This window comes from Myroides odoratimimus, from assembly GCF_001485415.1.
GTDB classification, from domain to species: domain Bacteria; phylum Bacteroidota; class Bacteroidia; order Flavobacteriales; family Flavobacteriaceae; genus Flavobacterium; species Flavobacterium odoratimimum.
Genome location: NZ_BCMQ01000006.1, coordinates 115344 through 230686, shown reverse-complemented (window position 1 = coordinate 230686; position 115343 = coordinate 115344). Strand labels below are relative to the sequence as shown.

The window sequence follows — 115343 nt, the reverse complement described above, 5'->3', positions numbered from 1 at the left end:
GAAGAATGACAGTCGAGGAGCGAAGTCATCTATCTTCATACCAGCATTAAGTCCAGTACGGATATATTCTAGTCCATCTGCCAAGGTATAAGCTAACTCAATATCTGCTGTAGCACCTGCCTCTTGCATATGATATCCAGAGATAGAGATAGAGTTAAACTTCGGCATATGAGTACTCGTGTAGTCAAAGATGTCAGCGATGATCTTCATAGAAGGAGTAGGAGGGTAGATATACGTATTACGCACCATAAACTCTTTTAGAATATCATTCTGTATCGTACCTGACAATAGTCTCTTATCTACTCCTTGTTCCATAGCAGCTACAATGTAGAAAGCCAGAACAGGAAGCACAGCTCCGTTCATCGTCATAGATACAGACATCTCACCTAGAGGTATCTGATCGAATAAGATCTTCATATCCTCTACGCTATCTATCGCTACTCCAGCTTTACCTACATCACCTACTACGCGCTCGTGATCCGAGTCATACCCACGGTGAGTAGCTAAGTCGAAGGCTACAGATAGTCCTTTTTGTCCAGCAGCCAAGTTACGTCTGTAGAATGCATTACTCTCTTCCGCAGTAGAGAATCCCGCATACTGACGTATAGTCCATGGGCGGCGTACGTACATGGTAGCATAAGGACCACGTAAGTTAGGCGCAAACCCTGCTCCGAAGCCTATGTGTTCTACTTTATCTAAGTCAGCTTCACTGTAGACTTTATTTATATCGATACCTTCAGCAGTAGTGAAGTCAGATGCTTCTGACTGTGTTCTAACTGTTGAGGTATTTATAGTCAAATGTTGTAAGTCCTTTCTTTTCATGCCTTATTGTTTAGTTGATTTTTCTTCCTCTAATCTATTTTGTTCATAGCTTTCTGCCAGTCGTTTCTCTATAATCGGAACGATAAGCGTCTTACGAGGATTCTGTTTAACAAAAGGGAATAACTCAAGGTCGTGACTCATCACATCTTGAGGATTAGGATACTTATTAGTACCTAATAGGACTTCTTTACCATTGTTGAAAAGCTCTTGTTCTTTTTGAGCACTTTCATTTATTTTTTTCTGGATTGTCCCTTCGATTAGAGAAGTGATTAATCCATCTGCTTTTTCTATTGATTTAAACAGCTCTAATGCTTTCTCAGCTAGTTGAGCAGTAAGTGATTCGATATAGTATGCCCCTTCAGCAGGATTGTCCACTGCATCGAAATAACTTTCTTTTTTTAAGATTAAGAGTTGGTTACGAGATATACGATCACCGAATTCATTCTCTTTGTGATAGATAGCATCATAAGCTAAGTTACTAACTAAGTCAGCACCTCCTAATACAGCACTCATACACTCCGTAGTAGTACGTAGCATATTCACATTATAGTCATATAATGTTTTGTTTCGTTTAGTAGGGATAGCGATGATGTGTATCTTCGTATCTGTGTTGTATTCTTTAGTTACTAGCTCTGCTAGTAAGCGAAGTGCACGTAGTTTTGCTATTTCGAAGAAATAGTTAGTCCCTACAGCCGTTTCTATATAAATAGGAGTATTCTTTAACTTTATTCTGTTTAGGTACTCATTTAGATGAGCTAGTGCGTATGCTAACTGCTGTGTCATATTAGCACCAGCATTTTGGTACACAGTAGCATCTACATGAATAGCTACATTATTAGCTATACCTACACACTCATTTAGATTACTTAGGTCGCTGTTCAGGTTAGTGTACCAGTTACCATCAGTTGTTAGTTGGTGTATAGGGTCTAATAAGATTGTTATCTTATATCCATTGCTAGTAGCATAGGTAGATAACTTTCTAGTATATGCAGTATCTAGGAAGTTAAATACGAAGAAGTATTGGTGCGTTTTTGGTAGTGCAGTTAATAATTCTGTAGCATCTATAGAAGGATTGTCTATCGTGAAGTAGATCACTTCAGCTCCTCTATTAAGTGTATCAAGCGTCTTTGCTATCGATCTCTCAATATCAAAAACGTATACCCTCTGTACAATGTTAAAATGAGAGGTACTAGTCTGTACAGGAATCGGACGGTGATCAGCATCATTGTGATAGAATGGCTTTACCTTAATTCCCTCTAAACTTTCCCAAACAAGTGTTTCATTGTAGTCAGCGCCTTTTAACTCAAACTGTATTTGGTTTTTCCACGCCTTAGAAGAAACTTTTTCAAATTCTTCGAATAATTGGTTAGTCATAATTTTTGGTTGGTAGTGAAACTTATTGTGCAGACAGTGTGTCAAACTCTATAATAAAGACATCTTCATTCTCCCGCTTCATATAATAATTTTCACGAGCATATTTTTCTGTAGCGTCTCCACTTTTTAGACCTTTGATAGCCTGTCTATCTTTTGCTATTTCGTTTTCGAAGTACTTCTTATTGTCCTCCAGCTTGTTAATCTCTTGATCTATAACCCGCTGTTCTAATAAAGAAGAACTGTCAAAAAATATTATCCAAATTACAAATAAAAGACCTACTAAAAAAAAAGGATTTTTTAGTAGGCTTACATATTTATAATTTTTTAGGGTCTCAACTATTTTCATAGCCTAAAGATAGTAAATTAACCGATTTTTTCATTAATAACTGTACGAACAATATCGATAGCAACAGTATTATAGGTATCATTAGGGATAATGATGTCTGCGAATGCCTTAGAAGGCTCGATAAACTGGTCGTGCATCGGCTTTAAAGTTGTTTGATATCTGTTTACCACTTCCATCATATCTCTACCTCTATCAGCTATATCTCTCTTTAATCTTCTAATCAGACGCTCATCAGAATCTGCGTGAACGAATATCTTAATGTCACACATATCGCGTAGCTCTGGATGACATAGAATAAGAATACCTTCTACGATCATTACTTTACGAGGGTGAGTTAAGATATAATCATCAGTACGATTGTGTTTCACGAACGAGTAAACAGGTTGGTTAATACTGTTTCCTTCTTTTAATTCTTTTAGGTGTTTTACCAATAATTCAAAGTCAATTGAACGAGGGTGGTCAAAGTTAATTAACGTTCTTTCTTCTAACGAAAGATTATCAGTCGCCTTGTAGTATGAATCCTGTGATATAACTCCAACTTCGGTTTCCGGTAGTTCATTTATAATTTGTTGAACTACTGTAGTTTTACCACTTCCAGTACCTCCTGCAATTCCTATAATAAGCATGTTATAATATATTTTTAGCAAAAGTATAAATTAATAATCTTGCATAGAAACATTTTTTATCGATTCACTGTTTTTTGGCTTTTATTATCAAAAGTTTAATAAGCTTCTCTGTGCTGATTCAGACTACTTATATTGATCTGTTTTCTAAAAAAAAGATATTGTTTTTTTATTTTCACCTCCTTTTTTAGCTTTAAAATCTTCTTTTTATAGAATGTATACTCTCTTTTTTTTCTATAAAGTAGTTTTTAGCGGTCAATATGATTGTTTTTCAAAATAAAGGATATACTTTTTTTTAAGTATATTTTTTGTTAATTGATTGATTTGTAGTTGTTTGGTTTGTTTTTGTGTTTTTTTACTGTATTGATTATATGTTGCTTAACCCTTGTAAAATATAGGATTGTATAGAGATTGCTCGACAATACATGGACAATAAGCCGAGTTTAGTGGAGCTGAGGTGTTGTTTGTCGAAGGAGTGATCTTTTAATATCCTAGTATTCTCCTCTAAGGATTATATAAAGGATACGAAATGGAAAATAGAAGTAATTATAAGGTAGTATAGTAATGTCATTAAGGATAGGGATAGAAAAAAAGAAAAATAGATCAGAAGGGGAGTCAGCGTGTATGCTGATGTTAGTAATAATAGGAGGATACTGGTAGTACTTCCATATTAGAATTAATTGGACAATAAGTGGTTAGTATTGGATAAAATACTGATTTAACTAGCTGTTTATATTGAATCTAAATAAAAAAGTTATATTTGTGTGATTTAAAGAAATAGAACCAAAGAATAAAACAACAATATGGCAAAGAAAGGTAACATACAGCGCAAAGTATTTACATTAAAGAATAGAGAGTATATCACGCCACATTATATACGTATTACATTAAGTGGTAATGATGTAGCAGATTTTAAGAATACAACGATAGGGGTAAATAATAAGATATTTATCGCTCCAGAAGGATGTGCTGAGGTACACTTACCAGAGTTTGACTTCGAGAAAGGGGCATGGAAGCCTCAAGAGGAATCAATCAAACCTTATGTACGTACTTATACACATAGAGGGATAGATTTAGAAAAGAATGAGTTATACATTGATTTCGTAGCACATGGTGATGAAGGGCCAGCTTCTAACTGGGCTATTAATGCAGAGATCGGTGATCCGCTAGGTGTAGCTATGGGATGTGATCCTAGTGAGTTATATCCTGAGGCAGCATGGTATATACTAGTAGGAGATGGTACAGCTATACCAGTATTAGGAGCTATATTAGAGTCTCTACCTGTAGATGCTAGAGTGAATGCTGTGATAGAAGTAGAAAGTGCAGAGGATATACAAGAACTACCTACTCATGCAGAGTCTAAAATCGAATGGCTGATCAACCCTACTTCTGGGCAAAATTCTGAACTGGCGAAGAAAGCAAAAGAAATCATAGCAGAGCACAGTGATGAGATGTCTAAGTTCGGATATGTAGCGGCTGAGTTTGATACAGTAAAAGAATTGAGAAACTACCTTCGAAAAGAATTAAACTGGACTAAGGATGAGTTATACGCTTATTCTTATTGGAAGTTTGGTAAGGCAGAGTCTGCTTCTGAAGCGGACCGTAGAGCTGAAAAAGCGAGCTTAGAATAATCAATTTTTGATAGAAATACTTCATCTTTGTTGTCTTAAAAAATAGAATGATGAAAAGAAGTGTTGTGGTAATATTACTTTCTTTATTAGGTGTGTGTTTCTCACAGTGTAAGGATAGTAAAGAAGTAGAGCAGACTATAGAAGTGCCTACTCCATCAGAACAAAGTAGTATAACTCCTACTGAAGAAGGAGTAGAGGAGAAAGAGGTGCTATATGGTACTTATGCAGGAAAGTTTCCTTGGACTGAGGAAGGAGAAGATATGGAGGTACTCCAAGTATCTGCTCAGATCAAAGAAGGTAATAAGTATGTGTATAGAGTCATTAGCTCCACAGGTACACATCATGAAGAGGGAGAGTGGGAGCTAGAGCAAGATAGACTGTACCTGAGAGAAGATGAGTATAGTGCTGCACATGCTTTCTTAGTAAAAGAAGGCAAATTATACTTTCTAGATAGTGAAGGAGATGTGGTGAATGAGCATGAATCTGGAGATTATATATTAGTGAAGAAATAAAATAGTTTTCCATAAATTGAACAAGAAGAGATGATACGATATTATTGTATTGTCTCTTTTTTTTGTTTTAAAGAGGATACTACTTTATTAACTAAGAATAAGGTTATTCTTTTTAGTTATCTCTTATATGAGAATAGAGAAGAGATATTGTGGTAAGATTTTTTAAAACAGAGGTGATTAAGCTTTACAGTTTATTTAAAAAAGTTGTTTTAAAGTGTTGGTTATTAAATAAAGTGTTTATATTTGTCCCAAATCAATGAAGAAAATGTTTATATCAATTATAAAGAAGGGAAAGAAACAGTACTTACGTCCGACGTCGTGAGCAGCTTTCCTATGGATATGAACTAAAGATATACTAAAGGGGCTTGTCATCACGACAAGCCCCTTTTTTTGGTTTATGGTCAGAGGGTATTACAGAATAGTATAGTTTTTGATCTGAGTAAAGAGAATACATTTAATAACAAATTAATTTTATATGAAAGTTTTAAAATTTGGAGGTACTTCAGTAGGAAGCCCAGAAAGGATGCAACAGTTGTTGCCGATTATTCATTCGCAGCAAAGCGATCGTCATTTAGTAGTCTTATCTGCTGTGTCAGGTACTACTAATGCCTTAGTAGGAATAGCAGAAGCGTATACTAATGGCAAAAAGGAGGATGCAAAGAAACAAATCGATAACCTATATGCTACTTATAAAACTTTCATAAAGCAATTATTTAAAACAGAGGAGGGTCTGCGGATGGCGACAGAAGTAATAGATCACCACTTTAATTTGTTAGAGTCTTTTAGCAATGATCTATTTACTGCGATAGAAGAAAGAATAGCATTAGCACAAGGAGAGTTACTATCTACTACGCTATTTCACTTTTACTTAAAAGAGATTGGGGTAAGCTCTGTATTACTTCCAGCACTTGATTTTATGCGTATCGATGAAGAACAAGAACCTAATCTTGACTATATCCGTACTCAAGCAAGTGCTCTATTAGCACAGTATCCTAAAGATACCTTATTTATTACACAAGGGTATATCTGTCGCAATGCTTTTGGTGAAATAGACAACCTTAGAAGAGGTGGGTCTGATTATACAGCTTCTCTAATAGGAGCAGTGTTACAAGCAGAAGAGATACAGATCTGGACAGATATAGACGGATTCCATAATAACGATCCTCGTTATGTACCGAATACCAAGCCTATTGCTAATCTGAGCTTTGATGAGGCAGCAGAGTTGGCTTATTTTGGGGCAAAGATTCTACACCCACAGAGTGTATTCCCTGCGAAGAGATTTAATGTACCTGTACGATTATTAGATACGATGGAGTTAAGTGCACCAGGTACTTTAATCTCAGATAACTGCCAGAATGATGATCAGATCGTGGCGATAGCGGCTAAGGATGGTATTACGGCTATACGTATTCACTCTTCGCGTATGTTATTAGCATACGGTTTTTTAAGACGAGTATTCGAAGTATTCGAACGATATAAAACGCCGATAGATATGATCACTACTTCTGAGGTAGCTGTATCACTAACCATAGATAATACGCAGTATCTAAAAGAGATTATAGAAGAGCTAAACTTCTTCGGTCATGTAGAGGTAGATACAGATCAGGCTATCATCTGTATCGTAGGAGATTTTAGAAATAATAAATTAGGGCATGCTACTATCGTCTCTGAAGCAGTGAAGCACTTGCCTATCCGTATGATATCGTATGGTGGAAGTGAGCATAATATATCTATTTTAGTTCCAGCTAGTCAGAAGTTAGAAGCATTGAGATCATTACACAGTAGATTATTTTAAACAAGGAATAGGATGACAAGAGAGATAATACAAGAATTAGAAGGAGTAGAGACTCCTTTATATTACTACGATTTACCACTTTTAAGAGAAACACTATCTGTCGCTAAGAGTGCAGCAGATCGTTTTGGTTATCATATTCACTATGCTATAAAGGCTAATAATAATCCGCGTATCTTAAGAGAGATTAGTGCTCACGGCTTCGGTGCAGACTGTGTGAGTGGGCTAGAGATAGAGCGCTCTATAGCAGAAGGCTTCTCTCCATCAGATATCGTGTTCGCAGGAGTAGGTAAGACAGATAGAGAGATATTAATCGGGTTAGAGAATCAGATTATGTCGTTTAATATAGAGTCTGTACAAGAGCTACAAGTGATAGGTGATTTGGCTACTAAGCATCAGCTAAAAGGGCGTATCGCCTTGCGTATAAACCCTAATGTTGATGCAAAGACGCATCACTATATCACTACGGGATTAGATGAGAATAAGTTTGGTATCATGATGCATGAGTTAATGAACTGTATCGAGATCATCAATAAGAATGAATATTTAGAATTAATAGGATTGCACTTCCACGTGGGATCGCAGATCACGGACCTGAATGTGTTCAAACGTCTATGTCTAAAAGTAAATGAATGGAATACTTGGTTCTATGAGAGAGGACATGATGTACCTGTGTTAAACTTAGGTGGAGGATTAGGGATTAATTATAGCGAACCTGATGAAGAAGCTATTGTTAACTTTTCTAATTTCTTCTATTTGTTCCACGAGTTTCTAGACGTGAGACCACATCAACAAATTCACTTTGAACTAGGGCGTTCTATCATTGCGAATAGTGGGACTCTGATCAGTAGAGTGTTATATATAAAGGAAGGACTGAAGAAGAACTTTGCTATTCTAGATGCAGGTATGACAGAGTTATTAAGACCTGCCTTATACCAAGCGTATCACAAGGTAGAATTACTATCTGATAAATATGCGGATGAGGTGACTAACGAAACAGAAGTGAAGTATGATGTAGTAGGGCCGATCTGTGAGAGTAGTGACTGTTTTGGCAAAGATGTTTTACTTCCAAAATTAAAAAGAGGAGACCTAATCGCTATTCGTTCTGCAGGAGCTTATGGAGAGGTGATGTCATCGCGTTATAACTTGAGACAAGAGTTAGAATATTTTTTCAAAGAATAACATTAAAATAGTTTCATATTAAGAATAGTTTGTTAAATTTGAGTTCGAACAATAGAAAGTTATAAATTTAAAAAAGAGTAATAATGACATTAGGAGACATTGATGTAGCAGGAGAAATAATTGATTTAAATTTTCAATTATTAAGAACACAGATTTTATTAGAAGAAGTTTTAAAGCACAATGCAGAAACAATGAAATTGCCTTCACCAGAAGCAATGAATGAAATCAATGAGTTCGCTTTGAAATCTATTCAACAAAAATTCCCAAATATGAATATTGGAAGAAAAGAAGATGAGCCTCAAGCAGAGCAAGCTGAATAAGCTAAATAATACAAAAAAAGTCATACTACTAGTATGACTTTTTTATTATAGTTAATTGAGGTAATGTATGTCTATATATTATAAGCAGTAATCAGCTCCCCAGTCTTGGTGACCTCTGTCTTTCCAGCATTGGTAACTTTCTTTAATACCAAGTACTCTAAAAGTGTCTTTTTTCTTCTCCACAGTCATGATTACTTTCAAAGCTTTTAACGAATCATCATTGATCCCATCTTCTAATAAAGAAAGGGTAAATTTATTAGGATCTGTTGTCGTTGCTTTCGTGATGATATAAGTGTAATTGCCTTCTGCAGCCATATCTTCTGGTGCATATTCTTGCATGATCTTTTCGATAGAGTTTAAATTCTGCTCTATAATAGTCTTATTCAGAGTGTTGATTTCACTCTGTTCGATTATTCTAAACTCTCTATCTTCTGCTGTCATAGAAGTCAATAAATTCGGTTGATCTACAGGAGCATTGCCTGCAGTAGCACTATTATTTCCACAACCCATAGAAATGAAAGCAAAAATAAAACCTACTACAACGATAATCTTTTTCATACTTATTTAATTTTAGCTTTGAATTATGTTTCAAAAGTAAACAATAAGAACTTAAAGTTTGGTTATAGTAGGTTTGATAAATTACTAAATAATAGTTAATTATTTAGAGGTTGTATTTTTGATAATAATAAATTATTGACATTTTTTTTATTATATTCCTATTTCGAACTGTAGTCTAAAATACCAATTGTTCTTCGTAGGACCTTGGTAGAACTTCTGTTTATCATACGTTAACTCAGCTTGTAACTTAAAAGTATGTTCCCAAAGGTATTTGTTGGCTCCTAGTGAAAACTGTGTTGTATTTGGTAAATTGAAGTCTGTGTTTTTGTGTAATTGGTCTTTCATAGTTTGAGTAGATACTCGTCCTATGATCTCATAGTTACTAGGGAAGATATAACTTAGCTGGTAGTCCATTCCTTGACCGGCAAAGATGTAGTTATATCCATCTGTAGGATCTTCAAGATTGTTTAATGACAATGCATCGTCTAAGGTTCTGTTCATATAAGATACCATACCAGCCCATCCATTATATTTAACGATACCGTCTAGCATTAATGAGTTGAATGACTTTGCTTCTCCTAGTTTATTCCCTGTTTGTCCTTGTGATTTCATTGCATTATTATTGCGATGGAAGGTACCTGATAACATTAATTTAGGAGTTGCTTCTCTAGCTAAGTCACCTTCAAAGAATGCACCATTCTTAGAGAAACTACCTAAAGGGAATAATTCTACTCTACCTGTTAATGCATAACTATCGCTTTCGCTCCCTGAGAAGTTACGACCTCTACCTGTAGATACGGCAGTCTTAATATTATATCCGAATTCATTCTTCTTCTCACGTAAGTAATAGGCTTGTATACCGAAATCACGATCGATGTTGAACTTAGAGTTGTTAATAGAACGATCTGTTAACTGTAGTGCTCCTGAAGAGTTAATACGCTGTCTGTTACCAGGTAGTTTAGTCTGTCCGAAGATAAAGTTCCAGTTTTCGTTAGGACGATATGTTAAGGCAGCATCACGGATGATATTAATAGGTTCATTCTCTTTGGTTGTCCCTAAATCTTTAGGAGCGAATGAAAGCTGAATTACATATAAGAACTTAGGGCTACCTACGAAACCGTCAAGTCTTAGACGCAATCTCCTGATTTCTCCTTCATAGGTGTTTTTCTCACCATCGTTTTCATTGAAGGTTAATCTGTTCTGCATTCTGAATCGGATATTTAACTGGAAGATACTGTCTGCAGAAGTCATTCCTAGTCCTTTACCATAACTATAGTATGGTAGTTGTTCTAATTTTAATTCATTACTAGTGGTTTCATGCTTAATTTCCTGTGCCATTGTCAGCATTGGACAAAGCAAAAAAAGACATTGTAAAAGCTTTTTCATAGTGTGTTGTATTTATTTGTGCAAAAATAACATTAGTTTTGCAATAGGAATACTTATGTTGTTACTTCAATGTAAAGATAGTGTTACCAAAAGGTTAAGGAAACAGATTTAATAAGAAATTATGGTGTATATAGGTTATCATTTTAATGTAGAACCAAGAGAACTTGGTACAGAAATACTGATTGCGGAGTTAGGAGAAAAGGCATTTGAGAGTTTTGAAGAGACAGCAACAGGTGTTAGTGCTTATGTTCAAAAAGATTTGTGGACAGAGGATATTTTAGAAGATGTTTTTATTTTACAGTCAGAACAGTTTACAATTACTTATAGAAAAGAGGAAATAGCTCAAGTAAACTGGAATGAGGAGTGGGAAAAGAACTTTGACCCAATCGATGTAGATGGTATATGTTATGTAAGAGCTCCATTTCATGAGAAAACAAGTGCTCAGTATGATATCGTTATAGAACCAAAGATGAGCTTCGGTACAGGACATCACGAGACTACCTTTATGATGATTCGCCAGATCTTGAATAACGATATGCAAGATAAGGTAGTGCTAGATATGGGATGTGGTACAGCTATCTTAGCGATATTAGCTGCTATGCGCGGAGCTAAGCACGTAGATGCTATCGATATCGATAACTGGTGTTATCTTAACTCTATAGAGAATGCAGAGAGAAATAACTGTGCTAACGTAGAGGTATTCGAAGGAGATGCTTCTATAATTAGTAAAGAGCCTAAGTACAATGTAATCTTAGCTAATATTAACAGAAACATCCTATTAAATGATATGGATAAGTATATCGCTAGTTTGTATAAAGGAGGTGAGATTTACTTCAGTGGATTTTATACAGAAGATATTACAGCGATTAAAAATTGTGCAGAAAAGATTGGTTTAGTTTTTGAAAGTTCTTTAGAAAAGAATAATTGGGTATCTTTGAAGTTTATAAAAGGATAAAATTTCATTACTATATAATATATTATGAGTACACAAGAGCAAATTCAGGAAAATGTAGATGTATCTGAATTACTGAATGGAAACAGTGAAATTGTTTTGTATAATGACGATGTAAATACTTTTGATCATGTCATCGATACGCTTATTCGCGTGTGTGATCATACATCTGAACAAGCAGAACAATGTGCTGTATTAGTACATTATACAGGTAAATGTACGGTTAAAACTGGGGAGTTTAAGAAACTTAAGTCTCAGTGTTTACAATTATTAGATGCAGGTTTAAGTGCTGAAATTATCTAATAATTATAAGGTATAGAAGTGTAACAGGACTGAGGTACTGTAGAAAATATAAAAAGGCTACTCATATCATATGAGTAGCCTTTTTTGTGATTATTTCTCTCTAAATTTTATGCCAATGAAAGTTCGAGTAGGGTTGCCCCTTTCTACTTTCGTTTGGTTTAGCCACGTATTCTTTTCTTCTAGTTTGACTTCATTTAATGCCATATACTGAAGTTTACCTAGTATTCTTTCGGTGGCTAATTTTTTGTTTTGGTGCTGAGATCTACTATCCATTGCTAGTACAGTAATGCCTGTAGGCAGATGAGTAGCTCTTACAGCCGAGCTAACTTTATTGACATTCTGTCCGCCAGCTCCAGAACTGCGTACAGCTTGGTATTGAATATCACGGTCAAGAATCGCAGGATCACTTGCTTTAGTGCTTTCAAAAATACCGATGTACCAATTCTTCCTTTTGTGTTTAGGTCTAAAGGGACTTTCGCAAATCCACTGTATTGTACCTAACCAAGTTCTCAAAAAAGTATCAACTTCTTTAGACGTTTCGACGATTTGGATAAAGACCGACGCGCCATGTGCGTCGGCTTCATCCTGTATTGGATCAACTTTAATATTGGATTTGACTGCGTCGTCTATAAAAAGTTGTGCGATCTTCTTAACGGCAAAATCACACTCTTGGGGACCTCTACCTGATGTAATCTGAATAACTGTTGCCATAATTACTTATCCATTCTTACAAATTTAGGGGTAAAGCTTCCCAATACTTTTACTAATTCGCTTTGAGCTTGCATCACTGCATTGATGTCTTTATAAGCCATTGGGGCTTCATCTACGCTACCTCCGATAAGTTGAACACCTGTAGAGCTTAGCTCTTTCTTAATCTCACTCTTGGTAAACTTCTGTTTACATGCCGCGCGTGAGTGTAGGCGTCCTGCTCCATGAGAGGCAGAATTTAAGCTCTCTGCATTTCCCAGACCTTCGACTATATAGCCATTAGTAGTCATCGATCCCGGGACTATTCCTAATTGTCCTTCTGCAGCAGGAGTAGCTCCTTTGCGGTGAACAATTAATTCTTTGTTATTAATCACTTCTTTCCAAGCGAAGTTATGATGGTTTTCGATAGTGAAAGCTATCTGCTTACCTAATGCTTTAGCAATGCGACGGTGTATATCATCGTGACATGCCTTTGCGTAATCTCCTGCAAGATTCATGGCTAACCAATACTCTTGCCCATCATGTGTGTTGAGGTCTAACCAAGCTAAATGTTGTGCATTGCTTGGTAGAGGGCATTGTTTAGCTGCTAAATACGTATAGTGCTTAGCGATATTAGCTCCAAGACCTCTCGATCCACTATGTGAAAGAACTGCGATATATTCTCCAGGTTCTAATCTCCACTCAGGTTTAGTCTCCGTTAATCGAACGATACCAAACTCTACGAAGTGGTTACCACTACCTGATGTTCCTAATTGTTTGTATGCTTTATCTAATAAGCCTTTTACAAAAGGAATGTTTTTAAACTCTTCTCTACTGAATACTTCATGATCAGCTTTGACTTTATGTGTGTCATACATACCGAACTTGGTGTGTTCTGATAATATGTTTAACAACATATGGTCTTTTCCTTTTAGGAAGCTGGCAGGTAGATTAAAGACTGACATACTCATACGACATCCTATATCTACACCTACTCCATAAGGAATAACAGCATTGTCAGTAGCTAACACTCCTCCGATAGGTAAACCATATCCGTAATGAGCGTCAGGCATTAATGCCCCCTGTACTGCCACAGGTAATTTTAAAGCAGTGAACAGTTGGTATTTCGTCTGTTCGTCTATAGCGTCTTCTCCATAGATAGAGAATGGTACTCTATTGGTATTCAGTTGATGCTTTTTGACTTCTACTTGTTTTATCATACTCTCTGCTACTTTGCCCCAGATACCGTCTCCTATGTAAGAATCAGGATTCTTTAGTACAAGCTTAGCTTCTTCAAGTATGTTGTTTTTATTCTCTTTTTTCTTATATCTATTTACTTGCCCTAAGGCGATGTTTATTGTATTGTTTTGAGGAAAGCCTATTTTAATAAAGTCTCTCCCAGAAAGTTTCCTTCCCATGATGTAAAATTTAAATTGACTAAATGCTCAATTGTTAGTTCACAATTGATCTGTTTTTTACTGATGATCTTTAGCATCTATCAGTCAATTCGGGTTTTAATGACGTTAAGGGTCCGGAATAAACACAAAAAAGCCCGAATTTAAATCTTCGGGCTTTTCATTTATATATAAAATTAGATATTCTAAATAAAAGTAGCACGAAGATACACCCCAGCAATCCCTGCTGATGCGAATGATGTAGAAGTATAATTTAGTACAAACATTTTCTCTTCGTTTTTAATTGTTAAACTTTATTTTCAGTGCAAAGATTGTATAAAAGATTTGAATTATGCAAGGGAAAAGAGAAAAATATTTTGTAAATAAAATATTTATAAGGTATTTAGATACTAATATCCTAAACTTGGGAGGGAGCAGCTGATACTGTGTTTTTTGTGTAAATGGTTTTAAGATAGGTTGTTAATTTAGTTTATTTTGAAAAGTATCAATCAAGATCAGCAGCGATTACTTTGAATTTTATAAAAGCAGGAGAAGGAATAGATCAGTTCTATCCTCACTTAATAATTAATAGAGGACTTAAGAATACAAAGGATCCTAAGACAGTAAAATAGTCTATTCTATAAGAAATTAAAAAACGCTTAAAATTAATAGTATAGTTTTATTTAAGACAGCAATAAGTCACTATGATTTATTGCTGTTTTTTTATGGTCATATTTTATCAGTGATTTAAAAGTTTACCTTTGTGTATCACAAAAAAAATAAAACAAATGAAAAAGATTTATTTATTCCTTCTAGGATTGAGCTTATCACTTCAGTCATGTGTGACGAAGGAAGAAATGTACGTAAAAGATAACGGGGCGGTAGATTACACCTTTAAGATGGACTTTAAAGAGTTGTTACAAAATGTGCCTGATAAGAATGCTATTTTTAAAGGAGATGCCGAGAAGTTAGAATTGATTAGCGGACAGGAATTAAGCATAGATCAGATACTTGATTTCGCTATGTTAAAAGAAAAGAATGGAGAGCAGAAGAAAGATAGTATTATTAAAGCAAACAAAGAGTTATTTGACAATACTAAGAATGTACGCTTTATGATTAATATGAAAGACTCTTTAGCTGATTTTAATTTAAAAGTAATTGCAAAAGATATGGCAGACTTGAATCAATCACTTATAAATATCAATAAGATAACAGATAAAACAAGTGAGCTAGATAAGAAGCAAAATGGAAAGAAACAACCACCTTTATTAGTTGAGAGTCAATATAGTCTAGACAGCAAACAATTCGAAAGAAAGGTTAGTGTAAAAGATACTGAAGAAGCTAAGAAAGCGAATGAGATGGGAGGAATGGAAGCGATGTTTACTTATGTTCTAAAAACAAGTTTTGACAAGAAAATTAAGTCTGTATCTTATGAAGATGCCGTAATCAGTAAAGATGGTAAATCTTTTGAAAAGAGATTCTCTATGTCTGATATTATAGCTAATCCTAAAGTGTTAGAATATAAAGTGGAGTTCAAATAAGAGCATAAAGATTCTATTTTGAACATCTAAAAATAAAAAGAGGAATTTACACTTAGTAAATTCCTCTTTTTTTGTATTATAATTTATTCATATTTCCAGCTAAAGCTTCAATGAATTTACCGATAGGTCCTTTTACCATCATCGCCATCATTGGGTTAAAGCTACCTTCGAATTGAAGTTGTATCTCAGAGTTATTAGCATCTACTTCAGTAATATTTCCAGTTAATGTAAAAGGAAGTTTATCACTAGCAGCACCTAAAACAACTTTAGAGTGAGGAGTTTGATCTTTTTGTTTTAATTTAATCTCTGGCATTCCTTTTAATGCAAAGATAAAAGAATCATCTCCTGTAACTTCAAACTTAGCAATTGACTCAGGCATTAGTTTTTCAAAGTTCTTAACGTCTGTCAAAGCGTTGAAGATATATTCTGCTGATTTAGCAACAGTTACTTTTTGACTTTCTAAATTCATATATTCTAGTATTTAGGATATTATTATTGATTCCATTCAGCAGGGTTCTTTCTCCACTCTTGTAGTGTGTCTAGATCACTATCTGAAATATATTTTTGGTTTACTGCATTTTCTAATAAAGAAGAGTAGTTACTTAGTGTAGTTAGTTCTATTCCTGCATTTTTGAAGTTGTCTTCAGCTACTTGGAATTCATAAGTAAAGATAGCAGCCATACCTAGGATATTAGCTCCGTTCTCTTTTAGTGCGTCAACGGCTTGTAAGCTACTTTTACCAGTACTGATAAGATCTTCGATAACAATAACTGATTTACCAGCTTCTAATTGTCCTTCGATTTGATTTTGTCTTCCGTGTTTTTTAGGTTCAGGACGTACATATACAAAAGGCAGTTCTAAAGCTTCTGCTACTAGAAGGCCTATACCGATAGCTCCTGTAGCTACTCCTGCGATTACATCTGGTTTGCCATATTTAGCTACGATGTTCTCAGCAAATTCTTTTTGTAAGAACTTTCTAATCTCTGGATAAGACAATGTGATACGGTTATCGCAATAAATAGGTGATTTCCATCCTGAAGCCCAAGTAAAAGGATTTTTAGGATTTAATTTAATTGCGTTAATTTGCAGAAGTGACTCGGCAGTTTTGTGTGCTGTTTCTTTATTAAAAATCATAATACAAATGTATAAAGTTTTTGTAAACGACAAACCATTGTTCTTAACAGATAAAATCGAGAAAGAAACCGATTTTCAACTGTTCTTATTAGATAGTGTCGATATTGACAAAATTATCATTAAATATTTTCAAAATAAAATTGAGAAGGCTTTTTTATATCATCCAGATGAAAAAGAGATCTTAAAGAAGATAAAAGAAAAGATACCAGTACAGAAAGCAGGAGGTGGAGTTGTGTTTAATCCAAAGGGAGAAATTCTTTTTATTCTTAGAGGTGGTAAGTGGGACTTACCTAAAGGAGGAATTGAGAAAGGAGAAGAAATGGAGGAAACAGCTATACGAGAGGTAGAGGAAGAAACAGGTGTGTCTAAACTTAAGATAGTGCGTAAATTGCCTAAAACGTATCATATCTTTAAAAGAAATGGTAAGTATAGATTGAAAATTACTACTTGGTATAAAATGACTTCTACTTTTGACGGACCATTAGTAGGTCAGATAGAAGAAGATATAGAACAAGTAGCATGGTTAAATAAAGAACAAATCCGAGAGGCAATGAATAACTCTTATGAGAATATTAAGTTGCTTATAGATGAACTAGGAATATTAAAAGATGAATAATTTAAAAAGCCTATCTAAATCGATTTAGATAGGCTTTTTTAGATTCTATATTGGATTAGAATTTTACAGTAGGAGGGACTAGTTTAGAATAGTCTCCTTTATTACGGATAACATCTCTCACTATACTAGAGCTAATAAATGAAGTACTCGCTGCTGTTAGTAAAAAGACAGTTTCTATTTTTGTCAAGAAACGGTTTGTATGTGCAATTGCTTTTTCAAACTCGAAGTCAGCTGGGTTTCTTAGTCCTCTAAGAATGAACTGTGCTCCTACTTTAAAACAGAAATCAGTAGTTAATCCTTCGTAAGTAGCTACTTTAATTTTAGGCTCATCTTTAAATGTCTCTTCTATAAAGCGCTTTCTGTCTTCTAGTGAAAACATATATTTTTTATCTGAGTTTACTCCGATAGCAACAATAATCTCATCAAATAGAGGTAATGCTCTTTGGATAATATCGTAATGGCCATTTGTAATAGGGTCAAAAGAACCTGGTAAAACTGCTCTTCTCATGGTATCTAAAATTAATTTGCTTTCTGCAAAGCTAAAACAATTGCATTGTCAAACAAGTCAGCTAGGGCAATATTAGCCGCTTTTGCTTGTTGTGGTAGAATACTTTCGTTCGTTAAACCTGGTACAGTATTCATTTCTAATAAAAATGGAACTCCATCCACTATGATGAATTCACTGCGAGAGAAGCCTTGCATATTTAAAATTGTATAGACTCTACTAGCTATATCTGCTACTTTATCTTTAACTTTATCATCTATTCTAGCAGGAGTTATCTCTTGAGATTTACCTAAGTATTTTGCTTCGTAGTCAAAGAAATCGTTTTCAGAAACTATCTCTGTCATAGGTAGTACTTTTATCTCTCCTTGATAGTCAATAACCCCAACAGATACCTCAGTACCATTTAAAAAACTTTCGATTATAATCTCGTTATCTTCTTTATAAGCTACGTCTATGGCAGTAAGTAATTCCTCTGTTGTTTTTGCTTTAGAGATACCAAAGCTAGAACCAGATCTATTTGGTTTCACAAAACAAGGCAACCCAACACGTTGAATAATTTCTTCAGTATTGATAACATCTCCTTCATTTAGATAATAAGAGATAGCTGTTTTAATACCAAACGGTTTTAATACCGAAAGCATATCTCTTTTATTCATCGTTAAAGCAGCTTGGTAATAGTCACATGAGGTATGAGGCATTCCGATAAGAGAGAAATAAGCTTGCATTAATCCATCTTCTCCAGGAGTACCGTGTATAGCGTTAAATACAACATCAAAAGTGATTTTATTTCCTTTATAGTTTACCGAAAAGTCATTTTTATCAATAGGGAATTCATCATTGTTATCATCTACATATACCCATTTGTTTTCAAATATATGTACTGGGTAAGGAATATACTTAGATCGGTCTAGTGTATCGCATACCACTTTACCACTTGTCAATGAGATTTTGTATTCACTAGAATATCCCCCCATAATTACTGCTACGTGCTTCATATAGAGCTAAATTTTAATACATTAGTATGAATTACTAGTTTGTATTTGTTCAAAACAAATTTATAATAAAACATAGAAACAAAAAATGTTTTCGATTTTATATCTTTGCTCAAAATAAGTAGATATGAAATTAATGGATTTTCTAAAAAGTAGAGCCTTTTTTATTTCCTTAGCGAGTGCAGTCGTAATCGTTATACTAGGTGTGTTCTTAGCGCTTAAGTGGTTGGCACATACGACTAATCATGGAGAAAAGATAGAAGTACCAAGTTTAATTAAGTTAGATACCGACCAGGCATTACAACTGTTAGAGAAAAACGAGTTGAACATGGTCGTATTAGATACACTTGATTATGATAAAGATTTCCCTCCGTTAAGTATTGTAGAGCAGGACCCTGCTCCGAAGACGGGTGTGAAAACGAATAGAAAGATATATGTGAAGATTAATGCATCGGGTTATGGTAATGTAAAATTGCCAAAGCTTGAAGAATTAACTTACCGTCAGGCCTTAGCGACTATTAAGTCATTAGGTTTAAAAGAAGGAACGATTACATACCAGACTTTCATTGGAAAGGATGTTGTGCTTAAAGTTTATCAAAAAGGTAAAGTCTTAAATGAAGGGGACAAAATAGCAAAAGACTCTAGAATTGACTTTGTTTTAGGAGATGGTAGAGCGGGTTACTCAGAAGAAGAGCTTGACGTAGCGCCAGCTATCGAAGATGCGAATGGCAATTCTAGTAATTCTAGTGAATTTGATTTTTAAAAGATTTAAATAAGATTAATGCAAGAAGATAATGTAGAAATGTTCGATGACTTAGAAGGTGAGTTATTTGAGCATTATAGATTTGAAGCAGGGAAAGGACAAGCTCCTTTAAGAGTGGATAAGTTTTTAATGAACTTAGTAGAGAATGCTACACGTAATAAAATACAACAAGCAGCTACTAATGGAAATATATTCGTGAATGATATACCTGTAAAATCAAATCACAAAGTAAAAGCTAATGATGTGGTGCGTGTGTTGATGAAACAACCACCATTCGAAAATATCATTATACCAGAGAATATTCCTCTTGATATAGTATATGAAGATGATTCATTATTAGTAGTGAATAAACCAGCAGGACTAGTAGTACACCCAGGACATGGTAACTATACAGGAACTCTAGTAAATGCTTTAGCATATCACTTTGAGAATTTACCCCTAAATAGTAGTGAAAGACCAGGATTGGTCCACCGTATTGATAAAGATACTAGTGGTCTGTTAGTAGTAGCAAAGACAGAATGGGCAATGACCGAACTGCAAAAGCAATTTGCAGAAAAGACATCTGAGCGTGAGTATGTCGCTATGGTATGGGGGAATGTAGAAGAAGATGAAGGTACGATAGAGAGCTATATCGGCCGTCACGTCAAAGATAGAATGCAGATGGCTGCCTTTGATGATGAGAGTATGGGGAAATGGGCTGTGACGCATTATAAAGTACTTGAGCGCTTAGGATATGTTACTTTAGTATCTTGTCGTCTAGAGACAGGTCGTACGCATCAGATACGTGTTCACATGAAACATATTGGACATACGCTGTTTAACGATGAACGTTATGGAGGTAACTTAATTCTTAAGGGAACGACATTTACCAAATATAAACAGTTCGTAGATAATTGTTTTGCTGTTTTACCTAGACAAGCTCTACATGCTAAAACACTAGGATTTACACATCCTATAACTAAAGAAAGAATGAGGTTTGACTCTGAGATACCTACAGATATGGTAGAATGTATTGAAAAATGGAGAACATACGCACAAGCTTCTAATTTTGGAAATAAAGTAGATGGATTATAGTTAATTTAAGATATCAAAGCCTCATTGTTAGATGAGGCTTTTTTTATTTGCTTTATTTTATTTGCTATAAAATATCATTTAAAAAAGAAGGAAAAAGTCTTAATCTAGGTTAAAAAAACATAAATAAGGAGAAAGTAATTAAATTATTTTAGTTACTTTGTTGACTTTACTAGAAGATGTTTAATCAGTTTAAATTACATATAGAGAATAACTTCAGAGAGTTATTAGAAGAGCCATTATTACTTGCAGTAAGTGGAGGGATAGATAGTATCGTTTTAGTGCATTTATGTCATAAGTTAGGACTAGACATAACGATAGCACATTGTAACTTCCATTTAAGAGGAGAAGATAGTAATGGTGACCAAGAGTTTGTAGAACAATTAGGAGAGGAGTTAAGCATTCCAGTTTTTGTTGCAGAGTTTGATACAGTACAATATGCCACAGAGCACAAGGTGTCTATACAGATTGCAGCTAGAGAATTGCGATATGATTGGTTTAGAGAACTAGCTACACAACAGAAGAAGACCTATCTATTAACCGCTCATCACTTAGATGATTCTATGGAGACTTTCTTGATTAATTTATCTAGAGGTACGGGTATAGAAGGGTTATTAGGAATACCAGCTAGAAATGGCTACATCAGAAGACCAATATTGCCATTTACTAGAGAGGATATCGCTCATTATGCAGAAGAGAATCAGATTACTTGGAGAGAAGATATAACAAATAGTCAGACAAAATATTTGCGTAATAAAATTCGTAGGAATATATTGCCACTTCTAAAAGAGACGAATGAACATTTTTGTCAGTCTTTTTTACAGACAATGGAGTATTTGCAGCAGTCAGTAGATTTGAGTGAAGATGCTAGTAAATATTATTACAGTCAGGTAGTTACAGAACATGACGGTGAGGAGATAAGTATTAACTTAGAGCAGTTAAAAAGTCTTTCTTCACCTAAAGCATATTTGTATAAGTGGTTATCTCCTTTAGGATTTACGGCTTGGTCTGATATCGAAGATTTAATTAATGGAGCATCAGGTAAGATGATTTATTCGCCTACTCATGTACTGTTGAAGAATAGAGGAGAGTTTATAATAAAACCTCTTCCACAAGAAAAAGAGAATAAAGAACAAATATATTTATTAGAGAACAAACAAACATTAACCCAACCACTAACGATTAGTATAACACCTTATGAAGAAAAACAGTTAACAAGTGATGCTTCGACCATTTATGTAGATGGGGATTTATTGACTTTTCCATTGACTATACGTAAATATCGAAGTGGAGATAGATTTATCCCATTTGGGATGAAGGGAACAAAGAAAGTGAGTAAGTTTTTTAAAGACGAGAAGTTTAGTCTATTTGATAAAGAGAATACTTGGCTTTTATGTTCAGAAAATAAGATTGTATGGGTTATCGGTAGTCGAATGGATGAACGATTTAAGATAAAAGATACAACAACAAACATTATTAAAATTCAAATTAATCTATGAGAAAATTAGCTTATTTGCTACTTTTTTTATTGTCATTTATATCAGTGCAGGCTCAGATTACTAATCCTGCTAAATGGCAATCTAAAATTGAGAAAAAGTCTGATACAGAATATACCATTACTTGGGATGCTGTAATAGAAAAGAACTGGCATTTATACTCCCAATATAACCCAGAAGGAGGTTCTTTGCCTTTAGAGTTTATTTATAATAATCAAGAGGGAAATTATACTTTAGAGGGTAAGGCAAAGGAGAGTGAAACAAAGACTTCATTTAATGATGTCTTTGGTGTGGATGAAATCTACTTCGTAGACTCTGCTAAACTAGTTCAAGACATTAAGATAACCAATCCTACTGTGGAAACTATCCAAGTAGAATTAGCTTATCAGGTATGTGATGAAATGTGTATTAGCCAGAGTAACTTATTTGTTTATGATTTAAAGACACTTGAAACCAAGGAAGTAAAGAACTTCGAAGATTTAGCAACTACTGCTGTAGATACTAAAAAGGACAGTGATACAACGGATACAACAGTAGCTACAACAGGAAATACTAAAGAAGAGAAAAAAGGATTGTTTACTATTTTCTTCTTAGCCTTCTTATCAGGGTTTGCAGCATTACTTACACCATGTGTATTCCCAATGATTCCAATGACAGTGAGTTTCTTTACTAAACAGTCTAAGACTAGAGCGAAGGGAATTAAGAATGCAATTATCTATGGATTATCTATCATCCTTATCTATGTAGTATTAGGAACGATAGTGACTGCAATATTTGGAGCAGATTCATTAAACGCACTTTCTACGAATGTGTATTTTAATATTATCTTCTTTTTATTGTTAGTGATATTCGCTACATCGTTCTTAGGAGCGTTCGAGATTATGTTACCTAACTCATGGGCTAATAAAGTAGATTCTCAAGCAGACAGAGGAGGTATCATAGGAATCTTATTTATGGCATTAGCACTTGCTATAGTATCATTCTCATGTACAGGGCCTATCGTAGGAACACTATTAGTAGAAGCAGCATCTAAAGGAGGTATAGCACCTATCGTAGGAATGTTAGGGTTCTCTCTAGCATTAGCATTACCATTTATGTTATTCGCTATGTTCCCAGGATGGTTAAACTCTATGCCACGTTCAGGAGGATGGTTAAATACTGTGAAAGTATCTTTAGGATTCTTAGAGTTAGCTTTAGCATTTAAATTCTTGTCTAATGCAGACCTTGTATTACAAGCGCATTGGTTAGAAAGGGAAGTTTTCTTGGCGATCTGGATTGCTATCTTTGGAGCATGGGCGTTATATTTATTAGGAAAGATTAGGTTACCTCATGATAGTCCTACAGATAGTATATCAGTAGGAAGATTATTTATGGCTTTATTAGTATCTGTATTTACGATTTATATGATACCAGGTCTATGGGGAGCACCACTTAAGATTATCTCAGGTTTCCCTCCACCGATGACGTATTCAGAAAGTCCTTATGGTATTGGCGGAAAAGGTGGTAACGGAGGAGGAGTAGCTACTGCTATTCCAGACGGAGCTAAACTTGGAGCACATGATATTATTGCTTTTACAGATTACGAGAAAGGTATGGCTTATGCTAAATCTGTAAACAAACCAGTCTTACTTGACTTCACAGGTTTTGCATGTGTGAACTGTCGTAAGATGGAAGATTATGTATGGTCAGAAGCAGAAGTATTATCTATCTTAAAAAATGAAGTTGTTTTAATTTCATTATATGTAGATGATAAGAAAGAGTTGCCTGAGAACGAACAATACGTTTCGGAAACTACAGGTAAGAAGATAAAAACAATTGGTAATAAATGGAGTGATTTCCAAATGAAACATTACCAAGCGAATGCACAGCCTTACTATATCGTATTAGATAAAGAAGGTAATCGCTTAAATGAAGCTGTTGGTTATATGCCAGACGCACCAGAGTATAAAGCTTGGTTAGAGAGCGGTATTAATAAAGTAAAATAACGTTACGATTATATTTTAAGAGAAGCCACGTGAGTTCACGTGGCTTTTTTTATGGTAGTGGTATAAAAAAACAAAGGTGTTTTGATTTAATTTTAAGAAGAAAGTTAATACATTTGATAACCTTCTGAAATAAGGAAACAAAACACAATATTTAATTTAAGTACCTTTTGTTAATCACTAATAGAGAATGTATTCTTCAGAATATTAGATGATTAATTAGAGCGTATAAAATAAGCTAAGAAAAATGAAAAGAAGTTTAGTTGCATTATCATTTGCATTGTTTGCACTGTGTACACAAGCACAAGTTCACACTCCACCTACAAGTACAAAAGCAGAATCACATCAAGTAGTAGGGCTTACGGATATCAAGATTGACTACTCAAGACCGAATATGAGAGGGCGTTTAGTATTTGGTGATTTAGTTCCTTATGGAAGAATGTGGAGAACAGGGGCGAATATGAATACGGTAGTTACTTTTGGTAATGATGTAGAGATAGGCGGTAAGAAATTAAAGAAAGGATCGTATGCATTATTTACTATTCCTAAAGTAGAAGAATGGGAAGTAATATTCTATGCAGATACGAATAACTGGGGATTACCAGAGAAATGGGATGAGAGTAAAGTAGCTTTATCGACTAAGGTTAAACCTATTGGTTCTGATCGCAAATTCGAGACATTAACTGTAGCAGTGAATAATGTGAACATAGACTACGCGGACTTAGAGATTATGTGGGAGAAGACAGTTGTGCCTGTTCGTTTTAAAGTACCAACAGATCAACTGGCAATGCAGAGTATTGAGGAGACATTTGATGGACCTACAATCGTTGATTATTACGGAGCAGCAGAATATTATTACCTAACAAACAAAGACCTTGTAAAAGCTCTAGATTGGGTAAATAAGGCTATTGAGAAATCAGGAGACAAAATACCTTATTACTTTGTACGCTTAAAATCACAAATCCAAGCTAAAGGAGGTGATAAAATAGCCGCTGTAGAAACTGCCAAATGGGCATTAGAGTTAGCAGAGAAAGCGAATAACCTTGATTATATCAAGATTAATAAAGACGCTATCAGAGAGTGGAGCAAGTAATTTTAATTAAGAATTAAGAATTAAGAATTAAGAATTAAGAATTAAGAATTAAGAATTAAGAATTAAGATTGTGCTTAAAACACTGATTTCTGAAAGCTTATAGCTCTGAATATATAAAGAAAAAGATAGTTCTAATGAGCTATCTTTTTTTGTTTCTATGAAGTTGTCTTTTTGTGAAGTTGTGAAATCGTGAAGTTGTGAAATTGTGAAATCGTGAAGTTGTGAAACCGTGAGCTGTAACCCTTCAACTGTCAATTAATCATATCTCTAATTTCCATTACTCTATGCTGTAAGCAAACTACAGAAAAACACCATCACAAAAAAACACCATCACAAAAAAACAAACCTACTATCAACTATCTTTTTTATTTAAGATACTTTGATTCTGTATCGAATGCTTTATCTTTGTGTCTTAACAACACAATCTAAAATATGCTAACAGAATTAAATGCTATTTCGCCTATCGATGGGCGTTATAGAGGTAAGACCAATGCACTAGCTAATTATTTCTCAGAAGAAGCATTAATCAAGTACAGAGTATTAGTAGAAGTAGAGTACTTTATTTCTCTATGCGAGCACAATGTCCCTCAATTAGCCAATGTCCCAAGTTCTATCTTTCCTGAATTGCGTAAACTGTATCAAGAGTTTACCACAGAAGATGCTTTGTGGATCAAGGAGATGGAGAAAACTACGAATCACGATGTGAAAGCAGTAGAGTACTTTCTGAAAAGCGCATTTGACATTTTAAAGTTAGAAGAGTATAAAGAGTTTATTCACTTTGGACTAACTTCTCAGGATATTAATAACACCTCTATACCTTTATTGACTAAAGAAGCGTATGAGGATGTATATAAACCATCTTTACTAACTGTTATCAATAGATTAAAAGAGCTGAGCATAGAGTGGAAGGATGTACCTATGTTGGCACGTACGCATGGTCAGCCTGCTTCTCCTACACGTCTAGGTAAAGAGATTTACGTATTCGTGGAGCGTTTAGAACAGCAGTTAGCATTATTAGAGCAAGTACCTTTTGCTGCTAAATTTGGTGGTGCTACAGGTAACTTTAATGCACACCATGTAGCTTACCCAAAACAAGATTGGAAACAGTTTGGAACTGACTTCGTAGAATTGACTTTAGGGCTTAAGCATTCTTTCCCGACTACACAGATAGAGCACTATGATCACTTCGCAGCATTCTTCGATGGATTAAAACGTATAAACACGATACTGATAGACTTAGATAGAGATATCTGGACGTATGTATCGATGGATTACTTTAAACAGAAGATTAAGGCAGGAGAGATAGGTTCTTCGGCTATGCCTCATAAAGTGAATCCTATTGACTTCGAAAATTCAGAAGGAAACTTAGGTATTGCTAATGCGATCTTTGAACATTTAGCTGCTAAGTTACCGATATCACGTCTTCAACGTGACTTGACAGACAGTACAGTGTTGCGTAATGTAGGAGTACCTTTTGGACATACGCTTATTGCATTTGAGTCTACATTAAAAGGATTGAATAAGTTATTGCTGAATGCAGATAAGTTTGCTCAAGACTTAGAGAATAACTGGGCTGTAGTAGCAGAAGCTATTCAGACTATTCTAAGAAGAGAAGGATACCCTAATCCGTATGAAGCATTAAAAGATTTGACTAGAACGAATACAGTGATTAATAAAGAATCAATGCATAATTTCATCGAGACATTAAATGTATCTGATGCGATTAAAACTGAACTTAAAGCAATCACACCAGCTAATTATTTAGGAGTAGATATTCTGTAATAAGAATTTATAATAAAATGAATAAGCGAGTCTTTCGAAAGAAGGGCTCGCTTTTTTATTTCATGATTAGAACACTATTTTTAGAATAGATAAATAAAAAACGGGCTACTCTAAGGCAGCCCGTTTCTATATATTGAATAATCTAATTCTTATAAGTGGATTACTTCACCGTAAGCATCAGCTACAGCTTCCATCACAGCCTCACTCATAGTAGGGTGTGGGTGAACAGCTTTAAGGATTTCGTATCCAGTAGTTTCTAATTTACGAGCAACTACAGCCTCAGCGATCATATCTGTAACACCAGCTCCGATCATGTGGCATCCTAACCACTCACCGTATTTAGCATCAAAGATAACTTTAACGAATCCATCAGGAGTACCAGCAGCTTTTGCTTTTCCAGATGCAGAGAATGGGAATTTACCTACTTTAAGTTCATAACCAGCCTCTTTCGCTTTAGCCTCAGTCATACCTACAGAAGCGATCTCTGGAGTAGCATAAGTACATCCTGGGATATTTCCGTAATCTAATGGCTCTACATGGTGTCCAGCGATTTTCTCAACACATAAGATACCTTCAGCAGAAGCCACGTGAGCTAACGCTTGTCCAGGTACTACGTCACCGATAGCATAGTATCCAGGTACGTTAGTTTGGTAGAAGTCGTTTACTAAGATTTTATCTCTATCTGTAGCAATACCTACTTCTTCTAATCCGATGTTCTCGATATTCGTTTTGATACCTACAGCAGATAATAAGATATCAGCTTCTAATACCTCTTCACCTTTAGCTGTTTTTACATATGCTTTTACTCCTTCACCTGTAGTGTCGATACGCTCTACAGAAGAGTTAGTCATAATGTTGATACCGTTTTTCTTTAAAGAACGCTCAAATTGTTTTGAGATATCTTCATCCTCTACAGGAACGATATTTGGCATAAACTCAACAATAGTTACATCAGTACCCATTGATTTATAGAAGTAAGCGAACTCAACTCCAATAGCTCCAGAACCAACAACAATCATTTTCTTTGGTTGTTGAGGTAATGTTAATGCTTGTCTGTATCCGATTACTTTTTTACCATCTTGAGGTAAGTTAGGTAACTCTCTAGAACGAGCACCTGTAGCGATGATAATATGGTCAGCAGATAGTTCAGTTACTTTTCCATCTTTGTCAGTAACGTCTACTTTCTTACCTGGTTTTACTTTTCCGAATCCGTCGATAACTTCGATCTTATTCTTTTTCATTAAGAATTGAACTCCTTTGCTCATTCCTTCAGCTACGTTACGAGAACGTGCGATAACAGCATTGAAATCTTTATCTACATCACCATTGATAGTCAATCCGTAGTCAGAAGCGTGTTTAAGGTATTCAAATACCTGTGCCGATTTAAGAAGAGCTTTCGTTGGGATACATCCCCAGTTTAAGCAGATACCTCCTAAATTTTCTTTTTCAACAACTGCAACTTTAAAACCTAACTGAGAAGCTCTAATCGCAGTAACGTAACCTCCAGGGCCACTTCCTAAAACAATAATATCGAATTTCATATATCTATATATTTCTATATTTTATGCTACGAAAATAATCATTTATTTCTGTTATTGAAACTTTCAATACGAAAAGTTGATAGGCTGTAACTAAGGTAATTGCAAGGAGTGTGGCTTATTTGGCTATTAAGACGTGACAATTATTATCAAAAAGGCAATATTGTTGATAATCTTTTAAAAAACTAGGAGAGAATAGCGTACTAAAAAATATTGAAATTTTAGAACAAAAGTATTTCTACTCTTCGGAAGTTTTCGTCTAATTCATTTTAGGTAGAGAAACCATCTTTATAATGAACAATAAAAAAGCGATAGATATGGATCTATCGCTTCTGTATATTGAGCTATATTTGTTTGTTAAACTGTGACTCGTGTAGGTTTTTATAGTATCCGTTTTGGATTTCTAATAGGTCTTTATGAGTTCCTTTTTCTACTATTTTACCTTTATCCATTACGATAATTTGATCAGCGTTTACTATCGTTGCTAATCGGTGTGCTATAATGATAGACGTTCTATCTTTAGTTAGATAGTCAGTCGCTTTCTGTAGTAATTCTTCTGAATGTGTATCGATAGAAGAGGTAGCTTCATCTAGTATCAGAATACTAGGATTACTAACATACGCACGTAAGAAAGCGATCAACTGACGCTGTCCAGATGATAGCATGACACCGCGTTCCTTCACATTATAATCATATCCACCAGGGAGTTGTAAGATGAAGTCGTGTATCCCTATTTTCTTAGCAGCTTCGATGACAGTCTCTCTTGTGATACTCTCATCATGTAGCGTGATATTATTGTATATTGTGTCACTAAATAAGAATACATCCTGAAGTACCACTGCTACTTGTTTGCGCAGTGTAGCTAGTTTGTATTCATTGATATTGACACCATCGATACAGATCGTACCACTGTCTATATCGTAGAATCTATTTAATAGATTGATGATAGTAGACTTACCTGCACCAGAACTTCCCACGATCGCAATGGTGCTACCAGCAGCTATATCTAGGTTAATCCCTTTTAGTACTTCTGTTCCTTCGATATAACTAAAGCGAACAGCTTTTAGTTCTATTTTACCATTAAACTGTGGGGCAGTGACTGTACCGCTATCGTCTATCTGTTCTTCTGTTTCTAATACTTCGAATACACGCTCTGCTGCGATAATCCCCATTTGCATGACATTGAACTTATCAGCTATCTGTCTCAATGGGTTAAATAGCATGGTGATTAACATCGTATAGGCGAATAAATCTCCGAAAGAAGTAAGGTTGTCTCCTTGTACGATAGACATCCCTCCATACCAAATCACAAAACCAAGTGTAAGAGAAGATACGATATCCGCTATCGGAAAGAAGATAGAGTTATACAGAATATTCTTTAGCCAAGCCACATTGTGTTTATGGTTAATCTCTTTGAATTTTTCGTATTCTATTTCTTCTCTCGTAAAGAGTTGTACGATCTTCATTCCTGTTAATCTCTCTTGTACGAATGTATTTAGATTAGATATCTGTGTACGTACTTCTTGGAACGCAGTTTTCATGTGTCGTTGGAACTCACGAGTAGCATATAATAGAATAGGCATAGCTATCAATACGATACAGCTCAACTTCCAGTTCATATAGAACATAATGCACAGTACCACGAACATCTTTAGTAAGTCACTGACAATCATAAAGAGCCCTTGACTGAAGATACTAGCGATAGATTCTATATCAGATACTGCACGTGTCACTAATTTTCCTACGGGTTCGTTATCGAAATAACGCATTCTGAAGTTGATAATTTTATCAAATAGTTTCTCTCGAATGTCTTTTACGATATCCTGTCCTAACCAGTTCGCCCAATAGGTAAAGAAGAATTGTGAAGATACTTCTAGTACGAGTACTAATCCCATCAGTAGGATGTAGAGTAGTAGCCCAGATTGATCTTGTTTCTGTACGTATTCATCTACAGTTATTTTTAGCATATACGGACGTATGGCAGCGAATATAGAAAGGGAAATCGCAAATACAACTACCCAATTAAATCGTTTTTGATACGGCTTAGTATATTGTAATAATTTCTGTAGAGATAATGATTTTAGTTTTTTCATAAATAAGGGTAACTAACTTGAGTTAAATAAAGACCTTTTCCAGGTACAGAAAAGCCAGCTTTGCCTCTGTCTTTACTTTCTATTATCGTTCTGAAGTCATCTAGTGTTATTTTTTCATGTCCTACATTGACTAAGGTACCCACTATCGCTCTGACCATATTGCGCAGGAAGCGATTAGCAGAGATGGTAAATACTAGTCTGTTATCAGGTAGAATATCCCAATGTGCTTTATAAATAGTACAATTGAAGGTGAATACATCTGTATGTGTCTTAGAGAAACATTCGAAGTCTTCATACTCAAATAAGATTTGAGCAGCTTGATTCATTAATTCTACATTCAGCGGTCTAAAGTGGTAGTAGCTACCCGCGTTACAAAACGCATCTTTATATTGATGAATGTGATACTCGTAGGTACGTGCTGTCGCATCGAAGCGTGCGTGGGCATCATCTGCTACGGTATGTATATTATAAATAACAATGTCTTCAGGTAAAAAAGAATTCATTCGTTGTACTAAAGAATCTTTGTCAAAAGGTAACTCGTGATCAAAGTGTGCATACATCTGTTTAGCATGTACTCCAGCATCTGTCCTACCTGCTCCCACTAGCTCTATAGGGGTGCGTAGTAGAGTAGAGATAGCTTTAGTCAGTACTTCCTGTACTGATATAGCATCAGGTTGTAATTGCCATCCGTGATAATGTGTTCCGTTATATGCGAATTCTAAAAAGTATCTCAATGTAATTCTCTTTGTTTTGTAAAACGCAAATATACTTTAAAATCGGGACTAGGTAGTTGATGTTATTATAAAATTAGGAACTCATTTTTTGAATAGAAGAACAAATAACTAAGAAATGAAAGGGCTAGACGGATTACTATTCGTATTTAGTAAGAAGGCGGATTTTAATTTATTTAGAGCTGTATTGCTAGAATAGTGATCGTGGTTTGATGCCATAGTGGTCGCATAGTTTTAGCCCTTTTTTATGCGACCACTATGCGATCACTATCCGACCACTATGCGACCACCTCAAAAAAAATCCCTTTTTCGATCTGTTATAATTATGTATTTAATATGTATAATTCTAGTGTGAACGGTGGATTAGTGGAAGGGTTCTGATAAGTTTGTGTTGCTCATATTAGAAAAATTAGTTCTAAAGAGAGGTCAATTAAATCGACCTGAAGTAAACAACGTTAAAAGCAAGAGATAGTTTAGAAATATGTTTATTTTTACGACTTGACTTGTTGTGACAAGTAATTAACCCAATTAACCTAACTATATTAATAATGAAAAAACTACTAGTATTACTGAGCTTGTGTATAGGCTCTTATGTACAGGCACAGGATTTTAATCAATATTTTGAAGACAAAACATTGCGTCTAGATTATGTATTCGGAGGAAATAACGAGAGACAATTTATCTTATTAGATGAATTAATTTCTTTGCCTTCATGGGCTGGGCGTACGCATAACTTAGGAGAGAATGCCTTAAAAGGAAATGGACAAGTACGTGTATACGATGAGCAAACAAATACATTAATCTATACCAATAGCTTCAGTACACTATTCCAAGAGTGGTTATCTACAGAGGAAGCGCAGAAGAATACCAAGAGTTTTGAGAATGTATTCTTAGTACCGTTTCCGAAAGATAATGTGCGTATAGAACTAATCCTATTTGATGCTGATGGAAAAGAAAAAGATAAATTAGTACATCATGTAGATCCTAAAGATATATTAATCCATACTAAGGGAACTAAGGATGTGACTAAACATGAATATGTACATAAAGCGAAAGACAATGCTAAGGCTATCAATGTAGTATTCGTTGCAGAAGGATTTAAAGAAGAAGAAATGGGGAAATTTATGGATGCTGTAAAGGTTTCTATAGAACAATTATTAGCGCATAAGCCTTTCGATAAATTTGCTGATAATTTTAATTTTATTGCTGTACAGAGCGCTTCTAAAGACTCAGGGGTAAGTGTCCCAAGACAAGGAGATTGGAAAAAGACAGCTGTAGAGTCTAATTTTGATACTTTTTATTCGGAGCGTTATTTGACTACGAACAGAATTAAGAAGTTACACGATGTACTAGCAGGTATTCCTTATGAACACATTATCATTCTTGCGAATACAGATGTGTATGGAGGAGGAGGAATCTATAATTCTTATACATTGACGACTACAGGACATAAGGACTTTAAGCCTGTGGTAGTACATGAGTTTGGGCATAGTTTTGCAGGATTAGCAGATGAGTATTTTTACCCTAATGATGTGTTGAGTGATTTAATTTCTAATCAGACAGAACCTTGGGAGCAGAATATAACTACATTAGTAGACTTCGATAGCAAGTGGAAAAAAATGCTTAAAAAGGGAACTCCAGTACCTACATTAGAAAAAGACAGTAAGAAATACCCACTAGGAGTATATGAAGGACTAGAAGGACGCAAGGTGTATAAAGGTACGTTAGACTGTAGAATGAAAACGAATCAGTATCCAGAGTTCTGTCCAGTTTGTCAGAATGCAATAGAAGAATTAATTTTGTTTTATACAGAGTAATCATAGTATAGCCTCTCACTAAGAGAGGCTATCTTATTATAAATAGATAGAGGTGAAAAAAATATTATTATTATCAGATACGCACGGCACTATAGATGAGTCTATCCTGAAGTATGTCAGACAGGCAGATGAGGTATGGCATGCAGGAGATATAGGAGACTTAGTAGTGACCGATACCATAAAGGTGCTAAAACCGCTTAGATGCGTATGGGGAAATATAGATGGTAAAGAGGCTCGACTAGAATTTTCTGAAGAGTTATTCTTTGAGTGTGAAGGGATGAAGGTCTATATGATCCATATAGGTGGATATCCAGGGAAATATAGAGCTAATGTAAGAGAGCGAATCAAGCAAGAGAAACCTGCTATCTATATCTGTGGGCACTCACATATACTGAAGGTACAGTATGATCAGATGATGGGGGTACTACATCTAAATCCTGGTGCAGCTGGTATAAGTGGTTTTCATCAGGTGCGTACGATGTTGCGTTTTGCGATAGATAACGGAGCGATAAAGGATATGGAAATTATTGAATGGCCTAAAAACAAAAAAGCCGAACTCATATAGGTTCGGCTTTTTTAACGCACTAATAAACTAAGATGTTAGGTTTATCGTAAACGATCCACAGATTTTACGAGATCTTCATCCTTCTTAATGGCTCTGTTCGCTAAGACAAGGAACAGGATAGAAATAATAGGGAGGAACATCCCAATACCTTTCTCAGAAATAGCTTCCGCAGTTTCTCCAGATACTGTTAGCGCACGATATACAAATAATCCTAATAGTATAAAGTTTGATATTATATTCAATCTATTAATTACAAACTGTCTCTTTCTATTTTTATACCCCATAATAGCTACTACTGTAAGAGCAGTAGATAATCCGAATAGGATAGTAGATGAAGGCATCATCATGAAATAGATAGGTTCATTCGCACCATTTGTCCATAATGGGATGAAAAAAGGTAGTACTCCCATAATGATAAAGACAAGAATCAAATAAACAGTCTGTATTCTCTGTAACATAATTGTAAAAATGTATGAAGTACAAAAATAGTGTTTCTTTTTTATAAAAACCTATTGTTTATAAAATTTTATTCGTAATATTGCATCAGTACTGTCGTAAGTTCTTCATAATACGGCAATTCTATTTTAAATTTCCATTCTTATTTAAAATTACACAACTCAATATTTTTATAATCTATAAACATTTATATGTTTGAAATTTCCGAACTAAAAAAAATGAAGGTCGCAGATCTTCAGGAGATTGCTAAAAAAGCAAAAATTGCTAAGGTGGCTTCTTTGAAAAAAGACGAACTTATAGGGCAGATATTAGAACATCAACAAGCGACAAATGCAGAGGAGAAAAAAGCACCTGTAAAAGCTAAACCTGTGGATAAAGCTCCTTTAGAGGAAAAGAAGGCTCCTGCAGTAGCTAAAAAAGTAGCTGTGGATAAGGCTAACAATGATGTAAAAACAGATAAAACAGTTAAACAAAATACAACTCCTACTACTGAGAAATCAAGAAGACCTAGACTAGGTAAACCTAATGAGGATGAGGGTAAGGTAGAGAGTAAAGTGGAGCAGGCTTCTCGTGTATTAGCAGATAATACACAACGCAAAACAACTCACCAGAGAAATGAAGAAACTCCTGCGAAACAAGAGCAAAAAAAAGAAACCGTAAGTGAATCAACTGCTGAAGAAAAGGTAGGTTCTACAAACGAGAATAGAAGGGATTTCAAAAAGAGACAACCTGATAATAATAGACGTGATGGGCAAAAACGTGATTTCAAATCTCGTCAGCAACAGTCACAACCTAAGAATAATGCTTCTACTGAAGTAACTAATGCCGCAGCAACAGATAGAGAGCCTGTAGCGAAAGAGGAAATATCTACTGTAGATAATACTGCTCCTCAACAGTCTGAAAACGACAATCAAAAAAGAAATAACAATCAACAGAATAGAAATAATAACAACAAAAAGAATAATTTCAGAGAACCTGATTATGAATTTGATGGTATTATAGAGAGTGAAGGGGTATTAGAAATGATGCCTGATGGATATGGATTCTTGCGTTCTGCGGATTACAACTATTTATCTTCTCCAGATGATATTTATTTATCTCAGTCACAGATTAGATTATTCGGTCTTAAGACTGGTGATACTGTAAAAGGAGTGGTGCGCCCTCCGAAAGAAGGGGAGAAGTTCTTCCCATTAGTAAAGGTGTTGAAAATTAATGGTCACGATCCTCAGTCTGTTAGAGATAGAGTGTCTTTTGAGCATTTGACTCCTTTGTTTCCGAATGAGAAGTTTAATCTAGATGCGAAGAGTAGTACTATTTCTACTCGTCTAATGGATATGTTTGCTCCTATCGGTAAAGGACAACGTGGTATGATCGTAGCTCAACCAAAGACAGGTAAGACTGTTCTTTTAAAAGAGGTAGCGAATGCTATTGCAGCTAATCACCCTGAGGCATACTTAATCGTGTTACTTATAGATGAGCGTCCTGAAGAGGTGACAGATATGCAGCGTAGTGTGAATGCTGAGGTAATTGCTTCTACATTCGACGAACCAGCAGAGAGACATGTGAAAGTAGCTAATATCGTATTAGAGAAAGCAAAGAGATTAGTAGAGTGTGGTCATGATGTAGTGATCTTATTAGACTCTATCACGCGTTTAGCAAGAGCATATAATACCGTACAGCCAGCATCTGGAAAGGTGTTAAGTGGAGGGGTAGATGCTAATGCATTACAAAAACCAAAACGATTCTTCGGAGCGGCTCGTAATATAGAAAATGGAGGATCTCTTAGTATCATCGCTACAGCGTTAGTAGATACAGGGTCTAAAATGGATGAGGTGATTTTCGAAGAATTTAAAGGTACTGGTAATATGGAGTTACAGTTAGATCGTAAGTTGGCAAATAAACGTATTTTCCCTGCGATAGACATTACTTCATCTAGTACACGTAGAGATGATTTATTATTAAACGAATGGGAGCTTAAGCGTGCTCTTATGGTTAGAAGATATATAGATGATATGAACTCTGTAGAGGCGATGACATCTATCATTGACAATGTGAAAAATACTACGAATAATGACGAGGTATTAAAAACATTAAGCAAGTAAAAATAACCTGTATGTATATTGAAAAAGAGGACATTTATAATTTATAAATGTTCTCTTTTTTTTATAAATAGTTTCTTAATTGTTATATAAATGCGTAATTTTCAATACTAAATGTTTTGAGAATAAAACAAAAGTTGTTTCTTTGACTCAGTTTTAATGACAGAAGAAATGACGATATAAAGAGAAGATAGTAGTAGAATGCTGTATCGGTTTTTATCTAGTTGTTTTTTGTCAGAGTATAGGGTGTAAAAGAAGAAGATTATGTATGAACTAACAATATTTATAGTAGTAGCTATACTAGCCTATTTTATCGTTAGAAGGTTTTTCTCTATTAAGCGTTTTAATACCAAGGAAGAATATCTTCAGTATAAACGGGAACAAGAGGAATTGTTGAGAGAGGAAGAAGAGGAATGGGACGATGATTTAATCGATAAAAAGAGTTTTGACTTCTTATTTATAGGAGTTGTAGCAACTGTGTTATTTTTGGTCTGTGGTCTTTTTACAGGTAATCCATTCTATTTTGTTTTGATGATTTTCGTTATTACAGCGATATTATTCTTGCACTATTTTCCCTCTAAAGGAGATTTTTAAAGTTTTTGTTGTCACTAATACTGTCTGTGGTATTTGATATAGACTCACTTTTGACGCGTTTTTCTCTTATAGATTCAAATAAATATTACCAGAGAAATGAAAGAAGCTGGGGTTTTAGTAGAAAAGGTCAAATAAAAGAGATGTTAAAATTACTTTTTTTTAGATCATTAAACGATTAGTAGTAAGAAAGTTAAAAAATAGAGGTAAAAATTAATTGATATTTTTTGATTGCTGAGTTTGTATTTACGGAATATCGTCCTATATTTGCACTCGCAATTAAGCAATAGGCCACGTGGCGCAACTGAATAGCGCATCTGATTACGGCTCAGAAGGTTGCAGGTTTGAATCCTGCCGTGGTCACTAAAGTCTTGATTTGAATCAAGACTGTGATAGAAATAAATAAAAGAATAATGGCCGCGTGGCGCAACTGAATAGCGCATCTGATTACGGCTCAGAAGGTTGCAGGTTTGAATCCTGCCGCGGTCACTAAAAGCTTCTCATTTGAGAAGCTTTTTTTATTTATATGTATTTTTGTAGAAGAATCTTTACTATAATGCGATGGCTAAGAAAGAAAACTATTTTAGATATTGGTGGAAGTCAAGTAATGAACATGGGGTGCATTCTCCATTTATATTTAATTTATTGACTAAAGGATTATATCCTAAAGATAGCAGATGGAGAGGAATGGCAAAGAAAGATGCTTTTATACTGCGCATGCTAAATTACTATCAGCCCCAGTCTCTCGCTGTACATGGGACACTCTCTGTGGAGGTGGCTTGTGCTAAATCATTAAAAGAATCTTCTGAAGCAGTAGATATGATCTATATGTCTAATATTAACGATATTGCTATAACTGATGTATGTACTCGTATGCATAATGATAGCGCCCTTGTAATCGATAGAAGAGAGGGACGAGAAGAAATAGAGGTTTTCTGGGAGCAGATTGTGTTAGATGAGCGCTTCAGTGCTACGATCGATTTCTATTATTACGGTGTAGCATTTATTAGATCAGAACAATTAAAACAACATTTTATTCTGCGTATGTAATTTGTTCTGTTAGATAGTTAGTAAGTAGATGTATTATTTCTAGTAATTTATTTATCTTAGAAGAGTCTTTCGGACTATTAGAAAAGATAATGAACTAAAAGCATAACTAAACTATCTATTATGTCTACTCATATTATTCAAGTAAAAGATATTAAACGCGATTTTAAATTGGGATCTGAAACAGTATATGTGCTGAAAGGTGTGAATTTAGAAATAGCAAAAGGAGATTATGTTGCTCTAATGGGGCCTTCTGGAAGTGGTAAGTCTACCTTGATGAATATTTTAGGTTGTCTAGATACGCCTACTTCAGGTAGTTATTATTTAGATGGTAAGGATGTTAGTTCTCTAAAAGATGATCAATTAGCAGAGATTCGAAATAAGCATATTGGTTTTGTATTCCAAACTTTTAATTTATTGCCTAGAACGACTGCGTTAGACAATGTGGCGCTACCTATGGTATATGCTGGTAATTCTAAAGCAGAACGCAATGTGCGTGCAAAAGAAGTACTAGATCAGGTGGGATTAAGTGATCGTATAGATCATCATCCTAATCAACTCTCAGGAGGACAGAGGCAACGTGTAGCTGTAGCTCGTGCTCTAGTGAATAAACCAGCTATTATATTAGCTGATGAGCCAACAGGAAATTTAGATACTAAGACTTCTGTTGAGATTATGAGTCTATTCGATGAGATACATGCGAATGGAAATACGGTTATACTAGTAACACATGAAGAAGATATAGCTGCACATGCACATCGCATCATCAGACTTAGAGATGGAGTGATAGAGAGTGATGAACGTATTAAGTAGATCGTAGTTCTTAGAAAGTTATTTTTATGTGTTATTAAGGTTTATCTTATATCAATAGATCTTTGATTAGAAATAATAGAGATTTCGTTAGAGAATAAGCTTTAGACATTTCTTTTTTTGTTGTACTTTGTGAGTTAATTAAACCAAGGACAATATTATGAAAGTATATACAAAAACTGGAGATAAGGGAACAACAGCATTATTTGGTGGTACACGTGTGCCAAAACATCACATCAGAATAGAAAGTTATGGTACGGTAGATGAATTGAATTCGTATATCGGTTTAATTCGCGATCAAGAGATGAATCCCTTGTATAAAAAAGTATTGATAGAGATTCAGGATAGATTATTCACTGTGGGAGCTATATTAGCAACTGATCCAGAGAAAGCAATTTTAAAAAACGGAAAAGAAAGACTAAATATTCCAAAAATAAGTGTGGCTGATATAGAGCTGTTAGAAAATGAAATTGATCGTATGGAAGATTCATTACCACAGATGACTCATTTCGTTTTGCCGGGCGGACATACTACTGTGTCATATTGTCATATCGCAAGGTGTGTTTGTCGTAGAGCAGAGCGTTTGTCAGTGAGTCTGAATGAGTCAGAGCCTGTAGACGAGTCAGTTTTGAAGTATTTAAACCGACTTTCTGACTATCTTTTTGTGTTGGCACGAAAGTTGACTTTTGATTTACAGGCTGAAGAAGTGAAATGGATTCCAAGAAAAGAAGACTAAAAAAGTGTTATTTTTCTTAAAATCTATAGATTTTAAAAAGCTACGTTCTTGAAAACAGCTGAAATAAATAAAAAAAAGCTTGATAATTTCATAATAAAAATTATTTTTGCATTAAAAATTTAAAACGAATAGAGATGTATTGGACATTAGAATTAGCATCTTACCTAAGTGATGCTCCATGGCCTGCGACGAAAGATGAGCTTATTGATTATGCAATTAGAACAGGTGCTCCTCTAGAGGTAGTAGAAAACCTTCAATCTATAGAAGATGAGGGAGAAATCTATGAATCAATGGAAGAGATATGGCCAGACTATCCGACTGACGAAGATTACCTTTGGAACGAGGATGAGTATTAAGATATAGATAAGAAAAAAGCCTCTAAAAAGGCTTTTTTTTTATTTAATTTTACGATTTGACAGTAATAAAAAAATAAACCACATAAATTTATGAGTATCATAAACAGCATATTAAAGGTGTTTGTTGGAGATAAATCAGAAAGAGATATCAAAGACATCAAGCCTTTAATTGAGAAAATAAAAACGTATGAAGGAGCTTTATCTAGCCTTTCAAACGATGAACTAAGAGCGAAAACAATTTACTTCAAAGAAAAGATACAGCAATCTAGAGCAGATCAAGATGCTAAAATCGCTTCTTATAAAGAAGAAATTGAGAAAACGCAAGATATCGATAAGAGAGAGTCTATCTACGCTAGCATTGATAGCTTAGAAAAAGAGGCTTATAACAACTCTGAGAAATTGCTATTGGATATTCTACCAGAAGCATTCGCTGTAGTAAAAGAAACAGCTCGTCGATTCAAAGAAAATGAAACAGTAATCGTTACTGCAACAGAACAAGATAGAATCTTCGCAGAGACTAAACCTTATGTAACTATCGTAGATGATAAGGCACACTGGGCGAATACATGGTCTGCTGCAGGAAAACAAGTTACTTGGGATATGATCCACTATGATGTACAGTTAATCGGGGGAATCGTATTACACCAAGGTAAAATTGCAGAGATGCATACAGGGGAAGGGAAAACGTTAGTAGCAACTTCACCATTGTACTTAAATGCATTAACAGGAAATGGAGTTCACTTAGTAACAGTGAATGACTACTTAGCAAAACGTGATAGTCAGTGGAAAGCTCCATTGTTTGAGTTTCACGGAATGACTGTTGATTGTATTGATAATCACCAACCAAACTCTCCAGGTAGAAAAGCGGCTTATGCTGCGGATATTACATACGGTACAAATAACGAATTCGGTTTTGACTACCTACGTGATAATATGGCACATACGCCAGAAGAATTAGTACAGAGAAAACACAACTTTGCAATCGTGGATGAGGTGGATTCTGTATTAATTGATGATGCTAGAACGCCATTGATTATTTCTGGACCTGTACCACAAGGAGATCGTCATGAATTTAATGAATTAAAACCAGAAGTAGCTAACTTAGTAGAGATGCAAAGAAAGCTAGCTAATGGATTCTTAGCAGAAGCTAAAAAATTAATTCGTGAAGGAAATACTAAAGAAGGTGGATTCTTATTGTTTAGAGCATATAGAAGTTTACCTAAGAATAAAGCGTTAATTAAGTTCTTAAGTGAAGAAGGAGTAAAACAATTACTTCAAAAAACTGAGAACCACTATATGCAGGACAACAATAGAGAAATGCATAAAGTAGATGAGGCGTTATACTTCGTGATCGAAGAAAAGAATAATCAAGTACAGTTAACTGATTTAGGTATTCAATTCTTATCAAAAGATACAGATCAAAACTTCTTCGTACTTCCAGATATTGGTGTTGAAATCGCTAAGATAGAAGCACAGAATCTATCTAAGGATGAAGAGGCTGAAGCAAAAGAAGTATTGTTCCAAGACTTCGGAGTGAAAAGTGAGCGTATCCACACTTTAAGCCAGTTATTAAAAGCTTATACTCTATTCGAAAAAGATACTGAATATGTAGTAATGGATAACAAAATTATGATCGTAGATGAGCAAACGGGACGTATCATGGATGGTCGTCGTTACTCAGATGGATTACACCAAGCTATCGAGGCTAAAGAGAATGTGAAAATTGAAGCAGCTACTCAAACATTTGCTACAATTACATTACAGAACTACTTCCGTATGTATAACAAACTAGGAGGTATGACTGGTACGGCGATTACAGAAGCAGGTGAGTTCTTACAGATTTATAAATTAGACGTTGTAGAGATTCCTACGAATAGAGGTATCGCTCGTCATGACAAAGAAGATAAGATTTATCGTTCAGTACGTGAGAAATTTAAAGCAGTAATCGAGGATGTGGTAGAGTTATCAAATGCTGGACGTCCAGTATTGATCGGTACAACATCAGTTGAGATTTCTGAGTTATTAAGTAGATCATTGAAAATGCGTGGTATTAGACACAATGTGTTGAATGCTAAATTACATAAACAAGAGGCTCAAATCGTAGAAGAAGCAGGACAATCAGGTATCGTAACTATTGCTACAAACATGGCAGGTCGTGGTACGGATATTAAGCTTTCTCAAGAAGTAAAAGACTTAGGAGGTCTTGCTATCATCGGTACTGAGCGCCATGACTCTCGTCGTGTAGACCGTCAGTTAAGAGGTCGTGCAGGTCGTCAAGGGGATCCAGGTAGTTCACAGTTCTATGTGTCACTAGAGGATAACTTAATGCGTCTATTCGGATCTGATCGTGTAGCTAAATTAATGGACAGAATGGGATTAGAGGATGGAGAAGTAATCCAACACTCTATGATGACAAAGTCTATCGAAAGAGCTCAGAAAAAAGTAGAAGAGAATAACTTCGGTATTCGTAAGCGTTTATTAGAATATGATGACGTGATGAATGCACAACGTGAAGTAATCTATAAACGTAGAAAGCATGCCTTATTCGGAGAGCGTCTTAAAGTGGATATCGCGAATATGATGTATGACCTATGTGAGCGTATTGTAGAGACTAACAAATTAGCTAGTGACTATAAAAATTACGAATTTGATATTATCCGTAATTTCGGTACGAACAATGTGGTTAGTGAAGAAGAGTTTGCAAAAGGTGATGTAGTTGCTATCGCTAATAAGCAATACGATATCGTTTATAATGCTTATGCAGATAAATGTAAACGTAGTGCAGCAGAAGCATTTAAAGTGATCAAAAATGTTTATGAGAACAATGCAGGTCAGTTTGAGCGTATTGTAGTTCCTTTTACAGATGGTATTAAAACGATTAATATCGTAACTAACTTAGAAGAAGCTTATGCAACAGAAGGAATGTCATTAATTAATGATTTTGAGAAAAACATTACTTTGACTATTCTAGATGAGGCATGGAAGAAGCATTTAAGAAAAATGGATGAATTAAAGCAATCTGTACAGTTAGCTGTACATGAGCAAAAAGATCCATTGTTGATCTATAAATTCGAAGCATTTGAGTTATTTAGAAAGACTATTTTCGAGATTGATTCAGAGGTAATGACATTCTTGACTAGAGCAGATTTGCCACAACAAGAACAACCAGCAGAAGAGGTATCTGAAGCTTAAAAATAGATATGTCATAATAAGATGATATATGAAATAAAAAAGACGTGTTTTAACCACGTCTTTTTTTGTTTCTATAGATTTTGTAGTTAGGAATATTAAATGGTTTTATACAGTGCTAAATGAGTAAATAAGGAGTGCTCTGGTATGTGGAAATAAAAAAGGATTGACGTACGTCAATCCTTTTTGTAATTTTAAATATCTCGGAATATTACTTTTCAGTAGTCATTTCTAATTGGAAAACTAAATCAGTGTTAGGAGGGATAGGACCAACTCCACGTTCTCCATAAGCTAAATGAGAAGGGATAAAGATAATCGCTTTGTCTCCTATTTTCATTTGCTCTATTCCTTCAATGAAACCTGGTATTAAACCTGTTTTAGTACCATATTTAAAAGGGATAGGGATGTATTGGTTAGCGTTAGCTCTTCTTTGATCAAAAGTACCGAATAGCTTAGATAATTCTTCATTACTTGAATCAAACATAAGTCCGTTTTCAAAGAATCCTGCGTAGTCAATCATTACATCTTGCCCGATATTAGGTTTTTTACCTTCTCCTTCATTAATGATAACGTAAGATAGACCTGAGTGTGTTTTAGTAGCTTTTGCTTTTAATTCTGCGAATTTAGTAGCGTATTCTTTTTGGGCACCTTCTACTTTGTCTGCTTGATCTTTTTTAGCTTTGTCAGCGTCTTCAAAGTATTTTTTAAACACTTTGACTGCGTTGAATTTTTTAGCTTCTTTTCCTACTCTAATGATTTTTACAGACTCCATTTTGTCTCCTTGAGTGATAGCATTAACTATATCAAGACCTTTTACAGTATATCCAAAAACTGAATGCATTCCATCTAAATGTGGAGTAGCTTTATGTGTAATAAAGAATTGACTTCCGTTTGTAAAAGGACCGCTGTTTGCCATAGATAAAGTACCTGCTTTATCATGTTTTAAACTTGGGTCAAATTCGTCTTTAAATACATATCCTGGTCCACCAGAACCTGTACCTGTAGGGTCTCCACCTTGTATAACAAAATTAGGTTCTACTCTGTGAAAGGCGATACCATCAAAATAAGGTTTGTCTTTATATTGTTTGTCCACAAAAGGGTTATTACCTTCTGCTAATGAAACGAAGTTAGCAACTGTTACTGGTGCTTTCTCATATTCTAGTTCAACAACGATATTACCTTTTGATGTTTTGATATCAGCATATAAACCATCAGGTAAATCTGTCTTAGCTGAAGTACAAGAAGCAGCTAATGCTACAATACTTAGAATTAAACTTGTCATTTTTTTCATATTATTTTAGTTACTTTTTTCTATTGATTTTAAATCTATAGTGAATATTAATGGTTGATTTTTACCTATTTTGTTTCTGTCGCCTAGATAGCTGTATGCTAATATAGAAGGGCTAAGTACTTTGATAGACTCATTTTTCTTCATGAGCTTGATAGAGTGTCTTAATATAGGAAGGATGTCTTCTTTATCAACTATATAAGATAGTACTCCGATGTCATTAGAAGAATATAATAAACTGTCTTGTAAAGTGCTTATTTCATAAGTGTACATGACAGTATTACCTTCTGAAGGTCTGATAGAGTCATGTATTTTTCGTTCTTGATAGCTGTACCAAAAACCGTTTTTAGAATTGATATATGTATTATCTTTATCTGTTTCTATGTATTGGCTTATGAGTTCTTCTTCACTTTTAACCATATCCATATTTTTCAAAGCAGAGCTTTGTATAATGCTTTCTTTTGACTTTGATATCGGTTTTCTTGCTTCTTTATCTTGATTACAACTAGTAGCAAAAACAGCAAATAATGCTATACTTAGAAACTGAATAGATTTATACATAGAATTCTTTTTTATGCTTTTTAATGATGTCTGTAAATCGAGTTATTGTATCTTCTAAAGATAGTGTAGATTTACCACCTGCGGCATTTACATGCCCTCCACCTTCGAAATATTTACGTGCTAGTTGGTTCACGTCCATATTGCCTTGTGATCTTAGTGATATTTTTACAATGCCTTCATCTTTTCTTTCAATAAAGAAAAAGGTTAGGTCAATCCCTTTAATTGATAACCCATAGTTAACAAAACCTTCTGTGTCTCCTTTTTGATGTTGGAACTCGTTAAGTTCTTTATCAGTCAGATATATATATGATGTATTGTATTCTGGCAAGATTACCATGTTTTGGAGTGCTTTACCTAATAATTGTAATCTGTTGTAATTACTGTTGTCAAATAAAGCATTGTGTATAGCAGGGTTGTCTATTCCTTTGTCTATCAATTCTGCTACAACACGGTGAGTGTTGGCATTTGTTTTAGGGAACCTAAAAGAACCTGAGTCAGTTACAATACCTGTGTATATACATGTAGCAGCATCTTTATCAACTAAATGAGTTAGTTTTAATGCTTGTATAATAGTGTATAGAAGTTCGCATGTAGACCCAAACTCTGGATTAGAGAAGGTTAATGTAGCATAGTCACCGGGCATTTGGTGGTGGTCTATCATTACAAATGGAGCAGTCATCTTTTCAAGAACTTTTTCCATTTCCTCCCCTGTTCTTAATAGAATATTAAAGTCTAAAGTGAAGATATAGTCACTAGAAGAAAGAATCTGATTAGCTAATTCTCTTTTTTTATCAAAAATGATAATGTTTTCACTAGCTGGCATCCAGGCAAGGAAGTGTGGAAAATCATTAGGAGATATAATATATGCGTCATGTCCTAATGCTTTTAAAATATGGTACAACCCTAATGTAGAGCCAATGGCGTCACCATCAGGATTTCTATGAGGGATAATACTTATCTTTTTTGGCGAGCTTAAAATAGATTGTAGTTGCTCTATATATTTTTCATTCATCATGTTGCGAAAATACATTATTTTAAGAATATTAAATAATGATATCTAAGTTTAAATGATAAAAAGTTACGTTAAAGAATGAATGATATTATTGAGCTAATGCTTTTAGTTCGTTTTTGTCTTTTAGAATAATCTTTTTACCGGATAATTCTATTATACCGTCCTTTTTAAGCTCTGATAATAAGCGAATACAGCTTTCTGTGGCAGTACCGACCATATTAGCAAGATCTTCTCTTGATAATTGGATATTCAGTGCATTATTTTCTGGATTAATACCACCTACTTCTTCAAGTTTTAGAAGTATAATAGCAAGACGCTCTTTAACTGTCTTGTGAGTGTGATCAGCTAAGCCTTTGTCTGCATCTTTTAAGTGGTTACAGATGTCTCTCGTTACAAGTAAAGAGAATTTATTGTTATCCGTGAAGTATTCCATCATTTCTTTCTTAGGAATAAAACAGATTTGCATATCTTCAATCGCTGTTGCAGTAAGATTAGATGTCTCTTCATTAATGATAGAGCGTTGTCCTAAAAGGTCTCCATTCTTAGCAAGCTTAACAATTGTGTCTTTACCATTAGAGTTGAGTTTTGTTAATTTACAAAAACCGTCCTTGATACAAAATACACCATTAAGGTTATCACCTTCACTGAAGATGGTTTCCCCTTTCTTTACGATAAAGTGAGTTTTAGTTTCAGATATTGTTAAAAGCTCTTCTCTAGTTAATGCTTTTAGAGAACTAAATTCTCTAATAATACACTGTTCACATCTGCCCATGACCAAGTAGTTTTTGTTAAAATAACTCTACAAAGATAGTGATTTTTTATGATAAATGTCATATATTCTCCATTATTAAACGTAGACCTTTGGTATAGGTAAAATGAGCAATAAATTATGGATAAAAATAAGTGTTATCACTGTGGTAATGAGGTGACAACCTTTAACCGCATTGACTTCGATGATAAAGAATTTTGTTGTAATGGATGTAAGACAGTTTATGAGATTTTTAGCGAGAATGATTTAAGCTGTTATTACGATATGGAGGCTACTCCAGGTGCTACTCCAGAAGAAGCTAATGGTAAGTATGATTTTTTAGAGAAAACAGAAATTATTAACAAACTTCTAGAGTTCAATGAAGGGTCAACTAATATAGTGTCTTTATATATTCCACATATTCACTGTAGTTCTTGTATCTGGATATTAGAGAATCTGCACAGACTAAATGACGGTGTGATTCGAGTATTGGTTAATTTCCCTGAAAAGAAAGCAACAATTACATTTAATTCTGAAAAGGTATCTTTAAAAGACTTAGTGTTATTATTAACTAAGATTGGTTACGAACCTTATATAAGTTTAAAAAATTACGAAGATAAACCTCAGGCTATAGATAGAAGCTTAATTTATAAAATAGGGATAGCATTTTTTAGTTTTGGAAATGTTATGATGCTTTCTTTCCCAGAGTATTTTAATATTGATGATATCTGGATGAGAGAATATAAGGATTTTTTTAGATGGCTTATATTACTTATTTCTTTACCCGTATTTTTTTATTCTGCTTCTCCTTACCACTTGGCTGCTTGGAAAGGGATTAAAACAAAAAATTATACCATAGACATTCCTATGTCTTTAGGAATTATAGTGATGTTTATTCGAAGTACGATAGATATTATATTTGATTTAGGCCCAGGTTTTTTTGATAGTATGACTATGTTAGTCTTCTTTATGTTGTTAGGAAAACTGTTTCAGCAACGTACTTATAACTTCCTATCTTTTGAAAGAGATTATAAATCCTATTTTCCTATTGCGATTACTAAGATTGGAGAGGATGGAGTAGAAGAACCTATTCAAGTTTATGAGGTTGTAAAAGGGGATCGTCTTCTGATTCGTAACCAAGAACTAGTACCTGTGGATTCAATATTGATTTCAGAATCAGCTTTTATTGACTATAGTTTTGTAACAGGTGAAGCTGTTCCTGTAGAAAAAAAATCAGGAGATAAAGTTTTCGCAGGAGGAAAACAAGTGGGAGACGTTATTGAGATAGAGGCAGTGAATACTGTTTCTCAAAGTTATCTAACTCAGTTATGGAGTAATGATGTCTTCCAGAAAAAAGTGGATATTAAGTATAAAACTATTACGGATACGATTAGTCATTATTTTACCCCTGTATTATTGCTGATTTCTATATCTGCTTTTATAGGTTGGGCTTTTGTTGATATAAATGCCGCTTTTAATGTGTTTACAGCTATTCTAATCGTTGCTTGTCCTTGTGCCTTAGCGTTGACAGCTCCATTTACTTTAGGTAATGCTATCCGTATTTATGGTAGAAATAAGTTCTATTTAAAAAATGTTACTGTCGTAGAACAAATGGCAAAGGTGAATACTATTGTTTTTGATAAGACAGGTACTATTACTACTAATGCAAGTTCAACTATACAGTATGTCGGAGAGGAGTTATCTAAAGAAGAACAAGGCGATATTAGAAATATTATTAGAGCATCTAATCATCCTTTGAGTAGAAAACTGTATAACTTTTTGTCTACAAAGGTGGTTGTCAAACCTGAGTTATTTGAAGAAATACCAGGAAAAGGACTGTTGGGTACGATAAACAAAAATAGTTATCTAATAGGATCTCCTAGTTTGTTAGGGATTCAAAGTGAACAAGTGTTAAATGAAACATCAGTTCATATCCAAATTAATGGGGAGTATAAAGGGAAGTTTGTATTTGCTAACCACTATAGAGAAGGCGTTACAGAATTGTTTGATAATTTAACAAATATCGGATATAAATTAGCTATTCTTTCAGGAGATAATGATGGTGAGAAAGAAGTGTTAGAAAAGTTGCTTCCTAGTTCTACTTCGTTGGTTTTTAATCAGAAGCCAGAAGAGAAATTAGAATATGTCAAAAGATTGCAAGAAAATGGCGGGAATGTAATGATGGTAGGAGATGGATTAAATGATGCAGGAGCATTAGCTCAAAGTAATGTGGGAGTGTCTGTTTCTGAGAATGTTAATGTTTTTACCCCTGCAAGTGATGCTATCTTAGATGCTAAAATGTTTAAAAGCTTAAAGTCATTCTTAAATTATTCAAAGAAATCTGTTAAAATTATCAAATTAAGTTATATCTTAGCTTTGAGCTATAATGTGATTGGTATAACGGTTTCTATAATGAATAAAATGTCTCCATTAGTAGCGGCTATATTAATGCCCATAAGCACTGTTTCTATAATCAGCTTTGTAACGATCATGAGTAATTACTTTGCAAAGAAGATTATAAAGAAAGATTAAGATAAAAAGCCAAATATGATAGTTATCATGTTTTAAGGCATCAGATAATGTTAATTTTGACAAGTAAATATTAGGTATGAGTGTTATATATTTCTTAATTAGTATCAGTGTAGTAGTAGCTGGTATATTTCTATACTTATTTATACGGTCAGTAAAAAGCGGTCAGTTTGATGACGCGTATACCCCTTCAGTGCGTATGCTTTTTGATGACGAAGTAAAAGTTACTTCAAAAGAGAAGAAAGACAAAAAAACAGATAATAAACAAAAAGAAAATCAAATATAAACAACTATGGAAGTGCAACAATTTTATTATGACAACAAAATTGTAAAGAAATTTCTTTATGCTTCAATATTTTTTGGAGCTGTCGGGATGCTTGTAGGATTAGTTTTAGCAGTGATGTTTATATTTCCTAACTTAACAGATGGAATATCTTGGTTGAGTTTCGGGAGATTGCGTCCATTGCATACTAATGCTGTGATTTTTGCGTTCGTTGGTAACGCAATTTTCGGAGGAATATACTATTCTTTACAAAGGTTATGTAAAGCCAGAATGTACAGTGACTTTTTAAGTAATCTTCACTTTTACGGATGGCAATTAATTTTAATTGGTGCTGTAATTACCTTACCATTAGGATTTACAACATCAAAAGAGTACGCTGAATTAGAATGGCCAATTGATATTGCAATTGCATTGATTTGGGTGACATTCGGTGTTAATATGATTATGACGATTATCAAAAGAAGAGAGCGTCATATTTATGTTGCAATTTGGTTCTACTTAGCGACTTTTGTTACTGTAGCTGTATTACATATCTTTAACTCATTAGAGTTACCTGTAAGTGCATTTAAATCTTACTCTGTTTATGCAGGGGTACAAGATGCATTAGTGCAGTGGTGGTATGGACATAATGCAGTAGCATTCTTCTTAACTACACCTTTCTTAGGTTTAATGTATTATTATTTACCAAAAGCAGCGAATAGACCAGTTTATTCTTATAGACTATCTATTATTCACTTCTGGTCTTTAATTTTCTTATACATCTGGGCAGGTCCTCACCACTTATTGTATTCAGCATTACCAGAATGGGCTCAAAACTTAGGAGTTGTGTTCTCTGTAATGTTAATTGCACCATCTTGGGGAGGTATGATCAACGGTCTTTTAACTCTTCGTGGAGTTTGGGATAAAGTAAGAGTTGATCCAGTATTAAAATTCTTCGTAGTAGGTATTACAGGATATGGTATGGCTACTTTTGAAGGACCAATGTTATCTCTTAAAAACGTAAATGCTATTGCTCACTATACTGACTGGATCGTAGCTCACGTTCACGTTGGAGCATTAGCTTGGAACGGATTCATGACATTTGGTATGGTGTATTGGTTAATTCCTAGAATGGTTAAAACAGAGCTTTATTCTAAAGCAGCTGCTAACTTCCACTTCTGGATTGGTACATTAGGTATTATCTTATATACTATTCCATTATATGTTGCAGGTTTCTCTCAACACTTAATGTGGAAAGACTTTAACCCTGATGGTACTTTAAAATATGGTAACTTCTTAGAAACAGTTACAGCTATTATGCCAATGTATGCAATGCGTGCTATTGGAGGTACATTGTATTTAGCAGGGGTATTAGTATTGATTTACAATATCTATAAAACTGTAAAAGCTGGTCAACCAGTTCAAGATGAATTAGCTGAAGCACCTGCATTACAACGAATTTCTGCTGGTAGATTAAAAGGAGAAGGATGGCATACTCATTTAGAGAGAAGACCTATTCAGTTTACTATCTTAACTACAGTAGCTATTTTAATTGGAGGATTGGTACAGATTGTTCCTACAATATTTGTGAAGTCAAATATTCCTACTATTACAAGTGTTAAACCATATACTCCTTTAGAATTAGAAGGTCGTGACTTATATATTAGAGAAGGTTGTGTGGGATGTCACTCACAAATGATTCGTCCTTTCCGTTCAGAAGTTGAAAGATATGGTGAGTACTCTAAGTCAGGAGAATATGTTTATGATCACCCATTCTTATGGGGTTCTAAGAGAACAGGTCCAGATTTATTTAGAGTAGGAGGTAAATATTCTGATAGCTGGCATTATAACCATATGTATGACCCTCAGTCAACATCTCCTAATTCAATCATGCCTGGATATAAATGGTTATTTGCTAATAAAAATGCAGATTACTCAGATATAGAAACTAAAATGAGTGTAATGAGAACTTTAGGAGTTCCATATACAGATGAGGATATTGCTAACGCGAAGGCTTCTATAAAAGCACAGTCTGAAGAGATTGCTAAGAACTTAGAAGGTGATCCTGATTATGTGAAGTCATATGAGGATAGTAAAAAACGTGCACAAGCAAAAGGTGAAGAGTTTATACCTATGAGTGATCGTGAGATTGTAGCAGTGATTGCTTATCTACAACGTTTAGGTACCGACATTAAAAAGGTAGAAGAATAATATTTTAAAAATGAATCAATATGCTAAAATTCATTAAACATAATATGGAAACAATAGGTGGAGTGGAGATATTCCCTATTATATCACTTATTATTTTCTTTACATTCTTTGTTGGACTTTTCGTGTGGGTTGCTACTTATAAGAAAGACACAATAGAAGAATTGAGCAATATGCCATTCATGGATGATGAAGAGCACAATGTTGATAGTAATTCACGAAAATTATGAAAAAGTTTTTTCCAGTATATGTAAGAGTTCCTCTTCTATTTGCTATTTTCTTTTTAGCGATAGAATGGTTAGTAGGGGGGGATAGTGATAAACCGGCTTTTGTAGAACATCCCGTTGTTCTAATATTATTAGGTTTATTCTTGTTCGCATTGATTGCTGTTGAAATTGTAGCATCTGCAACAAACAAGATTTTGGATCGCTTAATGACTCCTGAAGAGAGAGCTCTAAAACAAAAAGAAGCTAGTCGTCCATTAAGAGATGCCCCTTGGGTAAAACGCTTAATGCAGAAATTGACTAACACTAAAACAATTGAGCAAGAAGGTGATATCATGATGGATCATGATTATGATGGAATTAAAGAGTTAGATAATGATTTACCACCATGGTGGGTTGGACTTTTCTATGTAACTGCAATTTTTGCTGTAATCTATATGTTGAGATATCACGTGTTTGATGCAGATAATCAAGTTGCTGAGTTTGAAAAAGAAATGATTGCTGCTAAAGAACAAGTTGAGGAGTACAAGAAAAATGCTCCTGATATGTTAACAGCTGATCAAGCAGTATTCTCTGATGATCCAACTGTGTTAGCTGCTGGTAAGGCACTTTTTGATACAAATTGTGCTGTATGTCATAAGAATGATGGTGGGGGATCTATCGGACCTAACTTAACTGACGACCACTGGATATTAGGTGGAGGTATGAAAAATGTCTTCAACACAATTTCTGAAGGTGGACGTCCTGGTAAAGGAATGGTGCCTTGGAAGTCAAATTTCAAACCATCCGAAATTGAAAAGTTAGCTTCTTATGTTATTTCTCTTAATGGTACAGTTCCTGCAGAGGCTAAAGCTCCAGAAGGAGATATTGTATGGTCTAAAGCAGAATTGACTGGAGGAGATGCTTCAGAAGAAGGTGCTTCAGAAGAAGTTTCTGAAGAAACTAATGCAGAATCAGAAGCTACAGAAATCAAAGAATAAATAATATAAGTCTATGCTTACTGTATTTTGTAGTATGGACTGATAAAAAGAATAGAGGGCTAAGGTTGACAATTTAGCCCTCTTTTATACCAAATATTTTCTATTGATCAAGAGGTGTTGACTTATTTCGTTTATTGGTGTTAATAAAGACATTATCTATAGTATTATTATCATAAATACAATGCATATTGAGAGCTTTTTTCGTACCTTTCTAGTATAAAAAAAGTTTATGTCTGTCAAGGTTTTATTTAGTTGTTAAACGAGGACTTGGTAGAGTTAAACTGTTTAAAATATAAGGTATTTAGAAGCGATTATACTGTTTTTAGGATTTATATATATAGATGTTAATATAACAGTAGATGAGAAGTAAATCTTATCTTTTTAATAAACGAATATGATTGTTTGTGTTTTTTACTTTGGTTAGGGAAAGCGGAACAGTTAGGTATATTTCAGATTAAGAGAATAAGGAATCTTTTAGGCGACAATAATTAGAAGATTTCTGACAGTTTATCTGTCAAAAACTTGTGCTTAGGCACTATTATAAACTAACATAATAAGAATAGAGTATAAGTAGTTTATTACTTTATTACTCATTGAAAAACATTTTACTATGGCTACAATACATGATGAGAGTTTCCGTGACTCCATAGGTACAATTGACAAAGATGGTAAAAGAGCTTGGATCTATCCTAAAAAACCTTCGGGCCCTTTTTATAATAAACGTAAGATCGTAAGTTACGCTCTTATCTTGTTTCTTTTTGCTGCGCCATTTATTAAGATAAATGGAAACCAGTTTTTATTGTTTAACGTAATAGATAGAAAGTTTAATATTTTTGGTTTTCCTTTCTGGCCACAGGATTTTTATCTTGTAGTAATATCTATGATTATTGGGGTAGTTTTTGTTACCCTATTTACAGTTTCATTTGGTCGTATATTTTGTGGTTGGATTTGCCCTCAAACGATTTTTATGGAAATGGTTTTTAGACGTATTGAATATTGGATTGATGGTGATAGAGGGGCTCAAATGCGTTTAGATAAACAACCTTGGACTTCTGAGAAGATTAGAAAGAGAGTCTTAAAGTGGTTTATATTCTTTGTTATTTCCTTTTTGATTGCTAATGTTTTCTTAGCTTATATTATTGGAAGTGATGTCGTTCTTCAAATGATGAAAGACGGACCAGCAGATCATATGGGACGTTTTATTGGATTAATAATATTTACTGGGGCTTTCTACTTTGTTTTTACATGGTTTAGAGAGCAAGTATGTGTTATTGCTTGTCCTTATGGTAGATTACAAGGAGTTTTATTAGACAATAAATCTATTATTGTAGCTTATGACCACGTGCGTGGTGAAGCGACAAATGGTAGAGCTAAGTTTAAAAAAGGAGTTGATAGAACTGCAGAAGGTATAGGAGATTGTATCGACTGTAAGCAATGTGTAAATGTATGTCCAACGGGTATTGATATACGTAATGGAACTCAGTTAGAGTGTGTGAACTGTACTGCTTGTATTGATGAGTGTGATCATATGATGGAGAGTGTTGGTTTACCTACTGGTTTAATACGTTATGCATCTGAGTCAGAAATATCAGAAGGTACTAAGTTTAAGTTTAGTCTACGTCAGAAAGGTTATGTAGCTGTTCTTTGTATCTTGATGACTATTTTGGTAGGGTTATTGTTCTTAAGAACAGATATTGAAGCTACTGTACTTCGTGTTGCAGGTCAAACTTATACACACGTCACTGTAGATGATAAAGAGAATATTAGAAACGTTTATACCTTTAAGGTAGTTAATAAAACGATGAAGGATTTTGAGAATGTAACCTTTAAGTTATCTTCTCCAGAAACAGGTGCTATTACTTTAGTAGGGAACCCAATTATAAAAGTGGTAAAAGAAGGTTATGCAGAAGGAACTATGTTTATTGATGTTCCACAGTTCTTGTTAGAAAGTCATCGTACAAAAGTTAAAATAGAGGTTTATGAAGGAGATAAGTTGATTCAGACAACATCAACAAACTTCTTAGGCCCTAGAACATTGGATTAATATTAAAATTTGTTAGGTATGAAATTTAATTTTGGAACAGGTATTGTTATTGCTATGGGGATTTTTATGGTCTTTATTTTGCAATATGTTATAAGAGTACAGATTGATAGTAAATATGATAATGAACTAGTTACTGAGAATTATTATCAACAAGAAATAGAAGTAGATGGTAAACACGATAGAGAAGTAGCGGCATTGAAACTTGCTACTCCTGTGTCTATTGAGTCTACTAAAGCTGGAGATATATCTATTGTGTTTCCTTCAGATTTTGACGCAAAAAATATTACAGGAAAAATATTCCTATACAGACCGTCTAACCAGAAATTAGACTTTGATATGCCTATATCATTGTCTTCTTCCAATTTGCTCATACCTAACAATACGCTGGTAGACGGTCGTTGGGATATTGCGGTAGAGTGGTCTTATAACGGATCAGATTACAGAAATAAACAAAGTTTAACTGTAAAAAAGGATTAACTAGTGATTACAGCTCTTATTTTTGGACTGATTAGTAGTCTGCATTGCATTGGTATGTGCGGACCTATAGCTATGATGTTGCCAGTTTCTAAGAGTAATGGTACTAAAAAAGCTATGCAGATATTCACCTATCATTTAGGAAGAATATCTGCATATTCTATTTTAGGACTTGTTTTTGGTATGTTTGGTAAAGGTCTTTACTTAGCTGGACTACAGCAGCAGATGTCTATTGTTGTAGGGATTTTAATGATTGTCTTTATATTAATACCACAAAACAAGCTTGGAAACTTTGGCTTTCTAAAGCCTTTTTACTTTGTAGTGAGTAAGATTAAAACTAAACTAGGAGGTCAGTTTAAAAAACAAAATAAAGGGACATTATACTTTATTGGTTTTTTTAATGGCTTTTTGCCATGCGGTATGGTTTATGTCGCATTGTTTGGTGCATTAGCTACACAGAGCGTATCTATGGGAATGCTTTATATGGCTCTATTTGGAGTAGGAACTATTCCTTTGATGAGTTCTATTATTTATGTAAGAGATATGTTTTCTCCTAAAGTAAGAAACGGTATTATGAAGTATTACCCTTATGTTATCGTAATCTTCGGGATGTTGTTTATTATACGCGGTCTGGGATTAGATATTCCTTTTTTATCTCCAGATAATTTAAATCTTTTTGTAAGGGGAGAGGCTGATTGTTAGTTAAGTACAATTTATTTAAAATAAATTGTATAAAATGATGTGACTTTTTTCAGAATTATTGTCTTAAGTGTATAACGATAAGGTCATCAACGATTTTTAATGCTATGAAAAGGAAAAGATATGTTGATTGTTTGTTACTTATAATTTATCGTTATAGTACTTAAAATAAAAGTATAAAATTGCGCTATGAAAGAAAAAAAGCTGACCAGTGGTCAGCTTTTTTTTTATATGCTTAATGACTGCTTTTTAAGATAATCTATAGCATGTCTTCCTTCATTGAATAATAAGTCTAGAATACTTAGATTGTTTAAGTAGCCATGTTTTTCATCAAAAACTTGGATGTATGGAGTGTAGATATTAGTATCTTTCTTACCATTTATTAAAGTTCTCAAATCAGTAATGTCATTACTTACTTCTTTATGGTAGTCTTTAGTTTGTTCATAAGGGAGGTCTATCCCTAAGCAAGAACATAACACTTCATGTATTTGAAGGTTAAGATCTAACATAAACTCTGGTTTTCCTTCAAAAATAGGACGAATCTCATCTTCAAAGTACTCGAAGTAAGGAGAAGTTCTATAAGCAGCTTCTAGGCTCTTAAAATGCTGTTTTTGCCAGCCAAAAGCATGCTCTATTCTTACATCCTTATATTTTTGTTTAAGTTCTTTTGAGTGTTTGATTGGAATATTAAGCATTTGCTTTCCATTAGCACTATAGATGAACGCTCTATTTCTATTGGTTTGTTTTTGAAAGTTATCTTCCATCTCAAATGTTATTTTGTCTGCTTGTAGCATAGCTACAAAGTGGCTGATAGAAGGGAAGTAACTAGGATGAATAAGTATGTTATTCATGTTTTAATTTAATATTTTGAATTCTTTTTTTCTTTTCTCTTTTTGTAAGTATTATAACCTACTAAACCTATCACGGCTACTAAGAAGTAAGGGAAGTAAGAAGTCTGCTTACCATTACCATTCACTGTAGTAAACATTCTATCCCAACGAATCTTATCTAATGCTTTTGACCATGGAACGTATTGATCTATACTTAACCATACAAAAACAGGTTTTCCTACAATGTGATCTTCAGGTACAAATCCCCAATATCTACTATCTTCAGATCTATTTCTATTGTCTCCCATCATGAAGTAATAATCTTGTTGGAAAGTGTATTTATCTGTAGCTACATCGTTGATATAGATTTTATTGTCTCTAACCTCTAATTTATTGCCCTCATATACCTGAATAACTCTTTGGTACATTGGGAAGTTATCAGCATTTAGCGTAACTGTCTCTCCTTTAGCAGGAATATGTAGAGGACCTAAGTCATCATTTGTCCAAGTTTTAGAGTTATGAGGGAATATTACATTAGCATACGCTGCTTGAATATAGGCTTTAGCTTCTTCTGGATATCCTTTTGTAACACTTACTATTTGAGACATAGACTTTAATACTTCTACATTTTCATCTGTTAAAGCGGCGAAGATTAATGTTTTCGGATCATTGTTAAAGTATTCAATACCTTCTCTTGTATCTAATCGTTTTACTAAAGCATTTAGATCTATTGGTGTACCGTCTGTTTTTACAGTATAAGTGCTCTGTAATCTAGCACGATCATTAAGCTTTAATTTCTCATTATTGATGTAAACATCACCATTAACTAACGAAATGTTTTCTCCTGGTAAACCTACAGCACGTTTAACATAGTTTGTTTTCTTGTCGATTGGTTTATCTACAGCAGGTCTTCTAAGTGGATCGTTGAACTGATAAACAGTATCAGTTGGCCAGTTGAACACGACGATATCGTTGTGTTGTATCTTTTGAAAACCAGGTAATCTAAAGTATGGTAAATGTGGTTTCTTTAAGTAAGAATTTTTCTTTGTAAATGGTAAAGTATCATGTACCATTGGTAACGCTACTGTAGTCATAGGAGTTCTTGCCCCATAGTGGAACTTACTTACGAATAAGAAGTCTCCTACTAGTAAAGTTTTTTCTAATGAAGACGTTGGTATGGTATAAGGTTGAATTACATAAGTGTGAATCACTGTAGCAACAACAACTGCAAATAGAATTGAACTAACAGTCTCTCCTGAACTTGTAGCTGCTTTTGTACTTCTGTTTTCTACATATTTTACATCGACAGCATAGTTGATATAATAGATATAAAGACCTAGTGTTACTACTCCTAGTATAGTGTCTACTGTTTTGTTTTTTCCAAAGCTTCTAAGTGTCTCTACCCAAACTACAGGAAACATGATTAAATTCACAATAGGTACAAACAATAAGATAACCCACCATCTAGGACGGTTTATGATTTGCATTAAGACCACAGCATTATATACAGGCACGATAGCTTGCCAGCTTTTCTTTCCAGCTTTTACGTATAATTTCCAAGTTCCAAGAAAGTGTATAACTTGTACTAAAAGAAAAAACAAAAACCATTGAGACATTGTCATAGTTTAGTATTGTTTAATGATTATTAGTGAAGGTAATTATTTTTTTAGATTCAGAACATCTTTCATAGAGAATATTCCTTTTTTATTTTGTATCCATTCAGCGGCTACTACAGCTCCTAGAGCAAAGCCTTCTCTATTATGAGCTGTGTGCTTGATCTCTATCTGGTCGATAGCAGAGTCATAGAATACACTATGCGTACCAGGTACGCTATCTATGCGTTTTGCATCGATATGTATCTGATTAGTATCTGGTGTGTCTAATGTCCACGCTGTATAATCTGTATTTTCGATAATACCATTAGCCAAAGAAATAGCTGTGCCACTAGGAGCATCTAACTTTTGGGTATGGTGTATTTCTTCCATAGATACTTTATAATCATTAAGATTATTCATCATCTTAGCTAAGTAGCTGTTTAACTCAAAGAATAGGTTTACTCCTAAACTAAAATTAGACCCATATAAAAAAGCACCATTGCTTTTTGTACATAGATCTACCATCTTATCATATTCTTCTAACCAACCTGTGGTACCTGATATAATAGGGATATTTAGTTCAAAACAAGTTGTAATATTCTGTACAGCAGCAGAAGGCACACTGAAGTCTATCGCTACATCTGCCTCTTTTAGTCCTTCATAAGTATCAGAACTTCTTTTGCGAAGTACTATTTCGTGGCCTCTTTCTATGGCAATTCTTTCAATGATTTGACCCATTTTGCCATATCCTAATAAAGCAATTTTCATTGGATAAATATTTTAAAAGCGATATTCTACATTTATCGCATATTGGAACTGATTTTGATTCTGAAGATTCATCCTGTCTATCTCAAAGGCAGGCTTAATAGTCAAGTTCTCATTAACGTTGAACTGCATCAAGTGAGCATCTACGTTAGCGTCGATGATACTTAGAACATAAAAACCAACTGTGATTACGACAGATAAGTCTCTATTACGTCTATAGAACTTTTGAGCTTCTAATATACGATCGTTGTCTAATCCTCCAAAAGTAGGATCGTTAGGATCGTTAACACCTTGTAGACGTTTCTTATATTCGTCTCTATATCTATTATACTGTCTTTGGTTATCCATCCAGAAGTATGTAGGTATTCCTATACCTGCATATACTAATGGTACTTTCCAGTATTTCTTATTATAGATTTGACCTACTCCAGGAATAACAGAGGCATAGAATGCCGCACGAGAAGGAGCTACAGGATCTAATGGTTTATAGTCTGCAGACTCTTTTTTCGTAGTAGGTTCATCTTCTTCACTTACAGACTGTGCATAGGTGGGGTGACAGACTGCTCCTATGAAGAATAATAGGATTAATAACTTGTGTTTCACTAATTTTCTAATAGTTTGATAATACGATTTAAGTCTTCTTCAGAGTGGAAAGGAATAGATATCTTTCCTTTTCCATTATTAGAAACTTTAATATCTACTTTTGTTCCAAAGAATTGTCCGAATGATCTCGAATAACTTTCTGGAATATTAAACTCTGTATTTTTCTTAGGTAGAGCAGGTGATACTATACCTCTTAGTTGTTCTTGATATTTTTTTACGATAGCCTCAGTCTCTCTTACAGATAAGTTTTCTGTAATGATTTTGTGATAGATATCTGTCTGTACATCTAAGTCTTCTATATTAATAATAGCACGACCATGTCCCATAGTGATAAATCCATCTCTTATCCCTGTCTGAATGATTGGGTCTAGACGCAGTAGACGCAAGTAATTAGCGATAGTAGAACGTTTCTTTCCTACGCGATCACTTACTTGTTCTTGTGTCAGATTTATTTCTTCCATTAGACGTTGATACGACAGTGCTATCTCGATAGGGTCTAGATCATGACGTTGGATATTCTCTACTAAAGCCATAGTTAGAGACTCATTGTCATTCGCTATACGGATATAAGCAGGCACAGAGTCTAATCCTACTATTTTAGAAGCTCTTAAACGACGCTCACCAGAGATTAATTGATATTTGTTGAACTCAATTTTTCTAACGGTAATAGGTTGTATTACACCTAATTCTCGAATACTTGTAGCTAACTCTTGTAAAGACTCTTCGTTAAAGTTCGTTCTAGGTTGGAATGGATTTATCTCAATAGAGTCTATGTCTAACTCTATAATATTGCCGATTACTTTATCTGCATTATTATCTTCGATTGATCTAATATCGTTATCTGGATCTTTTAATAGAGCCGATAGTCCTCTTCCTAAAGCTTGTTTCTTAATTGCCTTTGCCATAATATTCTAAATAATAATTCTAGAGAAGTCTAACTATTTTTTCGAATAATTTCTTCTGCTAGATTGATGTAATTCGTAGCCCCCTTACTAGTAGCGTCATAGTTAATGATACTTTCGCCAAAGCTAGGTGCTTCACTTAATTTTACATTTCGCTGGATAATAGTATCGAATACCATATCGTTAAAATGTTTCTGTACTTCCTCTACCACTTGATTAGACAAGCGTAAGCGAGAGTCGTACATCGTTAATAACAATCCTTCTATATCTAAATTAGGATTGTGTATTTTTTGAACACTTTTAATTGTGTTTAATAATTTACCAAGACCTTCTAATGCAAAGTACTCACACTGAATCGGAATAGCTACAGAATCAGCAGCTGTCAACGCATTTAAGGTAAGTAGACCTAAAGAAGGAGCACAGTCGATTATGATATAATCAAACTTATCTTTGACAGATTTAAGTGCTTCTTTAAGCATGTATTCTCGGTTTGGTTTATCCACCAACTCAATTTCAATAGCCACTAAGTCAATGTGGGCGGGGATTAGATATACATTCGGAGCTGTACATTCCACAATCGCTTCTTCTGGCGTATTACTGTGCTCTAATATTTCATAAGTACCGATCTCTACAGAGTCTACATCGATTCCTAATCCAGAGGAAGCATTGGCCTGAGGATCTGCGTCTATGATAAGTACTTTTTTCTCTAGTGCTCCTAATGAAGCAGCAAGATTAACTGATGTTGTAGTTTTTCCTACACCACCTTTTTGATTAGCAATAGCAATGATTTTACCCATTTTACCAAAAGAATGTTTTTATAATTGGTAAAAATACGATTATTTGCGACTCTACGAAATCTTATTTATCAACATTTCCCTAAAAACCTTAAAATTCAATATCTTATAAAAATAAATGCCATCTGTGCTATAAATGGCATTTATTCACTAATATCTTTATTTTAATCTAAATATGTTTATGTAATAGTTAATATACTAGTTTTTGCTTTGTATTAAAGAATGACAATGTCAAATTCTTGATTTAGTGGCTCTAATTGTGCAAATAGTGCCTTGATCAGCTGATTTCCATATTCTTTGTAATACACAGAGAAGTTAACGATACGCTCTTGTAGGCTATTATTAGGGAATAGTTCATTCTGTAATAAGGTAATGCGCTCTAGCTTGTCAGCGTGATTTCTTTTCTCAGCGATACGCAGTCTTTTCTCTAAGTTGTCTAACCCTTTTAGTTGTTTGACTTTCTGTGCATTTACTGCTCCTATAAAAGATTTATCCGTTTGTAAAGCTATTTCTTCTAGTGTTTTGAACTGCTCTTCTAAGAACTGGCGTTGTTGTTCAAAATCAAATTGAATAGAAGAGAACTCTTTCGTTTTCGCATTGATTAAGTGACTTTGTTTCATGAACATATCTTTCCAATAGAGTTCTAGTTTATCCATTTTCTCTACTTGTTTAGAAGTCGCTAATAGCACTGAATTTCTCAGTAATAGCATCGGGAAAGTAATCTTATGCAAATCAAATACTTTCTTCAATTCTAACCAGTATGCCAATTCTCCACCACCTCCAGTATAGCATAGATTAGGCAATATTACTTCTTGATATAACGGTCTCAGTATCACATTAGGACTAAAGCATTCTGGGTGATTCTCTAGTTCTGTTAGTATTGCTTCTTTAGTGAAGGTGATAGACGTATTATTTACCTTATATATATCATCTTCATAGATAATTCTTTCTCTCAGATTATCCTGTATATAGAATAAGTTGATATCACGAGGATTGACCTGTATGAAGTATTCTGATAGTGTATCATAGCTTTTTTCAACTTCTTTGATAGCACTTTGATGAAGTAATTCTTCTTTGATATGAGGAGCAAATAACTTTTTCAGTTCAGCGTCATCACCATCTATGATTACCAGTCCGTACTCTGCGAATAGTTCATTCGCTAAGTAACGTGTAGCATCCGTCAGATTATCGTGTTTTAGATAAGCATTTTCGAATAGCTCCTTGATATAAGTAGCATTACTACCTACCCCGATATGAGATTGGAATACTTCATATACTTTATCCAGACCTTCTGTACTTAATCTTCCTACAGGACCTTTGCTCTCTCTGTTCCAGCAAATCACTTTTTCTTCAAATACGAAGTGATTAATTTCTTCGAAGTCGTGATCTTCTGTTGCCATCCAGTACACTGGGACAAAGTTTTCGTTGGGATACTTAGCTTTCAGTTCTTTGGCTAAGTTGATCACAGAGATGATTTTGTATAAGAAGTATAACGGTCCCGTAAATAAGTTTAACTGATGTCCAGTTGTAACTGTAAATGTATTTTCTTTCGCTAATGCGTTTATATGCTCTAAAGTCTTCTCAGAAGTCTTTGTGTTTTTATATTGACTTAACAACGCCTGACAGAGTACACTTCTATGTTCTATCGGATAGTTAGCACGCTTTTCGTCTAACTGTTGTTTAAAGTTTTCTATAGTAGGAAAGTGATTATATAAGTGTTTTAGATTAGCCTCTTGATTAAGGTAATCTACCATTAGTTTTGAAAAATAGCCCGCGTTCTGAAACGTAATTTTGTCTAAAGGCATAGTGTTTATTTTTTGCTAATTTAAACAATAATCAGTTTTTAAATGAAGGTTTAACGTTGTTTAAAGATTAAAGTTTAATTTAAAAAAGGAAACAGAGTAGAAGGCTATTAAGACTAATCTACCAATAAATGAATTGAGAATAAGGTATAAAACATTATTCTTTCCTTACAAAGAACCATCCTTTATAACAATTAAGTTCTCTAATAGGAGCTGTGTGCTGTACAATCTTTATATGCTGATATAGGAGCTGAGGCAGAGAGGCCAATATCTCTGTGACAGCGATATCTATAGTCTCATAATCCTCTTCTGTAGGGACGGTACTTGTATAAACATATAGAGAGATTGTATCTTCTGTATAGTCATAAGCGATAGCCCTGATATGATGATCTATGACACCTAAGAAAGCAGGTATCATGGCTAATAGTATATCTTGTTGTATCATAGTGTATATTTATAAACAGTGCTGAAGGGCATGGAGCACACACTCTTCTAAAGAGGCAAATGATTTACAGTTCTCTTTATATAAGGGAGCTTCCCAGTCATAATTAGAAATAACTTGTACACAGAAATGCCCATCGACATCAAACTCTGGATACCAACCAATATCAAGTAAGGTATGGTTACCAAACTCTGCTTGAAACAAATCTTCTTTTAACTCATCTATTACCTCAGCAGGAGAGCCATTAAAATTTAAATGAGATAAGGTGTCATACGTGATGATACCTTTATGTTTTTCTATAAGTAACTTTATCATTTAGAAGATGTATTTGTATTTGAGCATATTGCTTGTTATTGAACTCGATTTCGGACAATGTCTATTATAATACTTGATATGGTGTTAGAAAATTCATTTTAGTAATTGAATTACCCTGGTTAAAAGTAGTTTATTTTAAAAGAATTATATCTGTTAAAAAATCAATTCATCTTTTGAAGAATAGAAAGCATAAATAAGTGTACAGCTAAAAGTAGGATTATAAATAATAACTGTACAGCCATAGTAGGACGAAATAGCCTTTTTTGATGTGGTCGCATAGTGGTCGGCTAGTGATTGCATAGTGGTCGCATAATTTTAGCCTATTTTAATGCGACCACTATGGTATCACTATCCCATAATATTACTATCATGCTATGCCTTTTTTAGTACGTGAATAGTTGGAGAGGAAGTTTAAGGAGATGGAGAGGTAGGTTACAAAAGGCTTTGTTAGAGAACTATTACTTATTTGAGTAGAATTATTTAGGGTAGAGTAGGCGTTGTCTTATCCCTGATTATAGCTAATTATGTCCTATATCGTGTAGTATGTTATGGTTTATGATTATAGGATTTGATATATAGGGGTTAAAATCTTTTCTTTGGAACAACTAAACTCTTTAACTAGATGATTGCACAAGAAAAGAGATTGTCCTATCAGTATTCATTAGGACATCTGATACTAAATATATTGTTGACCATTCTGTTTTGTAGCATTGCTACAATCAGTCAGGATGTTGGTGATTATTGGTTTGTGATTATAAAGTATGTAATTACGGTGTTAGTTACATGTATAACAGTGAGTCAGGTTATATATCTCTGTACTGCTTATATAAGAGGAGATAAGCTGATACTCAAAAAGTATTTTAGAAGTGAGAAACAGTATACAGCTAAGCAGTTAGTCAATATAAAAAAGTATAATCTTGGACGTATTCACCTCATCATGGTATCTATGAAGAGTGTAGATGGAAGCATAGAAAGATATATGATTATGAATATCTATGCATGGTATGCACAGTCTGTATATGATGCAGAAGAGGAATTGAGTAATTGGTCTAAGAAGTAAAGAACAGTGTTATAACCTGAAGTAGATAGAATAAAAATATCCCCCATTAGAATAGATAAGGTATTGGGAATGGTGATGTAAGTAATCTATAAAAAAGAGAGTTTTGGGAGCATTCTCTTGATATGACAATAATAGATTACCTTACAGGAAATACAATACTTACCTACTAATGAGGGATACGATGTGCGCAGTGCTGGGGAGAACACTGAGTTAGTAAAGACCTTTTATAAACTGATAGTCTTTTTCTTCTTTAATTTCTTTTTTCCACATCTCTTTATTCTTAGAAGAGTAGAGATAGATTTTAATCACCTTAGAAATGATAACACCTGAGATGATCAGTATGGCTAAGATGAGAAATAGTGATATCGTAATGATCATAATCTTCTTATTTAATTTTTAAGATATATTGAGTCAGATCTTCCATATCCGTATCATTGATCTGAGGGAATGGAGGCATCTGTGGTGCATCAGGACGTTTCTTACCTGGAGACTTAATCCACTTGATTAGATCCGTTTTATTGTCTGCATATATTTCTTGCATTTCTGTCACAGGAGGCCCTACTAGTGGTGTCTTCTCTTTATGACAGGCAGCACAGTAGCTATTAAAGACTGCTTTACCCTTAGCTGTATTATCACCAGAAGCTTCGGCAGTAGCTATCGCTTGTTTTTCTTCTTCTTGTTGGTTAGCTGCTTGTTCTCTAGCTTCTTTTGATGCTTGTTCAAATTCGGCTGTCTTTTGAGCCATCAGTTCTCGGTGTGGATTGATAGCATTCGCTCTATAGACATGACGTCCACTTCCCATGAATACGACTACAATCCCCATAGAGATCACTATTCTTCTGAAGTATCTGTCTAGTTGGTCATCTGTACCTCTTAGTGTTTTGATCATATAGTACACTGCGTATACTGCCACTGCTACACCTGATAAGATCACTCCCATCATAGCCCAACTAAATCCTTTGGCAGGTAAAGTAGCCATCACGATAGGACCAAATAGGAATTGAGCTACAGATGCTCCTAACGCTAACTGATACCCAAGACGTTTAACCTTCGCTCTAGTGAATACTTTAAAGTATTCTTCAAAAGGATAGTTCTTACGCCCCATATACCAAGTGATAAATAGACCTGTCAAGGCTAGTGATGCACAGATAAAATGGAAGTATCTCGGGAATACATTTGGCAGGGCTAAAGCAGATAAGAATCCTCTTACACTCATCCATTTCTCAGGGAATAGCATCAGATTGATATTCACTAAGAAGATTAGGGGAATGAATAAGAACATAATCACTGCTAGAGCATTGATAGATATGTGTAACAATTTCATATTCGCCATTGCTTCCCAAGTGTACTTGTGTAAGTAGGTCAATAGGAAAACAATCGCTACCATAGGGATAATCAATATCCACATAATCCCTGTCAAGGAGTTAGCTGTGTAAAAATAAATGGTGTACAGTGCATTAATACTCAGTAGGGGAGCTACCCCTAGTACTACAGCTAATGATTTGTTTACTGTTATTGTCGCAGCTATTTCTTGTGCCAGTACATCGTATTCTTTGTTTTTAAGCCCTTTTATTTCTGCCCATAGCGTGGCTATAGAACCTCCTACCATTAAGTTTACAAACACAATATGTGCTAAGAATGAAACTACTAATAGAATAACTAGTAACCACTCTGGTAATGGTAAGTCTAAGGGTATATCTTTAGGTAATGGAGTATTATTCATTTTTGTTATTGTTTAATTTTTGTTCTATAAAATGTTCTACAGAGTGAGTAGGGTTAAGATGTGCTCCAGCACTCTGCGCCCCTTCTAGTGTCGCACCACTCTGTTGTAAATAGAAAATATAATGGGCTAGTGCATCTAGTTCTTCTTCGTTACCTGGATAAGGAGGCATATAGGTTCTACCGTTGTGCATATTAGGTATATACGCTTTCATCGAGTTGATATCTAAAGGCTTTCCTATTCCATACATTTTTTCGAATACATATATGATAGAGTTAATCCCCTGACTGGTATGACATCGAGAACACGCTATCATAAACACATCTTTACCAGCCTCTAGTTTATTCTCTTCTGTAATCTCTGTGATAGAGGTATAAGTAGAGTGCTTCAGTATACCGTCTCGCTGTAGCAGAGGATAGTCTTCTTCTCTGATCAGGTTAGAGTACATATAGTTACCGATGACATAAGGCTTACGGATAAATTCTCGTACACGTTCGAATATTCCTAAGAAACCAAGCGATAGTACAAAAGGAATAATCACAATGATAAGATTGACTTTCTTAGGTTTCCACAGTGTCCAGATTGCTAACAGAGCTAGTGAGCTAGTTGCTATTAGGATAATGTATTTTAATAAATCATAGTATTTAGCAAAGTCCATAGTACCTACCGCTGTACTCATATTCGCTGTCATCGCATCAGGTATCACGTTATAGTAATAAATAGAAGCTAGAATAGATAGTGGTAACCATAGTAATACCCATATAGCTGTAGTCTTAAGAGCCGTAGGTCTGATAGCACTAGACTTCTTAGTGAACAACATAATCAGTAAGAAACCAAAGGCTCCTGCTACAACCATCGCTGTAGGTGTTCTAAATAATAGCTGAGGTAAGTAAATAGGGTTAGTCAATGCACTTACTAAAGATTGTTCTTGTATCCAGTTACCAGGATCCATCATAAATCCTAATATCGCTACGATAATAGCCATAGTCAGCCATGAGAATCCAGAAAGGAACCAACCGAATCGGATATGGCGTTGTTTAGCACGTAGAGATTTATTAGAGTTCTTCCATGTTAAGAAATAGATCATGATAAAAACTACTTCTAATACGAATACAATCCATTCTGTAAACCATCCCCAGTAGAAAACACGGATTAAACTACCAATAGAGTTAGGACTAATTAGTGCTGCTGAGAACCATATACCGACTCCTGTCATCGCTCCCATCGTGGTCGTGATCACAAAGCCGACCATCATCATACGGTGTACCATCTTATCCCAGGCAAGATCAGTGATGTCTTCTGGTCCACTTTTGACTACTCCTTGTTGTTCTAATAATGTAATATAAGGCAAGAACCCAACGGCTAGCCCATGGTTTATAAATACGTGAATAATCGCTATCATCGCAATGAGGAAACGATCGTTCAACCAGTCTAAATGAAATAGAGGGAAATCCATAATGTATTATTTTTCAGCAAAGTTAGAACCCTACCTACTGAAATATATTACACTAAACGTGGTGATATTTACACTAATCAATTTAGAACAGTGTGATAAAAGCGAATTGTATTTAAGTAATCAATTCTTAGTTCTGTTTTCTGAATTCTTCAGGGGATAGCCCTGTATTCTTTTTAAAGAATCTAGAGAAGTAAGCATTGTTCTTAAAGTCGAGTTCATAAGAGATCTCTGTAATCGATAAATCGGCATTGACCAATAATCGTTTACATTCTAAGATCACTCTGTTACGGATAACTTCACCTGCTGTTATTCCTACTACCTTTTTGCATAAAGAGTTGAGGTGATTAGGAGTGATGTGTAACATATCAGCGTATTCTCCAGGTAATCTCTTCTCTATAAAATGGTCTTCTACTAGCTTCTCAAAATTCTTAATGATGAAGTGTGCACCCTTTGTCTCATTTGGTTCTTCTGGCTCGAATACTTTCTTGACTAAGAATAGCTGTGTCTCTAAGAACAGTTCTAGCATTAAGACTTTGATATAGTCTTTCTGTAAAGGTTGGTTTTCTGTATAGGCATAATACATCTTTTCGAACTTCGTGTGTAGTGTCTCATAGCACTTCTCACAAGAGAACTTAGAGTACTGTGCATTACCTCCGAAGAAGGTAAACTCCTTTAGATAGTTCGGATTAACTAAGAATGTACGCAGAAAGTTATCATTGAAATTGATAAGAAACCCTTTGGTACCAGGTTCGAATTCCCATTTGTGTACTTGCGAAGGGTTGAGATAAAATAAGCATTTCTCCTCAATAGAGAATTTCTCAAAGTCAATAGAGTGTATTCCCTTCCCTTCAGCTACGAAGAGGATTTGATAGAATGCATGTCTGTGAGGAGCAGATACCATATTCGGTCTATTAGAAATAAACTCTTCAAGTCGATATACTACACAGTCTTGTGATATATTATTATTGTCGAGTAGGTTACAGATGTTGTAAATTGGAATACTATTGTTCTCCATATTTCTAATATTTTAGGCAAAGATAGGAATATGTTAAATTCTTTAAATGGTGATTGAATAGAAATAAGTTATGGTGTGATTAAGATTTAGTACTTTAGACTAGTATAATCTGAAATACGAGTTAGGATGGAAATAAAGATAACTACAGAGATAGATGATCATAATGCGATGGCGATTAAGGAGATATTATCTTCTTATAATGTAAGTCATACGACACATTTATCAGATTGTATCAATGAATCACTAGAGATTACTTTAGTAGAAGAAGGAGAGGTGATAGGCGGGATATTAGGACGTTCATTATGGGGAACGCTAGAGATACAGAACCTCGCTGTGAAAGAGAGTTATAGAGGACAAGGCCTTGGTAAGAAACTCATGTTAGCAGCAGAGCGGGTAGCTGTAGAACGCAACTGTAAGTATATATCACTGAATACTTTTTCGTTTCAAGCTTCTGACTTTTACCAATCTCTAGGTTATGAGATTTTCGCAGAAGAGAAGGATTATCCGTTAGGGTATTCTAAGATATATCTGCGTAAGGTGTTGTAGGGAATTATATGTATTGAGTGAGGTCAAGGTACATTTGTCTTGTATCTTTATTTTTATCATTATCTGATAAATATTTGAAACCTAATCTTTCGTAAAACAGCAATGATGTTTGATAAGCATCAACTGTTATAAACTTACAAGCTTGATGTTTATTCATTTCAATAGCATTATTGATTATTGTATTAATGATTACTCTGCCTAAACCTAAACCTTTAAATGTTTCGTCAATAGCTAATCTTCCTATTTTAATAGCAGGAAAGGACTTTAGATGTCGTTTAGGATGAGAAAGGAATGTTTTTAAGAATCGATTAATTGCATTTTTACTTGAAAAGGTAGTATCCTCTACACGTAAACAGTCATTAAAAAGAGTGTAATAAGCAATCGTTCGCTCTTGATTTTCTAAAATAAAAGTAGTGGCTAATAATTCTTTTTTATAGTGTAAAGCTTTCTTAAATAAGAAAGAGTTAAGATCTTTATCTCCGCAGTCAAAAGGTTTTAATTCATGACTTTCTAATAGTAGAAGAAAATTTAGTTTAGAAAAGTCAATAATAGGCATATACTAAACTTTCTTAAATAGTGAGTTTAGTATAGAGGCATCTTTGCGAATTTGTTCTAATCTCGCATTGTCTTTAGGGATAGATTTGTTTGCTTCAATTTGTTTTAGAAAACGAGCAGCATCTTTACCTTTTAGAGTGGGTGTTATTTTAATTGGTTTTGCCATTTTATATGTATTTAATGCAAAGATATATAAAAAGTATTTTATAAAGGTTTAATTGATTGATTAAATGTGTGTTAGGTTTGTTTTTTGAAAAGATTAAAAGTGAAGGATATACAGTTTTTTACTCGGTTGAATAGTAGTATCTTTGCACTCCAAAATTAGATACAGTGAATACAACAATAGCATTTATAACTCCTCCGTTTACGCAGTTAAACACACCTTATCCAGCGACAGCATATATTAAGGGGTTTCTGAATACCCTGAATATAGATAGCTACCAAGCAGATTTGGGAATAGAGGTTATATTGAAATTGTTTAGTAAACAAGGTTTGATAGACTTGTTCGACTATGTACATGAACACATAGAAGAGGTCTCTCCTAATATACATCGTATTCTTGCTTTAGAAGAGGATTATATCTCTACTATAGATGCTGTAATAGCTTTCTTACAAGGAAAGAACTCTACATTAGCACATGCTATCGTACAAGAGGATTATCTTCCACGAGCATCTCGCTTTGAACAACTAGAAGAATTAGAGTGGGCATTCGGTACGATGGGAATACAAGATAAGGCGAAGCATTTATCTACACTGTATTTAGAGGACTTGTCTGATCTCATTGTTGAGACAGTAGATACCAATTTTGGGTTTAGTAGATATGCTGAGCGATTAGGTCGTTCTGCTCATACCTTTGATGAGATGTATGATGCATTACACCAACCCTTGACTTATATCGATGAGATTACCCTTGATCTATTGCAACAGCTAATAGATAAGACTAATCCTAAGATAATGGGGTTCTCAGTACCCTTCCCTGGTAATTTATACAGTAGCTTTAGATGTGCTCAGTACATTAAGAAGAATTATCCTCATATCAAAATCACGATGGGAGGAGGGTTTCCTAATACAGAGTTACGCTCATTAAAAGATGTGCGTGTATTTGAGTTCTTTGACTTTATCACCTTAGATGATGGAGAGGCTCCATTAGAGAACTTGATTCTCTATGTAGAAGGAAAGATAGCACAAGAGGAGTTAAAGCGTACGCTTATTGCTAAAGGCAATGAGGTAGTATATATCAATAATCCGCTGAAGCGTGATTATAAACAGGCTGAGGTAGGTACTCCTGATTATTCAGACTTACTATTGACAGAGTATATCTCTGTAATAGAAGTAGTGAATCCAATGCACCGTATGTGGAGTGATGGACGATGGAACAAACTAACGATGGCACATGGATGTTATTGGGGTAAGTGTACCTTCTGTGATATTAGTTTAGACTATATCAAGGTATATGAACCAATAGCGGCAAAGCAGATCGTAGACCGTATGCAGACGTTAATTGAGCAGACGGGAGAGACAGGCTTTCACTTTGTCGATGAAGCGGCACCACCAGCACTAATGCGCGAGGTAGCGTTAGAGATTATCAGACGTAAACTAACGGTATCATGGTGGACGAACATCCGCTTTGAGAAAAGCTTTACGAAAGACTTGTGCTTATTATTAAAAGCCTCTGGATGTGTAGCTGTATCAGGAGGATTAGAGGTAGCCTCAGATAGATTATTAAAATTAATAGATAAGGGAGTTACGGTAGAACAAGTAGCTCGTGTGAATAGAAACTTTACAGAGGCAGGTATCTTAGTACATGCTTATCTAATGTATGGTTTCCCAACACAGACTGCACAGGAGACAATAGACAGTCTAGAGATGGTGCGTCAGTTGTTTGAAGCAGGAGTAATGCAATCGGGCTTTTGGCATCAGTTTGCGATGACTGCTCACTCACCAGTAGGGATGAACCCAGAGGAATACAAGGTAGAGCGTGTAAATGCTGAGATGGGAACATTCGCTAATAACGATGTACCTCACGTAGAGATGAATGGTGCAATACACGATAAGTTCTCCTTTGGACTGAAGAAGTCACTGTTTAACTTTATGCATGGGATGTGCTTTGATATGCCATTACATGAATGGTTTGATTTTAAAGTACCTCGTACGAGTATATCACCTGATTATATATTCAGTTGTTTAAACAACGAACCTTTGACGGTATGTAAACCAAATCAAAAAGTAGTATGGTTAGGGACATTCCCTTATATTGAGTACTTCGAAAAGAAGAAAAAGAATAGAGTGTTTGAAATGGCTCAATTGGTATTCTATACTAAAAAAGAGACGATAGGTGTAGATGTAGATAGAGTGGTAGGGGATTGGTTTGTACATTTTGTCGAGACTTTGAAGGAGAAAGCTTCTCAAACAATGACTTATCAAGAAATGAAAAAGAGCTTTGAAGAGTTTACGAATGAAGACTTTGAGCCATTCTGGTATTCTAAACCAGCACAAGCATTAAAAGATATGGCACTACTAGTGCTTTAGATATAAAAAGCCTCGCATTTACGAGGCTTTGTTTATTTATTGTTGAGGTTTATCTTGTTCTTTTAAACTAATGTTCATAAAGATTGTTCTGTGATTTGCTTTGATAACAGTATCTTTAGCAGGAGTTCTGTTGTATTGTACAGGTTTTAATTTATGAATTGCACCAGTGATAGGGTCAACAATAAGTCCTATAATCCCTCCCAAACCAATATTACCAATGTACCAAGCATTAAAGCTTCTTTCAAAATCAGTTTTATAAGTGTCATATCCTTCACTTGCTATTTTAAGTGTATAAGATTGGTTTTTCTTTAGTTTAGTGTTATATGGTGTCTTACCTACTTCTTTATTGTCTATATAGACTGTAGAGTTCGTAGGAGTAGAGTAGATCTCTATTTTTTGTTTGCTTCCAGATACGATAGTAGCACAACTTGTATTTAATAATAGTAATGCAGAAGAGATTAGTAAGAGTGTTTTTTTCATTAATTGTTATTTTTAAGTGTTTGTGTTTTATAATAATCAACGTTCACTCTATGGCAAGTGCTCCATAGGTTAGGGCGTTTGTGTTTTGTTATTTTAATGACATCTGCTCCAAAGTCTTGAGCAATTTTACGAGCATTATTTAATATATAATTTAGGTTACAGTTGACAGAGAAACCAGAGTCTCCAAATTTGCTACTTCCTACTTTTGTATTTGGTGTAGGAACATCTTCATTCAGTTTAAGTACTATAACTTCTGTATTAAGAGGTGTGTTTACTTTTGCAGTAGTCATAGTAGTACTCATCGAAGAACTGCATGCTCCAAGAGCTATACAAGTGATTAAAAGAAATATTTTTTTCATAATAGGTAAATTTGGGCGTAAATATAGTAGTTAAAAATTATAAAAAAATTAAGAGGATGAAGTATTATAAATATTTATAAGGAGTGATGATTTGTATTTTATATATTCCTTTTAAAAATAGAAAAGCTCCGTTATAAACGAAGCTTTTGGTTTTAATTATAATAATAGCAGTTTTTTATTTCTTGTGCATATTTGCAAAATGCTTAATATCAACTTCTGCATTAGTAAACTCTTTATTACTAGCATTAGTCATAATGTCTCTATCATTGACGAAAGAGTTTATTTTAATAAAAGTCATTAGATTTGGATCATTTAGTTTCTCTACAGTTAAGAAAGCATAAGTTTGATCTGTTGTAATCTTTGGAGAAGTAAATTCTTTGAAGTCTTTTATCTCTAGCTTTTTTAAGATGGTTTTATTCTCTTTACGATCATAAGTACCATAGGTGATGATTACATCTATTGTATGTTCTTGTTCGCTGTATGTTTTAATTGTAAAATGGACATTGTCATCATTAGAAGAAACGTTGTCATCATTAGAACAAGAGAATATCAATAGAAGAAAGAATAGTGAGAATAATTGAGTTAGTCTTTTCATAGTAATTTTTAATTATCAATAAAGATAATGCTTTAAGTGTTATTTAATAGCTAATGCTTTGATTTGTAAACATGTTTTGTAATTACGTGTGGTAGCAGTTACCTTTAGTTTATTCTCTATTAAAGTATTGGTAATCTTCGTTTTTCCATATCCAATATTTGCGACGAGGTATACAGCTGATTCAGTAACTTGAAGTAGTTCTGTGTCAGCTTTTTTGCCTATAAGCATATTTGTACCATCTAGATGTGGTACACTTTCTAAGAAGGTGATATAGAGTCGATTGAGATTTTCTTCTGTTGTAAATGGATTGTCTTTAATAATTCTATCTAGTTGTAATTCCTCGATTGTAATAGTTGGAACATCTAAGTCTAACGTATTAAGTATTGTATTGTGAATATTCTTAGATAAGATAGTACAATCTTGTTCTACTGCTTGATAAACAATATTACCACTCTGAATATAAGTCTGGACATTGTGTAAACCTAAGTCAACACACAATTGTTTTAATACATTCATTTTGATGATGTTCTTGCCACTGACATTTATTCCTCTGAGGAGTGTGATATAAGTTTTCATGATTACTCTTCTAGTTTCTTTAATCCTTGTTCTGTTTTATAAATAATAAATGCTAAACTGAGTATCATCGGTAAGAAGTATATATTGTTTAATAGCTTTGAGTAAGTAGGAAGTAGATAAGAAATACCACTGTATATACCCGTACCTATACCTAAGTATACAAAGTACTTACCACTTAGCTTTTGTGCAAACTCCCAGTTGCGTTGGTTCTTCATTGCACGGTGTGTGCGATACCCTAGTATGCTATTTATTGTTTTGACATGAGGAACTAGTAGTCCTAAGACAATAAATAGACACATAAATATAAGTAGTTCTGTTGCTATCATAGTGTGATTAATTAGTAATGAATAAATAAGTTAACAAAATACTGCCTACGCTTATCCCAATAGGAATTATCCAATCATACCAGCGCATAGGGTCTTTAGAATACCTTAATCTCGCGTAAATACTTGATGCTAATAGAGGGATTATACTGAAAATAAGTATGATAAAATGTATAAACTCTTCTACATGAATAAAATAGAAGACTATTCCCACAAGAGTTAATACTATACCAGTCCAGCGTACTGTTCGGTTAATTATATTAACAGTAGAGGTAATATCATATAGTTTTTTACGTTCATCAGACATCGTGTTGTAGCCTGCTAATAAACCATCAGCATTTTCAGCAGTAAGAAAATAACTTATACCTATGTATATTAAGCCAACAATAATAAAAGCCTCCATATTATTTTTTTATAAAGTTAACAATAGTAGGTACTAGTTCAGTGTGAAGAGGCACATCAGGCTTTGTGTATAGTGCTAAGTTCTCATCCTCTTTTACAACTGTTTTTAGTACGTGATTCATTCCTTTTATTGTCACAAGAGTTGCAGTAGGTACAGCTTGTTTTAAGTTGTCTCCCTGATCTGTTTTGACTTGTAAGTCTTTATCTCCTTGTAAGATTAAAATCGGTTGTTTTACTTTTTTAAGCTCTACAGTAGGATCGTACTTCATCCACGAGATAAGGTAAGGCTGAGCAGAAGTGCGATATAAGCTTTGTAGCATAGGAGGAATGCTATCTACTATTTCGCCTTTTCTAAGTTTAGCGTGAATGTCTTCTATTGATTTTGCAAAGAAAGGCGCTTGTGCCGTTATCTGTTTATACAGTATTTTATCAACTGATTCTCCTGGCCCTTGTAGTGAGATAAGCTTTGATACAGCACTATTGTCTTGGCTAGCCAATGTAGCTACCATGGCTCCTTCACTGTGCCCTATCAAGATAATATTAGGATAGTCCTTTTTGAAATAGTCAATAACTATATTTAAGTCACTCACATTGTCTTCAAACTTAATATCTGCCTCATTAATAGTCTGGTTCTTAATCTGAGCGAACATCCTCTTGTTATACGTGAAGGTGTTGATACCATTCTCTTTTAGCCCTTGGGCAAGGTACTTATACGAGTTCGCATTTACTCCAGCAGGATTGTTTCCATTCTTGTTAGTAGGACCAGAACCCGCTATTATAATAGCGAGTTGTTTACTGTCTTTATTCGCTAAATATAAGTCTCCATCAATTTCACTGTCTACCTGAACAGCTGTTTGTGCAAAGCTAAATGACGTAGCAAAGCATAAGGTAAGTGTAGTTAATAGTTTTTTCATAGTGTTGTTGTGTTGGTTAATATAATGTAGTGATTAGCCTTGTCAGAGTATCTACAAGTAAGATGATTAGTACGAAGACAATAATCATATATTTCTTTTTGAGGTGTGTAGCTAGTTTGAAACCTTGGTAGATATAGTATCCAAAACCAACTAGACAGAGAATACTAGCAAATGACGTAATGATAAAATAAACAAAACCTTGTGGATTACTTTTGAACAATATTTCAGGATTAGCAATATTGTCAATAAGTTGAAGAGAGAAATCACTTAGGTATCCATTGATATCAAATAGTACACTTATATCTAGACATATACGTGCAATCAACACGGTGTTGAGTATATCTATTAGTCGAGTCTTTTTGTTGATGATTTTTCCAAATACAAATAAAGCAAGTGTCATTACTATTGTTGTGATAGCAAAGTCACTCAAGGTTTGGACAAGTGTAGGTGCTGATTTGAGAGTTACTTGTTTTAGAATTGCTATACTACGCATATGAGTTAATAGTTGAAGACAACTAATAACTACTCCAGTTAGTACACCGATTGCTAAGAGCGTTTTATCTTGTATGCTTTCAAATGGTTTAAGAATATAGTTTTTTGTCATAAGGTTGTTGGTTAGTAGTTGATTATTCTTTTTTCTGTAGTTGCTGGATATGTTCTATCATGTCATCTAGTTTGTTTCGAACAGTAGGGTAACTGATATTCATCTGTTGTGCCATTTGCTTTAGACTCCCACTGTTTAGAAAGAAAGCCAGTATAAATTCTTGTTCTTCTCTACCCAACTGTAAGAGGAGTGGGAGAGAGAAGTTACCATTGACAATAGTCTGACAGTGCTCACAAGAAAGCTGGGTGACCTTTAGTTCACTTTCACAACTAGGGCAATGTATAGGTAGTTTGGGCTTAATTGACATAATGTGGATAGTTTGTTTAGTTTTATTGAAGTCTAATTTAATAAAATTAATATTTATATCAAAATAGTTAATTAAAATAAATGAGAATGATACTTCTATAAAACAAAAAAATCCCAAGTATAACACTTGGGATTTAATGGTTCTTATCTAAGAATATTTTTATTCATAATATGCACTAGCAGTAGCTTCTACTGCCGCTGCGTCAGCTGCTACAGCAGTAGCTGCTGCATCTACTGCATAGTCATAAGGACTACTGTAGTATGACATTACATTATACTCATTGTTTGGGTATAAGTTTTCTAGTTTTATTTTTTTACTAGCCAATGGGTTTAAACTATGGTCTCCTTTTTTAACCTTCGCTTCCATTTTAAATACCTCTTTATTATCATCCGTATTTAAAATACTGATCGTATAAGTACCTTTTTTATTACTTAGTACTGTGTACTTAGAAGTATCTTCAGAAGCTTCGTATGAAGAATAATAGTTGTATGGCTCATAATTAAAGTCTACTATACCTACAGAACCATCTACTAATGTTCCGTCCTTAAAAGTAGCTTGATACTTCACCTTACCATTTTCGTAGTATTGGTATGCTCCATCTAGCTCACTATCTGTAAGATTATATTTATACACTATAGCTTCTGTCTCTGCATGATAGATAGTTCTCTCAAATGAAGTACTAGTTCTATAATGCTCTTCCATCAGTAAGTTTGTAGGAGAATAAGCATCGTCTACATTGTAAACTTTTACATAAGTTAACTCTCCATTCTCAAAACCTTTAGTGGTGAAGTTTATATATGACGCCTCAGTTAACACTCCTTCATAAGGAACTCCTTCATGATAAGTCAGCGTAGATAATACTTCTCCTTCACTATCGTAGTAAGTAGACACACCGTGTATCACATTGTCTTTATATTCACTAGATGTTTTCAGAGTACTATTCTCATAAGATTCTATTTTAGTAAGTTCTCCTTTATCATCATAGTAGTTGATATTGATAATCTCATCTCCACTAGAGTACTTAATAGTCTCTTTACCTACTTTATGTCCGTTTTTATAAACAGTTTCTGTTTTGTAATACGAGTCTATGATAGTCACTGTTCCTTCATAAGGCACACCATCTTTATAAGTAGCTGTAGAGATTACCTCTCCTTTTTCATTATAGAATTTACCTTGCTTATTATAGTCGATATCAGCCTGTAAGAAATAAGAGTTACTAGCGTATGAGTTACTACCTGTTTTTAACGCATATCCCTTTTTAGAAAGTAGGTTTCCATCTTGTAGTTTCTCTATAGAAGTTACTTGTTTATCATAAGATAGCTCTATACGAGTTCCTGTCTGAGCGATATAGTCATACGTACCTATTTCTTTCCCTGTTTTGTCGAAATGTGTTTCTTTTACAGGAGTATAAGAGTAGGAGTTAGGTGAGTAAGTAGATACCTTAGCTTTTTTACCATTGTCATGATATTCTACTTCTTTGATTAACGCATTGTTAGAATAGTATGACTCTGTTGACAATACTGCTTTATCAGCATTAGTATCATAATCAGCTTGATATACTAATAATTCTTTTTCATACTTAGCAACAGTAGAAATCAAATCATTAGATAATACATATCTAGTACCAGTGATATAAGACATAGATCCATAGATAGGGTCTAGTTTAAAGTCAATACGACCTATCTCTTTCCCTTTTTGGTCATAGTATACAGAAGTATTGTTTTTTGTAACCTCGAATACTTTACCGTTTTCATACGTTTCTGTTCTTTCTACTAGTTTGCTGTTTTTATAGATAGAGCTTACATTCCCTACTATCATAGTCCCTTCTTTAGGAGTATATCCATCCTCGTTATAAGTGATTTGTCCTTTAGAACTACCATCTTCATTGAAGTATTCTACTTTTTGGATATAACTCTCTTCATTGCTATACGTGATAGATTTCACTGCATTCTTTTTAGGGAATGTATAGTATTCTTTTACCAGTACAGGTACGTTTTGTTTATAAGTATAGATAGAGTAGATCTCATCAGGATGACTATCATACGTATTGAATATGTAGTTCGTTCCTTCCTGATAAGTAGAGTATCCATCGTCTTCTAGTTTACTCGTAAAGGTACCCATTTCTTTACCCGCTTGATCATAGTATACATCTGTTGTTACATTAGCGACAGTTGTAGATTTACTCTTCACTTTTCCTGTTGTATAGTAAGCCACAGTAGAGATCATCGTTCCTTCTCCATATTCGCTGATAGACTGTACTGTGAAGCTGTCATAGTCTAATGCAGTCACGTACCCATCATAAGGTGTCCCACCACTATAAGTAGCTTGTTGCTTTACCTCTCCATTTACATCGAAGTATTTCTCCCCTGTGATATAATTATTCTCATCGAAGAAATAGGCGATATAGTTCTTTTCATTTTTAGGATTGATGATCTCATAGCGAGTATATATACCTCCTTCAGCTTCTACATAGATATATGTTCCTTGCCAGTTATAAATAGCCTGACCATCTTGGATCATATTATCACTATAAGTACATATATATTTATTGCCATTACGAGGATCTATAGTCTCTGCCTTAGCGATCATATTATCCTGATCATATGTATAAGTAGCGTCTATTTTTCCTTCTTTATTATAGTAGTTTACAGCTCCTGTGTATAGAACTTGTCCTCCTTCTTGAAGAGTTCCTTTCCCTTTACTTTCTATCTTCTTAGAAGCTGCATTATATACCTCTATTGATTTTAGTGTCGGTTCGCCTTTGATATCTTTTGCAATTTTAAAAGATTCAGCATTTTTTCTAGCTGTTACATAGTCATAGCTATCTACCCAGATAGTATCTCGTGCTACCTGACTGAACATCGGTGTAGAGAATAAAATGGCTAATGAGAAAATCTTTTTAATCATAGGTTCTTTTTTAAATGGTTTTGTTTGTGTCTTATCGAGGGTAAAAGTAAAGAAGTCTCCCTTATTATTTTCGCATATTAGCAATATTTTATGGTCTGATTCACAAAATCACTATTTTCAGTGAGGCGCTTAGTGCGTATCTGGACTAGCTCATATTATTAAATCTGTGTTATCTATTTGATCAAAAGGAGTATTACATTTGTAGTAACAGTAAAGGATAATAGTCTAAAGTAAAATCTAACTGTTGTTTAGTTCATGATATCCCTTAGTAACAATCTTTGGGATATCCTTTTTTTAAATCGAGAAGTATGAAAACTAGAATAAAGGATAATTTAGCAAGTTTAGAAAAGCGTATTACAGCAGCATGCGCACACAGTGGTCGTTCTAGAGATGAGGTACAACTATTGCTCGCTACTAAGACGGTAGATGCAGATAGAATAAAGATAGCGATAGAGGAGGGATACCCTCTGATAGGAGAGAATAAGGTACAAGAGCTAAGGGATAAGTATGAAGGTATAGGTACAGATAATTGTACTAGACACTTTATCGGACATCTACAGACCAACAAGATCAAAGATATCCTGAAGTATGGAGTAACTTGCATAGAGTCTATAGACCGCATCAGTGTAGTAGAAAAATTACAACAACTCTTAGAACGAGATAACAGAACAATAGATGTATTAATCCAAGTGAATACTTCTGATGAAGATAGCAAGTTCGGGGTAGCACCAGAAGCGGCTGTTGAGTTTATAAAAGAAGTCGCTACGTATGATCGATTACACATCAAGGGACTAATGACAATTGGCTTATTCAGCGCAGAAGAGAAGTTGGTACGCCCTTGTTTTAAAATACTAAAGAAAGTACAACAAGAGGCGATAGCGCTCCAACTGCCTAATGTAGAAATGAAAGAACTCTCTATGGGGATGAGCCATGACCTAGAAATAGCGATTGAAGAAGGGGCTACCATCGTTAGAGTAGGTACTGCCATCTTCGGTGAACGTATCTATCCAGATAGCTACTACTGGAACGAAGAGAAGAATATAAAGTAACTCAATTCAATAAAAAAGCCTTCTTTTGATCAACAAGAGAAGGCTTTTTAAATTTATATATAAAAACTACAATGAGGAAGTTATTCCACTACCTCAATTTTTTTCTTTTTAAATAATAGGTTGCTATTCATCAGTACGATAGCGCCTAGTATCATTAATATTCCCATCCATTGAATGAAGATAACTTCTTCTTTTAGAACAAAGAAAGCTACTGTCACAGAAGCAGGTAGTTCTAATGAAGAGATAATACTTCCTAGGCCAACTCCTGTCAATGGGAATCCCATATTCAAGAATATAGGAGGTAATACAGTACCGAATAAGGCTAATATAAGTCCCCATCCGTAGAAGATACTCCAGTCAAAATCACGGATACCAGAAGTATTGTCAGAGAACATCGTATAGAAGCTCATCATCGCATCAGAGTTATTAGGCCCTATCTGTGTTATGATCACAAAGATAGATACAATAGTCGCTGCACCACATAGCATAAACATACTTCGCTTAGGAGCTGCTAAGTGATTAGCGATACGCCCTGAAGCAAATAACGTAGTAGCAAAAGAGCACGCTGCCATAAAACCAAATATCACTCCTCTAATATCTAACTTGATTTCACTAAACAATACATTAGTCGCTAATAATGTCCCTGATAAGATTAAGATAACAGAGATTATTTTTAAGAGATTAGGAAACGTTTTAGTCGCGATACTGTCTAATACGATACCGATCCATACAGACTGCATTAAGAGAACTACTGCGATAGAAGCATCGATATAACTCACAGCCATATAATATAATACAGAAGTGAATCCCATCGAAGTACCAGCTAAGATTAATTGTCTAATATCTTTAGAAGTCGCCTTTTGTTCATCACTAGACTTCTTGCGTAGCACATTGATTAAGGTCACACAGATTAACCCAATAAGTACTTGAGACAATGTTACTTCTGCAGTCGTATATCCCTGTGCATAAGCCAGTTTTACGAACGAAGCTAACATACCGAAACTAGACGCTCCGATAGCAACTAAGAAAACACCTTTTGCTGTATTTTGTTCTTTCATTTTTATTACTTTTTGCGTGGCAAAGGTAGTCATATTTTTTTCAGCAGTCTAGGACAAATGTCTAGCACTATACTTCGGTTAGGAATTAGAAATTATAAATTAAGAATGTTTGTTTTAATGCTCCTATAAGCCATCTATATCTAGGTTGGCTTGCACTTTCTAGAGGTTTGCTAGGAGTATCCTTGGGGTTTGCTTGCCTAGAAGGCTATTTTGTCGAAGGAATGTGCAAGAATACCCCTAGCAATGTGCTAGTATAGTAAAATGAAATAGAAAGATTAGCTAGTAGAAAGTGTAATGCAGGGATGGTGTAGAGATAAGAAAGGACTTTTAGATAAGTCACTAAAATCAAGTGAAAAACTAAGGAAGTATAGTTGAGATAATAGTATATTGGATAAAAGGAAAGGAATATTACAAAACGAGGGGATCTGTTTGTAAAAAAGAAAAGCCCATAACATCACTGTTATGGGCTTCTCTGGAAGTGCTATAATCTTATTTCAGATTGTTGAAATTTCTTTTTACGAAGGCAGTAAGTTCTTCACCTTTTAATAAACCTTGAGATAGTTTTGCAAGGTCCATTGCTTGTTTGATACTTTCTGTTCTAGTTGCTTCATCAGCATTACCGATGATGTTAGATGCTAGAGGAGAGTTTGTGTTCACCACTAGGTTATACATCTCAGGGAAGTTACCCATACCGAACATACCTCCACCACCTGACTGGCTCATTTCTTTCATACGACGCATAAACTCAGGCTGTGTAATGATGAATGGCTCTGCTGTGCTGTCCATAGCTTCTAGCTTCACAGTATATTTATCTTTAGGTACGATATTCTCTACGATCTCTTGTAATGATTTTTGTTCATCTTCAGATAATCTAGAGATTTCAGAATCCTCTTTCTTAATCAAGTTATTGATATGGTCAGAGTCTACACGTACGAAAGTAGTTTTCTCATTATCGCTTTCTAACTTTTGGATCAAGTGAGATACGATAGGAGAGTCTAATAATAATACTTGGTATCCTTTCTCTTGTGCAGCTGCGATATAGCTGTGTTGAGCATCTTTATTAGAAGCATATAAGATTACTAGATTACCGTCTTTGTCAGTTTGGTTATCTTTAGTAGCTTCTTTTAATTCTTCTAATGTATAGAATTTATTATCTACAGTAGGGTAAAGCATGAATGCTCCTGCTTTTTCGTAGAACTTCTCTTCAGATAACATACCGTATTCTAGTACGATTTTGATATCATTCCATTTGCTTTCGAAGTCTTCTCTATTTTCGTTAAATAACGATTTTAACTTATCAGCTACTTTACGAGTGATATAGTTAGAGATTTTCTTCACATTACCATCAGCCTGAAGGTAAGAACGAGATACGTTCAATGGGATGTCTGGAGAGTCAATAACTCCTTTTAACATTGTCAAAAAGTCAGGAACGATACCTTCTACATTATCCGTTACGAATACTTGGTTTTGGTATAATTGGATTTTGTCTTTTTGCATTTGAAGATCAGCACTTAACTTAGGGAAGTATAAGATACCTGTAAGGTTAAATGGATAATCTACATTTAAGTGGATATTGAATAAAGGATCTTCGAATTGAGTAGGGTATAACTCTTTATAGAAATTCTTATAATCTTCATCACTTAAGTCAGCAGGTTGTTTTGTCCATGCTGGGTTAGGATTATTGATAATAGTATCTACTTCTACTTTATCATCTCCTTCGCCTTCTTCATGCGTACCGAACTTAATAGGCACAGGCATGAATTTATTGTATTTTACTAATAACTCACGGATTTTATAGTCTTCTAAGAAGTCTAGTGAATCCTCCGCAATGTGTAATACAATCTCAGTACCTCTAGTCGTTTTGTCGCATGCTTCTAAAGTGTACTCTGGGCTACCATCACAAGTCCAATGTGCAGCAGGCTCATCTTTAAATGATTTAGTGAAGATTTCTACTTTATCCGCTACCATAAAAGCAGAGTAGAACCCTAGACCAAAGTGTCCGATGATACCTGTGTCTTTAGCCGAATCTTTATATTTCTCTAAGAACTCTTCAGCTCCAGAGAAAGCAACTTGATTAATGTATTTTTCTACTTCTTCTTTAGTCATCCCTAGACCTTGGTCTATGATGTGAAGTTTTTTATTGTCTTTGTCTATTTTAACTTCAATGATAGGGTCTCCATATTCTACATTAGCCTCCCCTATACTCGTTAAATGTTTTAGTTTTAATGTAGCATCAGTAGCATTAGATACTAACTCTCTTAAAAAAATTTCGTGATCACTGTAAAGGAACTTTTTAATAAGTGGGAAGATGTTCTCCACTGTAACGTTAATTTTTCCAGATGTCATAGTTGTATGTTTAATGTTATTTGAATTTTTAATATTTTTACAGTGTTGTAAGGACAAAAAAGATACCAAAGCAAAAAGAGTGTCACTTTGTCAGAAAACTCAAGGTTATCTTATTTCTTCGTAACTTTGAGAAGAGTATCGCGCAAAAGAAAACGTAACAATAATAAAAAATCTATGAAAAAATTAGTATTATTTGGTGCACTGGCTCTTGCAGTAGCATCGTGTAAGCCTACTATGGACACAAAATCTCAGGTAGGGATAAAAGGGAATTGGACTTTAACGGATATCAAGCACATCGGTGGTGAGTTCGTAAAAGTGAGTTCATTTAATATTGCTGATTCACAATGTTTTATTGGGAGCCAATGGAAATTCGTTTCTAACAATAATACAGGTGTAGTAGAATTGACAAAAGGAGGAGACTGTCCTAGTTTTGCAAGTGATTTTAAATGGACTGTTACTCCGAATGGTAACTTCGAATTTAAATTCGTCGATGAGGGTGTCAAAGCTAAAAATGTAACAACAGGGTATTCTCTACGTGTGAAGAATCAAACAGCTAATACATTTGAGTTAGTTGATAAATTCTATGCAGGTGGACAATCGTATGATGTGACATACCGCTTTACTAAGAATTAATTTACCTTTTAAAACAAAACAATAAAACAAGATGAAAAAAACAGCCACATTTATATTAGCAGGAACATTATTAATCTCTTCAGTATCTTTAACAGGATGTGAAGCTGCTAAAAACTCTAATAAGACACAACGTGGTGCTGCTATCGGTGCTGCAGGTGGAGCTATTATCGGAGGGATCTTAGGAAACAATATCGGTAAAGGAGGTAACGGTGCTCTAGGTGCTGTACTAGGAGGTGTAATCGGTGGTGCTGCTGGAGGAGTGATCGGAAACAAGATGGATAAGCAAGCACGTCAGATCGAAAACACGGTACCTGGTGCTCAAGTAGAACGTGTAGGAGAGGGAATCAAGCTAGTGTTAGGAGAGAATTCTGTAAACTTTGATTTAAACTCTTCAACGTTAACACAAAGAGCAAAAGATAATTTAGACAAGTTAACTACAGTATTTAAAGATCCTGAGAATCAAGATACAGATATCGAGATATACGGATATACGGATAATACAGGTAGAGAAGAGTATAACTTAAGCTTATCTAAAAAACGTGCAGCATCTGTAAGACAATATTTAGCGTCTAAAGGTGTAGCTGCTAATCGTATGAAGACAGATGGTTTCGGTGTAGCTGACCCTATCGCTTCTAACGATACGAAAGAAGGACAAGCTAAGAATAGACGTGTAGAGTTTGCGATTAAAGCAAATGATAAAATGATCAGAGATGCTTATAACGAATCTGGTTCTTACTAATCAGATGAATATGATACAAAAAAAGGTTCCTTAAAAAGGAACCTTTTTTATTGGTAATAATTGAAACAAAATTAATATTACTAGCAGTCAGAGCATTTAAGGGTAGAGTCCTCTTGCATCTCGTACCAATGCGCTCCAGCTGTAAGTGTCTCGTTTGATTTTATCAATGCTTTTACTGGTTCACTGATGTATACTTTTTTTCCTTTTGGGATGTAAATAGTGTATACTATTTTTGCATTTTCAGTATCTGCATTTGTTTTGTTTTCTGGAAATAGATTGTTAGAAATGATTAATTGATTCCCTTCTTGATTTAAGTTGGTTAAGTTCAAATCTATCTCTATTATCTTGTTTTTCTTTTTATTGATAGTAAAGTCTTTAACTTCTGAAGTACCGTATATTTCGTTTTGAAATGTTGGTAAAATCTCTATTTCGATAGGCAAAAGAGAGTTGATCTCCTTTACTTCAAACCCTTCTGTTTTTGACTTATCTGATTTGAAATAATCCTCTGTTACTAATGTGATTTTGATTTCATCAGTAGTGTCATCAAAGCTGAATTCTGAGGTAGCCTTAGCAGACTCTGTATATTCAGTTCTATAGACGTGTCGAGATTCATAGTTTTTAGCATTTAAGAATGGTATAGAGAATAAACCTAAAGAAATAAACCACAGTAGTAATAACCCAATTATGATTAGGGCTACATACTTAATGTTAGTATAGATCATGCGTAACCCTATAATTAACAATCCGATGAAAGGAAGGGTAACTAAAGAAGTTAGTAATAAGGTACTCACCCAAAATGGATAAACTCCTGCAGAAAGTAAAGGAAATTCAGAACCTATTTCTTCTAAGATAATTTCTTTATTAATCAAGGCTGCAGAAATACCAATTATGCTTGAAAATATGGACAATACACTGATGACGATAAAGAAGATACCGATGATATTTAGGATTATTTTACCACTGCGTTCACCAGCTCTTTTCGTTTGATTTTTGATATGCTCGTAGTCTACATCATTGATTTTGCTCGTTACATAATTAACATTCTCCATTACCTTTTTCTCAATAGTAGAGATGTTTATAGGCTCTCTTTTCATTTCTAAGATCTGAGAAGTAGTCTTCGCTTCTGGTACGATAATCCATAAGATAAGGTATAATAAAACTCCTGTTCCGTAGAATAATACTAATATCATAAAGATAATTCTCATCCATACCGTGTCTATCTTAAAGTAGTGACCTAGACCAGCTAATACTCCACCTACCATAGCATTCTCACCATCTCGGTATAGTTTTTTGGTGCCTGTGTAGACATATTTAGTCTCTGTTTTTGCAGTTGGCTCTTCATCTATTATATAGTCTTCTGGACTTCCCATAATAGAGATCACTCTGTCTACATCAGCTATTGTGATTACTTGATTAGAGTCTGTAATATTCTCAGAGAATAGTTCTGCTATTCTGATTTCAATATCATGAATGATTTCGTCCTGTTCTTCTTTAGGAAACGAACGTTTGATTGCCTTTAGATATTGATCTAGTTTTAGATAAGCATTTTCATCTATGTGAAAAACTGATCCTGCTATATTGATTGTAAGTGTTTTATTCATCGTTCATTTTTTTAGTAGTTATTTCTTTTACTGCGTTAGCTAACTCATACCATGTTTTAGCTAATTCGTCTAAAAATAATTCTCCTTTTTCGGTTAGCTTGTAGTATTTGCGTGGAGGTCCAGAACTGGACTCTTCCCATCTATAAGCTAGGTAATCATCATTTTTTAATCTAGTTAGTAAAGGATATACTGTACCTTCTACCACTACCAACTTGACGCTTTTTAATTCGTCTAGTATTTCTGAGGTATAACAATCTCTCTCTTTAAGAATAGAAAGAATGCAAAACTCTAAAATACCTTTTCGCATTTGAGCTTTTGTGTTTTCTATATTCATGGTAATAGTGTTTCTTATTTTCTATAGCAAAGATATATCTAAAGGAAGGTACTTTGTATTGCATAGTAATGTTTTTTAACGCAGAATTAACTTTTATTAAAATTATGTTAGGGATAAACATTTTTTGTATATTTAGTAAAAATCTAAGTTTTATGAAGTTTAACGTATCGAGTATTAATAAGTTTTTGTTTTTTAAATTGCCATCTGCTTATTGGACAGGTGTGCGTATGAAAGAAATATCTGATGTAAGGGCAGTTACGACTGTTAAGCATGGTTGGAAAAATCAGAATCCATTTAATTCTATGTACTTTGCTGTACAAGCTATGGCAGCAGAATTATCTACAGGAGCATTAGTTATGCGTAAGATTGCAGAGAGTGGAGAGAAAATATCTATGCTAGTAGCCAATAATAATAGTAGTTTTACCAAGAAGGCAACAGGGCGCATCTTTTTTGAATGTGTAGATGGAGCCTTATTAGATGAAGCAATAAAGAAAACAATAGATACTGGTGAAGGGGTCACTGTATGGATGAAGAGCATTGGAAGAAATGCGGATGGTGATCAGGTGTCTGTTATGAACTTTGAATGGACATTAAAAATAAGAAGTAAAAAATAATGAAGGTACTGATAACAGGTGCTACTGGTTTTATCGGGAGTAGAGTAACTCAATCTCTAATCAATCAAGGTCATGAAGTACATTACCTTACACGCTCTTTAGGGAAGAATGAGGTAAAGGGTGCAAAAGAATTTGTATGGGATCCTTATAAAGGAGAAATCGATATCGCTTGTTTAGAAGGAGTAGAAGCTATTATTCATCTTGCGGGGTCTAGTATAGCCGATTCTTGGTCTAAGGCTGGTAAGAAGTTAATATTAGATAGCCGTATTATACCAACTGCTTTTCTGTATCAAGTGCTGAAAGAAAATATGCACCAGATAAAACATATTATTGGGGCATCTGCTATAGGTATTTACAGTAATATAGCTGAGGTACAAGATGAAGAACATTATCAAAAAGCTACTAACTTTTTAGGAAATGTAGTAGAACAATGGGAAAGAGGTAATTTAGCTTTTAGAGAATTGGGACTTAAGGTGAGCCTTGTGCGTATAGGTTTAGTATTAGATTTGCACGAGTGCGCATTAGCTACGATGATAAAACCTGTTAGACTATGGTTAGGAGCACCTATTGGTACAGGGCAGCAGTATTATTCTTGGATTCATATTGATGATTTAGTAAACTTGTTTGTCTATGTCTTAGAGCGTGGGCTAGAGGGAATTTATAATGGCGTAGCTCCAGAGCCTTTGACGAATAGAGCGTTTACAAATAGTTTAGGTGAAGCAATGGGGAAGCCTATTTGGCTACCTGCTATACCAGAAAGCGTTATTCGAGTAGCTCTAGGAGAAAAAGCAATCTTAGTAACGGAAGGACAAAAAGTAAGTAGTGAAAAGATTATCAGTTCAGGATTTGATTTTAAATTTAAGACGTTAAAAACGGCTTTAAAGGACTTTTTTAAAGGATAAAGAAGAAGTACAGTAGATAACGATAGAAGGAAACTTTAGGAAACTAGAGTTTCCTTTTTTTATGGAGTGTGATATAAATCGCTATTTTGAGTGAATAAGTGAGGTAATTAGCACGAATATAGCTTAATAATGAAAATGTCATAATGACAGATTGACTAAGTTGGCAAAGGATTTGCTATGAAGTTAAGAGTTAATAAGAATAATAAATACACAATCATGAGTACTGAAAATAAAGATATAAATAAAGAACAAGAAGAAATTCAACAAGAAGTAGTACAAGATACTGCTGAAACACAAGAGAACGTAGAGCAAGAAGTGCAGAGTGCAGAAGAATTACTTGCTGAACAATTAGCAAGTGAAAAAGATAAAAATTTACGTTTGTTTGCTGAATTTGAGAACTTTAGAAAGCGTACTGCTAAAGAGCGTTTAGAGCTTTTAAGTACTGCTAGTGAAGGTGTGATGTTATCTTTATTGCCTGTGTTAGATGATTTTAACCGTGCTATTATAGAATTAGAAAAACATGGAGAGAGTGATCATCTTACAGGGATTAAGTTAATCGCTACTAAGTTTACAGATACATTATCTAGCAAAGGGTTAGTAGAGGTAGAGATAAAGGTAGGAGATGACTTTAATGCCGATTTGTCAGAAGCTGTGACACAAATTCCTGCAGGAGATGAGATGAAAGGTAAAGTGGTAGACGTTATAGAAAGAGGATATAAACTAGGAGAGAAGGTTATTCGTTTCCCTAAAGTAGTTATAGGACAGTAATCTTTCTAAAATAGGAAGTAAAAGACAGTAAAGATGAAAAAAGATTATTACGAAATATTAGGTATTGATAAAGGTGCAGATGCTGCAGCTATAAAGAAAGCATACCGTAAGAAAGCAATTGAGTTTCACCCTGATAAGAATCCTGGAGATAAAGAAGCAGAAGAGAAGTTCAAAGAAGCAGCTGAGGCTTATGAAGTATTAAGTGATGCGGATAAGAAAGCGAGATATGACCAATATGGACATGCTGCATTCGAAGGCGGAGGTGGCTTCGGCGGAGGTGGTCACATGAATATGGATGATATTTTCAGTCAGTTTGGAGACATCTTTGGTAGTGCATTCGGAGGCGGAGGCTTTGGTGGCTTCGGCGGAGGTGGCGGCGGTCAGCGCAGAGTGAAAGGAACTAGCTTACGTATAAAAGTGAAGTTGACTTTAGAAGATATCGCTAATGGAGTAGAGAAAAAAATAAAAGTAAAACGCAAAGTTCAAGCAGACGGGGTTACTTATAAAACGTGTCCTACCTGTAATGGTACAGGACAGGTAATGCGAGTAGCTAATACTGTGTTTGGACGTATGCAAACAGCTTCTCCTTGTAATAGCTGTCAAGGAAGTGGTCAAGTAATGGATCACAAACCTGCTGGAGCTGATAATGATGGTATGATCGTAAGTGATGAGACTGTATCAATCAAAATACCTGCAGGTGTAGCAGATGGTATGCAACTGAAGGTATCTGGAAAAGGAAATGAAGCACCAGGAAAGAATAGTATACCAGGAGACTTATTAGTAGTAATAGAAGAATTAGAACACGATACATTACAACGTGAAGGAGATAATCTTCATTATGATTTATACATAAGTTTTGCAGAAGCAGCTCTTGGAGGAAGTAAAGAAATTGATTCGGTAACAGGACGTGTACGTATCAAATTAGAAGAAGGAATTCAGTCTGGTAAGATTTTACGCCTAAAAGGTAAGGGGTTACCAAGCTTAAATAGTTACGGAAATGGTGATTTGTTAGTACATATTAACGTATGGACACCTAAAAAGTTGAACAAAGAGCAAAAAGAATTCTTTGAACAAATGCTTGAGGATCAAAACTTTAAGCCAAGTCCGACTAAAAATGACAAATCTTTTTTTGAAAAAGTGAAAGAAATGTTTTCTTGATTGAAAATAAGTTATACATTTGTAGGACACTTATTAAACAGTGGATTTTCTTTTTCATAGCAATTTTTCCCAACCTTATTTATCCAAATAAGGTTGGGTTTTTTTATGCCCTACCGAAAATAACTGTCCTCATTCTCCCGTTTTCAAATATTTACTTATTTTTACAGAAATTAATTGAATTCACCGATGCAATCTATATTAGAAGTAAAGGATGTGGTAAAGACATATTCTGATAAAACAGCATTAAATAAAGTATCTCTCACTGTACCTAAGGGTACAATCTATGGTCTTTTAGGACCTAATGGTGCAGGTAAAACTTCTTTAATCCGTATAATAAATCAAATCACTTATCCCGACTCAGGACAAATCTTACTAGATGGAGAACCTCTAAGTCCAAGACATATTCAAGATATAGGCTATATGCCTGAAGAAAGAGGTCTGTATAAAACGATGAAAGTAGGAGAGCAGGCTATGTACTTAGCTCAACTAAAAGGATTGTCTAAAGCTGAAGCTAAACGTCAATTAGATTATTGGTTTGATAAACTTGATATCAAGGGATGGTGGAATAAAAAGATTCAAGAGCTGTCAAAAGGGATGGCTCAGAAGATACAATTTGTAGTAACTGTGTTACACGAGCCTAAACTTTTAATTTTAGATGAGCCATTTTCGGGATTTGACCCAGTTAATGCAAATATCATAAAAGATGAAATCCTAGAGTTAAAAGAAAAAGGTACTACTATCATATTCTCTACTCACCGTATGGAAAGTGTGGAAGAGATGTGTGACTATATTGCATTGATTAATAAATCCAATAAACTAATAGAAGGTAAGTTAGTAGATGTGAAAAGAGAACACAGAACTAACTTATATCAAGTAGGGGTATTAAGTGATAATATCGAGCGTTTGTTTTTAGAATTGAGTGATAAGTTTAAGTTTGAGAGTACTCGTTTTAAATCACTGAATAACGAAGTACAGTTAGAAGTGGACTTAGGTACAAAAATGCCTAATGAGTTATTAAATATATTGTCAGTGAATGGACAGGTAACTCACTTCGTAGAAAAATTACCAACTGTAAACGATATTTTTATTCAATCTGTAAGTAAGTAATATGAATATACTACCATTAATAATAAAAAGAGAGTTCATTGCTAAAGTGCGCAATAAGTCCTTTATCGTAATGACTTTCGTAAGTCCTATATTTTTTGTTTTACTAACTGTGTTTATTGCTTATCTGAGCAGTATGAAAGGGGAGGTAAAGAAAATAGCTATTCACGATGAGAGTGGATTATTTGTAACTCAGTTTGAAAGCAATGAAGCTTTTGAATATCAAGATCTATCGGCAGTTGATTTAGATATTCTTAAAGAGGGAGTGAAAGAGGAAAAGTACGAAGGGATAGTGTATGTTCCAAAGTCTGATAATATTGGAGATTATCAAGAGAGTGTAACTTATATTTCTAATGAAAGCCCTAGTCTAAGTTTTGTTAGCAAAGTAGAGTTATTGTTAGGAGATAAGATAACTCATGTCAATTTAGAACAAAGTGGAATCGATATTTCTGTGATAGATAAAGCTAAGGCTGATGTAAACTTAAAGTTAGTGAAAGCAGATGGAGAAGCTACTGTAAAAGGTCTTAATGAAATTAAGATTATTATTGGTGGGTTATTTGGATACTTTATCATGATGTTTATTATTATCTATGGAAATATGGTGATGCGTTCTGTGATAGAAGAAAAGACAAACCGTATTATAGAAATTATCATCTCATCTGTAAAACCTTTTCAGTTGATGATGGGGAAAATAGTAGGAACATCTATGGCTGGGTTGCTACAATTCCTTATCTGGGGAGTAGTAGGAGCCATTTTATTAGGTGTAGCAAGTAGTATATTAGGCATCAATGCTATGCCTGGAGCAGGAAGTGCTGAAGCTATGCAAGCTGCTAATGGGATGATTTCGAATGAAATAATGTTCGATGTACAGAACTATGTGAGTGAGATATTAAGTTTGCCTTTGATTTCTCTGTTTATCTATTTCATCATTTTCTTTATCGGAGGTTATTTTTTATATAGTTCATTATATGCAGCTATAGGAGCTGCTGTAGATAACGAAACAGATACTCAACAGTTTTTATTACCTATTTTATTGCCTTTAATGTTAGGTGTGTATATTGGTTTCTTTACTGTAATGAAGGATCCTCATGGGACAGTAGCTACTGTGTTTTCTATGATTCCATTTACATCTCCGATTGTTATGCTGATGAGAATACCTTTCGGTGTACCTTTATGGGAAGTTATAGTGTCAATTATTATTCTATTTCTTACCTTTATACTAGTAGTATGGATAGCGGCTAAGATATATCGTATTGGAGTGTTAATGTACGGAAAGAGACCTTCATGGAAAGAGCTTTATAAGTGGCTTAAATACTAGTGTTATAAATTGTTTTGAATTATAATATATGGGGAAAACATCTAAAATATTAATAGTAGAAGATGAAGCTGCTATTCGTAGAGTGTTAGTAAAGATTCTAGAAGAAGAGTCTTCTGACTATGTAGTAGACGCTGCTGAGAATGGAGAGGAGGCATTACAAAAGATAACAGGTGAAGATTATGATTTAGTAATCTCGGATATCAAGATGCCTAAAATGGACGGTGAGGAACTGTTAGTGGCAGCTAAAAAGATAAAGCCAGATACAGTATTTGTAATGATATCTGGGCATGGAGATTTAGAGACTGCTGTAAACACAATGCGTCTAGGTGCTTTTGACTATATCTCAAAACCACCTGATCTAAATAGGTTATTAACTACAGTTAGAAATGCTTTAGATACTAGTAAGCTAGTAGTAGAGAATACAATCTTAAAGAAAAAGGTAGGGAAGAAATACGAGATGATAGGAAATAGTGAACCTATCAGTCAGATAAAAGATATTATCGAAAAAGTAGCTCCTACAGAAGCAAGAGTATTGATAACTGGACCTAATGGTACTGGAAAAGAATTAGTGGCTCATCAGATACATTTACAAAGTAATCGTGCTCAAAATATGTTGGTAGAGGTGAATTGTGCAGCTATACCTTCAGAATTGATAGAGAGTGAATTATTCGGTCATGTAAAAGGAGCTTTTACTTCTGCTGTAAAAGATAGACCAGGTAAGTTTGAACAAGCTAATCACGGAACTATATTTCTAGATGAAATAGGGGATATGAGTCTGTCTGCTCAAGCAAAGGTACTTCGAGCATTACAAGAGAATGTGATCACACGTGTGGGAGCTGAAAAAGATTTGAAAGTAGATGTACGTGTTATTGCGGCTACGAATAAAGATCTTAGAAAAGAAATAGCTGAAGGTCGCTTCAGAGAAGACTTATACCATCGCTTAGCAGTTATTTTAATTAAAGTGCCTGCATTAAACGACCGTAGAGATGATATTCCTTTACTGACAGAGCATTTTGTCAATCAAATAGCAAAAGAGCAAGGAACAGCTCCAAAAGCATTTAGTAGTGAAGCTATCGAGTTATTACAACAATATGATTGGACTGGTAATATCCGTGAGTTGAGAAACGTAATAGAAAGATTAATAATATTAGGAGGCAAGGAAGTTTCGAAGCAAGATGTCGAGATGTTTGCAAATAAATAGAATATGAAATTAAAAAAGATAAATAGTACTTTACAAGAGAACTTAAGTAAGAATGGTCTTTTAGAACCAACAACTCTTCAAAAGAAAACTTTTGGAACAATTAAAAGTGGAAGAGATGTAGTTATTTTTGGACCTAAAGAGCAGGGGAAAACAACAGCTATGATCATCGCAGCTCTACAGCGTACTGAAAGACCTGTAGAAGGAGAGATCGCTACAAGAGTATTGATTGTTGTTAAAGATAAGTTTGAGGTAGAGAGATTAATGGAAGTCTTTGAAGAGTATAGTAGATATACAGACCTTAGAATCTATGGAGTACATGATTATACAGATTTAGATGAAGATAAGAATCTACTTTCATTAGGAAATGATATCTTGATAGGTACTGCTAATCGATTGAACGAGATGTTTGCAAGCGCAGGGTTTGACGTAAATCAGTTGAAGATGTATATTATAGATGATATAGATATTCAGCTTAGAAATCGCTTAGAACCGCGTTTACACCGTTTGTCAGAAAGTATCGGGAAAACACAACGCCTTTATTTAGCTACTGAGTTTGTTGAACAATTAGATATGTTCGCTGATAAGTCTCTTAGTGAAGATGCAGAGTGGTTTGACTTTTACGATGATGACGAGGAAGAAGAGGATAATGAATAAAACTATAGGCTGTCTTGATGGACAGCCTTTTCTTTTATAATATGTTTTTGTTTTTGACTTCAGCTAAGATATTTAAAGCTTTTTTCTTTATAGTAGAGGGAAGTTGTTTGAAGTTACTGTCTTCTTCTATCTGATATTTATCTTCTTCTTGATAAGGAATATAAGCTGTAACCTTAGATTTATAAAGTTCATAACTATTCGCTTTAGCAGTGTATACAATTACTTTTAACGGCTTTGCATCTAGACCATCAGAATTCATAAAATAGGTTAGGTAAAATTCTGGTTTACCATCTTTATCTATATCTGTAACAATACAGTAATCACATAAAAATTCTGGCTGTGATAAACCTTCTGCGTAGTCTTTGAATTTAATTTTTTCTAATATTCCTCCATGGTCTTCTATATAGATACCAGACAATATATCTGTAGGCTTATTAGAAAAATAACTTGATTTGATTGCTTTTCGCTCATTGAAGAACCACAAATAACTCCCTGTTTTATCGCCCATATAATTTATAATCATTTTAGGTGTTCCTTCTAGTGGATTACCTAGTTCCTCAATTATATTTTTAAATTTTTGGTCTTTAGGTTTTAATCTTTGGTTTATTTGAGCAATCGAATGTAAGTTAATACAAAGAAATGCCAATATTAATAGAGTTTTGTTCATATTGTAATATGGATTCTGTTGAATTATGGTTAATATACAGTTTTAAGCATTGATTGATAAAAAGACAATAGCTAATATCACTAGAGATATAATAAGTGCGATAATCATTGTTTTTTTGTACCCTTTTTTATCAAATTCAAAGGTGTTAGGATTGATAAAAAAATCATTATATACACTATCAGCTATTTTTAAGTCTGGTCTGTATAATGTAACTCCTTGTAAGAAGTGCTGTCTAAGTTCTCTAGAATTAGTAGAAAGGTATGTGTAAAAAATATCGGTGTTCTGAAAAGATATAGTACGTTCCTGCTGATTGTAAAATACTTTTAACAAAGTTTTACTGCTTATATTGACTCCTGTTGTTTTTGTGAAAATATCTTTAGTATAAAGTTGTTTAGACTTGTTGAGGTCTTTATATGATAAGTGTTCTATTTCTCCATTGAGTTTGTGATATTGTATTCCTAGTTTATTGACTATAATTTTCTGTATGGCGGTAGTATTTTTCTTTTTATACTCTTTAATGAACTTATATATGCCGTAGGTGAATAGTAAAGTATATATGCCTATAAGTATATAAAACTCTGTACTGTCTGTATAGTCGTTTATTAAAGCAAAAGGAAGAAGATATAATAATACTAATAAAAATGTGGTAAAAAGTAGAAATACAATGCGAACCAACAAAGTTAATTTAGGATTCGTAAGAGTAACTAATTCAGGGAAAGTATCTGAAGTATATTTCATCTTTATCTTTTATCAAAGTGTAAAAATATAAAATTATTGAGAAGTTGATTTAGATAAGAGGAAGTAAAAAAATAGGCATAAAAAAAAGGAGACTTATTTAAGTCTCCTTGGTAGTAGCGGGAACAGGACTCGAACCTGTGACCTTCGGGTTATGAGCCCGACGAGCTGCCTACTGCTCTATCCCGCGATATTGTGGTGCAAATATACTACTAAATAGTAACGATGCAAGGGATAGAAGCTTTTATTTTTAAAAATATTTTAGTTTATGGGTTAATGCGTTGTTTTTAAGGTTGTTATTTTGATAAGTTTTTTGTGTGTATATCGACATTATGAGGTTTAGAGTCTATTATTGCGTAGTGTTGGACTTCCTCTAGCCAGTTTTGACGATCTTCTAATGATGAATTATTCATTAACCCGATGAAAGTTGTATCTGTTACTTCCACACCACAGTATTCTAAAATACCTGTTTTGAGTTGAAGTAGACCACTATCATTAAAAACTGTTGTGTAGATTTCTTGACTAAGGTCACCACCTGTTGTTATTATTCTAGCTGTTCTGCCTTTTAAAAGGCCTATTGTTTTTGTAGTAGAGATATGGTTAAACGTGATGCCAGGCAAGAAGGCTCTATCAAAAAAGCCTTTCATCAGAGCAGGTAGCCCCACCCACCATAGAGGATGTATCCATACCATATGGTTACTCCATTTAATATCATCTAAGGCTTTTATTAAATCAGGCTCTAGTTCTGTACGTTTTCTATATCCATGTTCAAGATTAGGGTTGAAATCTAATGAATGTAGTGCTAAATATTTTACTTCTGTGTGAGGAGTTTCTTTAAGTGCTTCTATATAAGCTGTAGCAAGTGCTTGATTATAACTTTCTGGATCAGGATGCCCATTGATTACTAATATTTTTTTTGTCATATTGTATTAATGATTTTTTGAGATGACAAACTTAGTTCGTGACTTTCTATAGAAGTAGGTATATTTCTATGATAGTTCGGTAGTATTTATAATACAGGAGAGAATATAAATAAAAAAAGGACATCTTAAATAAGATGTCCTTTTACCTTGTAGCGAAGACGGGAGTTGAACCCGTGACCTCAGGGTTATGAATCCTGCGCTCTAACCGACTGAGCTACCTCGCCATTGTTGGGCTGCGTTACTTCCGTAATGCGGGTGCAAATATAGAACAAAAACTTTATAATGCAAATAGAGAATGAGAAAAAAAATATTTTTTTATTTACAAAATATGATTATATTCGAAAAAATTATAAAATTTGATAAAAGGCTATGAAAGAAAAATACGAACTAGAATTCTCAATTAATTCATCTCCGCAATTATTGTATCAGTATATTTCGGATCCCTCAGGGCTAAGCGAGTGGTTCGCTGATAATGTAAATTCACGTGGAGAGATTTATTCTTTTATTTGGGGAGATTCAGAAGAGAAAGCTCGTGTTGTTACTCGTAAAGCTGATGAGAGAGTTCGATATAGATGGCTAGATGAAAACGATAAAGAAACTGACTATTTCTTTGAGTTAAAAATCAATAAAGATGAATTGACAAAAGATGTAACTATTATCGTTACAGATTTCGCTGAGCCAGATGAAATCAATGAATCAAAACAATTATGGGAAAATCAAATCATGGACTTAAAACAAGTATTAGGTTCTGCATAATTCCATAAAATATAACTTATATTTGCCGTTAATAGTAATCAGAAGAAAAGAAATATATGATTAATGTTAACGGCAAAATTGTTTCTAATAGTGACGTATCTGTAGAGCATAATAGAGGCTTTTTATATGGAGATGCTGTTTTTGAAACAGTTAGAGTTTTAGATAAAAAGGTTTTATTCTTAGAAGACCACTACTTTAGATTAATGTCTTCTATGCGCATTCTGCGTATGGAGATACCTATGGAGTTTACAATGGAGTATTTTCAGGAAGAAATACTTAAAACAATCAATAGTCTTGAATCAGTTGTAAATGCATTTAGAGTGCGTTTTACAGTATATAGAGATGCTGAAGGTAAGTATTTACCAACTAGTCGAAAAATAGGTTATATCGTTTCGGCTGAGGTTTTAAATAATGGAGTTTATAGTTTAAATACTATGAACTACGAGATAGAACTATATAAAGATTTTTATATAACTTCTCATTTGTTGTCAACTTTAAAAACAAATAATAGGTTAATCAATGTAACAGGAAGTATTTTTGCTGAAGAGAATGATTATCAGAACTGTTTATTGTTGAATGATACTAAAAACATTGTAGAGGCTTTAAATGGTAATATTTTTATCGTTAAAGATAATGTGGTAAAAACCCCTCCATTATCTGATGGATGTGTGAAAGGGATTATGCGAAAACAAGTAATCGAGTTACTACAAAAACATCCTGAATATAAATTTGAAGAAGCAGTTGTCTCGCCATTTGAATTACAAAAGGCTGATGAATTATTTATTACGAATGTCATAATAGGAATCCAACCTGTGACTAAGTATCGCAAGAAAGAATATAGCAATAGTTTAGCTGCTGATTTGATAAATAAATTAAATGCTAAAATTAGATTGATGTAAGTATGTTATCTGAACACCCTACCTAATTAAAGTTAGGGTTTTCAGGTGCATTTAACCATAGAGAGTATTTGCTTCCCATTTTAGATAACGAATTTTTCCATAGTTCTGTCGGAGATTGGGAAAAAATATTCTTGGTATCTAATTTATTAGAAGCTATCCAAAAGTTGTCTTGAATCTCATTTTTTAATTGGTCGCAGTCCCAACCTGAATATCCTAGAAAAAAGCGAATATCATTCTTGTTAAGTATTCCTAGGGATAGAATGTTATTCAATTCTTCAAAATCTACTCCCCAATATAAATCATCTACAATATGAATACTATCAGGAATTAACTCTGGTCTAGTATGGATATAGAATATTCTGTTTTTTTGAACAGGACCTCCGTCATAAATAGTAAATGAGGCTTCCGTATTCGGTAAAAGATCTGATAAGGTCAGATCTAATGGTTTATTCAGAATAAAGCCAACAGAGCCATCCTGACTGTGTTCTGTTAATAGAATGACTGATCTTGAGAAAATAAGATCTGCGTTAAGGGCACTAGGCAATGAGATTAACTGATCTCCTCTTTGTATGGAAAGTGAATGAATCATATATATAAACTATCAGATAGATTTCATCTTCTAATATAATAAAAAAACCCCACTAAAATAAGTGAGGCTTTATATTTTCGAAAAAGTGTTAATATTACTATTAATATTATTTTTTCTTCTTGTTTACAGCGTTTTCTAATTCAGAACCAGCTTTAAATTTTACTACATTTTTAGCAGCAATTTTGATTGTTTTCCCAGTTTGAGGGTTTCTTCCTTCTCTAGCAGCTCTTTCAGATACTGACCAAGATCCAAAACCAACTAAAGAAATTTTTCCACCTTTACCTAAAGTAGTTTCAACATTTGATAAGAATGATTCTAATGCTTTTTTAGCAGCCACTTTGCTGATCTCTGCATCTTTAGCAATTGCATCAATTAATTCAGTTTTGTTCATAATAATTTTTTTTAAAGGTTAACTTTATTAACGTCCTTATACAAATTTAGGGTAATTCTGTAATAAAGCAAGTCTTTTGCATAAAAAAAAATAAAAATTTGATAAATCAAAGTGATTTAAAAGCTAAAATAAACTATAAATTCATTAAATGTTGATTTTTAGAGCTTTATAGAGCTATTAAGTCTTCGGTAAAAGTAACTCCATTGAGTAATTCATTGGCTTTCATAGGTTTTTTACCTGGGAATTGAAGTCTTAAAATATTGATAAAACCTTTTTCGACAGCAATTTTAAGCTCTTTTTTGCTAGAAACTACTTTACCAATAGGGTAGTTGTGACTATCTTCCTCATAATTAGCTTCGTATATTTTAACTGTCCATTCATTACTTTTATCTTGAAAGAAACACCATGCTGTAGGGTATGGACTAAGCCCTCTAATAAGATTGTGTATTTGCTGACCTGTTTGTGTGAAGTCAATTTTAGTATTGTCCTTATTTAATTTATAAGCTGTTTTGGTTTCTTCTTTTGGTTGAGTAGTTGTAGTAACATTACTTTCTTTGATCAATTCAAGCGTTTCTAATACAGTAGAAGCTCCTAAGACCATCAGTCTGTCATGTAGTTCACCAGCATTCTCATTAGCTCCAATATTTAATTCCTTTTTAAGAATGATAGCTCCCGTATCTATTTTTTCGTCTATAAAGAATGTAGATACTCCGGTTGTTGTTTCTCCATTGATAATAGCCCAATTGATAGGAGCCGCTCCTCTATAATCTGGTAAAAGGGAAGCATGTAAATTAAAGGTTCCTAGTTCTGGCATTTTCCATACTACTTCAGGAAGCATTCTGAAAGCAACCACTACATTAAGGTTAGCATTATAACTTTTTAATTCTTCTAAGAACTGTTCGTCTTTTAAGTTTGTTGGTTGTAGTATTGGTAAATTTTTTTCTAAAGCATATTCTTTAACAGCTGAGTACTTAATCTTCTGTCCTCTACCAGCTGGTCTGTCAGGAGCAGTAATTACAGCTACTACGTTATAGTTATTTGTATATATAGCATCTAGAATCCCGACAGCAAAGTCTGGAGTTCCCATGAATACGATACGCAAGTCTTTCATATTACTAAATATTGATTTTCTAGGTTTATTTTTATTTTATTTTGTTCTTGTAGTACTTGTAGTGAATATATTATATCCTCTTTATCTATACCATGCTCTACTTCTAATTGTTGAATAGTGCTAGGTGTATGTAATAGAATTTTAAATATATTGTCAATAATAACACTACTAGTTTTATGTTTCTTTTTATTAGATATACATGTAGAACAAGTACCACAATCAGTTGTTTTGTTTTCATCAAAATACTTTAGCAGTATTTTGTTCTTACAAATATCTTCATTTTCAATATAAAATAAGAGAGATTTATATTGATTTATCTTTTGTTCGTTCTGTTGTTTAAGATATGGAAATGTACGGTATAGTACTCTGTCTTCTTCCCAAGCCTCATTGAATATCACTGTAAGATCGTTTTCTTCAGGAATGTAGTTGCATAAGTTTTGGTCATGACAATCCTTTAAACAAGCGATAATGCTCTCTTGACTTTCGCCAGTATGTTGTTCTATTAGGTGTAAATCTAAATCTTGTTCGTACTCGTGTATTCCTGTGTAAGTACGTAGTATGAAGTGAATGATGTTCTCGTAACTTTCATTGTCATACGTTATGTCTAGTATTTCACTACTAGGAGCAGTAAAGAGCAGTTTAGTTTTATTTTTACTGTTTTCTAATAGTCGAATGATACCTTGTCTATCTAAGAATTGTAGTGCGTTATAAGCTCTCCTATGTGGAAAGTTATTATGACTACAGAATTTATTGAAATTTAAACTGTAAGTACAGTTGTATCCCTCTCCATAAGCAATACTTAGAAAGTTATTGAGTTTTCGATAGATGCGTTTAAGAAACTCTTTGTCAAAGAGATTCGTTTCAAACATTTCACTGTTTTGCTTGATTTCTTGTGGAGTGACTAGCATAGTAGCAAATGCTTTATTACCATCTCGTCCTGCTCTTCCGGCTTCTTGGTAATAGTTCTCTATGTTTTCGGGTATCTGTATATGGATTACATTCTTTACATTTTTTTTGTCAATCCCCATTCCGAAAGCATTAGTCGCTACCATAATAGGTGTTTTTTCTTCTATCCAATCTTGCATTCTTTTCTTTTTTTCAATGATAGATAAGCCCCCATGAAAAAAAGTAGCTTTATAATTCATTTGATTTAATTGGTTAGAGAAGAAATAAGCTTCTTTTCTATTGCGAACATAGATGATTGTTGGTGCAGGATTTTTTTGTAATATGCGTAGAACCATGTTTAATTGGTTCTCTACCTTATATACACCGTATATTAGATTCTCTCTCAAAAAGCTTTTTGTGAATAGCTTTGGAGAATTAAGTTTAAGATTTGTGCAGATGTCTTCTATTACTTTTTTATTAGCAGATGCTGTCAGTGCAATAATAGGTACTTCAGGGAAAACATCACGTAATTTTCCTAATTCTAGATAAGCAGGTCTAAAGTCATGTCCCCATTGAGAGATACAATGGGCTTCATCAATGGCTATAATACTGATTTTAAGCTTTTCTATTCGTTCAAGAATCCAAGTCTGTTTTAATCGCTCAGGTGATATATATAGAAATTTATAGTTTCCATATAGGCAATTGTCAAATATGGCATCTATCTCATGCATTGGCGTACCTCCTATAATAGAAGTAGCCTTTATATTAAGTTTGTTAAGATTGTTGACTTGGTCTTCTATTAGAGCGATCAAGGGGGAAACTACTAAACATGTGCCTGGTAATAGAAGTGTAGGAATCTGAAAGCAGATACTTTTTCCTCCACCTGTAGGAAGTAAAGCAAAAGTATCATTCTTTGCTAGGACAGAATCTATAATGTCTTTCTGTGGCTCTCGAAAACTGTCGTAGTTCCAGTACTTTTGAAGAATTTCAATTGGTGTGGTCATGTGCTAACAGAAATATATGAAAATATGATAACGAATTTACAAAATTTGTTGTAAATAAAAGGGTTATAGTTTGAATACTATAACCCTTTTAACTCAAATATGATGATTTCTTAAATTCTGCTTAATATAAAATCAATTCTATTCTCAACTGTGTCTCTTGGAACTTCGATTAGATCGTAACCATAGTTTTTATATGTTGAGATAAGATGTTCGTGTATTTGACTTGCCTGTTCAAAATTCTCATAACGTTGTTCATCACTTTGATAAATTGATTCCCAAGGTGGTAATAAGAATATTTGGTGATAAAGATGTTGTTTACATGCTATATCAAAACTCTCAGGGTATTTGTCTCCTGTGTAATGCATATAAGCTAGTACATCAGGAATTCCTCTATCTATAAAAACAATATTCGCTGATTCTTTAACAGCATCTTTATGTTGCTCGATTCTTCCTTCTAAAAGTAATTGGCTGAATAATAGAGGTTCTGTTAAGAACAATTGATCAATACCTTTTTCTTGGGCTTTTTTCGTTACCGCACGAGATATTTCTGGATAGCAAACATATCCTTTGTTAGTAAGTTCGTTAATCAACGTAGTTTTACCAGAACCGGGTCCTCCTATGATTAAGATTATTTTTGTGTCCATTTTGCTGTAAATATCAAAGGTGCAAAAGTACAATAAAATGTGGTCTGCAAAAGAGTTTTAACTACATCTTTTGAAAATTATAGTGGTTAATTTGATTATATTTGCCTAATAAAAACGATATGGACGATAAGACAATAGAATTTTATAAAAGATTAAAAGAGCAATTAGAAGACGATAAAACGTGGCCAAGACCTTACCTTTATAAATTTATAGTGCCAGGTGAACCTGAGAAAATTGCCAGAGTAGAAGAAGCTTTTGATGGTTGTAATGCAGATATTCAAATTAAGAACTCTAGTACAGGTAAGTTTGCAAGTGTTTCTGTAAAACTTACAGTGAAGAATGCACAAGAAATCATTGATAAATACATTGCAGTTTCAACTATTGAAGGAATAGTTTCTTTATAATCCTTTTTTTACCTATTTTTAAATAAATTACTTGATTAGGAGTTATATATAAATAACTTAATAAGTAATTATTCCAATATAACAGTATAGATAATATGAAATTTGATTCCAAAGAAGCAGTAACTCACTTAGATTATAATTCCTTAAGAAAACCATTGATAATACCAGAATATGGGCGTCATCTACATAGTTTGATAGACCATATTTGTAAAATCGAAGATAGAGAAGAGCGAAATAATGGCGCTAAGTACGCTATTAGTGTGATGGGGAGTATGAATCCGCACTTGCGTGATGTACCTGATTTTCAACATAAGTTATGGGATCAACTATTCATGATGTCTGAGTTTAAATTAGATGTTGATAGCCCATTTCCTATTGCAACACAAGAAACTATCTTTACAAAACCTGGTAAATTAGCCTATCCTCAGAATCACCCTAAATATAGATTTTATGGTAATAATATTACCTATATGATAAATAAGGCTATCGCTTGGGAAGATGGTGAGATGAAGGATGCCTTGATATTAGTGATCGCTAATCATATGAAGAAGAGTTATCTGAGTTGGAATAAAGAAACAGTGAAAGACGAAGTGATCTTTGAGCATCTATGTGAGCTGTCTAATGGAAAGATTAATTTATTTAAAAAAGAAGAAGAATTATCTACTACTGCTAACTTAATGCAGGTAAATAAGAAACAATCTAACAAAACGAATCACTCTAATAATCAGAAGAGTAATTCTAACAACAACAATAACAATAAGAAATATAAAAGTAATAACTATCATTCAAAAGGTAAGAAGTAATGAGTACATTTAAGATTGAAGGAGGTTTTAAACTACAAGGGGAGGTATATGCTCAGGGTGCTAAAAATGAGGCATTGCAGATTTTATGTGCTGTCTTATTAACACCAGAAAAAATTGTACTCTCTAATATACCGGATATCATTGATATAAATAAATTAATAGAGTTATTAGGCAAATTAGGAGTTAAAATTGAAAAGTTAGGTCCTAATAAGATGTCATTTCAAGCGGATGAGTTAGATTTAGATTATCTTATCTCAGATGACTTTAAGACAGATGGTAAAGCCTTAAGAGGATCTATTATGATGGTTGGGCCTTTATTAGCTCGTTTTGGAAAAGGATATATCCCAAAACCAGGAGGAGATAAGATAGGACGTAGAAGATTAGATACGCATTTCGATGGATTTATAAAATTAGGTGCTACATTTAGATATAATAGAGAAGAATATTTCTATGGAGTAGAAGCAGAGAAGTTAGTAGGTGCTGATATGTTGTTAGATGAAGCATCTGTAACAGGAACTGCTAATATACTAATGGCTTCTGTATTAGCAGAAGGAGTTACGACTATCTATAATGCAGCCTGTGAGCCATATATCCAACAACTGTGTAAGATGTTGAACTCTATGGGAGCTAAGATTCAAGGTGTTGGGTCTAACTTACTGACTATAGAAGGAGTGACAGCACTAAAAGGTTGTGAGCATACGATGTTACCAGATATGATAGAGATCGGTTCATGGATTGGGTTAGCAGCGATGACACAGAGTGAAATTACGATTAAGAACGTAGGTTGGGAGCATTTAGGTGTGATACCGAATACTTTTAGAAGACTTGGAATTACATTAGAGAAGCGTGGAGATGATATTTATATTCCAGCTCATACAGATGGATATGAAATCCAAAACTTTATAGATGGTTCTATACTTACTATAGCAGATGCGCCATGGCCAGGACTAACACCTGATTTGTTAAGTGTTATCTTAGTAGTAGCGACACAAGCTAGAGGAGAGGTATTAATCCACCAAAAGATGTTTGAGAGTAGATTATTCTTTGTGGATAAGCTAATTGATATGGGAGCTAAGATTATTTTATGTGATCCGCATAGAGCTGTTATTATAGGACATGACTTTAAGTCTCAGTTAAAGGCTACTAAGATGTCTTCTCCTGATATTCGTGCAGGTATATCTTTATTGATAGCTGCTCTATCAGCTAAGGGAGTAAGCGAGATTCAGAATATAGAGCAAATAGATAGAGGATACGAAGCTATAGATGATAGACTACGTGCTCTAGGAGCTCATATAGAAAGAATAGAAGAATAGTATAAGAATATATTAAAAGGACTAAGTCAAGCTTAGTTCTTTTTTTTGTGCTTTTTTGTAGTATATCTCTCCATAGATAGTTCTTAGTTGTAATCCTAATATTGATTTAAAAGACTTTATAACAGTATCATTTAAAAGTAATACCATTAGGTATGAATACGTTAAAGTGAAAGAGCAATTATTATCTTAAACTAGTATACGAGTTGTGATTTTAGTATTTAGGAATAGATATAAGGCGTAAGGCTTGCACTTTCTAGAGGTTTGCTAGGAGATTTCTAGGGGTTTTCCTGCCTAGAAGGTGTTTTTGTCGAAGAAATGTGCAAGAAACCTGCAAGCAATCTGCTAGTATACCAGAGCAAAATTCATTAACTACTCAATACACACTAAAAAGAATATACTTATATATGAATGTCGTTTTTTGATATTTTAATATTCGGCTTTTTGAAGCTGTGGTTATTCTATCTTTTGTGTAATTGTAGACAACTAAGAATTCACTAAACTAAGCTCGTAAAGTAAGGATCTACATTAATAACGAGAGTTAAATATCAAATACTAATACAGCGTTATTATTTTTGGATTAAGTCAAGTACTTTAATACCGAATACAAAACCAAAATTCTTATAAGGTCCATTCGAAACAGTTTTAAAGAAGTCTATTCTAAAAGGTCTAAACTTTCCAAAACCAAAGTTATTTAAGCCTATACTATATTCTCCATACACATCTTTATCAGGAACATTCAGCATATGGTATCCTACTACGATAGAATATCGGGTCTTATTTAATAAAGGAATTTTATTCATGATATACCCTCTAAAGTCGTGTTCTAGGTGAAACTCAACATAAGATTTATTTGTACTATATTCATAGTAGGGTAGTAAGTTGAATTGTTTGTTATATACAGCGGTAGATCCTATAAAAGTTCTATTTCCATTGAAGTGTTTATAGTCAGTGAAGGCGATATCATTTTGTTCAAGGTATTTTCCTGCAGCTAGCCCTATGTATAAGTTTCCTATTTTACCGATATTATCATTGTACTGTGTTGCAAATGATACAAAAGTATAGTTATAATTACTAGTTGTAGCATTCAATGTCTTATCTAATGTAAGTGATATAATAGGATATTTAGAAGTAGGTAAATATTGTTTGTAATCTGGATAAGTGATTATTTTTTGGTCAAAGATGATGTTTAGCCCTAAGTTAAATTTAAAGATAGAATTATCTTTAAATGGTGCATTATCAAAATCCGTTGGGTCTAATGGGTTATTAGAAGTAAAGTCTTTTTGTGGTGCAAATGGTGGGCTGTTAAGACTATTATTTAATGCTCTTCTATGAGCATACTCTAATAAACCACTAAACTTAAATCTATTAAAAGCATATTGTTCATACTTGATTTGAAGGTAACTTTTCTGAAAATACTTTGCATAGTTTTTACCAAAATAAGCACTTGCAAATGAGTTAATAGGCGTTTTAATAGGATCATCTTGGTTAAACTGTAATATCGTACTACCACCAGATATAGTGATTGTATTATAGTCTATTTGATTAAAGATATGAGATGCATATCCAGATACTCTATATTTATTTTCGGAGATACCATAGTTGACGATTGTACCTAGTTTAGTTTGAGAGTAGTCGTCTTTTACTTTTACATAGTCTAAGCCTGTAGTAACATTGAATCCTTGTACCGCATTAAATGCGAATGTGGATAAAAGTCCACGATAGGTAATAGCCGAGTTTTTATAAGAGTTTAAATGTTGATATCCCTTGACTAACTTAAAAAGAGTGAAGTTATTAGTTCTATTATCTATAGAATCTAATGTTACCCTTGTTGCTTCTTGTATTTTTATTTCTTGTTCATTGAAAGTAGCCATCTCTTTTTTAGATAAAGGATATGGTCTATTCTTTTCCCAGTAACTTTCTGGCTGATGTAAGAAGTTATTAGAATATTGGATTAGTTCATTGCTGAATTGTGATTTATTAATAGAGTTGTCTGTTTGGTAATTTGTATAATGCGCTTTAAATGAACCAACATAGTCAAATACTAAGAATTTCCCTTTCAAATATAGGTTTTGACTTTCTTTAAGATATAGATTTAGTAATGGATTATGCTTATACTGTTGAGTTATTACGACTTGTTTTACATTCTTTAATCCAACATTTTCTCCATTCATAGCTGCATACAGTTCTGTAATTTGCCATTTATCACTAGTGATTTTTATTTTACCTTCCATGATAGGTTCTCTATCCCTTTTTGGGGTAAAACCTATTGTATATATATCATTTCCTAAAGAATCAGTGTCTTTTTTCAGTAATTTAAAATAGTAATATGTCTTAGCATAGGACATCAGAGGAGAGATTACATTAATCTGATTAGAAACGATTTTATCGTATAAATTAATATCACTATCTGTTGCTGTTAAGAAGAAAAGATCTTTTGCCTTTCCTATTTCATTGAAGGCGATAACTTTTTCTTTTCCATAATCTTCATTTAAAACTGTTTGTTGAGAAGATAACTCTCCTAGATAGATAAAGTTATTTACATCTGTTATATCAAGTGAGGGATCTAGGTCTTTTCTTTTTTGCCCTAAGAATGTTTCTCTTCCTGATGCAAGTTGAAGATTACCTTTAGAATAATAGTCAAGAGTATATTTCTCTAAGTTATTCGTTTTTTTATGCGTACTAGCTAGATCCATAATGAAGATGGCATATTCATCTTGTGGATTATCGTAAAAGATGTCTGTTTCTTCTAAAGGAGTAAGGACTAGCTCTAGTTTTTGTGCATTAGTTTTATTTGGAGTGTACTCTATCCTTCTAATTGTAAAATCCTCTTTTTGAGCATAGATATATTGACCTGGAATTATTTCTATCTGAAACTCTCCATTCTGGTTAGTGATAGTCTGTTTATCCGTTTTTTTTACAAATACTGTAGCATTCTCTATAGGATTACCATATAAGTCTATGACTTTACCATTTACAGTGTTGTCTTGTGCATAACTACCGTATATAGATAGTATCACAACGCATATAGAAGTAATATACTTAGAAAAAGAATGTTTCATTATAACTGTAAAGAAGCAATAGCTAAGTCGTAACTTTTTAGACCAAAGCCTAATATTACTCCATGTGATACTGGTGATATATAAGAATGTTTTCTAAAATCTTCTCTCTTATGTGTATTAGAGATATGTACTTCGATGACAGGTGCTGTTATACCTGAGATGGCATCAGCTATAGCGATAGAGGTATGCGTGTACGCTCCTGCATTTAAGATAATAGCATCATAGCTAAAACCTACTTCATGTATTTTATTAATTAGTTCTCCTTCTATATTAGACTGATAGTACTCGAGTTCTACTTCAGGATAATTAGCCTTTAATACTTCAAAGTAATCTTCAAAAGAGGTGTGACCATATACATCAGGTTCTCTTTTTCCTAGAAGATTCAGATTAGGACCATTTATAATTAATATTTTCATGTAGTTTAATTTACTTCTGACAAATATATTATTTAATACTTAATCAGTTGCTTAAAAAAAAAGTTAATGCTTCTTATGTGTGTTATATAGTGTTTTTATAAATAGTATTTCACACTTATAAGAATAGTGTTTAGTGTTGTTTTATGTGGTTTGTGCTGTTTATTATGTTAAAAATGGTTTTATATAGCTGGTGTTTTAGTATAAAATCGAATAATAATTGTTTTGTTATGGTTAAAAACAGTTGTTTTAACTTATATTTATGAATTGTTTTTTATTTTATATTATATTGTTTATTAGTGTTTTAGTGTGATTTTTGTAGATTTTATGTTATCTAATTGTTATTTTATCATTAAAAATTACATCGCTATTGGTGATAGTCGCTACATTTGGATTGTTAATTAAAAATAGCTTAAAAACATGAAAAAACTAGTACTTTCATTAGTTGCAGTTGCAGCTTTCGGGTTCACTGCTAACGCACAAGAAACAGAAAAACCAACTTTCGGATTCCAAGAATCTAATGTATTCGTTGAAGGGGCTTTCCAAATTAATGATGTAACAGTTAAACCTAAGAATGGTGGATCTGATATCAAAACAACAGAATTTAACTTTACTCCAAAAGTAGGATATATGTTATCAGATAAATTCGCTGTTGGTGTTGAATTAGGATTTGGAAAACTTGGTTTAAATAGTTTTGAAGGATTTGATGGAATTGAGGATTTAAAAGGAGACCATGTTAATACAACATATGCAGGAGCATTTGGACGTTACTACTTTTTAGAAGTTGGAAGACGTTTTAAAACTTTTGCTGAAGTAGGTATTGGATATAATGAGGCAAAAATTAGAGGTGGAGTTGCTGATGTAAAAGCAACAGGTATTAAAACTGGAGTTACTGTTGGATTTAATTACTTTGTAACTGAGAAAATTGCTCTTGGATTTAATATGGGAGATATCTTCTTTTACGAGAATTACAATGTTAAGGCAGCTGGAACAAAAGTTGCAACAGTTTCAAATACTAAATCTAACTTAAACATTTTCAATAACTTCTTTGATAATGCTAAGTTTAGTTTAACTTACAAATTCTAATTAGAATAAAAGCTTATTTTGAATATAGAGAGCCTCTTTTTAGAGGCTCTTTTTTTGTTTGTATATTTGGGATATAAAAGAATGTACTATGGCTTCTGGGTATTGGGAAGGATTTATTAAGATGTTTACTACTTATTTAAAGTTAGAGCGGGGACTCTCGCTTAATTCGATAGAAAGTTACGAATTAGATATTCGTAAGTTTATCGGGTATATAGAAGGGTATGATGAGCAAGTCTTATTAGAGGCTATAGATGCAAGTGTGGTACAGGAGTTCTTGTATAGTATTGCTGATATAGTTGCACCTACCACCCAATCGCGTATAATATCAGGATTAAAGAATTTTTTTAATTACTTTATCTTAGAAGGTTATCTAAAGGTTTCCCCAGTAGAGTTGATAGAAACACCTAAGACAGGACGTAAATTACCTGATGTATTAAGTGTAGAAGAAATAGATATACTTATAGAGGCAATTGATCAATCTACTCCAGAAGGCTTTAGAAATAAAGTAATGTTAGAAGTATTGTACAGCTGTGGTTTACGTGTAAGTGAATTAGTAGGACTTAGGTTATCTGATCTCTTTTTTGAAGAAGGTTTTATACGTGTGATAGGTAAGGGGAGTAAGCATCGTTTTGTACCTATTGATCATAATAGTATGGAACTAATCGTATTGTATAATGATTCTATACGTTCTCATCAGGTAGTTAAGAAAGATAGTTCTGATATTTTATTTTTGAATAGAAGAGGAGGGCAATTGACCCGAGCTATGATATTTACTATTATTAAGCGATTAGCTGTAGAAGTAGGTTTAGAGAAGAATATTAGTCCACACACATTTAGACATTCTTTTGCTACGCATTTATTAGAGAATGGAGCTGATATTAGAGCTATTCAATTGATGCTAGGACATGAGTCTATCACTACAACAGAAATATACACACATATTAGTACAGAGCGTTTGAGGTCGGTATTAGAAGAATTTCATCCACGTGCTGGTAAGATATAAAAAAAGAGCTATTCATTTGAATAGCTCTTTTTTGTGACTTGTTGTCTTTATTATTTAGCAATATTTATTGCTCTAGTTTCTCTAATTACAGTAATCTTCACTTGACCTGGATAAGTCATCTCAGTTTGGATTTTTTGAGAGATATCGAAAGAAAGAGTAGCAGCCATTTCATCAGTTACTTTTTCACTTTCTACGATAACACGTAATTCACGTCCTGCTTGAATAGCATAAGCATTTTTAACTCCTCCGAATTCATTAGCTATACTTTCTAGATCTTTAAGACGTTGAATATATGAATCCAATACTTGACGTCTAGCACCAGGTCTAGCACCTGAGATAGCATCACATACTTGGATAATCGGAGCGATTAATGTAGTCATTTCTATCTCATCATGGTGAGCCCCTATTGCATTACATACTTCAGGTTTCTCTCCGTATTTTTCTGCCCACTGCATACCTAGGATAGCGTGTGGTAATTCACTTTCTGTTTCTGGTACTTTACCGATATCGTGAAGTAATCCAGCACGTTTAGCTAACTTAACATTTAAGCCTAACTCTGCAGCCATTAATCCACATAATTTAGCTACTTCACGTGAGTGTTGTAATAAGTTTTGTCCATAAGAAGAACGGTATTTCATTCTACCTACTATTTTGATTAGTTCAGGGTGTAGACCGTGAATACCTAAATCAATAACAGTTCTCTTACCTATTTCGATAATTTCTTCCTCGATTTGTTTAGTCGTCTTAGCTACTACTTCTTCGATACGAGCAGGGTGAATACGACCATCTGTTACTAATCTGTGTAGAGATAGACGAGCAATCTCTCTTCTAACAGGGTCAAAGCAAGATAAGATAATAGCCTCAGGAGTATCATCTACAATAATTTCTACTCCAGTAGCAGCCTCTATAGCTCTAATGTTTCTACCTTCTCTACCGATGATTCTACCTTTTACATCATCAGACTCGATGTTGAATACAGATACACAGTTTTCTACAGCTTCTTCTGTACCGATGCGTTGAATAGTATTGATAATAATCTTTTTAGCCTCTTGTTGAGCTGTAAGTTTCGCTTCTTCGATAGTTTCTTGTATAGAAGCCATAGCATTTGCTTTTGCTTCATTTTTAAGACTCTCTACGATTTGAGCTTTTGCTTCCTCAGCTGTAAGACCAGAGATGATTTCTAATTGTTCTACTTGAGAACGGTGAAGTCTATCTACCTCTTCTTGTTTCTTTTCAATGATTTCAAGTTTATTGTTGTACTCAGCAACTTTTTTCTCACTTTCATCATTTGCTTTCTTTGCTTTAGCTAATTCACTTGAAATTTGAGATTCTTTATCTCTAGTTCTTTTCTCAGCCTCTGCCATCTTCTTATCACGAGCTAAGATTACTTGTTCATGTTCAGATTTTAACTCTATAAACTTTTCTTTAGCTTGTAATATTTTCTCTTTTTTAATTGCCTCTCCATCAGTCTTTGCATCACGCAATATCGTTTTGGCCTCGTTTTGAGCATTAGACAATATTGAGGAAGCATGGTTTTTTTCAAGGTACTTCGCTACCATGAAGCCTACTACAGCGCCTATTATTACTGCTACCCCAATGTACATTAGTATTTCCATAAATGTTTCTATAAATTATATATAAAAAAAGCCCACATTAGTTTGAGTCGCGTAAACTCTCTTATTAACAAGTTTTGAGTTAGCTTGCTTTTCAAGGATCTGCGCAAGGCAGCATGCTTTAGTTGCAAAGATTCACCCATTTTAATTTGTTTGTGTTGAGTTTATCAAACAGTACTAATGTGAGCAGTATTTTTAGTATCTTATGTTAAGAACGAATTGTTATATTTTTTTAGAAAGTACACGATCTAAAGCTTCATCCAGCCTGATTAAACGTTCTACAGCTTTGTTATAACTATCTGTAGTATCAATTGTCTTTTGTTCGTTTTGTGATGCGAACTGTAATGCACACATCGCTAGAACATCTTGCTTATCTCTTACAGCATAGTTTTCCTCAAATTGATGTATCATTAAATCTATCTTCTTCGATGCCGATCGCAGTCCTTCCTCTTGCGAATAAGCTACCGTCAGCGGATATACCCTATCAGCTATAGATAGTTTTATTTTTAACTGTTCATCTTTTTGACTCATATTTCTCCTATTTTGTGAGATGAGCTATACACTGATCTATCTCTTTAATCAATGAATTTATCTTGAGTTTCGTATCTCTTCTATTTTCTTCACTGCCCAATAGTGAATTAGCTAATTGTATTGACTCATATTTTTTATAAATAGAGTCTAATTGCTCCTCATTTTTAAGAATCTCTTTTTGAGCTTGCTCCAAACTAGTTTTTAACTGTTTGTTCTCTGCTTCCAAGACACTTAGCCTTTGCATAAGTTTAGCAAACTTTACCTCTAAAGAATTAATAATATCAGTTAGCTCGCTCATTATACTTGTTATTCACTATCCTTTCAACAAAGTTACAATTAGTATTTAAATTTAAAAAAGTTTTCTGTAAAAAAAAAGGTTATTTATCTTTTTCTTTAAACAGCTTTTAGCTATGTGTTTCATTTTTAGAGATAATACTATTTTTTCTAGGGTTATTATGTATTTTAGCAGAAATGTTTTAAAAATTATGAAAGTAAGAATACTACCTAGTCTTTTTTTAAGTGTATTAGGAACTTTTGCGTATGCACAGAATACCGAAACCTTTGATAGTCCTTTAAATATAAGTATACATGCCTCAGGTAATTTTGGAGAGTTAAGAGGTACTCATTTCCATACAGGTCTTGATATAAAGACACAACAGAGAATTGGTTTACCAGTTTATGCTCCTGCAGACGGATATGTATCTCGTATCAAAGTGTCAACTTGG

At 34.0% G+C, this 115343-nt stretch carries 116 protein-coding genes, 4 tRNA genes and 1 other RNA gene (2 of these 121 cut by a window edge); 56 read left to right on the top strand and 65 right to left on the bottom strand.

Translation table 11 applies throughout. The annotated features are described in order from the left end of the window. The 4 genes in view from scpA to udk are tightly spaced (at most 22 nt apart) and all read right to left on the bottom strand, a layout consistent with a single transcriptional unit that may run on beyond the window. On the bottom strand, positions 1 to 822 hold the beginning of the coding sequence (gene scpA / locus MODO_RS08405; RefSeq protein ID WP_016649853.1) for a methylmalonyl-CoA mutase. The gene continues 1308 nt to the left of window position 1, outside the view; the window shows 822 of its 2130 coding nt (coding positions 1–822); its start codon is at positions 820 to 822; its stop codon lies beyond the left edge, outside the window. 3 nt (positions 823 to 825) lie between these two features. After that, positions 826 to 2196: a methylmalonyl-CoA mutase subunit beta gene (locus MODO_RS08400; protein WP_006260607.1), complete on the bottom strand. Its 1371-nt coding sequence runs from the start codon at positions 2194 to 2196 to the stop codon at positions 826 to 828. Positions 2197 to 2218: 22 nt separating this feature from the next. Next, entirely contained in the window at positions 2219 to 2542 is a 324-nt protein-coding gene (locus MODO_RS08395; RefSeq protein WP_006257148.1) for an FtsB family cell division protein, read from the bottom strand. Positions 2543 to 2559: 17 nt separating this feature from the next. Then, a complete protein-coding gene (udk, locus tag MODO_RS08390) occupies positions 2560 to 3168 on the bottom strand; it encodes a uridine kinase (RefSeq protein ID WP_006257147.1) in 609 nt (202 codons plus the stop codon). A gap of 800 nt (positions 3169 to 3968) precedes the next feature. Between udk and MODO_RS08385 the strand changes: the two genes are divergently transcribed. The 5 genes from MODO_RS08385 to MODO_RS08365 all read left to right on the top strand — a co-directional run bounded on the left by MODO_RS08385 (position 3969) and on the right by MODO_RS08365 (position 8602). Next, complete coding sequence (locus MODO_RS08385; protein WP_006260609.1) at positions 3969 to 4796, top strand: siderophore-interacting protein; 828 nt, start codon at positions 3969 to 3971, stop codon at positions 4794 to 4796. Positions 4797 to 4846: 50 nt separating this feature from the next. Further along, positions 4847 to 5308 carry a hypothetical protein gene (locus MODO_RS08380; protein ID WP_006260610.1) on the top strand — a complete coding sequence of 154 codons (462 nt, stop codon included), beginning with the start codon at positions 4847 to 4849 and terminating at the stop codon, positions 5306 to 5308. 475 nt (positions 5309 to 5783) lie between these two features. Continuing rightward, the gene (locus MODO_RS08375; protein ID WP_006260611.1) at positions 5784 to 7103 is read left to right on the top strand and encodes an aspartate kinase; all 1320 of its coding nucleotides are present in this window, start codon (positions 5784 to 5786) and stop codon (positions 7101 to 7103) included. A gap of 12 nt (positions 7104 to 7115) precedes the next feature. Further along, positions 7116 to 8282, top strand: a complete 1167-nt coding sequence (lysA, locus tag MODO_RS08370) for a diaminopimelate decarboxylase (protein WP_006260612.1) — start codon at positions 7116 to 7118, stop codon at positions 8280 to 8282. 83 nt (positions 8283 to 8365) lie between these two features. Further along, on the top strand, positions 8366 to 8602 hold the full coding sequence (locus tag MODO_RS08365) for a hypothetical protein (RefSeq protein ID WP_006257142.1): 237 nt from the start codon (positions 8366 to 8368) through the stop codon (positions 8600 to 8602). A 78-nt stretch (positions 8603 to 8680) separates the two neighbouring features. On the opposite strand, the gene MODO_RS08360 is transcribed toward MODO_RS08365, so the two are convergent. Together MODO_RS08360 and MODO_RS08355 are read right to left on the bottom strand one after the other, a co-directional pair. Next, complete coding sequence (locus MODO_RS08360) at positions 8681 to 9160, bottom strand: hypothetical protein (RefSeq protein WP_006257141.1); 480 nt, start codon at positions 9158 to 9160, stop codon at positions 8681 to 8683. Between the two features lie 150 nt (positions 9161 to 9310). Next, positions 9311 to 10546 carry a porin gene (locus MODO_RS08355; protein WP_006260613.1) on the bottom strand — a complete coding sequence of 412 codons (1236 nt, stop codon included), beginning with the start codon at positions 10544 to 10546 and terminating at the stop codon, positions 9311 to 9313. Positions 10547 to 10667: 121 nt separating this feature from the next. On the opposite strand from MODO_RS08355, the gene prmA reads away from it, so the two are divergent. Beyond that, positions 10668 to 11501: a 50S ribosomal protein L11 methyltransferase gene (prmA, locus tag MODO_RS08350; RefSeq protein WP_006260614.1), complete on the top strand. Its 834-nt coding sequence runs from the start codon at positions 10668 to 10670 to the stop codon at positions 11499 to 11501. Positions 11502 to 11525: 24 nt separating this feature from the next. Then, complete coding sequence (locus MODO_RS08345) at positions 11526 to 11801, top strand: ATP-dependent Clp protease adaptor ClpS (protein ID WP_006257138.1); 276 nt, start codon at positions 11526 to 11528, stop codon at positions 11799 to 11801. A 90-nt stretch (positions 11802 to 11891) separates the two neighbouring features. On the opposite strand, the gene prfH is transcribed toward MODO_RS08345, so the two are convergent. Together prfH and MODO_RS08335 are read right to left on the bottom strand one after the other, a co-directional pair. Then, positions 11892 to 12512 (bottom strand): peptide chain release factor H, encoded by a 621-nt coding sequence (gene prfH, locus MODO_RS08340; protein WP_006260615.1) that lies wholly within the window; start codon positions 12510 to 12512, stop codon positions 11892 to 11894. Between the two features lie 2 nt (positions 12513 to 12514). Then, entirely contained in the window at positions 12515 to 13906 is a 1392-nt protein-coding gene (locus tag MODO_RS08335) for an RtcB family protein (RefSeq protein ID WP_006260616.1), read from the bottom strand. 764 nt (positions 13907 to 14670) lie between these two features. On the opposite strand from MODO_RS08335, the gene MODO_RS08330 reads away from it, so the two are divergent. Continuing rightward, positions 14671 to 15423 carry a hypothetical protein gene (locus MODO_RS08330; protein ID WP_006260617.1) on the top strand — a complete coding sequence of 251 codons (753 nt, stop codon included), beginning with the start codon at positions 14671 to 14673 and terminating at the stop codon, positions 15421 to 15423. A gap of 76 nt (positions 15424 to 15499) precedes the next feature. On the opposite strand, the gene MODO_RS08325 is transcribed toward MODO_RS08330, so the two are convergent. Together MODO_RS08325 and pyrE are read right to left on the bottom strand one after the other, a co-directional pair. After that, positions 15500 to 15892: a hypothetical protein gene (locus MODO_RS08325; protein WP_006257134.1), complete on the bottom strand. Its 393-nt coding sequence runs from the start codon at positions 15890 to 15892 to the stop codon at positions 15500 to 15502. A gap of 23 nt (positions 15893 to 15915) precedes the next feature. Next, positions 15916 to 16557, bottom strand: a complete 642-nt coding sequence (gene pyrE / locus MODO_RS08320; protein WP_006257133.1) for an orotate phosphoribosyltransferase — start codon at positions 16555 to 16557, stop codon at positions 15916 to 15918. A 7-nt stretch (positions 16558 to 16564) separates the two neighbouring features. Between pyrE and MODO_RS08315 the strand changes: the two genes are divergently transcribed. Next, positions 16565 to 17173 carry an NUDIX hydrolase gene (locus MODO_RS08315; RefSeq protein ID WP_006257132.1) on the top strand — a complete coding sequence of 203 codons (609 nt, stop codon included), beginning with the start codon at positions 16565 to 16567 and terminating at the stop codon, positions 17171 to 17173. Positions 17174 to 17228: 55 nt separating this feature from the next. Here the strand turns inward: MODO_RS08315 and coaD are convergent, their stop codons facing one another. Continuing rightward, positions 17229 to 17681, bottom strand: coding sequence for a pantetheine-phosphate adenylyltransferase (coaD, locus tag MODO_RS08310; protein ID WP_006260618.1), 453 nt, complete (start codon positions 17679 to 17681; stop codon positions 17229 to 17231). 11 nt (positions 17682 to 17692) lie between these two features. Continuing rightward, complete coding sequence (locus tag MODO_RS08305; RefSeq protein ID WP_006260619.1) at positions 17693 to 18673, bottom strand: D-alanine--D-alanine ligase; 981 nt, start codon at positions 18671 to 18673, stop codon at positions 17693 to 17695. Between the two features lie 124 nt (positions 18674 to 18797). Between MODO_RS08305 and MODO_RS08300 the strand changes: the two genes are divergently transcribed. The 6 genes from MODO_RS08300 (at position 18798) to purB (ending at position 26857) form a co-directional block, all read left to right on the top strand. Then, a complete protein-coding gene (locus MODO_RS08300) occupies positions 18798 to 19433 on the top strand; it encodes a PASTA domain-containing protein (RefSeq protein ID WP_006260620.1) in 636 nt (211 codons plus the stop codon). 18 nt (positions 19434 to 19451) lie between these two features. Further along, positions 19452 to 20507, top strand: a complete 1056-nt coding sequence (locus tag MODO_RS08295; protein WP_006257128.1) for an RluA family pseudouridine synthase — start codon at positions 19452 to 19454, stop codon at positions 20505 to 20507. 176 nt (positions 20508 to 20683) lie between these two features. Beyond that, on the top strand, positions 20684 to 22003 hold the full coding sequence (gene tilS, locus MODO_RS08290; RefSeq protein ID WP_006260621.1) for a tRNA lysidine(34) synthetase TilS: 1320 nt from the start codon (positions 20684 to 20686) through the stop codon (positions 22001 to 22003). Then, a complete protein-coding gene (locus tag MODO_RS08285) occupies positions 22000 to 23985 on the top strand; it encodes a protein-disulfide reductase DsbD family protein (protein ID WP_006260622.1) in 1986 nt (661 codons plus the stop codon). The genes tilS and MODO_RS08285 overlap by 4 nt, the downstream gene beginning before the upstream one ends. A gap of 244 nt (positions 23986 to 24229) precedes the next feature. Continuing rightward, complete coding sequence (locus tag MODO_RS08280; protein WP_006260623.1) at positions 24230 to 25075, top strand: DUF2911 domain-containing protein; 846 nt, start codon at positions 24230 to 24232, stop codon at positions 25073 to 25075. Positions 25076 to 25507: 432 nt separating this feature from the next. Continuing rightward, positions 25508 to 26857, top strand: coding sequence for an adenylosuccinate lyase (gene purB / locus MODO_RS08275; protein ID WP_006260624.1), 1350 nt, complete (start codon positions 25508 to 25510; stop codon positions 26855 to 26857). A 149-nt stretch (positions 26858 to 27006) separates the two neighbouring features. Here the strand turns inward: purB and lpdA are convergent, their stop codons facing one another. From lpdA to truA, 3 genes are all read right to left on the bottom strand, one after another. Continuing rightward, on the bottom strand, positions 27007 to 28398 hold the full coding sequence (gene lpdA, locus MODO_RS08270) for a dihydrolipoyl dehydrogenase (protein WP_006257123.1): 1392 nt from the start codon (positions 28396 to 28398) through the stop codon (positions 27007 to 27009). A gap of 341 nt (positions 28399 to 28739) precedes the next feature. Further along, positions 28740 to 30488 carry an ABC transporter ATP-binding protein gene (locus MODO_RS08265; RefSeq protein WP_006260627.1) on the bottom strand — a complete coding sequence of 583 codons (1749 nt, stop codon included), beginning with the start codon at positions 30486 to 30488 and terminating at the stop codon, positions 28740 to 28742. Further along, on the bottom strand, positions 30485 to 31222 hold the full coding sequence (gene truA, locus MODO_RS08260; RefSeq protein WP_006260628.1) for a tRNA pseudouridine(38-40) synthase TruA: 738 nt from the start codon (positions 31220 to 31222) through the stop codon (positions 30485 to 30487). The genes MODO_RS08265 and truA overlap by 4 nt, the downstream gene beginning before the upstream one ends. 545 nt (positions 31223 to 31767) lie before the next feature. Here truA and MODO_RS08255 point away from each other — a divergent pair. Then, the gene (locus MODO_RS08255) at positions 31768 to 33036 is read left to right on the top strand and encodes a M64 family metallopeptidase (RefSeq protein WP_006260629.1); all 1269 of its coding nucleotides are present in this window, start codon (positions 31768 to 31770) and stop codon (positions 33034 to 33036) included. Positions 33037 to 33088: 52 nt separating this feature from the next. Next, positions 33089 to 33601 carry a metallophosphoesterase family protein gene (locus tag MODO_RS08250; RefSeq protein WP_006260631.1) on the top strand — a complete coding sequence of 171 codons (513 nt, stop codon included), beginning with the start codon at positions 33089 to 33091 and terminating at the stop codon, positions 33599 to 33601. A 41-nt stretch (positions 33602 to 33642) separates the two neighbouring features. Here the strand turns inward: MODO_RS08250 and MODO_RS08245 are convergent, their stop codons facing one another. Continuing rightward, a complete protein-coding gene (locus MODO_RS08245) occupies positions 33643 to 34059 on the bottom strand; it encodes a DUF4293 domain-containing protein (protein WP_006257117.1) in 417 nt (138 codons plus the stop codon). 189 nt (positions 34060 to 34248) lie between these two features. Between MODO_RS08245 and rho the strand changes: the two genes are divergently transcribed. From rho to secA, 9 genes are all read left to right on the top strand, one after another. Then, positions 34249 to 36159: a transcription termination factor Rho gene (gene rho, locus MODO_RS08240; protein ID WP_006260632.1), complete on the top strand. Its 1911-nt coding sequence runs from the start codon at positions 34249 to 34251 to the stop codon at positions 36157 to 36159. A gap of 261 nt (positions 36160 to 36420) precedes the next feature. After that, positions 36421 to 36750, top strand: a complete 330-nt coding sequence (locus MODO_RS08235; RefSeq protein ID WP_006257115.1) for a hypothetical protein — start codon at positions 36421 to 36423, stop codon at positions 36748 to 36750. Between the two features lie 286 nt (positions 36751 to 37036). Then, positions 37037 to 37110, top strand: a tRNA-Arg gene (locus tag MODO_RS08230). Positions 37111 to 37162: 52 nt separating this feature from the next. Continuing rightward, positions 37163 to 37236: transfer RNA gene (locus MODO_RS08225), tRNA-Arg, on the top strand. Positions 37237 to 37308: 72 nt separating this feature from the next. Next, positions 37309 to 37797 carry a hypothetical protein gene (locus tag MODO_RS08220; protein WP_006260634.1) on the top strand — a complete coding sequence of 163 codons (489 nt, stop codon included), beginning with the start codon at positions 37309 to 37311 and terminating at the stop codon, positions 37795 to 37797. Between the two features lie 120 nt (positions 37798 to 37917). Beyond that, entirely contained in the window at positions 37918 to 38607 is a 690-nt protein-coding gene (locus MODO_RS08215) for an ABC transporter ATP-binding protein (protein ID WP_006260635.1), read from the top strand. 157 nt (positions 38608 to 38764) lie between these two features. Next, complete coding sequence (locus tag MODO_RS08210; RefSeq protein WP_006260637.1) at positions 38765 to 39340, top strand: cob(I)yrinic acid a,c-diamide adenosyltransferase; 576 nt, start codon at positions 38765 to 38767, stop codon at positions 39338 to 39340. Positions 39341 to 39474: 134 nt separating this feature from the next. Next, positions 39475 to 39696, top strand: coding sequence for a DUF2795 domain-containing protein (locus tag MODO_RS08205; protein ID WP_002986941.1), 222 nt, complete (start codon positions 39475 to 39477; stop codon positions 39694 to 39696). Positions 39697 to 39786: 90 nt separating this feature from the next. After that, entirely contained in the window at positions 39787 to 42888 is a 3102-nt protein-coding gene (gene secA / locus MODO_RS08200) for a preprotein translocase subunit SecA (protein WP_006260638.1), read from the top strand. Positions 42889 to 43096: 208 nt separating this feature from the next. On the opposite strand, the gene MODO_RS08195 is transcribed toward secA, so the two are convergent. From MODO_RS08195 to MODO_RS08180, 4 genes are all read right to left on the bottom strand, one after another. Further along, entirely contained in the window at positions 43097 to 44176 is a 1080-nt protein-coding gene (locus MODO_RS08195) for a peptidylprolyl isomerase (protein WP_006262988.1), read from the bottom strand. A gap of 6 nt (positions 44177 to 44182) precedes the next feature. Beyond that, a complete protein-coding gene (gene gldI / locus MODO_RS08190) occupies positions 44183 to 44734 on the bottom strand; it encodes a gliding motility-associated peptidyl-prolyl isomerase GldI (protein WP_006257109.1) in 552 nt (183 codons plus the stop codon). Next, positions 44727 to 45749, bottom strand: coding sequence for a DHH family phosphoesterase (locus MODO_RS08185; protein ID WP_006260639.1), 1023 nt, complete (start codon positions 45747 to 45749; stop codon positions 44727 to 44729). Before MODO_RS08185 ends, gldI begins: the two co-directional genes overlap by 8 nt. 85 nt (positions 45750 to 45834) lie before the next feature. Next, positions 45835 to 46518, bottom strand: coding sequence for a Crp/Fnr family transcriptional regulator (locus MODO_RS08180; RefSeq protein ID WP_006257106.1), 684 nt, complete (start codon positions 46516 to 46518; stop codon positions 45835 to 45837). Positions 46519 to 46635: 117 nt separating this feature from the next. Here MODO_RS08180 and MODO_RS08175 point away from each other — a divergent pair, with 117 nt between their 5' ends. The 8 genes from MODO_RS08175 (at position 46636) to MODO_RS08140 (ending at position 55917) form a co-directional block, all read left to right on the top strand. Then, positions 46636 to 49026, top strand: a complete 2391-nt coding sequence (locus MODO_RS08175; protein ID WP_006260640.1) for a heavy metal translocating P-type ATPase — start codon at positions 46636 to 46638, stop codon at positions 49024 to 49026. Between the two features lie 76 nt (positions 49027 to 49102). Next, the gene (ccoS, locus tag MODO_RS08170; RefSeq protein ID WP_006257104.1) at positions 49103 to 49309 is read left to right on the top strand and encodes a cbb3-type cytochrome oxidase assembly protein CcoS; all 207 of its coding nucleotides are present in this window, start codon (positions 49103 to 49105) and stop codon (positions 49307 to 49309) included. Positions 49310 to 49315: 6 nt separating this feature from the next. Further along, positions 49316 to 51496 carry a cytochrome-c oxidase, cbb3-type subunit I gene (gene ccoN / locus MODO_RS08165; RefSeq protein WP_006260641.1) on the top strand — a complete coding sequence of 727 codons (2181 nt, stop codon included), beginning with the start codon at positions 49316 to 49318 and terminating at the stop codon, positions 51494 to 51496. Between the two features lie 20 nt (positions 51497 to 51516). After that, on the top strand, positions 51517 to 51723 hold the full coding sequence (locus MODO_RS08160; protein WP_006257102.1) for a CcoQ/FixQ family Cbb3-type cytochrome c oxidase assembly chaperone: 207 nt from the start codon (positions 51517 to 51519) through the stop codon (positions 51721 to 51723). After that, positions 51720 to 52697: a cbb3-type cytochrome c oxidase N-terminal domain-containing protein gene (locus MODO_RS08155; protein WP_006260642.1), complete on the top strand. Its 978-nt coding sequence runs from the start codon at positions 51720 to 51722 to the stop codon at positions 52695 to 52697. Before MODO_RS08160 ends, MODO_RS08155 begins: the two co-directional genes overlap by 4 nt. A gap of 610 nt (positions 52698 to 53307) precedes the next feature. Beyond that, positions 53308 to 54741 (top strand): cytochrome c oxidase accessory protein CcoG, encoded by a 1434-nt coding sequence (gene ccoG, locus MODO_RS08150; protein WP_006260643.1) that lies wholly within the window; start codon positions 53308 to 53310, stop codon positions 54739 to 54741. Positions 54742 to 54759: 18 nt separating this feature from the next. Continuing rightward, a complete protein-coding gene (locus MODO_RS08145) occupies positions 54760 to 55218 on the top strand; it encodes a FixH family protein (RefSeq protein ID WP_006257099.1) in 459 nt (152 codons plus the stop codon). Between the two features lie 3 nt (positions 55219 to 55221). Next, complete coding sequence (locus MODO_RS08140) at positions 55222 to 55917, top strand: sulfite exporter TauE/SafE family protein (RefSeq protein ID WP_006260644.1); 696 nt, start codon at positions 55222 to 55224, stop codon at positions 55915 to 55917. Between the two features lie 224 nt (positions 55918 to 56141). Here MODO_RS08140 and MODO_RS08135 read toward each other — a convergent pair whose 3' ends face one another. The 9 genes from MODO_RS08135 to MODO_RS08095 all read right to left on the bottom strand — a co-directional run bounded on the left by MODO_RS08135 (position 56142) and on the right by MODO_RS08095 (position 63962). Continuing rightward, a complete protein-coding gene (locus MODO_RS08135) occupies positions 56142 to 56765 on the bottom strand; it encodes a WbqC family protein (RefSeq protein WP_006257097.1) in 624 nt (207 codons plus the stop codon). 8 nt (positions 56766 to 56773) lie between these two features. Beyond that, positions 56774 to 58366, bottom strand: a complete 1593-nt coding sequence (gene lepB / locus MODO_RS08130; protein ID WP_006260645.1) for a signal peptidase I — start codon at positions 58364 to 58366, stop codon at positions 56774 to 56776. Between the two features lie 36 nt (positions 58367 to 58402). Next, on the bottom strand, positions 58403 to 59107 hold the full coding sequence (gene dapB, locus MODO_RS08125) for a 4-hydroxy-tetrahydrodipicolinate reductase (protein ID WP_006260646.1): 705 nt from the start codon (positions 59105 to 59107) through the stop codon (positions 58403 to 58405). 12 nt (positions 59108 to 59119) lie between these two features. Next, entirely contained in the window at positions 59120 to 59707 is a 588-nt protein-coding gene (locus MODO_RS08120) for a DUF5683 domain-containing protein (RefSeq protein ID WP_006257093.1), read from the bottom strand. Then, on the bottom strand, positions 59707 to 60612 hold the full coding sequence (locus MODO_RS08115; RefSeq protein ID WP_006260647.1) for a ParB/RepB/Spo0J family partition protein: 906 nt from the start codon (positions 60610 to 60612) through the stop codon (positions 59707 to 59709). Before MODO_RS08115 ends, MODO_RS08120 begins: the two co-directional genes overlap by 1 nt. Before the next feature lie 29 nt (positions 60613 to 60641). Beyond that, a complete protein-coding gene (locus tag MODO_RS08110; protein ID WP_006257090.1) occupies positions 60642 to 61406 on the bottom strand; it encodes a ParA family protein in 765 nt (254 codons plus the stop codon). Positions 61407 to 61618: 212 nt separating this feature from the next. After that, positions 61619 to 63208: a bacillithiol biosynthesis cysteine-adding enzyme BshC gene (bshC, locus tag MODO_RS08105; protein WP_006260648.1), complete on the bottom strand. Its 1590-nt coding sequence runs from the start codon at positions 63206 to 63208 to the stop codon at positions 61619 to 61621. 154 nt (positions 63209 to 63362) lie between these two features. Beyond that, positions 63363 to 63650 (bottom strand): MafI2 family immunity protein, encoded by a 288-nt coding sequence (locus tag MODO_RS08100; RefSeq protein ID WP_006257088.1) that lies wholly within the window; start codon positions 63648 to 63650, stop codon positions 63363 to 63365. Between the two features lie 9 nt (positions 63651 to 63659). Then, positions 63660 to 63962, bottom strand: a complete 303-nt coding sequence (locus MODO_RS08095) for a hypothetical protein (protein WP_006257087.1) — start codon at positions 63960 to 63962, stop codon at positions 63660 to 63662. Between the two features lie 622 nt (positions 63963 to 64584). Between MODO_RS08095 and MODO_RS08090 the strand changes: the two genes are divergently transcribed. Next, positions 64585 to 65022: a hypothetical protein gene (locus MODO_RS08090; protein WP_006260649.1), complete on the top strand. Its 438-nt coding sequence runs from the start codon at positions 64585 to 64587 to the stop codon at positions 65020 to 65022. A gap of 210 nt (positions 65023 to 65232) precedes the next feature. Here the strand turns inward: MODO_RS08090 and MODO_RS19465 are convergent, their stop codons facing one another. The 4 genes from MODO_RS19465 to MODO_RS08075 all read right to left on the bottom strand — a co-directional run bounded on the left by MODO_RS19465 (position 65233) and on the right by MODO_RS08075 (position 69213). Beyond that, complete coding sequence (locus tag MODO_RS19465; RefSeq protein WP_006257085.1) at positions 65233 to 65400, bottom strand: hypothetical protein; 168 nt, start codon at positions 65398 to 65400, stop codon at positions 65233 to 65235. A 7-nt stretch (positions 65401 to 65407) separates the two neighbouring features. Further along, on the bottom strand, positions 65408 to 66745 hold the full coding sequence (locus tag MODO_RS08085) for a c-type cytochrome (RefSeq protein ID WP_006260650.1): 1338 nt from the start codon (positions 66743 to 66745) through the stop codon (positions 65408 to 65410). Then, a complete protein-coding gene (locus tag MODO_RS08080; protein WP_006257083.1) occupies positions 66738 to 68198 on the bottom strand; it encodes a c-type cytochrome in 1461 nt (486 codons plus the stop codon). Before MODO_RS08080 ends, MODO_RS08085 begins: the two co-directional genes overlap by 8 nt. A 127-nt stretch (positions 68199 to 68325) precedes the next feature. Further along, positions 68326 to 69213, bottom strand: coding sequence for an AraC family transcriptional regulator (locus MODO_RS08075; RefSeq protein WP_006257082.1), 888 nt, complete (start codon positions 69211 to 69213; stop codon positions 68326 to 68328). A gap of 126 nt (positions 69214 to 69339) precedes the next feature. On the opposite strand from MODO_RS08075, the gene MODO_RS08070 reads away from it, so the two are divergent. Next, the gene (locus MODO_RS08070; RefSeq protein WP_006260651.1) at positions 69340 to 69759 is read left to right on the top strand and encodes a GNAT family N-acetyltransferase; all 420 of its coding nucleotides are present in this window, start codon (positions 69340 to 69342) and stop codon (positions 69757 to 69759) included. Between the two features lie 4 nt (positions 69760 to 69763). Here MODO_RS08070 and MODO_RS08065 read toward each other — a convergent pair whose 3' ends face one another. Then, complete coding sequence (locus MODO_RS08065; RefSeq protein ID WP_006260652.1) at positions 69764 to 70315, bottom strand: GNAT family N-acetyltransferase; 552 nt, start codon at positions 70313 to 70315, stop codon at positions 69764 to 69766. A 3-nt stretch (positions 70316 to 70318) separates the two neighbouring features. Then, positions 70319 to 70480: a hypothetical protein gene (locus MODO_RS19460; RefSeq protein WP_006260653.1), complete on the bottom strand. Its 162-nt coding sequence runs from the start codon at positions 70478 to 70480 to the stop codon at positions 70319 to 70321. 164 nt (positions 70481 to 70644) lie between these two features. Here MODO_RS19460 and MODO_RS08060 point away from each other — a divergent pair, with 164 nt between their 5' ends. Beyond that, positions 70645 to 72843: a B12-binding domain-containing radical SAM protein gene (locus tag MODO_RS08060; protein ID WP_006260654.1), complete on the top strand. Its 2199-nt coding sequence runs from the start codon at positions 70645 to 70647 to the stop codon at positions 72841 to 72843. Between the two features lie 36 nt (positions 72844 to 72879). Here the strand turns inward: MODO_RS08060 and MODO_RS08055 are convergent, their stop codons facing one another. The 10 genes from MODO_RS08055 to MODO_RS08010 all read right to left on the bottom strand — a co-directional run bounded on the left by MODO_RS08055 (position 72880) and on the right by MODO_RS08010 (position 80310). Beyond that, positions 72880 to 73323, bottom strand: a complete 444-nt coding sequence (locus tag MODO_RS08055; protein ID WP_006257078.1) for a PEGA domain-containing protein — start codon at positions 73321 to 73323, stop codon at positions 72880 to 72882. Beyond that, positions 73323 to 73682, bottom strand: coding sequence for a hypothetical protein (locus MODO_RS08050; RefSeq protein WP_006260655.1), 360 nt, complete (start codon positions 73680 to 73682; stop codon positions 73323 to 73325). Before MODO_RS08050 ends, MODO_RS08055 begins: the two co-directional genes overlap by 1 nt. A 175-nt stretch (positions 73683 to 73857) precedes the next feature. Then, positions 73858 to 74277 carry a hypothetical protein gene (locus MODO_RS08045; protein WP_006260656.1) on the bottom strand — a complete coding sequence of 140 codons (420 nt, stop codon included), beginning with the start codon at positions 74275 to 74277 and terminating at the stop codon, positions 73858 to 73860. 39 nt (positions 74278 to 74316) lie between these two features. Next, positions 74317 to 74853, bottom strand: a complete 537-nt coding sequence (locus MODO_RS08040; protein ID WP_006260657.1) for a DUF1697 domain-containing protein — start codon at positions 74851 to 74853, stop codon at positions 74317 to 74319. A gap of 2 nt (positions 74854 to 74855) precedes the next feature. Then, positions 74856 to 75179 carry an SdpI family protein gene (locus tag MODO_RS08035; protein ID WP_006260658.1) on the bottom strand — a complete coding sequence of 108 codons (324 nt, stop codon included), beginning with the start codon at positions 75177 to 75179 and terminating at the stop codon, positions 74856 to 74858. A 7-nt stretch (positions 75180 to 75186) separates the two neighbouring features. Further along, on the bottom strand, positions 75187 to 75579 hold the full coding sequence (locus tag MODO_RS08030; RefSeq protein WP_006260659.1) for a DUF3784 domain-containing protein: 393 nt from the start codon (positions 75577 to 75579) through the stop codon (positions 75187 to 75189). Between the two features lies 1 nt (position 75580). After that, positions 75581 to 76492, bottom strand: coding sequence for an alpha/beta hydrolase (locus tag MODO_RS08025; RefSeq protein WP_006260660.1), 912 nt, complete (start codon positions 76490 to 76492; stop codon positions 75581 to 75583). A gap of 16 nt (positions 76493 to 76508) precedes the next feature. Further along, entirely contained in the window at positions 76509 to 77096 is a 588-nt protein-coding gene (locus MODO_RS08020; RefSeq protein WP_006260662.1) for a hypothetical protein, read from the bottom strand. Between the two features lie 22 nt (positions 77097 to 77118). After that, a complete protein-coding gene (locus tag MODO_RS08015; protein ID WP_006263001.1) occupies positions 77119 to 77403 on the bottom strand; it encodes a DUF2089 family protein in 285 nt (94 codons plus the stop codon). 159 nt (positions 77404 to 77562) lie between these two features. Beyond that, a complete protein-coding gene (locus MODO_RS08010) occupies positions 77563 to 80310 on the bottom strand; it encodes a toxin-antitoxin system YwqK family antitoxin (protein WP_006260664.1) in 2748 nt (915 codons plus the stop codon). Between the two features lie 308 nt (positions 80311 to 80618). On the opposite strand from MODO_RS08010, the gene MODO_RS08005 reads away from it, so the two are divergent. Then, positions 80619 to 81359, top strand: a complete 741-nt coding sequence (locus MODO_RS08005) for a YggS family pyridoxal phosphate-dependent enzyme (RefSeq protein WP_006260665.1) — start codon at positions 80619 to 80621, stop codon at positions 81357 to 81359. 80 nt (positions 81360 to 81439) lie between these two features. Here the strand turns inward: MODO_RS08005 and MODO_RS08000 are convergent, their stop codons facing one another. Both MODO_RS08000 and htpG read right to left on the bottom strand, forming a co-directional pair. Beyond that, the gene (locus MODO_RS08000) at positions 81440 to 82417 is read right to left on the bottom strand and encodes an EamA family transporter (protein ID WP_006260666.1); all 978 of its coding nucleotides are present in this window, start codon (positions 82415 to 82417) and stop codon (positions 81440 to 81442) included. 489 nt (positions 82418 to 82906) lie between these two features. After that, positions 82907 to 84763: a molecular chaperone HtpG gene (gene htpG / locus MODO_RS07995; protein ID WP_006257065.1), complete on the bottom strand. Its 1857-nt coding sequence runs from the start codon at positions 84761 to 84763 to the stop codon at positions 82907 to 82909. A gap of 87 nt (positions 84764 to 84850) precedes the next feature. Between htpG and MODO_RS07990 the strand changes: the two genes are divergently transcribed. Together MODO_RS07990 and MODO_RS07985 are read left to right on the top strand one after the other, a co-directional pair. Further along, positions 84851 to 85396 (top strand): lipocalin family protein, encoded by a 546-nt coding sequence (locus MODO_RS07990; RefSeq protein WP_006257064.1) that lies wholly within the window; start codon positions 84851 to 84853, stop codon positions 85394 to 85396. A gap of 31 nt (positions 85397 to 85427) precedes the next feature. Next, positions 85428 to 86135 carry a YiaD family glycine zipper/OmpA-like lipoprotein gene (locus tag MODO_RS07985; RefSeq protein WP_006257063.1) on the top strand — a complete coding sequence of 236 codons (708 nt, stop codon included), beginning with the start codon at positions 85428 to 85430 and terminating at the stop codon, positions 86133 to 86135. Positions 86136 to 86215: 80 nt separating this feature from the next. Here MODO_RS07985 and MODO_RS07980 read toward each other — a convergent pair whose 3' ends face one another. Together MODO_RS07980 and MODO_RS07975 are read right to left on the bottom strand one after the other, a co-directional pair. Then, positions 86216 to 87736: a PspC domain-containing protein gene (locus MODO_RS07980; RefSeq protein WP_006260668.1), complete on the bottom strand. Its 1521-nt coding sequence runs from the start codon at positions 87734 to 87736 to the stop codon at positions 86216 to 86218. Continuing rightward, positions 87729 to 88070 (bottom strand): PadR family transcriptional regulator, encoded by a 342-nt coding sequence (locus tag MODO_RS07975; protein WP_006257061.1) that lies wholly within the window; start codon positions 88068 to 88070, stop codon positions 87729 to 87731. The genes MODO_RS07980 and MODO_RS07975 overlap by 8 nt, the downstream gene beginning before the upstream one ends. A 152-nt stretch (positions 88071 to 88222) precedes the next feature. Here MODO_RS07975 and MODO_RS07970 point away from each other — a divergent pair, with 152 nt between their 5' ends. The 8 genes from MODO_RS07970 (at position 88223) to MODO_RS07935 (ending at position 95789) form a co-directional block, all read left to right on the top strand. Beyond that, positions 88223 to 88684, top strand: coding sequence for a DUF4442 domain-containing protein (locus MODO_RS07970; RefSeq protein ID WP_006260669.1), 462 nt, complete (start codon positions 88223 to 88225; stop codon positions 88682 to 88684). After that, positions 88684 to 89586, top strand: coding sequence for a TIGR01777 family oxidoreductase (locus MODO_RS07965; protein WP_006260670.1), 903 nt, complete (start codon positions 88684 to 88686; stop codon positions 89584 to 89586). Before MODO_RS07970 ends, MODO_RS07965 begins: the two co-directional genes overlap by 1 nt. Before the next feature lie 177 nt (positions 89587 to 89763). Further along, positions 89764 to 90354: a nucleotide exchange factor GrpE gene (locus MODO_RS07960; protein WP_036496601.1), complete on the top strand. Its 591-nt coding sequence runs from the start codon at positions 89764 to 89766 to the stop codon at positions 90352 to 90354. Positions 90355 to 90387: 33 nt separating this feature from the next. Further along, positions 90388 to 91512 carry a molecular chaperone DnaJ gene (gene dnaJ, locus MODO_RS07955; protein WP_006257057.1) on the top strand — a complete coding sequence of 375 codons (1125 nt, stop codon included), beginning with the start codon at positions 90388 to 90390 and terminating at the stop codon, positions 91510 to 91512. 186 nt (positions 91513 to 91698) lie between these two features. Continuing rightward, a complete protein-coding gene (locus MODO_RS07950; RefSeq protein ID WP_006257056.1) occupies positions 91699 to 92619 on the top strand; it encodes an ABC transporter ATP-binding protein in 921 nt (306 codons plus the stop codon). A gap of 1 nt (position 92620) precedes the next feature. Next, positions 92621 to 93934, top strand: a complete 1314-nt coding sequence (locus MODO_RS07945) for an ABC transporter permease (protein ID WP_006260672.1) — start codon at positions 92621 to 92623, stop codon at positions 93932 to 93934. 28 nt (positions 93935 to 93962) lie between these two features. Beyond that, positions 93963 to 95135 carry a sigma-54-dependent transcriptional regulator gene (locus MODO_RS07940; protein WP_006260673.1) on the top strand — a complete coding sequence of 391 codons (1173 nt, stop codon included), beginning with the start codon at positions 93963 to 93965 and terminating at the stop codon, positions 95133 to 95135. A 3-nt stretch (positions 95136 to 95138) separates the two neighbouring features. Continuing rightward, positions 95139 to 95789 carry a DEAD/DEAH box helicase gene (locus tag MODO_RS07935; RefSeq protein ID WP_006260674.1) on the top strand — a complete coding sequence of 217 codons (651 nt, stop codon included), beginning with the start codon at positions 95139 to 95141 and terminating at the stop codon, positions 95787 to 95789. A 34-nt stretch (positions 95790 to 95823) separates the two neighbouring features. Here MODO_RS07935 and MODO_RS07930 read toward each other — a convergent pair whose 3' ends face one another. The 5 genes from MODO_RS07930 to MODO_RS07910 form a co-directional block, all read right to left on the bottom strand. Continuing rightward, positions 95824 to 96456, bottom strand: a complete 633-nt coding sequence (locus tag MODO_RS07930) for a hypothetical protein (protein ID WP_006260675.1) — start codon at positions 96454 to 96456, stop codon at positions 95824 to 95826. Positions 96457 to 96498: 42 nt separating this feature from the next. Then, positions 96499 to 97194, bottom strand: coding sequence for a hypothetical protein (locus tag MODO_RS07925; protein WP_006260676.1), 696 nt, complete (start codon positions 97192 to 97194; stop codon positions 96499 to 96501). A gap of 114 nt (positions 97195 to 97308) precedes the next feature. Further along, positions 97309 to 97381, bottom strand: a tRNA-Met gene (locus MODO_RS07920). A 106-nt stretch (positions 97382 to 97487) separates the two neighbouring features. After that, complete coding sequence (locus tag MODO_RS07915) at positions 97488 to 98114, bottom strand: NAD(P)H-dependent oxidoreductase (RefSeq protein ID WP_006266454.1); 627 nt, start codon at positions 98112 to 98114, stop codon at positions 97488 to 97490. Positions 98115 to 98264: 150 nt separating this feature from the next. Then, a tRNA-Met gene (locus MODO_RS07910) sits at positions 98265 to 98338 on the bottom strand. A 145-nt stretch (positions 98339 to 98483) separates the two neighbouring features. On the opposite strand from MODO_RS07910, the gene MODO_RS07905 reads away from it, so the two are divergent. Together MODO_RS07905 and MODO_RS07900 are read left to right on the top strand one after the other, a co-directional pair. Then, positions 98484 to 98870: an START-like domain-containing protein gene (locus MODO_RS07905; RefSeq protein WP_006257049.1), complete on the top strand. Its 387-nt coding sequence runs from the start codon at positions 98484 to 98486 to the stop codon at positions 98868 to 98870. Between the two features lie 56 nt (positions 98871 to 98926). Continuing rightward, complete coding sequence (locus MODO_RS07900) at positions 98927 to 99769, top strand: aminotransferase class IV (protein ID WP_006260702.1); 843 nt, start codon at positions 98927 to 98929, stop codon at positions 99767 to 99769. Positions 99770 to 99791: 22 nt separating this feature from the next. On the opposite strand, the gene MODO_RS07895 is transcribed toward MODO_RS07900, so the two are convergent. The 5 genes from MODO_RS07895 to MODO_RS07875 all read right to left on the bottom strand — a co-directional run bounded on the left by MODO_RS07895 (position 99792) and on the right by MODO_RS07875 (position 104393). After that, the gene (locus MODO_RS07895) at positions 99792 to 100358 is read right to left on the bottom strand and encodes a YqgE/AlgH family protein (protein ID WP_006260703.1); all 567 of its coding nucleotides are present in this window, start codon (positions 100356 to 100358) and stop codon (positions 99792 to 99794) included. 106 nt (positions 100359 to 100464) lie between these two features. Then, complete coding sequence (locus MODO_RS07890) at positions 100465 to 100749, bottom strand: HU family DNA-binding protein (RefSeq protein WP_006257046.1); 285 nt, start codon at positions 100747 to 100749, stop codon at positions 100465 to 100467. A gap of 166 nt (positions 100750 to 100915) precedes the next feature. Further along, positions 100916 to 101860 (bottom strand): methionyl-tRNA formyltransferase, encoded by a 945-nt coding sequence (gene fmt / locus MODO_RS07885; RefSeq protein WP_006260704.1) that lies wholly within the window; start codon positions 101858 to 101860, stop codon positions 100916 to 100918. After that, complete coding sequence (locus MODO_RS07880) at positions 101857 to 103749, bottom strand: RecQ family ATP-dependent DNA helicase (protein ID WP_006257044.1); 1893 nt, start codon at positions 103747 to 103749, stop codon at positions 101857 to 101859. Before MODO_RS07880 ends, fmt begins: the two co-directional genes overlap by 4 nt. Positions 103750 to 103859: 110 nt before the next feature. Continuing rightward, positions 103860 to 104393 (bottom strand): AAA family ATPase, encoded by a 534-nt coding sequence (locus tag MODO_RS07875; RefSeq protein WP_006257043.1) that lies wholly within the window; start codon positions 104391 to 104393, stop codon positions 103860 to 103862. 119 nt (positions 104394 to 104512) lie between these two features. On the opposite strand from MODO_RS07875, the gene MODO_RS07870 reads away from it, so the two are divergent. The 3 genes from MODO_RS07870 (at position 104513) to murA (ending at position 106913) form a co-directional block, all read left to right on the top strand. Continuing rightward, the gene (locus MODO_RS07870; RefSeq protein ID WP_006260705.1) at positions 104513 to 104797 is read left to right on the top strand and encodes a DUF493 family protein; all 285 of its coding nucleotides are present in this window, start codon (positions 104513 to 104515) and stop codon (positions 104795 to 104797) included. Positions 104798 to 104892: 95 nt separating this feature from the next. Continuing rightward, complete coding sequence (locus MODO_RS07865; RefSeq protein WP_006257041.1) at positions 104893 to 105600, top strand: DUF4290 domain-containing protein; 708 nt, start codon at positions 104893 to 104895, stop codon at positions 105598 to 105600. Beyond that, positions 105600 to 106913, top strand: a complete 1314-nt coding sequence (murA, locus tag MODO_RS07860) for a UDP-N-acetylglucosamine 1-carboxyvinyltransferase (protein WP_006257040.1) — start codon at positions 105600 to 105602, stop codon at positions 106911 to 106913. The genes MODO_RS07865 and murA overlap by 1 nt, the downstream gene beginning before the upstream one ends. 566 nt (positions 106914 to 107479) lie before the next feature. Here murA and MODO_RS07855 read toward each other — a convergent pair. Beyond that, the gene (locus tag MODO_RS07855; RefSeq protein ID WP_006257038.1) at positions 107480 to 109972 is read right to left on the bottom strand and encodes a DUF5686 family protein; all 2493 of its coding nucleotides are present in this window, start codon (positions 109970 to 109972) and stop codon (positions 107480 to 107482) included. After that, positions 109972 to 110388, bottom strand: coding sequence for a type II 3-dehydroquinate dehydratase (gene aroQ, locus MODO_RS07850; protein WP_006257037.1), 417 nt, complete (start codon positions 110386 to 110388; stop codon positions 109972 to 109974). The genes MODO_RS07855 and aroQ overlap by 1 nt, the downstream gene beginning before the upstream one ends. Positions 110389 to 110805: 417 nt before the next feature. Between aroQ and MODO_RS07845 the strand changes: the two genes are divergently transcribed. Together MODO_RS07845 and xerD are read left to right on the top strand one after the other, a co-directional pair. Next, positions 110806 to 111471 (top strand): outer membrane beta-barrel protein, encoded by a 666-nt coding sequence (locus MODO_RS07845; protein ID WP_006257036.1) that lies wholly within the window; start codon positions 110806 to 110808, stop codon positions 111469 to 111471. A gap of 88 nt (positions 111472 to 111559) precedes the next feature. Beyond that, positions 111560 to 112474 (top strand): site-specific tyrosine recombinase XerD, encoded by a 915-nt coding sequence (gene xerD, locus MODO_RS07840; protein WP_006260706.1) that lies wholly within the window; start codon positions 111560 to 111562, stop codon positions 112472 to 112474. 50 nt (positions 112475 to 112524) lie between these two features. Here xerD and rny read toward each other — a convergent pair whose 3' ends face one another. From rny to MODO_RS07825, 4 genes are all read right to left on the bottom strand, one after another. After that, positions 112525 to 114090 (bottom strand): ribonuclease Y, encoded by a 1566-nt coding sequence (gene rny / locus MODO_RS07835; protein ID WP_006263016.1) that lies wholly within the window; start codon positions 114088 to 114090, stop codon positions 112525 to 112527. A gap of 53 nt (positions 114091 to 114143) precedes the next feature. Next, a non-coding RNA gene (gene ssrS, locus MODO_RS18900) (6S RNA) lies at positions 114144 to 114251 on the bottom strand. 58 nt (positions 114252 to 114309) lie between these two features. Beyond that, positions 114310 to 114618, bottom strand: coding sequence for a cell division protein ZapA (locus tag MODO_RS07830; RefSeq protein ID WP_006257033.1), 309 nt, complete (start codon positions 114616 to 114618; stop codon positions 114310 to 114312). A gap of 7 nt (positions 114619 to 114625) precedes the next feature. Beyond that, on the bottom strand, positions 114626 to 114916 hold the full coding sequence (locus tag MODO_RS07825; RefSeq protein WP_006257032.1) for a coiled-coil domain-containing protein: 291 nt from the start codon (positions 114914 to 114916) through the stop codon (positions 114626 to 114628). A gap of 112 nt (positions 114917 to 115028) precedes the next feature. Here MODO_RS07825 and MODO_RS07820 point away from each other — a divergent pair, with 112 nt between their 5' ends. Further along, positions 115029 to 115343: the 5' portion of a M23 family metallopeptidase gene (locus MODO_RS07820; protein WP_006263017.1), read on the top strand. The gene runs 1452 nt beyond the window's last position; the window shows 315 of its 1767 coding nt (coding positions 1–315); the start codon lies at positions 115029 to 115031; its stop codon lies off the right edge, out of view.

What these genes read in the sequence shown, in the direction of transcription:
- MODO_RS08400 (WP_006260607.1), bottom strand. Translation starts at nt 2,196, where the DNA reads ATGACTAACCAATTATTCGAAGAATTTGAAAAAGTTTCTTCTAAGGCG.
- MODO_RS08395 (WP_006257148.1), bottom strand. Translation starts at nt 2,542, where the DNA reads ATGAAAATAGTTGAGACCCTAAAAAATTATAAATATGTAAGCCTACTA.
- udk (WP_006257147.1), bottom strand. Translation starts at nt 3,168, where the DNA reads ATGCTTATTATAGGAATTGCAGGAGGTACTGGAAGTGGTAAAACTACA.
- MODO_RS08385 (WP_006260609.1), top strand. Translation starts at nt 3,969, where the DNA reads ATGGCAAAGAAAGGTAACATACAGCGCAAAGTATTTACATTAAAGAAT.
- MODO_RS08380 (WP_006260610.1), top strand. Translation starts at nt 4,847, where the DNA reads ATGAAAAGAAGTGTTGTGGTAATATTACTTTCTTTATTAGGTGTGTGT.
- MODO_RS08375 (WP_006260611.1), top strand. Translation starts at nt 5,784, where the DNA reads ATGAAAGTTTTAAAATTTGGAGGTACTTCAGTAGGAAGCCCAGAAAGG.
- lysA (WP_006260612.1), top strand. Translation starts at nt 7,116, where the DNA reads ATGACAAGAGAGATAATACAAGAATTAGAAGGAGTAGAGACTCCTTTA.
- MODO_RS08365 (WP_006257142.1), top strand. Translation starts at nt 8,366, where the DNA reads ATGACATTAGGAGACATTGATGTAGCAGGAGAAATAATTGATTTAAAT.
- MODO_RS08360 (WP_006257141.1), bottom strand. Translation starts at nt 9,160, where the DNA reads ATGAAAAAGATTATCGTTGTAGTAGGTTTTATTTTTGCTTTCATTTCT.
- MODO_RS08355 (WP_006260613.1), bottom strand. Translation starts at nt 10,546, where the DNA reads ATGAAAAAGCTTTTACAATGTCTTTTTTTGCTTTGTCCAATGCTGACA.
- prmA (WP_006260614.1), top strand. Translation starts at nt 10,668, where the DNA reads ATGGTGTATATAGGTTATCATTTTAATGTAGAACCAAGAGAACTTGGT.
- MODO_RS08345 (WP_006257138.1), top strand. Translation starts at nt 11,526, where the DNA reads ATGAGTACACAAGAGCAAATTCAGGAAAATGTAGATGTATCTGAATTA.
- prfH (WP_006260615.1), bottom strand. Translation starts at nt 12,512, where the DNA reads ATGGCAACAGTTATTCAGATTACATCAGGTAGAGGTCCCCAAGAGTGT.
- MODO_RS08335 (WP_006260616.1), bottom strand. Translation starts at nt 13,906, where the DNA reads ATGGGAAGGAAACTTTCTGGGAGAGACTTTATTAAAATAGGCTTTCCT.
- MODO_RS08330 (WP_006260617.1), top strand. Translation starts at nt 14,671, where the DNA reads ATGAAAAAGATTTATTTATTCCTTCTAGGATTGAGCTTATCACTTCAG.
- MODO_RS08325 (WP_006257134.1), bottom strand. Translation starts at nt 15,892, where the DNA reads ATGAATTTAGAAAGTCAAAAAGTAACTGTTGCTAAATCAGCAGAATAT.
- pyrE (WP_006257133.1), bottom strand. Translation starts at nt 16,557, where the DNA reads ATGATTTTTAATAAAGAAACAGCACACAAAACTGCCGAGTCACTTCTG.
- MODO_RS08315 (WP_006257132.1), top strand. Translation starts at nt 16,565, where the DNA reads ATGTATAAAGTTTTTGTAAACGACAAACCATTGTTCTTAACAGATAAA.
- coaD (WP_006260618.1), bottom strand. Translation starts at nt 17,681, where the DNA reads ATGAGAAGAGCAGTTTTACCAGGTTCTTTTGACCCTATTACAAATGGC.
- MODO_RS08305 (WP_006260619.1), bottom strand. Translation starts at nt 18,673, where the DNA reads ATGAAGCACGTAGCAGTAATTATGGGGGGATATTCTAGTGAATACAAA.
- MODO_RS08300 (WP_006260620.1), top strand. Translation starts at nt 18,798, where the DNA reads ATGAAATTAATGGATTTTCTAAAAAGTAGAGCCTTTTTTATTTCCTTA.
- MODO_RS08295 (WP_006257128.1), top strand. Translation starts at nt 19,452, where the DNA reads ATGCAAGAAGATAATGTAGAAATGTTCGATGACTTAGAAGGTGAGTTA.
- tilS (WP_006260621.1), top strand. Translation starts at nt 20,684, where the DNA reads ATGTTTAATCAGTTTAAATTACATATAGAGAATAACTTCAGAGAGTTA.
- MODO_RS08285 (WP_006260622.1), top strand. Translation starts at nt 22,000, where the DNA reads ATGAGAAAATTAGCTTATTTGCTACTTTTTTTATTGTCATTTATATCA.
- MODO_RS08280 (WP_006260623.1), top strand. Translation starts at nt 24,230, where the DNA reads ATGAAAAGAAGTTTAGTTGCATTATCATTTGCATTGTTTGCACTGTGT.
- purB (WP_006260624.1), top strand. Translation starts at nt 25,508, where the DNA reads ATGCTAACAGAATTAAATGCTATTTCGCCTATCGATGGGCGTTATAGA.
- lpdA (WP_006257123.1), bottom strand. Translation starts at nt 28,398, where the DNA reads ATGAAATTCGATATTATTGTTTTAGGAAGTGGCCCTGGAGGTTACGTT.
- MODO_RS08265 (WP_006260627.1), bottom strand. Translation starts at nt 30,488, where the DNA reads ATGAAAAAACTAAAATCATTATCTCTACAGAAATTATTACAATATACT.
- MODO_RS08255 (WP_006260629.1), top strand. Translation starts at nt 31,768, where the DNA reads ATGAAAAAACTACTAGTATTACTGAGCTTGTGTATAGGCTCTTATGTA.
- MODO_RS08245 (WP_006257117.1), bottom strand. Translation starts at nt 34,059, where the DNA reads ATGTTACAGAGAATACAGACTGTTTATTTGATTCTTGTCTTTATCATT.
- rho (WP_006260632.1), top strand. Translation starts at nt 34,249, where the DNA reads ATGTTTGAAATTTCCGAACTAAAAAAAATGAAGGTCGCAGATCTTCAG.
- MODO_RS08235 (WP_006257115.1), top strand. Translation starts at nt 36,421, where the DNA reads ATGTATGAACTAACAATATTTATAGTAGTAGCTATACTAGCCTATTTT.
- MODO_RS08220 (WP_006260634.1), top strand. Translation starts at nt 37,309, where the DNA reads ATGGCTAAGAAAGAAAACTATTTTAGATATTGGTGGAAGTCAAGTAAT.
- MODO_RS08215 (WP_006260635.1), top strand. Translation starts at nt 37,918, where the DNA reads ATGTCTACTCATATTATTCAAGTAAAAGATATTAAACGCGATTTTAAA.
- MODO_RS08210 (WP_006260637.1), top strand. Translation starts at nt 38,765, where the DNA reads ATGAAAGTATATACAAAAACTGGAGATAAGGGAACAACAGCATTATTT.
- MODO_RS08205 (WP_002986941.1), top strand. Translation starts at nt 39,475, where the DNA reads ATGTATTGGACATTAGAATTAGCATCTTACCTAAGTGATGCTCCATGG.
- secA (WP_006260638.1), top strand. Translation starts at nt 39,787, where the DNA reads ATGAGTATCATAAACAGCATATTAAAGGTGTTTGTTGGAGATAAATCA.
- MODO_RS08195 (WP_006262988.1), bottom strand. Translation starts at nt 44,176, where the DNA reads ATGAAAAAAATGACAAGTTTAATTCTAAGTATTGTAGCATTAGCTGCT.
- gldI (WP_006257109.1), bottom strand. Translation starts at nt 44,734, where the DNA reads ATGTATAAATCTATTCAGTTTCTAAGTATAGCATTATTTGCTGTTTTT.
- MODO_RS08185 (WP_006260639.1), bottom strand. Translation starts at nt 45,749, where the DNA reads ATGATGAATGAAAAATATATAGAGCAACTACAATCTATTTTAAGCTCG.
- MODO_RS08180 (WP_006257106.1), bottom strand. Translation starts at nt 46,518, where the DNA reads ATGGGCAGATGTGAACAGTGTATTATTAGAGAATTTAGTTCTCTAAAA.
- MODO_RS08175 (WP_006260640.1), top strand. Translation starts at nt 46,636, where the DNA reads ATGGATAAAAATAAGTGTTATCACTGTGGTAATGAGGTGACAACCTTT.
- ccoS (WP_006257104.1), top strand. Translation starts at nt 49,103, where the DNA reads ATGAGTGTTATATATTTCTTAATTAGTATCAGTGTAGTAGTAGCTGGT.
- ccoN (WP_006260641.1), top strand. Translation starts at nt 49,316, where the DNA reads ATGGAAGTGCAACAATTTTATTATGACAACAAAATTGTAAAGAAATTT.
- MODO_RS08160 (WP_006257102.1), top strand. Translation starts at nt 51,517, where the DNA reads ATGCTAAAATTCATTAAACATAATATGGAAACAATAGGTGGAGTGGAG.
- MODO_RS08155 (WP_006260642.1), top strand. Translation starts at nt 51,720, where the DNA reads ATGAAAAAGTTTTTTCCAGTATATGTAAGAGTTCCTCTTCTATTTGCT.
- ccoG (WP_006260643.1), top strand. Translation starts at nt 53,308, where the DNA reads ATGGCTACAATACATGATGAGAGTTTCCGTGACTCCATAGGTACAATT.
- MODO_RS08145 (WP_006257099.1), top strand. Translation starts at nt 54,760, where the DNA reads ATGAAATTTAATTTTGGAACAGGTATTGTTATTGCTATGGGGATTTTT.
- MODO_RS08135 (WP_006257097.1), bottom strand. Translation starts at nt 56,765, where the DNA reads ATGAATAACATACTTATTCATCCTAGTTACTTCCCTTCTATCAGCCAC.
- lepB (WP_006260645.1), bottom strand. Translation starts at nt 58,366, where the DNA reads ATGACAATGTCTCAATGGTTTTTGTTTTTTCTTTTAGTACAAGTTATA.
- dapB (WP_006260646.1), bottom strand. Translation starts at nt 59,107, where the DNA reads ATGAAAATTGCTTTATTAGGATATGGCAAAATGGGTCAAATCATTGAA.
- MODO_RS08115 (WP_006260647.1), bottom strand. Translation starts at nt 60,612, where the DNA reads ATGGCAAAGGCAATTAAGAAACAAGCTTTAGGAAGAGGACTATCGGCT.
- MODO_RS08110 (WP_006257090.1), bottom strand. Translation starts at nt 61,406, where the DNA reads ATGGGTAAAATCATTGCTATTGCTAATCAAAAAGGTGGTGTAGGAAAA.
- bshC (WP_006260648.1), bottom strand. Translation starts at nt 63,208, where the DNA reads ATGCCTTTAGACAAAATTACGTTTCAGAACGCGGGCTATTTTTCAAAA.
- MODO_RS08100 (WP_006257088.1), bottom strand. Translation starts at nt 63,650, where the DNA reads ATGATACAACAAGATATACTATTAGCCATGATACCTGCTTTCTTAGGT.
- MODO_RS08095 (WP_006257087.1), bottom strand. Translation starts at nt 63,962, where the DNA reads ATGATAAAGTTACTTATAGAAAAACATAAAGGTATCATCACGTATGAC.
- MODO_RS08090 (WP_006260649.1), top strand. Translation starts at nt 64,585, where the DNA reads ATGATTGCACAAGAAAAGAGATTGTCCTATCAGTATTCATTAGGACAT.
- MODO_RS19465 (WP_006257085.1), bottom strand. Translation starts at nt 65,400, where the DNA reads ATGATCATTACGATATCACTATTTCTCATCTTAGCCATACTGATCATC.
- MODO_RS08085 (WP_006260650.1), bottom strand. Translation starts at nt 66,745, where the DNA reads ATGAATAATACTCCATTACCTAAAGATATACCCTTAGACTTACCATTA.
- MODO_RS08080 (WP_006257083.1), bottom strand. Translation starts at nt 68,198, where the DNA reads ATGGATTTCCCTCTATTTCATTTAGACTGGTTGAACGATCGTTTCCTC.
- MODO_RS08075 (WP_006257082.1), bottom strand. Translation starts at nt 69,213, where the DNA reads ATGGAGAACAATAGTATTCCAATTTACAACATCTGTAACCTACTCGAC.
- MODO_RS08070 (WP_006260651.1), top strand. Translation starts at nt 69,340, where the DNA reads ATGGAAATAAAGATAACTACAGAGATAGATGATCATAATGCGATGGCG.
- MODO_RS08065 (WP_006260652.1), bottom strand. Translation starts at nt 70,315, where the DNA reads ATGCCTATTATTGACTTTTCTAAACTAAATTTTCTTCTACTATTAGAA.
- MODO_RS19460 (WP_006260653.1), bottom strand. Translation starts at nt 70,480, where the DNA reads ATGGCAAAACCAATTAAAATAACACCCACTCTAAAAGGTAAAGATGCT.
- MODO_RS08055 (WP_006257078.1), bottom strand. Translation starts at nt 73,323, where the DNA reads ATGAAAAAAACACTCTTACTAATCTCTTCTGCATTACTATTATTAAAT.
- MODO_RS08050 (WP_006260655.1), bottom strand. Translation starts at nt 73,682, where the DNA reads ATGAAAAAAATATTTCTTTTAATCACTTGTATAGCTCTTGGAGCATGC.
- MODO_RS08045 (WP_006260656.1), bottom strand. Translation starts at nt 74,277, where the DNA reads ATGAAAAGACTAACTCAATTATTCTCACTATTCTTTCTTCTATTGATA.
- MODO_RS08040 (WP_006260657.1), bottom strand. Translation starts at nt 74,853, where the DNA reads ATGAAAACTTATATCACACTCCTCAGAGGAATAAATGTCAGTGGCAAG.
- MODO_RS08035 (WP_006260658.1), bottom strand. Translation starts at nt 75,179, where the DNA reads ATGATAGCAACAGAACTACTTATATTTATGTGTCTATTTATTGTCTTA.
- MODO_RS08030 (WP_006260659.1), bottom strand. Translation starts at nt 75,579, where the DNA reads ATGGAGGCTTTTATTATTGTTGGCTTAATATACATAGGTATAAGTTAT.
- MODO_RS08025 (WP_006260660.1), bottom strand. Translation starts at nt 76,492, where the DNA reads ATGAAAAAACTATTAACTACACTTACCTTATGCTTTGCTACGTCATTT.
- MODO_RS08020 (WP_006260662.1), bottom strand. Translation starts at nt 77,096, where the DNA reads ATGACAAAAAACTATATTCTTAAACCATTTGAAAGCATACAAGATAAA.
- MODO_RS08015 (WP_006263001.1), bottom strand. Translation starts at nt 77,403, where the DNA reads ATGTCAATTAAGCCCAAACTACCTATACATTGCCCTAGTTGTGAAAGT.
- MODO_RS08010 (WP_006260664.1), bottom strand. Translation starts at nt 80,310, where the DNA reads ATGATTAAAAAGATTTTCTCATTAGCCATTTTATTCTCTACACCGATG.
- MODO_RS08005 (WP_006260665.1), top strand. Translation starts at nt 80,619, where the DNA reads ATGAAAACTAGAATAAAGGATAATTTAGCAAGTTTAGAAAAGCGTATT.
- MODO_RS08000 (WP_006260666.1), bottom strand. Translation starts at nt 82,417, where the DNA reads ATGAAAGAACAAAATACAGCAAAAGGTGTTTTCTTAGTTGCTATCGGA.
- htpG (WP_006257065.1), bottom strand. Translation starts at nt 84,763, where the DNA reads ATGACATCTGGAAAAATTAACGTTACAGTGGAGAACATCTTCCCACTT.
- MODO_RS07985 (WP_006257063.1), top strand. Translation starts at nt 85,428, where the DNA reads ATGAAAAAAACAGCCACATTTATATTAGCAGGAACATTATTAATCTCT.
- MODO_RS07980 (WP_006260668.1), bottom strand. Translation starts at nt 87,736, where the DNA reads ATGAATAAAACACTTACAATCAATATAGCAGGATCAGTTTTTCACATA.
- MODO_RS07975 (WP_006257061.1), bottom strand. Translation starts at nt 88,070, where the DNA reads ATGAATATAGAAAACACAAAAGCTCAAATGCGAAAAGGTATTTTAGAG.
- MODO_RS07970 (WP_006260669.1), top strand. Translation starts at nt 88,223, where the DNA reads ATGAAGTTTAACGTATCGAGTATTAATAAGTTTTTGTTTTTTAAATTG.
- MODO_RS07965 (WP_006260670.1), top strand. Translation starts at nt 88,684, where the DNA reads ATGAAGGTACTGATAACAGGTGCTACTGGTTTTATCGGGAGTAGAGTA.
- MODO_RS07960 (WP_036496601.1), top strand. Translation starts at nt 89,764, where the DNA reads ATGAAGTTAAGAGTTAATAAGAATAATAAATACACAATCATGAGTACT.
- dnaJ (WP_006257057.1), top strand. Translation starts at nt 90,388, where the DNA reads ATGAAAAAAGATTATTACGAAATATTAGGTATTGATAAAGGTGCAGAT.
- MODO_RS07950 (WP_006257056.1), top strand. Translation starts at nt 91,699, where the DNA reads ATGCAATCTATATTAGAAGTAAAGGATGTGGTAAAGACATATTCTGAT.
- MODO_RS07945 (WP_006260672.1), top strand. Translation starts at nt 92,621, where the DNA reads ATGAATATACTACCATTAATAATAAAAAGAGAGTTCATTGCTAAAGTG.
- MODO_RS07940 (WP_006260673.1), top strand. Translation starts at nt 93,963, where the DNA reads ATGGGGAAAACATCTAAAATATTAATAGTAGAAGATGAAGCTGCTATT.
- MODO_RS07935 (WP_006260674.1), top strand. Translation starts at nt 95,139, where the DNA reads ATGAAATTAAAAAAGATAAATAGTACTTTACAAGAGAACTTAAGTAAG.
- MODO_RS07930 (WP_006260675.1), bottom strand. Translation starts at nt 96,456, where the DNA reads ATGAACAAAACTCTATTAATATTGGCATTTCTTTGTATTAACTTACAT.
- MODO_RS07925 (WP_006260676.1), bottom strand. Translation starts at nt 97,194, where the DNA reads ATGAAATATACTTCAGATACTTTCCCTGAATTAGTTACTCTTACGAAT.
- MODO_RS07915 (WP_006266454.1), bottom strand. Translation starts at nt 98,114, where the DNA reads ATGACAAAAAAAATATTAGTAATCAATGGGCATCCTGATCCAGAAAGT.
- MODO_RS07905 (WP_006257049.1), top strand. Translation starts at nt 98,484, where the DNA reads ATGAAAGAAAAATACGAACTAGAATTCTCAATTAATTCATCTCCGCAA.
- MODO_RS07900 (WP_006260702.1), top strand. Translation starts at nt 98,927, where the DNA reads ATGATTAATGTTAACGGCAAAATTGTTTCTAATAGTGACGTATCTGTA.
- MODO_RS07895 (WP_006260703.1), bottom strand. Translation starts at nt 100,358, where the DNA reads ATGATTCATTCACTTTCCATACAAAGAGGAGATCAGTTAATCTCATTG.
- MODO_RS07890 (WP_006257046.1), bottom strand. Translation starts at nt 100,749, where the DNA reads ATGAACAAAACTGAATTAATTGATGCAATTGCTAAAGATGCAGAGATC.
- fmt (WP_006260704.1), bottom strand. Translation starts at nt 101,860, where the DNA reads ATGAAAGACTTGCGTATCGTATTCATGGGAACTCCAGACTTTGCTGTC.
- MODO_RS07880 (WP_006257044.1), bottom strand. Translation starts at nt 103,749, where the DNA reads ATGACCACACCAATTGAAATTCTTCAAAAGTACTGGAACTACGACAGT.
- MODO_RS07875 (WP_006257043.1), bottom strand. Translation starts at nt 104,393, where the DNA reads ATGGACACAAAAATAATCTTAATCATAGGAGGACCCGGTTCTGGTAAA.
- MODO_RS07870 (WP_006260705.1), top strand. Translation starts at nt 104,513, where the DNA reads ATGGACGATAAGACAATAGAATTTTATAAAAGATTAAAAGAGCAATTA.
- MODO_RS07865 (WP_006257041.1), top strand. Translation starts at nt 104,893, where the DNA reads ATGAAATTTGATTCCAAAGAAGCAGTAACTCACTTAGATTATAATTCC.
- murA (WP_006257040.1), top strand. Translation starts at nt 105,600, where the DNA reads ATGAGTACATTTAAGATTGAAGGAGGTTTTAAACTACAAGGGGAGGTA.
- MODO_RS07855 (WP_006257038.1), bottom strand. Translation starts at nt 109,972, where the DNA reads ATGAAACATTCTTTTTCTAAGTATATTACTTCTATATGCGTTGTGATA.
- aroQ (WP_006257037.1), bottom strand. Translation starts at nt 110,388, where the DNA reads ATGAAAATATTAATTATAAATGGTCCTAATCTGAATCTTCTAGGAAAA.
- MODO_RS07845 (WP_006257036.1), top strand. Translation starts at nt 110,806, where the DNA reads ATGAAAAAACTAGTACTTTCATTAGTTGCAGTTGCAGCTTTCGGGTTC.
- xerD (WP_006260706.1), top strand. Translation starts at nt 111,560, where the DNA reads ATGGCTTCTGGGTATTGGGAAGGATTTATTAAGATGTTTACTACTTAT.
- rny (WP_006263016.1), bottom strand. Translation starts at nt 114,090, where the DNA reads ATGGAAATACTAATGTACATTGGGGTAGCAGTAATAATAGGCGCTGTA.
- MODO_RS07830 (WP_006257033.1), bottom strand. Translation starts at nt 114,618, where the DNA reads ATGAGTCAAAAAGATGAACAGTTAAAAATAAAACTATCTATAGCTGAT.
- MODO_RS07825 (WP_006257032.1), bottom strand. Translation starts at nt 114,916, where the DNA reads ATGAGCGAGCTAACTGATATTATTAATTCTTTAGAGGTAAAGTTTGCT.